99 protein-coding genes (1 of these 99 running past the window's edge) are annotated in these 115343 nt (G+C 42.6%); 67 read left to right on the forward strand and 32 right to left on the reverse strand.

Annotation, left to right across the window (positions count from 1 at the left end; all coding sequences use genetic code 11):
• Positions 1-193 precede the first annotated feature (193 nt).
• The 5 genes from Q3A68_RS11290 to Q3A68_RS11310 all read left to right on the forward strand — a co-directional run bounded on the left by Q3A68_RS11290 (position 194) and on the right by Q3A68_RS11310 (position 4951).
• Positions 194-1207, forward strand: coding sequence for a tectonin domain-containing protein (locus tag Q3A68_RS11290; protein ID WP_302901191.1), 1014 nt, complete (start codon positions 194-196; stop codon positions 1205-1207).
• 80 nt (positions 1208-1287) lie between these two features.
• Positions 1288-2604, forward strand: a complete 1317-nt coding sequence (locus Q3A68_RS11295) for a flippase (protein ID WP_302901192.1) — start codon at positions 1288-1290, stop codon at positions 2602-2604.
• Positions 2601-3248 (forward strand): class I SAM-dependent methyltransferase, encoded by a 648-nt coding sequence (locus tag Q3A68_RS11300; RefSeq protein ID WP_302901193.1) that lies wholly within the window; start codon positions 2601-2603, stop codon positions 3246-3248. Before Q3A68_RS11295 ends, Q3A68_RS11300 begins: the two co-directional genes overlap by 4 nt.
• Positions 3249-3250: 2 nt before the next feature.
• Complete coding sequence (locus Q3A68_RS11305) at positions 3251-4024, forward strand: class I SAM-dependent methyltransferase (protein ID WP_302901194.1); 774 nt, start codon at positions 3251-3253, stop codon at positions 4022-4024.
• 9 nt (positions 4025-4033) lie between these two features.
• Positions 4034-4951: a glycosyltransferase gene (locus tag Q3A68_RS11310; protein WP_302901195.1), complete on the forward strand. Its 918-nt coding sequence runs from the start codon at positions 4034-4036 to the stop codon at positions 4949-4951.
• Here Q3A68_RS11310 and Q3A68_RS11315 read toward each other — a convergent pair whose 3' ends face one another.
• Entirely contained in the window at positions 4952-5698 is a 747-nt protein-coding gene (locus tag Q3A68_RS11315; RefSeq protein ID WP_302901196.1) for a class I SAM-dependent methyltransferase, read from the reverse strand.
• Positions 5699-5777: 79 nt separating this feature from the next.
• On the opposite strand from Q3A68_RS11315, the gene Q3A68_RS11320 reads away from it, so the two are divergent.
• Together Q3A68_RS11320 and Q3A68_RS11325 are read left to right on the forward strand one after the other, a co-directional pair.
• Entirely contained in the window at positions 5778-7049 is a 1272-nt protein-coding gene (locus tag Q3A68_RS11320; RefSeq protein ID WP_302901197.1) for a glycosyltransferase, read from the forward strand.
• A 6-nt stretch (positions 7050-7055) separates the two neighbouring features.
• Positions 7056-7805, forward strand: coding sequence for a glycosyltransferase family 2 protein (locus tag Q3A68_RS11325; protein WP_302901198.1), 750 nt, complete (start codon positions 7056-7058; stop codon positions 7803-7805).
• Between the two features lie 137 nt (positions 7806-7942).
• On the opposite strand, the gene Q3A68_RS11330 is transcribed toward Q3A68_RS11325, so the two are convergent.
• The 4 genes from Q3A68_RS11330 to uvrB all read right to left on the reverse strand — a co-directional run bounded on the left by Q3A68_RS11330 (position 7943) and on the right by uvrB (position 13272).
• Positions 7943-10456: a YfhO family protein gene (locus tag Q3A68_RS11330; RefSeq protein ID WP_302901199.1), complete on the reverse strand. Its 2514-nt coding sequence runs from the start codon at positions 10454-10456 to the stop codon at positions 7943-7945.
• Positions 10457-10548: 92 nt separating this feature from the next.
• Positions 10549-10830, reverse strand: a complete 282-nt coding sequence (locus Q3A68_RS11335; RefSeq protein ID WP_302901200.1) for a hypothetical protein — start codon at positions 10828-10830, stop codon at positions 10549-10551.
• Positions 10827-11078 carry a DUF4834 family protein gene (locus tag Q3A68_RS11340; RefSeq protein ID WP_302901201.1) on the reverse strand — a complete coding sequence of 84 codons (252 nt, stop codon included), beginning with the start codon at positions 11076-11078 and terminating at the stop codon, positions 10827-10829. The genes Q3A68_RS11335 and Q3A68_RS11340 overlap by 4 nt, the downstream gene beginning before the upstream one ends.
• 169 nt (positions 11079-11247) lie before the next feature.
• The gene (uvrB, locus tag Q3A68_RS11345) at positions 11248-13272 is read right to left on the reverse strand and encodes an excinuclease ABC subunit UvrB (RefSeq protein ID WP_302901202.1); all 2025 of its coding nucleotides are present in this window, start codon (positions 13270-13272) and stop codon (positions 11248-11250) included.
• A 326-nt stretch (positions 13273-13598) separates the two neighbouring features.
• Here uvrB and upp point away from each other — a divergent pair, with 326 nt between their 5' ends.
• The 5 genes from upp (at position 13599) to Q3A68_RS11370 (ending at position 17817) form a co-directional block, all read left to right on the forward strand.
• Positions 13599-14243, forward strand: coding sequence for a uracil phosphoribosyltransferase (upp, locus tag Q3A68_RS11350; RefSeq protein ID WP_302901203.1), 645 nt, complete (start codon positions 13599-13601; stop codon positions 14241-14243).
• Positions 14244-14294: 51 nt separating this feature from the next.
• Positions 14295-15026, forward strand: coding sequence for a YjjG family noncanonical pyrimidine nucleotidase (locus Q3A68_RS11355; protein WP_302901204.1), 732 nt, complete (start codon positions 14295-14297; stop codon positions 15024-15026).
• Positions 15027-15034: 8 nt separating this feature from the next.
• A complete protein-coding gene (locus tag Q3A68_RS11360) occupies positions 15035-15562 on the forward strand; it encodes a DinB family protein (protein WP_302901205.1) in 528 nt (175 codons plus the stop codon).
• Between the two features lie 252 nt (positions 15563-15814).
• On the forward strand, positions 15815-16669 hold the full coding sequence (locus Q3A68_RS11365; protein WP_302901206.1) for a UDP-2,3-diacylglucosamine diphosphatase: 855 nt from the start codon (positions 15815-15817) through the stop codon (positions 16667-16669).
• A gap of 158 nt (positions 16670-16827) precedes the next feature.
• Positions 16828-17817, forward strand: coding sequence for a glycosyltransferase family protein (locus tag Q3A68_RS11370; RefSeq protein WP_302901207.1), 990 nt, complete (start codon positions 16828-16830; stop codon positions 17815-17817).
• On the opposite strand, the gene Q3A68_RS11375 is transcribed toward Q3A68_RS11370, so the two are convergent.
• Positions 17818-18735 carry a glycosyltransferase family 2 protein gene (locus Q3A68_RS11375; protein ID WP_302901208.1) on the reverse strand — a complete coding sequence of 306 codons (918 nt, stop codon included), beginning with the start codon at positions 18733-18735 and terminating at the stop codon, positions 17818-17820.
• 249 nt (positions 18736-18984) lie between these two features.
• Here Q3A68_RS11375 and Q3A68_RS11380 point away from each other — a divergent pair, with 249 nt between their 5' ends.
• From Q3A68_RS11380 to Q3A68_RS11420, 9 genes are all read left to right on the forward strand, one after another.
• Positions 18985-19971, forward strand: coding sequence for a DUF6427 family protein (locus Q3A68_RS11380; RefSeq protein WP_302901209.1), 987 nt, complete (start codon positions 18985-18987; stop codon positions 19969-19971).
• Between the two features lie 45 nt (positions 19972-20016).
• A complete protein-coding gene (gene purQ / locus Q3A68_RS11385; protein WP_302901210.1) occupies positions 20017-20709 on the forward strand; it encodes a phosphoribosylformylglycinamidine synthase subunit PurQ in 693 nt (230 codons plus the stop codon).
• Positions 20709-21452 carry a type III pantothenate kinase gene (locus Q3A68_RS11390; RefSeq protein ID WP_302901211.1) on the forward strand — a complete coding sequence of 248 codons (744 nt, stop codon included), beginning with the start codon at positions 20709-20711 and terminating at the stop codon, positions 21450-21452. Before purQ ends, Q3A68_RS11390 begins: the two co-directional genes overlap by 1 nt.
• Positions 21445-22785 carry a BamG family beta-barrel-assembly machinery protein gene (gene bamG, locus Q3A68_RS11395; RefSeq protein ID WP_302901212.1) on the forward strand — a complete coding sequence of 447 codons (1341 nt, stop codon included), beginning with the start codon at positions 21445-21447 and terminating at the stop codon, positions 22783-22785. Before Q3A68_RS11390 ends, bamG begins: the two co-directional genes overlap by 8 nt.
• A gap of 8 nt (positions 22786-22793) precedes the next feature.
• Positions 22794-23372: an LPS export ABC transporter periplasmic protein LptC gene (lptC, locus tag Q3A68_RS11400; protein WP_302901213.1), complete on the forward strand. Its 579-nt coding sequence runs from the start codon at positions 22794-22796 to the stop codon at positions 23370-23372.
• A 186-nt stretch (positions 23373-23558) separates the two neighbouring features.
• Complete coding sequence (locus Q3A68_RS11405) at positions 23559-25658, forward strand: peptidylprolyl isomerase (protein ID WP_302901214.1); 2100 nt, start codon at positions 23559-23561, stop codon at positions 25656-25658.
• 65 nt (positions 25659-25723) lie between these two features.
• Positions 25724-26239, forward strand: coding sequence for a DUF2480 family protein (locus Q3A68_RS11410; protein WP_302901215.1), 516 nt, complete (start codon positions 25724-25726; stop codon positions 26237-26239).
• A gap of 27 nt (positions 26240-26266) precedes the next feature.
• Entirely contained in the window at positions 26267-27055 is a 789-nt protein-coding gene (locus Q3A68_RS11415; protein ID WP_302901216.1) for a DUF3108 domain-containing protein, read from the forward strand.
• Between the two features lie 77 nt (positions 27056-27132).
• Positions 27133-27711 carry a DUF3109 family protein gene (locus Q3A68_RS11420; protein WP_302901217.1) on the forward strand — a complete coding sequence of 193 codons (579 nt, stop codon included), beginning with the start codon at positions 27133-27135 and terminating at the stop codon, positions 27709-27711.
• Here Q3A68_RS11420 and Q3A68_RS11425 read toward each other — a convergent pair.
• Entirely contained in the window at positions 27708-28223 is a 516-nt protein-coding gene (locus Q3A68_RS11425; RefSeq protein ID WP_302901218.1) for a DinB family protein, read from the reverse strand. The genes Q3A68_RS11420 and Q3A68_RS11425 overlap by 4 nt on opposite strands.
• A gap of 110 nt (positions 28224-28333) precedes the next feature.
• On the opposite strand from Q3A68_RS11425, the gene gmd reads away from it, so the two are divergent.
• Genes gmd through Q3A68_RS11440 form a run of 3 tightly spaced genes read left to right on the forward strand, consistent with a single transcriptional unit; the run spans position 28334 to position 32709 of the window.
• Positions 28334-29470 carry a GDP-mannose 4,6-dehydratase gene (gmd, locus tag Q3A68_RS11430; protein WP_302901219.1) on the forward strand — a complete coding sequence of 379 codons (1137 nt, stop codon included), beginning with the start codon at positions 28334-28336 and terminating at the stop codon, positions 29468-29470.
• A 32-nt stretch (positions 29471-29502) separates the two neighbouring features.
• Complete coding sequence (locus Q3A68_RS11435) at positions 29503-31065, forward strand: capsule assembly Wzi family protein (protein WP_302901220.1); 1563 nt, start codon at positions 29503-29505, stop codon at positions 31063-31065.
• 18 nt (positions 31066-31083) lie between these two features.
• The gene (locus Q3A68_RS11440; RefSeq protein ID WP_302901221.1) at positions 31084-32709 is read left to right on the forward strand and encodes a gliding motility protein RemB; all 1626 of its coding nucleotides are present in this window, start codon (positions 31084-31086) and stop codon (positions 32707-32709) included.
• Positions 32710-32787: 78 nt separating this feature from the next.
• On the opposite strand, the gene dxs is transcribed toward Q3A68_RS11440, so the two are convergent.
• A complete protein-coding gene (gene dxs, locus Q3A68_RS11445; RefSeq protein WP_302901407.1) occupies positions 32788-34716 on the reverse strand; it encodes a 1-deoxy-D-xylulose-5-phosphate synthase in 1929 nt (642 codons plus the stop codon).
• A gap of 180 nt (positions 34717-34896) precedes the next feature.
• Between dxs and Q3A68_RS11450 the strand changes: the two genes are divergently transcribed.
• From Q3A68_RS11450 to Q3A68_RS11460, 3 genes are all read left to right on the forward strand, one after another.
• Positions 34897-35634, forward strand: a complete 738-nt coding sequence (locus Q3A68_RS11450; protein ID WP_302901222.1) for a segregation and condensation protein A — start codon at positions 34897-34899, stop codon at positions 35632-35634.
• Between the two features lie 140 nt (positions 35635-35774).
• Positions 35775-37049: a serine hydroxymethyltransferase gene (gene glyA / locus Q3A68_RS11455; RefSeq protein ID WP_302901223.1), complete on the forward strand. Its 1275-nt coding sequence runs from the start codon at positions 35775-35777 to the stop codon at positions 37047-37049.
• 14 nt (positions 37050-37063) lie between these two features.
• Positions 37064-40204 carry a PAS domain S-box protein gene (locus Q3A68_RS11460; protein ID WP_302901224.1) on the forward strand — a complete coding sequence of 1047 codons (3141 nt, stop codon included), beginning with the start codon at positions 37064-37066 and terminating at the stop codon, positions 40202-40204.
• Positions 40205-40288: 84 nt separating this feature from the next.
• Here Q3A68_RS11460 and Q3A68_RS11465 read toward each other — a convergent pair whose 3' ends face one another.
• Genes Q3A68_RS11465 through rlmN form a run of 3 tightly spaced genes read right to left on the reverse strand, consistent with a single transcriptional unit; the run spans position 40289 to position 42076 of the window.
• A complete protein-coding gene (locus Q3A68_RS11465; RefSeq protein ID WP_302901225.1) occupies positions 40289-40576 on the reverse strand; it encodes a ComF family protein in 288 nt (95 codons plus the stop codon).
• 33 nt (positions 40577-40609) lie between these two features.
• Positions 40610-40987: a ComF family protein gene (locus Q3A68_RS11470; RefSeq protein WP_302901226.1), complete on the reverse strand. Its 378-nt coding sequence runs from the start codon at positions 40985-40987 to the stop codon at positions 40610-40612.
• 27 nt (positions 40988-41014) lie between these two features.
• A complete protein-coding gene (gene rlmN / locus Q3A68_RS11475; RefSeq protein WP_302901227.1) occupies positions 41015-42076 on the reverse strand; it encodes a dual-specificity RNA methyltransferase RlmN in 1062 nt (353 codons plus the stop codon).
• A gap of 169 nt (positions 42077-42245) precedes the next feature.
• Here rlmN and Q3A68_RS11480 point away from each other — a divergent pair, with 169 nt between their 5' ends.
• The 14 genes from Q3A68_RS11480 (at position 42246) to sov (ending at position 63178) form a co-directional block, all read left to right on the forward strand.
• Positions 42246-43418, forward strand: coding sequence for an amidohydrolase family protein (locus tag Q3A68_RS11480; RefSeq protein ID WP_302901228.1), 1173 nt, complete (start codon positions 42246-42248; stop codon positions 43416-43418).
• Between the two features lie 99 nt (positions 43419-43517).
• Positions 43518-43799 (forward strand): acylphosphatase, encoded by a 282-nt coding sequence (locus tag Q3A68_RS11485; protein WP_302901229.1) that lies wholly within the window; start codon positions 43518-43520, stop codon positions 43797-43799.
• 19 nt (positions 43800-43818) lie between these two features.
• Positions 43819-45342, forward strand: a complete 1524-nt coding sequence (locus tag Q3A68_RS11490) for an oligosaccharide flippase family protein (RefSeq protein WP_302901230.1) — start codon at positions 43819-43821, stop codon at positions 45340-45342.
• Positions 45339-45773, forward strand: a complete 435-nt coding sequence (gene dut / locus Q3A68_RS11495; RefSeq protein ID WP_302901231.1) for a dUTP diphosphatase — start codon at positions 45339-45341, stop codon at positions 45771-45773. Before Q3A68_RS11490 ends, dut begins: the two co-directional genes overlap by 4 nt.
• A gap of 1 nt (position 45774) precedes the next feature.
• Positions 45775-47520, forward strand: a complete 1746-nt coding sequence (locus tag Q3A68_RS11500) for a tetratricopeptide repeat protein (protein ID WP_302901232.1) — start codon at positions 45775-45777, stop codon at positions 47518-47520.
• The gene (gene lolB1 / locus Q3A68_RS11505) at positions 47498-48286 is read left to right on the forward strand and encodes a lipoprotein insertase outer membrane protein LolB1 (protein ID WP_302901233.1); all 789 of its coding nucleotides are present in this window, start codon (positions 47498-47500) and stop codon (positions 48284-48286) included. The genes Q3A68_RS11500 and lolB1 overlap by 23 nt, the downstream gene beginning before the upstream one ends.
• 19 nt (positions 48287-48305) lie before the next feature.
• Complete coding sequence (locus Q3A68_RS11510) at positions 48306-49598, forward strand: murein hydrolase activator EnvC family protein (protein WP_302901234.1); 1293 nt, start codon at positions 48306-48308, stop codon at positions 49596-49598.
• A gap of 58 nt (positions 49599-49656) precedes the next feature.
• A complete protein-coding gene (locus Q3A68_RS11515) occupies positions 49657-50121 on the forward strand; it encodes a Sec-independent protein translocase subunit TatA/TatB (protein WP_302901235.1) in 465 nt (154 codons plus the stop codon).
• A gap of 28 nt (positions 50122-50149) precedes the next feature.
• Complete coding sequence (gene tatA / locus Q3A68_RS11520; RefSeq protein ID WP_302901236.1) at positions 50150-50332, forward strand: twin-arginine translocase TatA/TatE family subunit; 183 nt, start codon at positions 50150-50152, stop codon at positions 50330-50332.
• Positions 50333-50423: 91 nt separating this feature from the next.
• A complete protein-coding gene (gene gatA, locus Q3A68_RS11525; protein WP_302901237.1) occupies positions 50424-51851 on the forward strand; it encodes an Asp-tRNA(Asn)/Glu-tRNA(Gln) amidotransferase subunit GatA in 1428 nt (475 codons plus the stop codon).
• 65 nt (positions 51852-51916) lie between these two features.
• Positions 51917-53077: a lytic transglycosylase domain-containing protein gene (locus tag Q3A68_RS11530; protein WP_302901238.1), complete on the forward strand. Its 1161-nt coding sequence runs from the start codon at positions 51917-51919 to the stop codon at positions 53075-53077.
• 108 nt (positions 53078-53185) lie between these two features.
• Positions 53186-55501: an NADP-dependent malic enzyme gene (locus Q3A68_RS11535; protein WP_302901239.1), complete on the forward strand. Its 2316-nt coding sequence runs from the start codon at positions 53186-53188 to the stop codon at positions 55499-55501.
• 18 nt (positions 55502-55519) lie between these two features.
• Positions 55520-56104 carry a Holliday junction branch migration protein RuvA gene (ruvA, locus tag Q3A68_RS11540; protein WP_302901240.1) on the forward strand — a complete coding sequence of 195 codons (585 nt, stop codon included), beginning with the start codon at positions 55520-55522 and terminating at the stop codon, positions 56102-56104.
• 24 nt (positions 56105-56128) lie between these two features.
• Positions 56129-63178: a T9SS outer membrane translocon Sov/SprA gene (gene sov, locus Q3A68_RS11545; protein ID WP_302901241.1), complete on the forward strand. Its 7050-nt coding sequence runs from the start codon at positions 56129-56131 to the stop codon at positions 63176-63178.
• A 56-nt stretch (positions 63179-63234) separates the two neighbouring features.
• Here sov and Q3A68_RS11550 read toward each other — a convergent pair whose 3' ends face one another.
• A complete protein-coding gene (locus tag Q3A68_RS11550) occupies positions 63235-63951 on the reverse strand; it encodes a head GIN domain-containing protein (protein WP_302901242.1) in 717 nt (238 codons plus the stop codon).
• Positions 63952-64032: 81 nt separating this feature from the next.
• On the reverse strand, positions 64033-65859 hold the full coding sequence (locus Q3A68_RS11555) for a hypothetical protein (RefSeq protein WP_302901243.1): 1827 nt from the start codon (positions 65857-65859) through the stop codon (positions 64033-64035).
• A 202-nt stretch (positions 65860-66061) separates the two neighbouring features.
• Between Q3A68_RS11555 and miaB the strand changes: the two genes are divergently transcribed.
• From miaB to Q3A68_RS11595, 8 genes are all read left to right on the forward strand, one after another.
• A complete protein-coding gene (gene miaB, locus Q3A68_RS11560) occupies positions 66062-67510 on the forward strand; it encodes a tRNA (N6-isopentenyl adenosine(37)-C2)-methylthiotransferase MiaB (RefSeq protein ID WP_302901244.1) in 1449 nt (482 codons plus the stop codon).
• A gap of 74 nt (positions 67511-67584) precedes the next feature.
• A complete protein-coding gene (locus tag Q3A68_RS11565; RefSeq protein ID WP_302901245.1) occupies positions 67585-68823 on the forward strand; it encodes a sigma-54 interaction domain-containing protein in 1239 nt (412 codons plus the stop codon).
• Between the two features lie 3 nt (positions 68824-68826).
• On the forward strand, positions 68827-69342 hold the full coding sequence (locus Q3A68_RS11570) for an LptE family protein (protein ID WP_302901246.1): 516 nt from the start codon (positions 68827-68829) through the stop codon (positions 69340-69342).
• A gap of 24 nt (positions 69343-69366) precedes the next feature.
• Positions 69367-71064, forward strand: coding sequence for a hypothetical protein (locus tag Q3A68_RS11575; protein ID WP_302901247.1), 1698 nt, complete (start codon positions 69367-69369; stop codon positions 71062-71064).
• 10 nt (positions 71065-71074) lie between these two features.
• The gene (gene secG / locus Q3A68_RS11580) at positions 71075-71437 is read left to right on the forward strand and encodes a preprotein translocase subunit SecG (RefSeq protein WP_302901248.1); all 363 of its coding nucleotides are present in this window, start codon (positions 71075-71077) and stop codon (positions 71435-71437) included.
• A 266-nt stretch (positions 71438-71703) separates the two neighbouring features.
• Positions 71704-71979: a co-chaperone GroES gene (locus Q3A68_RS11585; protein WP_147029659.1), complete on the forward strand. Its 276-nt coding sequence runs from the start codon at positions 71704-71706 to the stop codon at positions 71977-71979.
• Between the two features lie 93 nt (positions 71980-72072).
• Positions 72073-73710 (forward strand): chaperonin GroEL, encoded by a 1638-nt coding sequence (gene groL / locus Q3A68_RS11590; RefSeq protein WP_302901249.1) that lies wholly within the window; start codon positions 72073-72075, stop codon positions 73708-73710.
• A 354-nt stretch (positions 73711-74064) separates the two neighbouring features.
• The gene (locus Q3A68_RS11595) at positions 74065-74868 is read left to right on the forward strand and encodes a mechanosensitive ion channel family protein (protein WP_302901250.1); all 804 of its coding nucleotides are present in this window, start codon (positions 74065-74067) and stop codon (positions 74866-74868) included.
• Position 74869: 1 nt separating this feature from the next.
• On the opposite strand, the gene Q3A68_RS11600 is transcribed toward Q3A68_RS11595, so the two are convergent.
• Genes Q3A68_RS11600 through Q3A68_RS11625 form a run of 6 tightly spaced genes read right to left on the reverse strand, consistent with a single transcriptional unit; the run spans position 74870 to position 80971 of the window.
• The gene (locus tag Q3A68_RS11600; protein WP_302901251.1) at positions 74870-76216 is read right to left on the reverse strand and encodes a DUF58 domain-containing protein; all 1347 of its coding nucleotides are present in this window, start codon (positions 76214-76216) and stop codon (positions 74870-74872) included.
• A gap of 6 nt (positions 76217-76222) precedes the next feature.
• Positions 76223-77200 (reverse strand): AAA family ATPase, encoded by a 978-nt coding sequence (locus Q3A68_RS11605; protein ID WP_302901252.1) that lies wholly within the window; start codon positions 77198-77200, stop codon positions 76223-76225.
• A gap of 2 nt (positions 77201-77202) precedes the next feature.
• Positions 77203-78375 carry a DUF4350 domain-containing protein gene (locus Q3A68_RS11610; RefSeq protein WP_302901253.1) on the reverse strand — a complete coding sequence of 391 codons (1173 nt, stop codon included), beginning with the start codon at positions 78373-78375 and terminating at the stop codon, positions 77203-77205.
• Positions 78372-79133, reverse strand: a complete 762-nt coding sequence (locus Q3A68_RS11615; RefSeq protein ID WP_302901254.1) for a DUF4129 domain-containing protein — start codon at positions 79131-79133, stop codon at positions 78372-78374. The genes Q3A68_RS11610 and Q3A68_RS11615 overlap by 4 nt, the downstream gene beginning before the upstream one ends.
• 1 nt (position 79134) lies before the next feature.
• Positions 79135-80025, reverse strand: coding sequence for a DUF7847 domain-containing protein (locus tag Q3A68_RS11620; RefSeq protein ID WP_302901255.1), 891 nt, complete (start codon positions 80023-80025; stop codon positions 79135-79137).
• A complete protein-coding gene (locus tag Q3A68_RS11625) occupies positions 80009-80971 on the reverse strand; it encodes a stage II sporulation protein M (RefSeq protein ID WP_302901256.1) in 963 nt (320 codons plus the stop codon). The genes Q3A68_RS11620 and Q3A68_RS11625 overlap by 17 nt, the downstream gene beginning before the upstream one ends.
• A 91-nt stretch (positions 80972-81062) precedes the next feature.
• Between Q3A68_RS11625 and Q3A68_RS11630 the strand changes: the two genes are divergently transcribed.
• Positions 81063-81806, forward strand: coding sequence for an RDD family protein (locus tag Q3A68_RS11630; protein ID WP_302901257.1), 744 nt, complete (start codon positions 81063-81065; stop codon positions 81804-81806).
• Here the strand turns inward: Q3A68_RS11630 and Q3A68_RS23165 are convergent.
• Together Q3A68_RS23165 and Q3A68_RS11635 are read right to left on the reverse strand one after the other, a co-directional pair.
• Complete coding sequence (locus Q3A68_RS23165; RefSeq protein WP_368045670.1) at positions 81788-82150, reverse strand: DUF2752 domain-containing protein; 363 nt, start codon at positions 82148-82150, stop codon at positions 81788-81790. The genes Q3A68_RS11630 and Q3A68_RS23165 overlap by 19 nt on opposite strands.
• 3 nt (positions 82151-82153) lie before the next feature.
• Positions 82154-82633 (reverse strand): DUF5684 domain-containing protein, encoded by a 480-nt coding sequence (locus Q3A68_RS11635; protein WP_302901258.1) that lies wholly within the window; start codon positions 82631-82633, stop codon positions 82154-82156.
• 128 nt (positions 82634-82761) lie between these two features.
• Here Q3A68_RS11635 and Q3A68_RS11640 point away from each other — a divergent pair, with 128 nt between their 5' ends.
• The 3 genes from Q3A68_RS11640 to Q3A68_RS11650 all read left to right on the forward strand — a co-directional run bounded on the left by Q3A68_RS11640 (position 82762) and on the right by Q3A68_RS11650 (position 86554).
• A complete protein-coding gene (locus tag Q3A68_RS11640) occupies positions 82762-84189 on the forward strand; it encodes an L-serine ammonia-lyase (protein WP_302901408.1) in 1428 nt (475 codons plus the stop codon).
• Between the two features lie 626 nt (positions 84190-84815).
• Positions 84816-86111: an aminotransferase class V-fold PLP-dependent enzyme gene (locus Q3A68_RS11645; protein WP_302901259.1), complete on the forward strand. Its 1296-nt coding sequence runs from the start codon at positions 84816-84818 to the stop codon at positions 86109-86111.
• 5 nt (positions 86112-86116) lie between these two features.
• Entirely contained in the window at positions 86117-86554 is a 438-nt protein-coding gene (locus Q3A68_RS11650; RefSeq protein WP_302901260.1) for a VOC family protein, read from the forward strand.
• A 168-nt stretch (positions 86555-86722) separates the two neighbouring features.
• Here Q3A68_RS11650 and Q3A68_RS11655 read toward each other — a convergent pair whose 3' ends face one another.
• The 3 genes from Q3A68_RS11655 to Q3A68_RS11665 are packed head-to-tail and all read right to left on the reverse strand — an operon-like array spanning position 86723 to position 88813.
• The gene (locus Q3A68_RS11655) at positions 86723-87445 is read right to left on the reverse strand and encodes an SGNH/GDSL hydrolase family protein (protein WP_302901261.1); all 723 of its coding nucleotides are present in this window, start codon (positions 87443-87445) and stop codon (positions 86723-86725) included.
• Positions 87442-88170 (reverse strand): lipoyl(octanoyl) transferase LipB, encoded by a 729-nt coding sequence (lipB, locus tag Q3A68_RS11660; RefSeq protein ID WP_302901262.1) that lies wholly within the window; start codon positions 88168-88170, stop codon positions 87442-87444. Before lipB ends, Q3A68_RS11655 begins: the two co-directional genes overlap by 4 nt.
• Positions 88171-88174: 4 nt before the next feature.
• Positions 88175-88813 carry a 4'-phosphopantetheinyl transferase family protein gene (locus tag Q3A68_RS11665; protein ID WP_302901263.1) on the reverse strand — a complete coding sequence of 213 codons (639 nt, stop codon included), beginning with the start codon at positions 88811-88813 and terminating at the stop codon, positions 88175-88177.
• Positions 88814-88884: 71 nt separating this feature from the next.
• Here Q3A68_RS11665 and dcd point away from each other — a divergent pair, with 71 nt between their 5' ends.
• Together dcd and Q3A68_RS11675 are read left to right on the forward strand one after the other, a co-directional pair.
• Positions 88885-89421, forward strand: coding sequence for a dCTP deaminase (gene dcd, locus Q3A68_RS11670; protein WP_302901264.1), 537 nt, complete (start codon positions 88885-88887; stop codon positions 89419-89421).
• Positions 89422-89510: 89 nt separating this feature from the next.
• Entirely contained in the window at positions 89511-91964 is a 2454-nt protein-coding gene (locus Q3A68_RS11675; protein WP_302901265.1) for a TonB-dependent receptor plug domain-containing protein, read from the forward strand.
• Positions 91965-92033: 69 nt separating this feature from the next.
• Here the strand turns inward: Q3A68_RS11675 and Q3A68_RS11680 are convergent, their stop codons facing one another.
• Complete coding sequence (locus tag Q3A68_RS11680; protein ID WP_302901266.1) at positions 92034-92891, reverse strand: hypothetical protein; 858 nt, start codon at positions 92889-92891, stop codon at positions 92034-92036.
• Positions 92892-92977: 86 nt separating this feature from the next.
• Here Q3A68_RS11680 and Q3A68_RS11685 point away from each other — a divergent pair, with 86 nt between their 5' ends.
• The 5 genes from Q3A68_RS11685 (at position 92978) to Q3A68_RS11705 (ending at position 100087) form a co-directional block, all read left to right on the forward strand.
• Positions 92978-93259 carry an ATP-dependent Clp protease adaptor ClpS gene (locus Q3A68_RS11685; protein WP_302901267.1) on the forward strand — a complete coding sequence of 94 codons (282 nt, stop codon included), beginning with the start codon at positions 92978-92980 and terminating at the stop codon, positions 93257-93259.
• Positions 93260-93530: 271 nt separating this feature from the next.
• Positions 93531-96368, forward strand: coding sequence for a TonB-dependent receptor (locus Q3A68_RS11690; protein ID WP_302901268.1), 2838 nt, complete (start codon positions 93531-93533; stop codon positions 96366-96368).
• Positions 96369-96410: 42 nt separating this feature from the next.
• On the forward strand, positions 96411-97835 hold the full coding sequence (locus Q3A68_RS11695; RefSeq protein ID WP_302901269.1) for a hypothetical protein: 1425 nt from the start codon (positions 96411-96413) through the stop codon (positions 97833-97835).
• A 33-nt stretch (positions 97836-97868) separates the two neighbouring features.
• Positions 97869-98885 carry a hypothetical protein gene (locus tag Q3A68_RS11700; RefSeq protein WP_302901270.1) on the forward strand — a complete coding sequence of 339 codons (1017 nt, stop codon included), beginning with the start codon at positions 97869-97871 and terminating at the stop codon, positions 98883-98885.
• 218 nt (positions 98886-99103) lie between these two features.
• Positions 99104-100087, forward strand: a complete 984-nt coding sequence (locus Q3A68_RS11705; RefSeq protein WP_302901271.1) for a metallophosphoesterase family protein — start codon at positions 99104-99106, stop codon at positions 100085-100087.
• Between the two features lie 52 nt (positions 100088-100139).
• Here the strand turns inward: Q3A68_RS11705 and Q3A68_RS11710 are convergent, their stop codons facing one another.
• Positions 100140-101207, reverse strand: coding sequence for a branched-chain amino acid aminotransferase (locus Q3A68_RS11710; RefSeq protein ID WP_302901272.1), 1068 nt, complete (start codon positions 101205-101207; stop codon positions 100140-100142).
• A gap of 142 nt (positions 101208-101349) precedes the next feature.
• The gene (locus tag Q3A68_RS11715) at positions 101350-101739 is read right to left on the reverse strand and encodes a hypothetical protein (RefSeq protein ID WP_302901273.1); all 390 of its coding nucleotides are present in this window, start codon (positions 101737-101739) and stop codon (positions 101350-101352) included.
• 204 nt (positions 101740-101943) lie between these two features.
• On the opposite strand from Q3A68_RS11715, the gene Q3A68_RS11720 reads away from it, so the two are divergent.
• Positions 101944-102564: a Pr6Pr family membrane protein gene (locus Q3A68_RS11720; protein ID WP_302901274.1), complete on the forward strand. Its 621-nt coding sequence runs from the start codon at positions 101944-101946 to the stop codon at positions 102562-102564.
• Positions 102565-102602: 38 nt separating this feature from the next.
• On the opposite strand, the gene Q3A68_RS11725 is transcribed toward Q3A68_RS11720, so the two are convergent.
• The gene (locus Q3A68_RS11725) at positions 102603-103553 is read right to left on the reverse strand and encodes a tryptophan 2,3-dioxygenase family protein (protein WP_302901275.1); all 951 of its coding nucleotides are present in this window, start codon (positions 103551-103553) and stop codon (positions 102603-102605) included.
• An 80-nt stretch (positions 103554-103633) separates the two neighbouring features.
• Between Q3A68_RS11725 and Q3A68_RS11730 the strand changes: the two genes are divergently transcribed.
• A complete protein-coding gene (locus Q3A68_RS11730) occupies positions 103634-104113 on the forward strand; it encodes a universal stress protein (protein WP_302901276.1) in 480 nt (159 codons plus the stop codon).
• Between the two features lie 51 nt (positions 104114-104164).
• Here the strand turns inward: Q3A68_RS11730 and Q3A68_RS11735 are convergent, their stop codons facing one another.
• From Q3A68_RS11735 to Q3A68_RS11745, 3 genes are all read right to left on the reverse strand, one after another.
• Positions 104165-105457, reverse strand: coding sequence for an HAD-IB family phosphatase (locus Q3A68_RS11735; protein ID WP_302901277.1), 1293 nt, complete (start codon positions 105455-105457; stop codon positions 104165-104167).
• 128 nt (positions 105458-105585) lie between these two features.
• Positions 105586-106041, reverse strand: a complete 456-nt coding sequence (locus tag Q3A68_RS11740) for a hypothetical protein (protein ID WP_302901278.1) — start codon at positions 106039-106041, stop codon at positions 105586-105588.
• 97 nt (positions 106042-106138) lie between these two features.
• Entirely contained in the window at positions 106139-107110 is a 972-nt protein-coding gene (locus tag Q3A68_RS11745; RefSeq protein ID WP_302901279.1) for an NAD-dependent epimerase/dehydratase family protein, read from the reverse strand.
• Between the two features lie 166 nt (positions 107111-107276).
• Between Q3A68_RS11745 and Q3A68_RS11750 the strand changes: the two genes are divergently transcribed.
• Genes Q3A68_RS11750 through Q3A68_RS11760 form a run of 3 tightly spaced genes read left to right on the forward strand, consistent with a single transcriptional unit; the run spans position 107277 to position 110842 of the window.
• On the forward strand, positions 107277-108458 hold the full coding sequence (locus tag Q3A68_RS11750; protein ID WP_302901280.1) for a formimidoylglutamase: 1182 nt from the start codon (positions 107277-107279) through the stop codon (positions 108456-108458).
• Positions 108459-108513: 55 nt separating this feature from the next.
• Positions 108514-109659, forward strand: coding sequence for a TlpA disulfide reductase family protein (locus tag Q3A68_RS11755; protein WP_302901281.1), 1146 nt, complete (start codon positions 108514-108516; stop codon positions 109657-109659).
• 49 nt (positions 109660-109708) lie between these two features.
• The gene (locus Q3A68_RS11760) at positions 109709-110842 is read left to right on the forward strand and encodes a TlpA disulfide reductase family protein (RefSeq protein ID WP_302901282.1); all 1134 of its coding nucleotides are present in this window, start codon (positions 109709-109711) and stop codon (positions 110840-110842) included.
• 104 nt (positions 110843-110946) lie between these two features.
• Here the strand turns inward: Q3A68_RS11760 and purD are convergent, their stop codons facing one another.
• Positions 110947-112221 carry a phosphoribosylamine--glycine ligase gene (gene purD / locus Q3A68_RS11765; protein ID WP_302901283.1) on the reverse strand — a complete coding sequence of 425 codons (1275 nt, stop codon included), beginning with the start codon at positions 112219-112221 and terminating at the stop codon, positions 110947-110949.
• A gap of 149 nt (positions 112222-112370) precedes the next feature.
• Between purD and Q3A68_RS11770 the strand changes: the two genes are divergently transcribed.
• Entirely contained in the window at positions 112371-112946 is a 576-nt protein-coding gene (locus tag Q3A68_RS11770) for a hypothetical protein (protein WP_302901284.1), read from the forward strand.
• A gap of 117 nt (positions 112947-113063) precedes the next feature.
• Positions 113064-115343 carry the 5' portion of a preprotein translocase subunit SecA gene (gene secA / locus Q3A68_RS11775; RefSeq protein ID WP_302901285.1) on the forward strand. Its footprint extends 1035 nt past the window's final position, so only the first 2280 of its 3315 coding nucleotides appear in the window; it begins with the start codon at positions 113064-113066; its stop codon lies beyond the right edge, outside the window.

Consider the following 115343-nt stretch of genomic DNA (forward strand, 5'->3'; position numbering starts at 1 on the left):
GGCACTCTTTTTTGATTTAATTTTCTCTGTTTCCATTTGTTGACTGAATTTTAGTCAACTTTTCTTAGGACGAGACATAATAAACTTAAAGCCTCAGTGTAAACAACATTGAGGCTTTTTTATGGAATTGCCTTTTTTGGGGCAGGAATTATTATTAACTTACACAACAAAATCTAAATCTTATCATAAGAATATGAAAAAACTATTACTTCTGTCAATGCTTTTTCTAAGCACCGGTGTATTGGTGTCATCATGCGTCAAGGATGTAAAAACTGAACCAGATCATTCGGTGCAGATAACTTTTGACAAGGCAACCATTGCAGCCGGTACAACCAAACAATTGGTTTGCAAAAACTATTCAGGTTCCGATCTTATCTGGACTTATTCCGATTCAACCGTTGCTGCTGTAAATGTTACCGGCATGATAACCGCTTACAAGCCGGGTACCACTACAATTAACGTTAAAAGTAAGGCCTACCCAGTTTCGGCTACCTGTGTTGTTACTATAGTGCAGGCAAATGCAACTGATGTTGGTGTAGGCGCCGACGGTACTGTATATGTTGTTGGTAACGATAGCGTCTCTGCCACAGGCGGTTACGGTATTTATAAATGGATTAATGGTGGCCTTCATAAGCTGCCCGACTGTGCGGCTGTCAGGGTGGCTGTTTCACCACAAGGTGTGCCATGGGTGGTAAACAAATCGAATCTGATATTCCGATATAATGGCACAACATGGGATCAAATGCCGGGTACGGCTACCGATATAGGAATTGGTAAAGATGGGTCGGTATTTATCATAGGAACCCAATTTGCTAGTGTTACAGGCGGAAACATTATTCAGAAATGGAATGGCTCAGGCTGGGATACCATGCCAGATTGTGCAGGTGTTCACATTGCAGTTGACCCAACTGGTACGCCATGGGTAGTTAATAAATCAAATATTGTTTTCCAATATGGTGGTACTTACTTGTGGAACCCAATTTACGGAATTGACGGTAATGACATTGGCATAGGTGCGGATGGGTCTGTGTTTGTAACAGGAAAGGATTCTACTTTGGCTACATATAATCCACCTGTATATAAACTGGAGGGTGGCTCAACATGGACCCCGGTACCAAGCATTTCAGGTATCAGTATATCTGTTGACCCTAACGGCAAACCATGGTATATCGATAAACAGGATGTATTACATTTCCCGGCTAACTAATCGGTAATTGTCGTTTTACACAAAAGCTAAACCCGGAGAATACCGGGTTTAGCTTTTTTTATACCTTTACCATCTAAACTATGCGTATACCAGGTATCCCGGGATTTGATCAGGAAGCACTCGAAAAGTATTTTAAAAATACGGGTGCATTATTTATTGGCCGCGTTGGGAGTCTGGTTATTAAGATGGTCGTCGGCATCAGCGTAGCCAATTACCTGGGCAGGGGTAATAATGGTATCCTTTCCGGCGGTACAGTTTATATCTATTTTTTTTCGGCGATAGCGACCCTTGGTCTTGATCAGTTCATTATTAAAGAGCTGCACGCTTTCCCTGAAAATCGCGATCAGATATTGGGCACATCTTTCTGGATGAAGGTGTTTGCGGGCCTTTGTTGCGTACCTCTAATTTGGCTGGCCTTTCATATCTATCCTGCAAAAGGTACGCCGTACCATTATGTACTGATTTTTTCTCTAATAGGGATAGTACAATCCTTTACTGTCATTGAATCTTATTTCCAGTCGGAGATACAATCTAAATATATTATGCAGGTGCAAATTACCGGTAACCTGGTATCGGCCGCCGTTAAGCTTGGATTGATCTTTTTACAAATGCCACTCATTTGGTTCGTGTATGCCTATACTTTCGATTTCCTATTGATTTCTGCAGGCGATTATTTTACTTATCAGCGTAAGGGTCGAAGCATTTTTAATTGGTCCTATAATTCAACATTAGCAAAAAAACTGCTGGGCTATTCGTGGCCATTGATTATCTCAGGCATAATGGTGGCATTGTATATGAAGATCGACCAGATCATGCTCCAAAACATGGTAGGGGTAAAAGAATCGGGTGCCTATGCTACTGTAGCATCGCTAAGTGAGGCATGGAATTTTGTTCCGTCGGTGATCGTCACTTCGCTATTTCCGGCTATACTAAATGCCCGACGGGATGACTTGGACAGATATAAAAAAAGGATACAACATTTATACGATCTGATGGTTTACCTCAGTGTGCCTGTTGCAATAGTAATTACATTTGCATCGCCGCTGATCTACAAATTATTTAAACCCGAATATGCTTATGCCGCTCCGGTGCTTTCAGTGCATATCTGGTCGGGAGTGTTTGTGTTTTTAGGTGCAGCAAGCGGGCAATATTTGATCGCTGAAAACTTAAACAAGCTGACATTTATACGCACCGGTTTTGGCGCGATAGTGAATATAGGTCTTAACTTGGTATTGATACCAAAAATGGGAATGATGGGTGCAGCAATAGCTACACTAGCTGCATATGCCAGTGCCACATTTTTTATGCTGGCGATACCGAAAGTTACCGGCCAGGGGTTGATGATGTTAAAGTCATTATTTTTAATTTCGTTGTTTCAAAAAATTAGTAAACATTGAGCAAAATTTCATCATTGCTGCAGCTTCTAACTCAGCCTAAACGACTAAAAGCGTTATTGTCATTTAATCATAAAGGATATCTGAAGGATATTGGTTGGTTCAAAGCATTTGATACCAGGTCGCCGGTGGACGAGTTTGGCGATCCTATTCCTTGGGTAACTTATTCCTTTATAGATTTTATAAGAGGAAGACTGAATAAGCAACACGCTATTTTTGAATTCGGTTCGGGCAATTCTACGTTCTTTTACGCGAAATATGCCGGCATTGTCGTTTCTGTAGAACATGATAAAGGGTGGTATGATAAAATAGTAAGCAAAAAGCCTGAAAACTCGGAGATGATCTTTAGCGAGTTAATACGTGGCGGCGACTATTCTAATATGCCGGTTAAACTTGCTGAAAAATTTGACATCATCATAGTGGATGGACGTGACAGAGTGAATTGTGCCACACGCGCGGTTGATGCTTTATCGCCAAATGGGGTTATCGTATTGGATGACTCTGAAAGAGAGAATTATAAACCTGCAATCGACTTTTTAGTGAAAAATGGTTTTAAACATATTCCATTTAGCGGGATATCGCCGGGTTTATTTTATCTTAAATCAACTTCGGTGTTTTATAAGGATGATAATTGTTTGGGGATCTGATTATGGCAGCAGAGATCATAAGCGATAACATTAAAGCAGCATACGACGAGTTCTATCAAAAGCACGATGAAGCCTGGCGCATGCTGGGCGCTAAATATAAGGCGCAGCATATTCTTGATGTTTGTAAAGGACATTCTTTCAAAAATGTATTGGAAGTTGGGGCTGGTGACGGAAGTATATTGAAAATATTAGCCGATCAGAATTTTGCGCCAGAATATCACGCGGTAGAAATATCGGAGAGCGGCGTTGAACACATCAAGATCCGGAATATTGCTAATCTCAAATCAGTACAGGTCTTTGATGGGTATCATTTGCCTTATGCCGACGATAGCTTTGATCTGATTATTTTATCACACGTATTGGAGCATGTAGAACACGAGCGATTATTGTTACGTGAATTAAAACGGGTGGCTAAATATTTTGTTATTGAAGTGCCTCGCGATTATAAAGCAGGTGTAGATAACCGGATAAAACATTTCCTGGCCTATGGGCATATTAATGTATATACCCCTACATCGCTACGTTATTTGCTGAAGACCGAAGGGTTTGAAATAGAAGCCGACCTGGCGTCGATGATTGAGCCTGAGGTGACTAAATTTAATACTTATATTAACCAAAAGAAGCCAAAGAACTTCGTTACCGATTTGAAGATCAATTCGGAATATATAGTAAAGAAGAGATTGGCAAACCTGTTTGGTAAAAAAGCAAGCGAAAAACTCGCAAATGCTTACACTGTGCTTTGCAAAAAAGCAGGTCACCAGGTAGAAATATTCTAATTCGTCACAATGCAGAACCTTGCGCCCATCGCCTTATTTGTTTATAACCGGCCTGAACATACGCGCCGCACCATTAGTTATTTGCAAAAAAATCTGCTGGCGGAAGAGTCGCGTTTATTCATTTTTTCCGATGGACCAGCAACTGATGCCGATAAGGCAAAAGTGGATGAAGTGCGTCAACTTGCTAAAGAGGTAACAGGCTTCAAATCGGTAAAAGTGATCGCCAGAAAAGAAAACCTCGGTTTAGCTAATTCCATTATCAGCGGGGTAACCAAACTGGTAAATGAATACGACAAAGTAATTGTTTTTGAGGATGACCTGCTGTCATCGCCTTATACATTGCAGTATTTTAACGAAGCACTTAAACGGTATGCTGACGAGGATAAGGTGATGCACATCGGCGCATATATGTACGATTTGAAAGAAAAAGATTTGCCTGAAACTTTTTTTTACCGCGCCGCAACCAGTTGGGGATGGGCAACCTGGGCACGCGCCTGGAAGCATTTTGAACCTGATATTGATACGCTGACAGAGCAATTCAGCAAACCCAGCATTCTGCGGTTTTCAATAGAAGGCACCATGAATTTCTGGAAGCAGATGCGCGAATTCAAGGCCGGCAAAAACAACTCATGGGCCATACGCTGGTATGCATCGATTTTTCTCAAGGATGGCTTAACACTAAATCCAACACAGTCGCTTATCAATAATATAGGGCATGACGGCAGTGGTACCCATTCCAATGCGGAAACTACTTATCAGGTTCAGATAGCTCGAACGCCCATCACAAAATTCCCGGAGGTAATAAAAGAGAACCCGGAAGTTTACCAGGTGATCAAACACTTCCTCAAAAATCGTAAAGGAAATTTACTGCAAAGGGGCTTGCGCTTTATTCAGAAATTGCAGAGCCGGTACCCGGTAAAAAAATAATTACCTGGTTCCTTTGACTACAATGTAAGGCGAGAGCGACTTGCTTTCGATCGGAACGATCTTAGTGGCTATTTTCCCGGCAAGCCATAGCACCTTAATAAATAACCTGGTCATTACGCTTTGCTGATCCCGGTTTTCGAGCCAGATGGAGAATTTGCCGTAATATCGGGCCTCTACTTTTTTGAGCCCTAACTTGCCGCAGTATTCAGCCAGCATTTCAGGATTCATACTATTGATGTTGTGCTTTTCGTAATTATCCATATCATACCTACGCTGCACCCAACCGTTGATGCCAGTAAAATTGGGCAGTGTAATGAATAGGGTGCCGCCCGGTTTCAGGAATAATAAATGATGGGCAATGACATCTTTTGTATCATGAAAATGCTCAATCAGACCGCAAGAAAGCACCAGGTCGTACTGTTTTTTTGGCTGATAATTAAACAAATCGCCTTCTATTACGTCAACATCATTTTCTGTAAGATTATTAGCGGTAAGTACTTTTTTTAAGGTTGGTCCATGAACATAAAAGTCAAATAAGGTAGTTTCTAAGCCAAAATATTTTTTCAGAAAAATGGCATAATACCCTGGGAAGCCACCCAACTCAATTGCTGATAAAGGTTTGTTTTCGTCCGCAATTTGTTTTAAAAGTTTGTGGAAGGTATGATTAGAGGGGACTGTAAAAGCCAAATCTTTTTTTGATTCCCAGTAATTGGCCCAAAATGCTTTGTCGGTGAGTTCGTTCTCCATTAGGATTGCAAAAAAAACACTTTTTCCCAAATAACGGTCAAAAGCTTTAACAGGTATTTAAATAATGTATTTTTGAAGCATGCTAAAAGTAGTGCATCTAAACACTTACGATGGTAACGGAGGCGCAGGACGGGCCTGTATGCGACTTAACCGTGCACTATTAAGCCAAAATATTGATTCTAAAATTATTGTACACTACAAATTCGGAAAAAATCCGGAGATAGGTGACTTTAATACGAATTTGATGCAAAAAGCCTGGACAGCGGCTACTATTCTGCTGGAAAGAGTATGGGCGAAGCGCTATCTGAAGGTCATAAAAACACCTTTTTCATTTACCTGGTTCGGGCGCTCAGTGATCCATCACCCGGATGTGAAAAATGCGGATATTATCCACCTGCATTGGGTAAATCATGGATTTTTAAACCCCAGGCACATAGCGGAAATAGCAAAGCTTAACAAACCAGTGGTATGGACCTTCCATGATAGCAATGCTTTTACCGGGGGCTGCCATGTACGTTACACCTGCGATCATTTTGAGCGCAAATGTGGCGATTGCCCTTTATTAAAAAATACCTCACCTGATGATTATTCCAATCGCATCTGGAAACAAAAAAATAGCGCTTATCAAAAGTTGGGTTTTAATATCATCGCCCCAAGCAGCTGGATGCAGGTCTCGGTTGTCCGGAGCAGTTTGCTGAAAGATAGATCGGTCAGCCAGATTCCAAATACACTGGAAACCGACAAATTTAAACCACAGGATAAAACAGCGGCCAAAAGAAAAGCAGGCTTGCCTGAAGATAAATTTATTTTGCTAAGCGGATTTATGCCTTCACGTAAGGATATGCACAAGGGAACAAGCTACCTGCTGGAAAGCCTGGAATTATTAAAGGCAAGATTGGGTGAAAAGGCCGATCAGGCGGAGCTGGTAGTATTTGGAAATAGGGACGATAAAAATTTACCTGATTTTCCGTTCAAAACAACATTTTTGGGTAAGATAAGCAATGATGAACATTTGGCGCTTTGCTACGCGGCAGCAGATGCATTTTTAATGCCATCCCTGGAAGATAATTTACCCTATACTGTAATGGAAAGCCTGTCCTGTGGTACGCCGGTGATCGCCTTCACGACGGGGGGCATTCCTGATATGGTAACACATGAAAAGAACGGTTACCTTGCGACTTACCGCTCGGCCGAAAGATTTGCCGATGGAATGGAATGGATGATCAATCATCCCGACAGGGGACAATTAAATAAAAATGCACGGCAAACAGTGATGGATAAATTTTCTGAGGCGATCATCGCGCAAAAGCATATTGATTTATATAAACAGCTGATAAAAGCATCCAATTAGCAATCTATGTTTCAACCGAAGTTAAGTGTCATCACCGTTGTGTTTAATAATGTCAGGGACATTGAGCGGACGATGCTTTCGGTTTTGAAACAGACATACACTAACATCGAATATATCGTTATTGATGGTCTTTCAAACGATGGTACATTAGATATTATCCGCAAATACCGAGACCGTATTAAGCTGGTCAGCGAAAAGGATAATGGAATTTACGATGCCATGAACAAAGGCCTAAACATGTCTACCGGCGATTATGTCCTGTTCATGAACTCGGGTGATGAAATCTACTCCGACGATACTGTAGAAAAGGTTTTCGCAACCACAGACGATGCTGATATCTACTATGGCGAAACGGAGATGATCGATGATAATGGCAGAAGTCTGGGCCAGCGTCGTCATAAAGTACCTGAGAAATTTACCTGGCGAAGCTTCAAATATGGAATGAGTGTGAGTCACCAGGCTATTTATATCAAACGGTCGCTGACAGAAAGATACAGTATGCGCTATCATCTGAGCGCTGACATCGACTGGATCATCCGCGCAGCAAAAAAAGCGAGAAAGATCGCCAAAGTAGACGGTTATGTGGCTAAATACCTGGTAGGTGGAATGTCTAAAAAGCGGCACCGACAAAGCCTGGTAGAACGTTTTGCCATCATGTCCCATTACTACGGACCGCTTCTAACTATATTCTATCATTTCGTGATTGCTTTTAACCTGGGCAAATATTGGTTAAAACATAAGAGGACAAACGATTAATTGTAGATTATGTCATTTCGAGCGATCGCTTCTCCGCGCCACTATTCCCGCCATATCCGCTTCTCGCAACGACAAAAAGGCTAATAAAAAAAGCGGTGGATTTTACACTCACCGCTTTTTTATGTAATAAACTACTTTTACGCAGCTTTTTTCTCGTCTTCCGACTTTCTCCTGACACCGGTATAAATCGCTCCGCCCAATGCCAGCACTAACAAAATAGAACCTGCCAGTGATATTTTCTCTCCCGTGTAGTATGATGCAGGGTGGAAGATAAATTCGATCTTATGATTCCCAACAGGGATTTGTGCGGCGCGCAATACGTAATCTGCACGGAAATAAGGTGATTCTTTCCCGTCGATATACATTTTCCAGCCTTTATCGTAATATATCTCTGAAAATACAGCAACCGAAGGTGTAGTGCTTCCGCTTTGGTACACCATATCGTCAGGTGAGTATTTAACCAACTTTATAGTCCCACTAGGGTCAAAGCCTATTGCTTTTTCATCAATAACGCTCTTGTAGCGTTGGTCAACAATAGCCTCATCTTTTGGGGCAAAGGCAGTGATGGTCTGCATTTCTTGGTCAGCATCCTTAGCATACTTAATGCTTTTCACAAACCAGGCATGGCCACATGCTGTTTCATTACGTTGCATGCTTAGGTTGTTGGTCTTCGGATCTGAGAATATAATGTATTTGGTATTCAGCATATCCAGCACATTATGGTTGACAGTTTTTGAAAACTGATTATCAATAAGTTCATCAAAACGTTTCATCCTTGCAGCCGAGTAACCCCAAATTGATTTATGGAAGAACGGGGTCATCATGTCCTGCTTCGCCATTTGCAGGCCCTGGGTCAAATCTACAACCCTAAAGTCCGGATCGGTATCGCGCTGAATAAATGTGTCCACCTCCCGAGGCTTAGGCGCTGTGGTCTCTTCCCTTTCTTCAAAGCTTTCATCACGCAAGTAACGTCTGTCTATCTGCCAGAGATCAACCAGGATAACGGCAAAAAAGAGTATCGACAGTACCGTGGTATTGATCTTTTGTTTGATAAACAGCCACAAAATACCGAAAGTGACTATTATAAATATAAGCGAACGGAGGGCATCGGCGCGTTCAAGGCTTTCCCTGTCCTTTGCCAACCCATTCATAATACCTGTAGCAACTGCACTGTTCCCTTTGAACATTTGGGTGAGCTGGTTAGTATAAAGCGATTGATTGCTTGGCTTGAAACTCAAAAGCAACTGCGGGTATATCCATAATAACAAGCATAATCCGCCTGTTATATATAGCGTATATAATAACTTCTTCACCAATAAAGATTTATTAGTGATAGCAGTCGTTTCCTTGATAGCGAGGATAGCCAGCATTGGAACGCAAAGACCCGTTACAGCCAAGATTGATTCGATAGATCTGAATTTGTTGTATAAAGGGAAATAGTTGAAGAAGAAATCGGATACGTACGGAAACGAGCTTCCTATGGACAGGAACATGGTTAATATCACAGAGGCCAGCAACCACCATTTAATGCGACTTCTTACAATAAATAAGCCGAAAATAAACAGGAAACAGACCACCGCACCAAAATAATGCGGTCCGCTGGTCAGGGGCTTATCACCCCAATAAGTATTAAACAATCCTGTGCCAGCAATTTGATTTATCGCATTATCATACTGATCCTGAGGAACGCCGAGAGCACCTAACCCGCTAACTAATTCCTTATAAAAATTTGAATTTGGCACATCCATTGATGAGAGGCCTGTATCGCCCCCGTAGGCATTAGGAACTAAAAAAGTTAAGTTTTCGCCAAAAGTTTGGCTATACTCGTAGGCATATTGTTTGGACAAGCCATTACTTGGCTCACTGGTATGCTGTGTTAGGTTTGATTGCCCGCGGGTACTGTCCTTGCCATATTCGTAGGTACTCCAGAGCAATGAAGCATTGATGGCTAAAGCAAGCAATGTAGCTCCACCGATATAGGCTAACGACTTAATAAAGAGAGCTGTAGTTTTATTTTTGATAGCATGATACAATTCAATACCTACCCATATCAGGATGATCAAAAGCAGGTAGTATGTCATTTGGATGTGGTTAGCCCGTATTTCCATTGCTAAGAAAAGTGTAGTCAATGACGCGCCAAGCCAGTATTTTCCCCTAAAAGCGAGTATCATACCCGCGAGTATCGGTGCAAAGAATGATATAGCGAATGCCTGATTACTATGCCCCGCTGCTAATAATATAATATTATAGGACGAAAAAGTGAACGCCACAGCACCCGCAGCCGCAAGCCATGGATTAAGATTTAGTACGCAAAATAGAAAATAGGTGCCAAATAATAACAAAAATATAGTGTACAATGGGTTAGGGAACGCTTTAACCAGTAGATTAACTACATGGCTAGTGATGTTATCTGGGTATGGAGCCCATATTTGGTAGGCAGGCATACCACCGAATATTTGGTTAGTCCATAAAATAGTGGTATCCCTTGCCCGGTAATCATTTATTTCTTTTTGGGTGGATTGAGCGCCCGTCACGTCCCGTTGGCCCAATGTCTTACCTTGGAACGCTGGTGAAAAATAAAAGAAGCAGATTGCTAAAAAAATCCCAATGACGGCAAAGTGGACGCCATTTTTCTTGAACCAGTTATTCATTTAAGTTTTTTGAATATGATAATACAATCCCCAAAAATAGAAATTTGACTGACAAAAGGAATTATTATTAATTTGGCAGGAAAGGTATGTCCTTAGAACATCAGAAATAATAACGGCAGGCCGGCTGCTCCGATAATATAAGCAGCGAGCGAGACTTTATCGTATTCTTCCCAGTTTTTGTAAAGGCTATAGGCATTGTACACAGCCAGTAAACCGAATATTACCCAAAAGAACCAATGAATATGGTGATTGGACGTACAAATCGCCAAACCAACCGCTACTATTATATAATTGGTTGTGATAATAGTAAATGATGCAGGTGTACCGAAATGCCTGCGTTTAAATACGGTGGGCGGCTGGTTAGGATCCCTCATTTTATTTCTTCAAAATCTACAAAGTCGCCTTCCGAATCAGGGACTTGTTGTTTGTTCTGCGGGATATAATCCACTTTGACTTTTCCTTCAGGCGGATTTTGCGGACGACGATATTGTTGTTGCTGCTGGCCTTGTTGTTGTGCCTTATTTACCAGGCTCTGAAACAGCATGGGCAACAAGATACGAACAAGACTGCGTATGATATATAAAACCAATATGGCTATTAGCAGGAAGCGTATGAAATACATGGAACTAGAATTTTGAAACTACAAATATAAGTTATTAACGAATAAAATGTTTTGGTATAATAAATCATCATACTTATGACATATTACTGATTTATCTGTAAATGTGTTTTTATTTTATGACGTTCCCGGAAAATAATTGTTACATCATCAAAAAGTCATCATATCGGTATCAAAACCGCTCTTCCATCATTTTCTCCAGCGCGAACATCTCATCGCGGAGTTTAGCCGCCAGTAGGAAGTCCATGTCTTTTGCTGCTGCAACCATTTCCTTTTTAGTATTTTCAATTGCTTTTTTCAGATCGGGTTTGGTCATGTATTGAACAATAGGGTCGGCGGCCAATGATACGCTGTCTGCCTCCACATAGGCTTTTTGTACCCCTCCTACAAAATCCATTACCGACGTTTGCTCTAAAATAGACTCCCTGGATTTACCTACTGTTTTAGGGGTAATGCCGTGTTCTGTATTATAGCTGATCTGTTTTTCACGGCGACGGTTGGTCTCATCCATGGTGATCTGCATCGAATCGGTAATCTTATCAGCATACATGATCACCCGCCCGCGGTCATTACGCGCAGCACGACCGATAGTTTGTATCAATGAACGCTCCGAACGCAGGAAGCCTTCTTTATCAGCATCCAGTATAGCTACCAAAGATACTTCCGGCAAGTCTAATCCCTCGCGCAGCAGGTTGATACCAATCAGTACGTCAAACTCTCCCAAACGCAGGCCCCTTAATATTTCTACCCGCTGTAAGGTTTTTACCTCGCTGTGGATATAACGGCATTTGATACCAAGACGGTCCATATATTTAGCTAATTCTTCGGCCATACGTTTGGTAAGGGTAGTTACCAAAACGCGGTCGCCCATTTTTACCGTTTTATCTACCTCTTCCAGCAAGTCGTCTACTTGATTGATTACCGGGCGCACATCGATCACCGGGTCAAGCAAGCCAGTAGGACGAATCACCTGTTCAACTACCACCCCACCTGATTTTTCAAGCTCAAAATCACCCGGAGTAGCACTTACATAAACAGTTTGCGGAGCCAGGCCTTCAAATTCCTGGAAGTTGAGCGGACGGTTATCCAAAGCCGCCGGCAAACGGAAACCATATTCAACCAATGATATTTTGCGGGAGCGGTCGCCGCCATACATGGCCCTGATCTGGGGTACGGTCACGTGGCTTTCGTCAATCACCATTAGATAATCATCCGGGAAATAATCCAGCAAACAGAATGGCCGTGCACCCGGCTTACGTCCATCAAAGAATCGTGAATAATTCTCAATACCTGAGCAATAGCCTAATTCACGAATCATTTCCAGGTCATAATTTACCCTTTCTTCCAGCCGTTTTGCCTCAAGGAAGCGCTTCTCATCAATAAACTGTTGTTTGCGTACTTCCAGCTCCTCCTGTATCGCCCAGATAGATTGGGTAAAACGTTCGCGGGGGGCCACATACAGATTGGCCGGGAAAAGAATCATGTGCGTCATCTTCTCCAGCGTTTTTCCGGTCGATGGATCAAAAGAACTTAGCTCTTCAATATCATCGCCAAAAAAGGATACGCGGTAAGCATAATCCAGATAGGCCGGGTAAATGTCCACCACGTCACCCTTTACTCTAAAAGTGCCGCGCTTAAAATCAGCGGTGGTGCGGGCATATAGTATTTCCACCAGACGGTGTAAAAATGCATTGCGGCTTATGCGGGTGCCTACAGCGAATTTGAAGACCGAATCTTTAAAGTCATCCGGGTTACCCATACCATATATGCAGGAAATAGACGATACTACAATCACGTCTCTGCGGCCCGACATTAAAGACGAAGTCGTGCGCAAACGAAGTTTTTCGATCTCCTCATTTATCTGCAGGTCTTTTTCTATATAGGTATTTGTCGTTGGTATAAATGCTTCCGGCTGATAATAATCGTAGTAAGACACAAAGTAGTTCACCGCATTTTCGGGGAAGAACTGCTTGAACTCGCCATAAAGCTGGGCCGCCAGAGTCTTATTGTGGCTCAGGATGAGGGTGGGCCTTTGTGTTTGTGCAATTACATTCGCAATCGTAAATGTCTTTCCCGATCCGGTGACACCAAGAAGGGTCTGAAAAGGGTCATTATTATTTACACCTTCTACCAATTGCCTGATGGCTTCGGGCTGATCTCCGGTGGGCTGGTATTGAGAGGTTAATTTAAAATCCATAGATGATCACAAAAATACGAATAATAGTGTGTATGGTTTGCGTGTAAAACATCGGCAGCCTCACAGCCAGCAAGTCGTTTAATAATCCCTTAAGCGTTTTCATAGTTTTGAATGTTTACTCAAAACTATCATGCGCGGATGACAGCCTTATGTCAACAGGATTTTGAAAAGATAATTAATTATCAAAACTTAAAATTTAAATGAATTAAAACATGAATTGCATTTATTTATTGTAGTAGTAGAAGTAGATAAAGATTAATAAATTTAAGCAAGCATTTGGCTATAATTGCCAGACCAACTAATCTCTGATCACCAATCTCTAATCTATGCTCTTTGTACTCAACAAAACCAACACGATAGGCAATCAATTTTTAGCCGAAATGCGGGACGCTGTTACCCAGCAGGATCGCCTGCGTTTTCGTAAAAACCAGGAGCGGATGGGCGAGATACTGGCCTATGAGATCAGTAAAAAGCTGAAATATGTTTCTGTTGAGGTGCAAACGCCCTTAGGCATAGCTTCGGTTGAGGTGCCTGAGAGCTACCCTGTGCTTGGTACTATTTTACGGGCAGGTCTGCCTTTTCACCAGGGCTTTATGAACTTTTTTGATAAATCGCCATCAGCATTTATAACAGCTTACAGAAAGGTGAAGAAAACAGGCGCTTTTGTAATCAATATCGATCATATCTCGGCCCCCGATCTGGAGGGCAAAATTGTGATAATCTGCGATACTATGCTCGCAACAGGACAAAGCATGGTGCTGGTATGCAAAGAACTTATTGCTCAATATAATATCAAAGAACTGCACATAGCTTCCGTGATTGCCAGCACCGAAGGGGTAGAGCATGTCCGGGCAAATCTGCCAAAGGCACATTTATGGTTAGGCGCTATTGACGAAGAAATGACTTCAAAAGCTTATATCGTTCCGGGGTTGGGGGATGCAGGAGATTTGTCGTTTGGGGAGAAAACCTGATTTCGAATTTCGGCTTTTAAATTTCGAAATGATGACCGTAGCTTTGTTGCGATGGCTAATAAATCCGAAATCTCAAGTTCGAAATCCGAAATAAAATACAAACATATCTTCTTTGACCTCGATCATACCATCTGGGATTTTGATAAGAATGCCGAAGAAACTCTACATGAGCTATATGGTATTTACGGGTTGAAGGAACTGGGCCTGCATTCCGCCGATCTGTTTATTGAAACTTATACCCGCAATAACCACCTGCTTTGGGCCGAGTATCATACCGGGAAGATCACCAAAGATCAATTACGTGAGGCTCGCTTCAAAAAAACATTTCTGGATTTGGGTATGCATCCTGAAGTGATACCGTTAGGTTTTGAGGATGACTATGTACGCGTATGTCCTACAAAAACCAACCTTTTCCCCGATGCGCATGAAACACTGCAATATCTGCAGTCGAAGTACAAGCTACATCTGATCTCGAATGGGTTTAGTGAGTCGCAGGGAATTAAGATCAGCAACACCAATTTAGGCGGATATTTTCAGCACGTGATCATATCAGAAATTGTAGGGGCAAATAAACCGGACAAGGCGATTTTTGAGCACGCCGTCAAACTTGCACAAACCACCAAAGAAGAAAGTCTGATGATAGGCGATAGTATAGAAGCCGATGTTTATGGTGCGTTGAACTTTGGTATGGATGCTATTTATTTTAATCCTGCTGGGTTGGACAAACCGGCCGATGTGCCTGTTCAGATCAATCATTTAAAAGAACTAACTTTATTGCTGTAAGGTTTAACATGAACATCGGAGAGACCCGTAAAAAAATCGAAGAAGTATTGGATATCTACCGCAGCCGGCTGGACACTATTCGCGATGATCTTTTTACAGAAACGCCTCCTGGTGGCGGCTGGTCTTATGCCGAGGTCTATTCGCACATTTTACAGGCGGATCTGGGAGCAATGATCGCCCTTGAGAAATGCATTAAAAATGGCAGGCCTAGTTCGACCGGAAGAAATATGTTAGGCTTGCTGGTATTCTTGTTTGGCAGCCTGCCGCCATGGAAGACAAAAGTTCCGGAAAAGCTTGAAGCCAGCATACCAGCCAGGAAGATCAGTAAAGAAGAGGCAAGAAATATGCTGATAAAATGCCGGCAGCGTATCAATGAATTAACACCATTTATCCGGGATTCATCTGAATATTGCAGGGTTAAGCATGGCCTTTTGGGGATGCTCAATGCGCGGCAATGGTTTAAATTTGTCCTGATGCACTCCAGGCATCATTTAAAGCAGCTTGAACGTGTTGAAAAAAAGTTGCACGGCCGATGAAACCTTTTTTATTTAACAGAGTCTTAATATTCAGATAATTTGAATTGCTGACATTTGTTAAATAACACCAGTATGAATTTCGAGTATGCATATCTGATTGTTGTAGGGTTGCTTTTATTGGTAGGTATGTTCTATGTAAGCCCCTATGAATTAAGAGTTAATGAAGATGATGACGACGAATAATCGTCATAAAATCCAATCTATCATTCACCGGCGAAAACGACCGGACGGCAAATTATCCCCTCAATTTTAATGGCAAAACGCGAAGTAGATATAGTAGTTATTTCCGATGTGCATTTGGGCACTTATGGCTGCCACGCTAAAGAACTCCTCAGGTATTTAAAGAGCATAAAGCCCAAAATGCTGATTCTGAACGGCGATATCATCGATATCTGGCAGTTTAGCAAATCGTATTGGCCTGAGGCACACATGAAAGTGGTGCGCCGTATTTTAAAATTTGTGACCGACGGGGTGCCGGTATATTATCTTACAGGGAACCACGATGAGATGCTTCGCAAATTTGCCGATTTTAACCTGGGGTCATTGGCGCTAAAAAATAAAGTCGTTTTAACCATCGACGGTAAAAAGGCATGGATTTTTCACGGTGACGTATTCGACGTGACCATGCAACATTCTAAATGGCTGGCCAAACTGGGCGCAGTTGGATACGATTCATTAATCCTGCTTAATAGTTTCACCAACTGGATGCTGACTAAACTTGGCCGCGAGAAAATGAGTTTTTCGCAAAAAATAAAGGCTAAATTCAAGGACGCTGTTAAGTTCATTAATCAATTTGAACAAACTGCTGCTGATCTGGCAGTCGAAAAAGGCTACCAATATGTGATTTGCGGTCATATTCATCATTCCGAGATCCGGGAAATCAAATCTTCGGATAAACCGGGTTCAGTAACTTATCTTAATTCGGGCGATTGGGTGGAGAGTTTAACCGCGCTGGAGTACAATAACCGCGAGTGGACAATATTCAAATATAATCCTGCCGATTTCAAAAGTGACCACGACGATGAGGATAAAATTGACGCAGAAGATCTGGATGCCAAACTGGATGTACGTGTTTTATTGGAACGTTTTAAGCAGGAAGCTTACTGATCTTTGTTGAAATGGTTTTAAAGTTGGAGGGTTGGAATTTGAGTTCAACCTTTTTCTGTTTTAAGACACTCCTTTCTTTGTTAACTTGCTTGCAGTTTTATTGCAAGATTATTGAGCAAAATTGTAACAATAGCCCCTTGCAGGCTTCCAAATGAAAAATGAAAATACTCTACGCCATTCAAGGAACGGGCAACGGGCATATCAGTCGCGCACGTGAAATAGTTCCCTTATTACAGCAATATGGCGAACTTGATTTGCTGGTGAGTGGTACCGAAGCAGAGGTATCTCTGTCACAGCCGTTAAAATATCGTCTGCATGGTTTTAGTTTCGTATTTGGTACAAAAGGCGGAGTTGATAAATGGGCCACTTTTAAACTGATGGACCTGCGGCAATTGTGGCACGACGTACATCATCTTCCGTTAGCGCAATACGATCTCATCATCAATGATTTTGAACCGGTAAGCGCCTGGGCGTGCCGCATACAAAAATTAGAGTCTGTTTCTCTAAGTCATCAATGCTCGTTCGTTTCACCCAATACCCCGCGTCCGGCAAAATGGAATTATGCTGAATGGCTTTTTAAATACTATTCGCCAACAACCCATCACATCGGCTTTCATTTTGAAAGGTATGATGATTTTATCCATACTCCGGTAATAAGAAGTGATATCCGAAAACTGGAACCAACCGATCTGGGGCACTATACGGTTTATTTGCCTGCGTATGACGATAAGATATTGGTAAAATACCTGGGTCAGGTGAAGGATGTGCAATGGGAGATATTTTCCAAGCGCCAGAAAACCCAGTACCGGGAAGGGAACATTCTGATATCGCCGGTAAACAATGAGGCTTTCAATAAGAGCATGGCCAGTTGTGAAGGCTTACTGACAGGCGGTGGGTTTGAAGGACCAGCCGAGGCGATGTTTCTGAAGAAGAAGGTGATGATGATCCCGATGAGCGGGCAATATGAACAGCGATGCAATGCTTTAGCCGCTTCCAAATTAAGCGTTCCGGTTATCCATACAATAGATGATGACTTTGTTCCTCAACTCAATCAATGGATTCAAAATGGTAAAGCTATTGATGTTGATTTTCCCGACGAAACTGCTCAGATCATCGATAATATGATAAAGCAGTATGCGAAAGCTTGATCAGGCATCCATAAAATGCCAGGCTTCTGATTGTTTATTCTGATTCCGTGATTTTAATATTTGACCCGTTTTAGAAAGCAGACTGAAGTAGTGCCGCGTATTCTCTTTTAAAAGATTGAATTTTAATTTGGATAGGTACCCGATCGAAAATTTAAGGTAGAAGTAAGAGACCTTTCCCAGGCAGAATGCCATTGATCGATTGATATTGGTTAACGAAGCCATTTGTGACGCATAAAAAGATTTCAGTTGCTGCATTTCCGGCACCACCCTTTCCTGGCGGTCGTGGTAGCCAACGGAATCCATTACTATGCCAATTTTGAACCCATGGAAACGAACCCTGCTCAAATAGTCACTATCTTCTCCATAATGATAAAAAATGGAATCAAATAGCCCCACTTTTTTTAAGCATGCTGCCGATATCAGCCAAAATGCCCCCATCACAAAGGTCACGTCATAGATGGTTCTGCCCAAATCTTCAAATGAATTAGTAACGCACTGACCCAAAACAATTGTCCTGAATTTCTCATCTAATCCTGAGCCATTTCCGTTCTTTTGTTGCGGACTCAATACTCCGTATTCCGGATGACTCATTTGGAACTCAACCAGTTTTCTTAAGGCATCTTTTTCAAGATAACCATCCTGGTTTAGTAAAAACACGAAGTCAGCATCTTCCCTGAGTGCTTTTTTAATGCAAATGTTATTTGCACCTCCAAATCCCAGGTTTTCGCCTGTTTCTATAATATCAATTTGTGGGTATTTTTTTTTAACAAACGCTGCCGTTCCGTCTGTTGAACAATTATCAATTAGCATGACCTTTACGGGTATGTCTGACAGCAGAACATGATGTAAACATTTATCGATCCATTTCATGCCATTGTATGTAACAATGACCACGTATATATTGAGTGGGCCTGTCATAGGTAGGGGTACTGTTAAACCATCTATGCATTAGTTAAAAGTTAAATGCATAAAATATTGGTTAATTATTGCTTTGTTTTTTGAAATAACACGACAGAGGGAAGAGTGTTTTAATATTCTTTAAATAGGAAGCTTTTAAATATACCTGTCTGTCACATAGGTTAATTTGACTTAAATGACATCTTTTATAGGTCCGATAACAAACCTAAAGAGTTTTTCTGTTATAATTGCCTTGAAATCCCCCTTTGCATGATCAGGCTGTTCAGATCTTTTAGTCCGGTAAATATTGTCTGGCTGGCAGTTTTCCTGTTCATAATGCGTATTGGGTTTGCTTTTCAGCTTCCTGATAAGACGGGATTCCCGTTCAGTGAGCTTTTCTCGCGGTTATTATTACCGGTATCCTATCAAACCACCATACCTCCTGTAGTTAATTTATTTGCTGCCAGCTTAATGGTATTTATCCAGGGCATACTGATCAATCTATTAGCGAACGAACATAACCTGTTAGGGAAATCAACCTTTCTACCCGCATTTATGTATGTCACCTTGTCGAGCTTGCTGGTTCCGTTCCTTATGCTCAGCCCTCCTTTGGTGTGCAATTTCCTGCTGATATGGATGCTATATAAGCTGCTCAATCTTTACAAAGGAGACGAATCCAAATCTATCTGCTACGATCTCGGTATGATTGTAGCGGTAGGCACTATGATCTACCTCCCATTTATTTATACATTTCTGGTCATCTGGATTGGTTTGGCTATTTTCAGGCCATTCGATTGGCGCGAATGGATTGCCGGGATCATTGGCTTTATTACCATTTTCTTTTTTTTGGCAGTATTCTATTACCTGAATGATAAGTTAAGTGACTTTTTCGAGATATGGCGTCCACTTGGCAATAAATTCCAGGTTCATTTCAATATCAACTATTATAATTACCTGGTACTTATACCGGTTATCATTGTGTTGATATTGTCAGCCTTAAGGTTGCAGCAAAACTTTTATAAGAGTTATGTGCATATACGCAAATCTATTCAATTACTGTTCTTTGTGTTCCTGATAACTGCGTTCTCATTCTATATCCGCGCGGATTTTCACGTCGACCACTTCTTAATGTGCGCTGTGCCCGGATGCATATTTGTAGCCTATTATTTTTTGTATGCCAGTACCCGCTGGTTTTACGAAAGCTTGTATATTTTGCTGCTTGCCAGCATTATTTACTTCCAGTTTAACACTTTTTAACTTTTACATTCGTTCAAATTTCGCGGGTTATATTAGTTTTGTAGCATGAAGTTTGGAGTTGTTATATTTCCGGGTTCTAATTGTGATGAAGATATCATCTACGTATTAGAAAAAATTATGGGCCAGCAGGTTGTACGCCTGTGGCATAAAGACCACGATTTGCAGGGCTGCGATTTTATCGTGCTGCCGGGTGGTTTTTCATTTGGCGATTATTTGCGTTCAGGCGCAATAGCACGTTTTTCTCCAATTATGCAGGAAGTGATACAGTTTGCAGCTAAAGGTGGCTATGTGTGGGGTGTTTGCAACGGTTTCCAGATACTGACAGAGGCAGGTATGCTGCCCGGCGCATTGCTGCACAATAACAACAGGAAGTTTAATTGCAGCAATATTTATATGGTTGCGCAAACTAATAACTCGTTGCTCACAGCTAATATAGATCTGCAGCGTGCATTAAAAATACCTATTGCACACGGTGAAGGCAATTATTTTGCAGAGCCTGATGTGTTGAAGGCATTAAATGATAACGACCAGGTACTGTTCAGATACTGTGATGAGGCGGGTAATATTGTTCCGGAAGCTAACCCTAATGGTTCGTTAGAAAATATTGCAGGCGTATGTAATGCCGGCCGAAATGTGTTCGGTATTATGCCGCACCCTGAACGTGCAGCTGACAGCATTTTGGCCAACCAGGATGGACTTGCGATTTTTGAATCGATATTATCTTTGGTTAAAGCCTGATGGCCAACCTGGTTATTGATATTGGTAACACTCTGATAAAAATTGCAGTTTTCACACAGGATGAATTACTGTATACCACAAGTTATTCATCTCTGGATGCAGAAGCCATTTTGAATATAACTGATCGATACCAGGTAAATAAAGCCATCATCTCATCTGTAAGAAAAGAACCTGAAAGCTGGCACACGGCATTAGAAAACAGTGTCAGTGTACAATATTTTACTGTGGGAATGACAGCCGGTATACGTAACCAATACAAAACCCCTCATACACTTGGTCCGGATCGTTTGGCAGCTGTTATCGGTGCAAAAAAATTGTATCCTGGCAAAGGCAGCTTGGTAATCGATGCAGGTACAACTATCACTTACGATTGGGTGGACGCCAAAGGGAATTATTTTGGAGGTAGCATATCGCCGGGCCTGAATATGCGTTATAAAGCATTGAATTATTATACCGGTAAGCTGCCTCTGATTGTAACGGATGCTCAATTTGACAATTACTATGGAGATGATACGGTATCGGCTATAAAATCGGGAGTGCAGAACGGACTTAAATATGAACTATCCGGCTTTATTGAGAGCTACAGAAAAATAGAGCCGGAACTGAACGTGATACTAACCGGAGGCGACGGTTATTTTTTTGATACTCTATTGAAAAATAGCATCTTTGCCCCCTATATTAAAAATGAGCCTTACTTGGTTCTTGAAGGATTAAATGCAGCTATACAAAACAACAATGATTAAATTTACCAGGTTACTTTTTACATTTCTATTTGCTGTTATTGTATTGAATGCAAGTGCGCAATCAACCGCAACCACAAGTTCTCCTTACTCGCGCTATGGATTAGGCGATATAAACAACCAGTTATTGCCACAAAATATAGGCATGGGTGGCATAGCTACTGCCACCAACATTATTGGCGGATATAACAGTATTAACGTGATTAACCCTGCCTCATACGGAAGAATAAATTTAACTACAATTGACATTGGTGCCGCAGCCGATATAACTACCTTTAGTAAGGTTGGCAATGCAGACCAAAGAAATACTAATGCTCGGTTAAGCCATCTCTTGTTTGCAATGCCGGTTACTAAAAGTTCAGCTTTGAGTTTCGGCCTGATGCCTTACAGTCAGCTTGGATATAATTATAAAACTTCTAAAACCAACTTTGGAACTGGAGCATCTGTGGATACAAACGCCGTCAACTACATCTATTCGGGCGAGGGAAGTTTGTCAAAAGCCTATTTTGGATATGGTATTACGTTGTTTAAGCACTTAATGGTGGGTGCTAACTTTTCATACATTTTTGGTAGTTTAAAGCAATATCAATCAACAGAAGTGCCATCACTTTATGGGGTACTTGATTCACGGGCAGAACAAGACAATCATGTTAAGGGAGTAAATTTTGATTATGGCGCGCAATATACTTTTGACTTTTCCGAAACAAAACACCTTACCCTGGGCTATTCAGCCTCAGTGGGTAGCAAGCTTAAGGTAAATAATGCATACATAGTAAGTCAATATACCCGCGATGCCAGTGGAAATGAAAGCAACGCCTTGGATACACTGGTTAATGATCAAAACCCTAGCGGCAAAATACAACTGCCGCGTATCAACCGTTTTGGTATCGTATACCAGTATGAAGGGAAATTCCTGGTAGGAGCTGATTACTCTATGGGAAAATGGTCTGATCTTACTATAGCAGGTACAAGCGCCAATTTGCAGGACAGTAAGATGTTTAATGTAGGTGGTCAATGGACACCTAACGTTAACGCGCTGAACAACTACTTTGCATTGATTGATTATCGTTTGGGTTTCCTTTATGAACAAACTTATTTAGGGCAAGCTGCTTTGAATGTAAGCGGGGCCAACATAAAAAGATACGCTGTAACTTTCGGTTTGGGTATTCCACTGCCGCATGACCGCGCTACGACAGCATTTTATAAGGTAAACTTCTCAGCTGAAATAGGCCAGCGTGGACAATTGACTAATGGCCTGATTAAAGAAAATTATGTCAACCTGCACCTGGGCTTCACACTTAACGATAGATGGTTCCAGCGGTTTAAATTCGAATAAGCCTGGGCATGATGAGGGCAAAACAGATATTCAATTTATTTTTGCCGGTTATAATTGCTGGAGTGGCTCTTTTAACGGGTTGCGAGAACGATCTGAAGGATATTCAAAAAATATCCGCTGCTGAAGTAAATAAACCGATCGAAAAATATACCGATGTGGATGTGATCTATAGCGACTCAGCTAAAGTTAAGGCACATATGACTGCGCCCTTAATGATCAATTACAAAGTGAAGAACCCTTATACCGAAATGCCTAAAGGTGTAAAAGTTATTTTTTATGATAATAATTTGCAGGAATCAAGCACGATAAAGGCTGAGCAGGGCATATACCGGGAAAAGGAAAAGCTGATAGAGTTGCACAAAAATGTCGTTGGCACCAATGCAAAAGGCGACACCTTCAGCTCGGAAGAGCTGATATGGGATCAAACCACCAAACAAATACATTCAAATCAGGCCGTTCATGTAAAACTCGCTGATGGCAGTATAACAGATGGTACAAGCTTTATCAGCGACGAGAACTTTAATCACTGGACGATGGAACAGGGTAAGGGAATTATTCATGTTAATAGTCAGGACATTGGCCAATAAGCCTCACCCTGCCGTCCCCAAAGGAGAGGGATTTTCATACGGCATTGATTGTCAAAATGGAAACAAAAAAGTCTTCCCCGGTGGAGAGGATTAGGAGAGGCTAAAATTTCTGTTTATTTTTTTGCTAAAAGTTGTATCTTGCGCGCTCTTTTGAATAATTAGAAATATTATTATAGATAAGAATATATGGGTATAATGACTTATTTGCGCGAACGCATGGGCAGAATCGTTGCTTTTGGCATCGGCTTTGCACTTTTGGCGTTCGTAGGGGAGGAAGCGATCCGGCAGGGGAATTCTATTTTTGGCAGTGACCGTAACACGCTGGGTGAAGTTGCCGGTGAAAAAATAGCGTACGACGAGTACTCTAAGCGCCTTGAAGCGAGCGAGGCACAATTTAAGCAGCAGTCGGGCCAGGCGAATCTGAATGCTCAATTCACTGCTTACATACAGGAAAATGTATGGAATCAGGAAGTTAGCCAGGCTATTCTTAATAAAGAGATAGAAAAACTTGGCATCGTAGTAAGCAGTGACGAAGGAGCTGCGATGATCAATGGTAACAATCCTGACCCGCAGGTTGTACAGTATTTTGGTGATCCTGCTACCGGTAAAGTAGATCAGGCTAAGCTGAATAACTTTAAAGCGAACTTGAATGCTTCCAAACCAGATGCTGATATCCGTGTACAGTGGAAACAGTTTATTCAACAATTAACTGAGAATAAGCTCGCTCAGAAATATACTACCCTGGTGACTAATGGCCTTTATGTAAATGCCCTGGATGCTAAGGATGATTACGAAGCAAAAAACAAGTTGTCAAACTTTAAATATGCAACACTTGATTATGCTTCTATTCCTGACAATAAGGTAACCCTGACCGATGACGACTATAAGACTTATTACGATGAGCACTTGTCGGAATTTAATAATAAACAGGAGCTGAGGAGTTTTGATTATGTTAGTTTCAACGCTGCTCCTTCTAAAGAGGATTCAACTGCTATAAAAGATCAGGTTGAAAAATTGCTTCCATCATTTAAAAGCAGCACCAATGATTCGCTTTTTGTGCAGGTTAATGCGGAAACCAAAACGCCAATTGCTTACAAACGTAAAGGCCAGTTAGGTGACCCTAAACTGGATACTGTGATGTTTGGCGCGGCAAAAGGATTTGTATATGGACCTTATTTTTCGCAGGGAAGTTACAAACTTGCCAAGCTGGTTGACTCTCGTGTGAGCCCTGATTCAGTTAAAGCACGCCATATCCTGATCGACGCAAGCAGAATAGGCGAGAAGAAAGCGCTTGCACAAGCCGATTCATTAAAGAAATTGATCGAAGGCGGTAAGTCATTTGCTGATCTGGCTAAAATGTACTCCATTGATAAAAGCTCGGGCGAAAAGGGTGGCGATTTAGGTACTTTTGGACGTGGTGCAATGGTACCTGCGTTTGAAGATGCTGTTTTCAATAGCAAAAAAGGCGACCTGAAAATAGTAACCTCTCAATATGGTGTACACCTGGTACAAATCGAAGATCAAAAAGGCTCTTCACCGGTTGTAAAAGTTGCCGTAGTGGATAAACCGATAACAGCGAGCGCTAAAACACAGTCTGTTGCTTATAGCAAAGCACAAGCGTTTTTAGCTGCTCTGACAAAAGATAATTTTGATGCAGAGGCAAAAAAGGCAGGGCTGGTTAAAAAAACAGCCCCTGATGTGAATGCACTGGCATCAACCTTGCCGGGACTTGAAAACACCCGCGAAGTAGTAAGATGGGCATTTAAAGCTAAAACAGGCGATTTTGGAGATCAGGTGTATGTGATAGGCGATCAGTATGTGATTCCAATCCTGACAGCCATAAAACCAAAAGGAACATTGTCACTTGATCTGGTTAAAAAACAAATTGAACCAGCTGTGCGCAACCATGTAAAAGCTAAACAATTAATTGAAAAATTAAGCGGTGGCTCAAGCATAGACCAGGTTGCCCAGAAAGCAGGTACTAAAGTGGTTCCGGTTCAGAACGTAGTGTTCGCTAACCCGGTAATTCCTGGACTGTCATTGGAATATAAAGTAATTGGCACTGTATTTGGTTCGCAGCCAAACAAGTTGTCAAAACCGATCGAAGGTCAGCATGGCGTTTACGTAGTGGTATTGGATAACTTTATCAATCCTGCACCGCTTGCCAACGCGATCAGAGAAAGAGAACAGATAGCTCAATCATTATTACAGCGCTCACAAGGACAGGTATTTGAAGCGCTGAAAGATAAGGCGAATGTAAAAGATTACCGTGCCAAGTTCATGTAAGAGATTTTAAAGTAAATTTGTAACCGGGATGGCTTAGCTGTTCCGGTTTTTTTATTTGTAAGACGATGGACATACAGGAAAACATAGTAAATAAAGTAGCGCAAAGTGGTTTGGTAACCCTTGATCCTGCTTCTTTTTATCCGCAGGGCGACAGGGTGGTGTATGATATTAAGGATAACCTGTATATGGAGTTGATCCTTAAAGAAAAGGATTTCAGAGAGTTTGTGAAAAACCACGATTGGACCCAATATACTGGCAAAAACGTAGCTATTACCTGCACTGCAGATGCTATTGTGCCCGCATGGGCTTATATGCTGATCGCTAACCGTATGGCACCTTATGCCCGCGAGGTGGTGTTTGGCGATGCTGCAGTTTTGGAAACTGTGCTGTTTGAGAAATCCATGGCCGGGTTTGATGTTGAGCAATATCGTGACCAGCGTATCGTTATTAAGGGATGCGGGGATACAGATGTTCCTGTGTCAGCTTACGTTGAATTAACAAAAAAGCTGACTCCGGTTGCAAAAAGCATTATGTTTGGTGAACCGTGTTCAACCGTACCGATCTATAAACGAAAAGACTAAAATGAACTTCTTTTTTAAAAGCAGCGAATGAGGAAATACTTTGTGTTGATTCTGGCATGCTGCAGCCTTCAAAATCTTTTTGCCCAGGACCTAAATAAAACCAGCGAAGTCGCTTTTAAAGCAGGGGAGAAACTAAGCTATAAAATGAAATATGGCTTTTTTACAGCGGCTGAAGCGAATATTCGGGTGGAAGACAGTCCAACTCAGTTCGATAACAAACCTACTTTTCATATTATCGCCGAAGGTAAGACTGCGGGCACTTTTGATATCTTTTATAAGGTGCGCAACCGTTATGAAAGCTATATAGACAAAAGTACCTTATTGCCTTACTTTTATGCAGAGAACAGGCGCGAATCGAGCTATAAGCATACCGACAAGGTAACTTTTGATCAAGAAAGAAAGACTATCACAGCGGCCAAAGGTACTTTTCCATATAAAGGTAACCAGGTGTTTGATTTTGTTTCAGCTTATTACTTTGCACGTTGCCTTGACGTATCCAAGTTACATATAGGACAAAAACTTGACCTGGAATATTTCCTGGAAGATGGCATACATACCATGAATATTACCTATGCGGGCAAAGAAAGGATAAAGTGCTCGATGGGCACCTTTAACTGTTTGAAATTTAACCCGACTATTATTCCCGGACGAATTTTCAGAAAGGACAGCAAACTGTATCTTTGGATAACGGATGACAACAACCGGATACCGGTGAAAGCTCATGTGGAAGTGATCGTAGGCAGCCTGACGATGGAGCTTACTTCTGCCGCAGGGCTGAAGTATCCGCTAAACCCGGTGAGTAAGGAGACGGATTAGTGTTGGTGGTTAGAGACCAGTTAATCAGGGATCAGGTGTTTGGTAAGTCAACATTTAGGTTTTAGAATTTAGAATTTATGATAGAGGTCGGCAATGTTTTGGTGCATGAGGATGTAGTTAAGGAGAATTTTGTCTGCAATCTTAACAAATGCAAGGGCGCTTGTTGTTTGGAAGGAGATTCAGGCGCGCCTTTGAATCATGACGAACTGCATATCCTGGATGAGATCTATCCGAAGGTAAAACCTTTCATGACGGCCAAAGGCATCGCCACCGTTGAAGAGACCGGAACTTATGTAACCGATTTTGAAGGCGATTATACCACCCCATGTGTCGACACCAATAAAGAATGCGCTTATGTGACCTGGGAGAATGGTATTACCAAATGTGCCATAGAGAAGGCTTATGAGTCTGGCGCTATCAGCTGGAAAAAGCCACTTTCCTGTCATTTATACCCCATCCGCATTACCAAATACCCTGAATTTGAAGTACTGAACTACGATCGCTGGAGTATATGCAGTCCGGCATGTTCGTTTGGTAATGAATTAAAAGTCCATGTACATGAATTCCTGAAAGAACCGCTTATCCGCAAATATGGCGAGGAATGGTATAAGGAGCTCGAAGAAGCAGTAGAAGCGTATAATTCCCTTCAACCTTAATTCAAAAGTTTTATCAATTCCGTTATCCTTGCCAAATGATGATCATCATGTTCGGCCACGAATAAAAACAGGTCCATTGTACGCATAGGCGTTTTTAATCTGGGATGTAATGCTGACTTAAATATGGTTTCCTCGTCCAGGTTATCAATAAGGCTAATGGTTTGTTCTCTTATCGCCCTGAAATCACTCAATAATTTCTCAATCGGCCGTGCATTATGATTGGCTTCATCCGTTTTACGGTTTGCAAGGTCAGTCGGCCGCATTTCGATCTCTCCATTTTTTATATCTTCCATCCGCCCCTGCCATAATGGCTCAAGGTCAACTAGATGACCGACATTTTCCTTGATCGACCAGGTGTTGTCAATCTTGGTTCCCAATATTTCAGCAGGGATGGATTTGAATTTTTCTTCCAGCCGTGCTGGTGTTCCTTTAAGGCGTTCAATGATTGACGGGAAGATATTTTGCTCCTTGCTGAAATCGAAACTGCGCTCAAACCATTTTACTTTTTTCATACAGATACCCGTTTAAATAGGACACGCCAAGTTACCCCTTTAAATAATTCAGGATATACACATTTACAATTAAATTGGATAATATTGTAAGATAATCGATACCTGAGCAGATGAAGACAGCATTAATTACCGGCATTACCGGGCAGGACGGGGCTTATTTGGCCGAATTCCTTCTGAAAAAAGGTTATATGGTGCATGGTGTAAAAAGGAGGTCGTCGTTATTCAATACTGATCGCATCGATCACTTATATCACGACCCGCACGAACCCAATGTAAAGTTCAAACTACATTATGGAGACCTGACGGATTCTACCAACCTGATCCGTTTGGTGCAGGAAGTTCAGCCTGATGAGATATACAATCTTGCCGCCCAAAGCCATGTGAAAGTGAGCTTTGATACACCTGAATACACCGCAAATGCTGATGGCGTTGGTACCCTGCGGATACTGGAAGCAGTGCGGTTATTGGGTCTGACTGCAAAAACCCGCATTTACCAGGCATCTACATCCGAGTTATATGGTTTAGTGCAGGCTGTTCCGCAAAGCGAGACTACGCCTTTTTATCCACGTTCTCCTTATGCTGTGGCTAAGCTGTATGGCTATTGGATCATCGTCAACTATCGGGAAGCTTATAATATGTATGCATGCAATGGCATTTTATTTAATCATGAAAGCCCAATCCGCGGCGAAACTTTCGTGACCCGGAAAATTACCCGTGCAGCAGCCAAGATTGTGTTGGGTTTGCAAAATTGTTTATACATGGGTAATCTGTCAGCAAAGCGCGACTGGGGACATGCCAAAGATTATATAGAAGCGATGTGGCTGATGCTTCAACAAGATAAGGCCGAGGATTTTGTGATCGCAACGGGCGTTACCACCACGGTGCGCGACTTTATCCGCATGGCTTTTGCTGAACTCGGTGTCGAGATAGAATTCAGTGGAAAAGATGAACACGAAAAAGGCGTCGTGATAGATATTGATCAAGAGCGAGTGGAAGAGCTGGGCTTAAATCCAGATGCTTTAAAGTTCGGCCAAACGGTGGTGAAAATCGATCCAAAATATTTCAGACCGACGGAGGTTGATCTGTTGATAGGCGATGCTACCAAAGCAAAAGAAAAGCTGGGCTGGATACCTAGATACGATCTGAAAGCGTTGGTGGAAGATATGGTGCAATCAGACTTGCACCTGGTTAAGAAAGACGACTACCTGAAAAAGGGAGGCTTTAAAACCCTGAACTATTTTGAATAAACATGGTTATGCTTAAATAGCTATACACCCCTATGAAGAAACTTTGTACCTGTATCGTGCTGTTGTTATTTGTCTGCGCAGCTAAAGCGCAACTGATGTACCAGCCTTACTCTTATCAATTTTATCAAAAACTGAATAATTCGGTTTATTCACCAGCCAATAACCTGCATACTTCGCTTAAGCCTTATTTAATTGGTGACTCAAGTGCCATGAGGTCATTATACGATTCCTTGTTAATGCTCAAAGCAGATAATTCAGGTAAAAGCTGGTTGTATCGCAAACTGTTCCGTCAGCATTTAATAGAAGTTAACGACACGGAATATACTTTTTTTCTCGACTACCTGCCCGATCTGCAAATAGGACGTGAATTTAATGAGCCTAAAACGGTGTGGATGAATACCCGTGGATATCAATTAGGCGGTACTATTGGCTCGAAGTTCTTCTTTTACACAAGCGGTTATGAAAATCAGGGGAAGTTTGCCAATTACGAAACAGATTACATTAATTCTGTTGGGGTGATTCCCGGTCAGGCGTTCGACAAAAGCTATGGAAAGAACACTAAAGACTGGTCGCAGGTAACAGCATTAATAGGCTATGCGCCGACCAGGTCCATATCGATTGAACTGGGCGAGGACAAAACATTTATCGGTGATGGCTACCGCTCAGTTTTATTGTCTGATTATGCAGCTGCATACCCGCTACTTCGCTTCAAGGCCGACTTGGGTAAGCATGTGCAATACATGGCAATGTGGGCCTACATGCAAGATCAATATGCCACACAGTTTAACTCTTTCTCGAATAACCGCCGCAAATGGGGCGCATTCCATTATATCGACTGGAACATCACTAACCGGGCATCGATTGGTTTTTTTAATGCATTGATTGCCGAAGAGGCTAATGATGCAGGTCAGTACCATGGTTTTGACGCCAACTATATTAACCCGGCGTTTTTTGTGTCATCGCTTGGTTCTTCAAAACCAGCGCCCGACCACACGCTATTCGGTTTCAACGGTAAATATAAAGTGTTGAATAAAACGACCATTTACGGTCAGTTTTTGTACGACCAGGATTCGTCCGTGGGAGGTAACAGTAAATATGCCTGGCAGGTAGGCTTCCGAGGATCTGACCTGCTTAAGGTTAGCAAACTGAACTACCTGTTTGAATATAATTCTTCAAAACCGGGCACTTATGCAAGTCAATATCCTATCGTGAATTATACTCAGTTTAGCGAGTCTTTAGCAGACCCACTGGGCTCAGACTTTAAGGAAGCAGTTGGCATTATTAATTATTCCATAGGAAAATTTGATTTGCAGGGGCAGCTTAACTATGCTAAATATGCAGCCAGTACTGTGCAATTAACAGGTGGTACCGGCATAAATTCATCTCCGTATATTAACTCAACCGGGCAGACCATCACAAACACTCTCAAATACGCCGAAGGGACTGTGGCGTATGTTTTGAATCCGAAATATAATCTGCGACTGGAAATAGGTGGCTTGGTAAGGCAATCAACCAGCAGCGTGTCGGACTCCAAAACGGCGATGTTTATTTTCGGACTACGAAGCACTTTCAGAGACTTATATCATGATTTTTAATTTATTAACCCCGGCATCATGAAACCTATTTACCATATATATAAAATTGTCTTTGTTGCAGTGCTGAGCATGTTTGTTGTTGATTCGGCACTCGCTCAATCTCAATACCAGCCTTATTCATACGACTTTTATCAAAAGTTGAACTCAGACTTGTATTCAACAAAAAGCCGTGAACATACTTCTATCAAACCGCTGATTATTGATTCTGCATTGAGATCGCATTATGATTCCTTAATGACTTATGGCCTTGACGGTAAGCAACACGCCTGGCTATACAAGAAAATTTTCAACGAGCACCTGATCGATTACAAGAGTTCTAACTCAACATTTTACGGTGATCTGTTACCTGATGTAGGCGTGGGTAGGGATTTGTCGGGTAAGCTGAATACTTATACCCGTGCAGTAGGGTTGCAGTTGGGAGGAACTATCAGCGATAATTTCCAATATTATGTAGCTGGTTACCTGAATAATGCCATTGTACCTGATTATTTGTCAACTTATATTCGACAAGTAGGTATCGTTCCCGGACAGGCTTATGCAAAAACTTACAGCGATAATGGTTATTCCTGGTCGTATATCACAGCAGTAGTTTCCTATACACCCATAAAATACCTGAATATATCGGCAGGCAGGGATAAGACATTTATTGGCGATGGCTATAGGTCGATGCTTTTATCTGATTATGCTTCGCCCTATCCGTTTCTGAAGCTGACGGGCACCTTAGGCAATGTGCGTTATATGGTAATGTGGGCGGATATGAACGATCCGGCATTTACCTCGGCATATGGCGCAGACAGACATAAATTCGGGGTATTCCATTACCTGGACTGGAATGTGAATAACAGGCTTTCGGTTGGTTTATTCGAGAATGTGATGGGCTTTTTTACAGATGATAACGGCGCAAAACGGCCTTTTGATTTCAACTACATCAACCCGATCATCTTCCTGAAACCGGTCAATAATGCAAGTGATGATCCGGATAAATCCTTATTGGGATTGACAGCAAAATACAAACTAACAGATGGCATTACCGCATATGGTCAGTTTGCTTTAAATGAGTTTGTATCGAAAGACTTTTTCTCGAGCGATGGTGCTTCAGTCAATAAATACGGTTGGCAACTAGGCATAAGGGGCGCGAATCTGTTTGGCGTTAAGAACCTGAACTACCTGCTCGAAAGCAATAACGCCAAGCCTTATACTTATTCGGCCAGATCATCCATTGAAAACTATTCTGAAAACAGTGAGCCACTGGCGCATCTCTGGGGTGCAAATTTTAGAGAAATTGTCGGCTTACTGAACTATTCGTACAAACGTTTTGATTTCTCAGCCGAGTTTGATTATGGACATTATGGATTGGATACCGTCGGGATGAATTTTGGTAAAGATATCTTCCAGGTATATACATCACCCGCCAAATTTTTTGGGAATTACACAGGCCAGGGGTTAACCACCAATATGTATTATCTGCAAGGCAAAGTGACTTATTTACTAAATCCGAAATATAATCTGAGAATTGAGTTAGGCGGAATATTCAGGCAGGAACAAAATACTCAATTTAAGGATAGAGCAACTATGCTTACGATCGGTTTAAGAAGCTCGTTCAGGCAGATTTATAACGACCTGGCAAGCTACAGGACGCATTGATTAGATGTGCAAATGGGTGAATATGCAAATTAAGTAATCAAAATCATCTGCACATTTCTGCACCTGTACATTTTCACATCAGGAAGCTATCGTATGCTGGTTCCTTTTGATCCCCATTTTCTTCACCTGTTCCATGATGGCATTTGCATCATAGCCGCATTCAGCCCAAAGCTCAGGTTGTTCCCCGTGTTCTATGAATTCGTCAGGGATACCTAAGCGAACTATTTCAGCCGAATAGTTATTATCGGCCATGAACTCCAGTATGGCGCTTCCCATACCGCCTTCAATACAACCATCCTCAACTGTAATCACCTTGCTGAATTTTTGGAACACTTCGTGCAGCAAATTTTCGTCCAGCGGTTTTACAAAGCGGATATCATAATGTGCCGGATAAAATCCTTCACTATTTAATTCGGCAGAAGCTCTTATCACTTCATTACCTATAGCCCCAATTGACAAAATGGCTACATCTTCGCCATCTGTTACCTTGCGGCCCTTGCCTACCGGAATAGCTTTTAGAGGTCGTTGCCAATCGGGCATAACACCAGTACCGCGAGGGTAACGAATAACGAAAGGTCCCATATCATCCTGTTGTGCGGTATACATCAGGTTTCGCAGCTCCTCCTCATTCATCGGTGCTGAAACGATCATGTTCGGTATGCACCGCATATAAGCCAAATCGTAAGCGCCGTGATGAGTCGGCCCGTCTGCGCCAGCAATACCGGCCCGATCGAGGCAAAATACGACATTCAATTTTTGGATAGCTACATCATGTATCACCTGGTCATATGCCCTTTGCATAAAACTGGAGTAAATATTGCAGAAAGGAATCAATCCCTGAGTAGCTAAACCAGCTGAGAAAGTAACCGCATGCTGCTCGGCGATACCGACGTCAAATGCACGGTCGGGCATGGCCTTCATCATCAGGTTTAATGAGCAACCTGATGGCATAGCGGGAGTGATCCCCATTATCTTGGGGTTCTGCTCTGCAAGCTCGATGATCGTATGACCGAATACGTCCTGGTATTTTGGCGGTTGTGGCTTGTCAGACTTCGATTTCTTAATCTCCCCGGTTATTTTATCGAATAAGCCAGGGGCGTGCCATTTGGTCTGGTCTTTTTCGGCCAAAGCATAGCCTTTGCCTTTTACCGTAACGCAATGCAGCAATTTGGGTCCTGGTATATCGCGCAGATCGCGAAGCACTTTTGCCAGGTGTTTAACATCATGCCCATCAATCGGTCCAAAATAGCGAAACTGCAATGCCTCAAAAAAGTTGCTTTTCTTCAATAGTGTCCCCTTAATGCTCTTTTCGATCTTTTTGGCGAACTTAAAAGCATCCGGTCCCATGGACGATATTTTCGTCAGAACAGTTGCTATATCGTCCCTGAAACGGTTATAGGGTTTCGATGTAGTAATGTCGGTCAGGTATTGTTTCAGCGCACCCACATTCGGGTCTATCGACATGTTGTTATCGTTCAGGATCACCAGGATATTCGAGTTCTCGATACCCGCGTGGTTCAATGCTTCAAATGCCATGCCGGCAGTCATCGCACCATCGCCAATCACCGCGACATGCTGGCGGTCGGTTTCACCTTTATATCTTGACGCAACCGCCATACCCAATGCTGCCGAAACGGAAGTAGAGGAGTGGCCCACGCCAAAAGTATCATATTCGCTTTCTGAACGTTTCGGGAAACCGCTGATGCCTTTATAAACACGGTTGGTATGAAAATTATCCCGTCGACCGGTTAGTATTTTGTGCCCGTAAGCCTGATGGCCCACATCCCATACCAATTGATCGTATGGGGTATTTAAAATGTAATGCAAAGCGACGGTCAGCTCCACCACACCCAAGCTTGCTCCAAAATGACCACCATTTACAGATACCACATCAATGATATACTGACGTAGTTCCTGGCAAACCTGTTCAAGTTGATCTTCAGTAAGTTGTTTTAAATCAGATGGATAGTTGATTTTTTGTAGTAAATCACCGGGCGTAACCTGCATTGACATCCTTATAGAAAATTAAACTTACAAAGTAAGGCATTTAATTTTAAAATTCATGAAAACATACTAATTCGACCCCTAAAATGTTAGCAAAGTAGAATAAGTTGATAATTATTGGACAATTACGTCTGTAACTTTTAACACCTTTGCAGCATAGATAGTTTACGCCAGGGCCTTTTTATGACTGATAACAGTTTCGAAATAAAGTTAGCGCAATTTGAAGGTCCGTTTGACCTGCTCCTCTTTTTCATTGAAAGAGATGAGCTGGATATTCATGATATTCCGATTGCGAAGATTACTGATGATTTCCTGAACTATATCCACCAGATGAACAGTCTGAACATGGAACTGGCCAGCGAATTTATTTATGTCGCTGCTACTCTGATGCGCATCAAGGCAAAAATGCTGCTTCCGCGTTACGCTGCTGAAGAAGATGGCGAACTCGACCCGAAAGCAGAGTTGGTGCGCAAGCTGATCGAATACAAAAGATTCAAGCTGATCTGTGAAGAGCTGCGCCCAATGGAGGAAGAACGCCTGAAACAGGAAAAACGCGGCAATATCACCTTCGACTTACAGCAGGTTGAGAAAACCGCTGTACCCGGAGAAGAATTATCAGAATTGACTTTATATAAATTGATGACGGTATACGACAGAGTGACAAAACGCTTTGCTAGCCGTACAGAAGAGGTAAAACATACCGTAGTTCAGTACCCATATACCATCGAGAAGCAGAAAAAAGCCATAAATGAGCTGTTAATGATCAACAGTAAGATGGACTTTAAAGCCCTTGCCGGCCACTCAGAAAATAAGGTGCACTTCGTATATAATTTCCTTGCAGTGCTGGAAATGCTGCAGCAGGAACTGATCAACATCCAGATCGGTTTAGGATACAATAATTTTTGGATATCTGTTAGGTAGATATGAGATTTGAGACGTGAGACAAAACACGCCAAATATACCCCACAAATCTCGTATAAAAGCTATGGCAAAATCTCCTATCTCAAATCTCGCCTCTCAAATCTAAATTTTACTAACTTAGCGCCGTTTTTAAGCAGAACATGAAAAGAGACAAATTGATATTTAAGCTGTTGGATGAAGAACAGCAACGCCAGGAAGAGGGAATAGAACTTATCGCATCAGAAAACTTTGTAAGCCGCCAGGTAATGGAAGCCGCAGGTTCTGTAGCTACTAACAAATATGCCGAAGGCTTACCCGGCAAACGCTATTACGGCGGTTGCCAGGTAGTTGATGAGATAGAAACCATCGCTATCGAAAGAGCTAAAAAGCTGTTCAATGCGGAATGGGCGAATGTTCAGCCACATTCAGGTGCACAGGCTAATGCTGCTGTTTTGCTGGCTTGCCTGCAGCCCGGCGATAAAATATTAGGTTTTGATCTTTCTCATGGAGGGCACTTAACACACGGTTCACCGGTAAACTTTTCAGGTAAATTATATCAGCCTCATTTTTATGGAGTGAAAAAGGAAACCGGTCGTATCGACTATGATCAACTTAAAAAAGTAGCGCTTGCAGAGAAACCAAAATTGATCATTTGCGGCGCATCTGCTTATTCACGCGATTGGGATTATGAGTTTATCCGCAAGGTGGCTGACGAAGTTGGCGCCTTAGTACTTGCTGATATTGCGCACCCTGCCGGCCTGATTGCAAGAGGTTTATTGACCGATCCGCTTCCGCATTGCCACATCGTGAGCACTACAACGCATAAAACCCTGCGGGGCCCGCGTGGTGGTATGATCATGATGGGTAAGGATTTCCCGAACCCTTGGGGCTTAAAAACACCAAAAGGCGAAATCAAAATGATGTCGGCTATATTGGATATGGCTGTGTTCCCAGGCACACAGGGTGGCCCGCTGGAGCATATCATCGCTGCCAAAGCTGTGGCTTTTGAAGAAGCGTTGAGCGAAGAGTACATGAAGTATGTTGTACAGGTAAAAAAGAATGCCGGCGCCATGGCCCGTGCATTAGTTTCTAAGGGTTACGAGATCATCTCCGGCGGCACTGACAACCACCTGATCCTGATCGACCTGCGAAATAAAAATATCACCGGTAAAGCGGCAGAAAATGCCCTTGTAGCTGCTGATATTACCGTAAATAAAAATATGGTTCCGTTCGATGATAAGTCGCCATTTGTTACCTCTGGCATCCGTGTAGGCACTGCTGCCATCACCACACGAGGCCTCAAAGAGAAGCAGATGGAACACATAGTTGAGCTTATCGACGCCGTAATTATTGACCCGGATAATGAACCTTCTTTGAAAAAAATACGTAAAAAGGTCCATCGGCTAATGGAAGATTTTCCATTATACCGTGATTAGGGATCTGATTACGAATGGCATTACAAGAAAAATTTATTTCTGATACTGAATATCAGCGGTTAAACGCACTTGAGTCTTACAACATTCTGGACACGTTGCCAGAGAAGGAGTATGATGCCATTACACGCCTTGCGTCCTATATCTGCAAGGTTCCTATATCCCTGATTACCTTTATCGATCTGGACAGACAATGGTTCAAATCTAAGGTCGGAATAGACGATGAAGAAACACTACGCTCGGATGCGTTTTGCAATCACACTATCCTGAGTAATGATATCCTTGAAATAAAGGATACCCTGAAGTCAGATGTTTTCAGGGACAACGCTTATGTAAAAAACGAACCGCATATCCGTTTCTATGCAGGAGCGCCATTGATTGATCCTAATGGTTACCGGCTCGGCTCGCTTTGTGTTGTCGATCAGGTCCCACGTGAGTTAACTGATGATCAGCGGGATGCTTTGCGCATACTGGCCTCGGAAGTGATGTCACAATTGATTTTGCGGAGGGAAAAACACCTGGCCGAAGAAAGCCTGATTAAACACGGGGAATTCTACAATCTATTCAATAACTCCGGTGAGGTACATTGTATCACTGATCGAGACTTCAATATCCAGTTAATTAACAATGCTGCTTATAAGACTCTGGGCTATCAACCAGAAGAACTGGTAGGAAAGCCTATATGGAATTTCTTTTTACAGGAAAGCAAGAGTGCTTCGCTCGAAGTATTGCGCAAAGGTATTAAGAGCCAAAAGCGGTTTTTTGAAATAGAAACTCTTGTTGTTACGAAGAACGGAAAGATCAGGTGCATGAGCTGGTCTGTATCCTACAGTCATGATAAATGGTATACCAGCGGCCGCGATATTACCGAACAAAAAGAGATTGCTTCACAACTGGAGCAGCTATCGCTGGTGGCAAGCAAGGTGGATAACGGGGTAGTGATCAGCAATGCCAAAGATGAGGTGGTTTGGATAAATGAGGGGTTTGAAAACCTGACTGGCTATTCGCTGGAAGATGTTGAATCGAAATTTTTAGGTGAAGTATTAAAAGGTAAGCCGAGCAAGAAGGTAACAAATGAACAGATGGATCTCCTGTTACTTCAAAGTCAGCCTTACGAAGTCGATTTTGCAATAAAGCATAAAAATGGCCGCCCGATGTGGATATCTGTCATGAAATCGGTATTGAAGGATGAGCAGGGCGGGGTTGTCAAACAGATCAGAATTATATCAGACATTACAGCAAAGAAGAAAGCTGAGCAGGATTTGGAACTGCTCTCATTTGCTGCGTCAAAATCGTCGACGGGTATGCTGATACGCGATGCAGAGGGTAATGTGATTTGGATGAACGAAGCGCTGGAAATTATTTTCGGTTACTCGCTGGAAGAAATGAAAGGCCGGAAGTTCGGAGACATCCTGGTTGGTCCGGAGACCGACCTCGAGATGTTTGAAAAAGCATCAAAATCCCTTAAGCAAAATAAGCCCTATACTGTCGAAATGAAGGTCTATCGAAAAGGCGGTATACCGACATGGGTATATATCAATAATAGCCCTTTCTTTAATGAAACGGGACAGATTGATCACCATGTAGGCGTGGTGGTTGATATAACCGAGCGTAAACTGGCCGAAGAACGCCTTACCATGTTATCATTGGTGGCAAGCAGCACTACCAGCGGGGTGGTCATCAACAACAAAAATGGTATGGTTGAGTGGGTGAGCAGCGCTTTTGAAAATATAACCGGATATGGATTAGAGGACGTGCAGAATAAACACCTGGGCGATGTATTGAAGGGTGAGCTGACAGATGTAGCGGTAATTGAACAGGCGCGTGAGCTTTCAAAGCTGAAGCAATCATTTGAGGTCGATCTGCAGGTTTATCGTAAGGATGGTAAACCGTTGTGGATATCGGTGATCAACTCTGTTATATTGAATGATAAGAATGAGGTCGAAAAATACATCGAGGTTATTATCGATATAACAGACAAAAAACAAGCCGAGTTTCAGTTGGTAGATGCGAAGGAAGAGGCACAGCAACTAAGCAAGGCAAAAGATATGTTTATATCGGTGCTGAGCCATGAGATACGCACACCACTGAATGCCGTAATTGGTATGTCACGCTTATTGCATGAGGAAAATCACCTGGAGGCCCAGGAAGAAAACCTGAGCATTTTGAAATTCTCAGCAGAGAACCTGATGAACCTGATCAACGATGTGCTTGACTTTACCAAGATCGAAACTGGCAATATTGAACTTGAGTCGGCGGAGGTTAACCTGCGTGAACTGATAGAGGGCATCACCAAATCAATGCAGTTTAGGACAAACGACAAAAATATTTATCTGAAAGGTAATGTGGATGAAGCCGTGCCCCCTACGGTAATAGGCGACAGGACAAGAATATGTCAGATACTATTGAATCTTGCAGGGAATTCTGTTAAATTTACCGAAGAAGGTGGCATCACCATCGACCTTAAGGTAATTGAACAGACCCAGAACAATGTAACAATAAGGTTTGCCGTTAATGATACCGGAATAGGTATCGCAGCCGACAAAATTGATACTATTTTCGAATCGTTTAAGCAAGCCGAAGCAGATACAACACGTAAATATGGCGGAACCGGTTTAGGTTTGGCAATTACCAAGAAGCTGGTTGAGCTACACGGAGCAAGAATCAATGTGGATAGTACGCCGGGCAAAGGGTCAAGCTTTTGGTTTACGGCAAAATTTAGTAAAGGACAAGTACAAGGTAGTGCATACATTAATAATAGTATAGTGGAAACAGAATTACAATTAAACGTTCTGGTTGTTGACGACAACCAGATCAACAGGTTACTCATCAACAAAGTGATCACTAAATGGGGCGCGACGGTTGATTTTGCAGAGAATGGCCTGGAAGCGGTTGCTAAAATTGAAGGCAAGGCTGACTATGACGTGGTGCTGATGGATATTCATATGCCTGTAATGGGTGGTTTGGAAGCTACGGAGATCATCAGATCGAAGAGCGAGGCCTACTTTCAGCAATTGCCGATCATAGCGCTTACCGCCTCTATGCTGACCAGCGAAGTGAATGAGATCACCCGCGCAGGGATGAATGATTACATCCTGAAACCATTTGATCCTAAAGGTTTATACGATAAACTGGCAAGGTATCAGAACGTTAGTTGATCAGAGATTAGTTAATCAGTTAACCGATGATTAGTTGGTTGCAGGACAATCAACGTAATGTTCTAATCACAAAAATCAATGGCACTACTCGGCACAAGCTATCGTAGCAGTACTCAGCTTGGTGCCTTCTGCTTTCAATAATGCGGTGCCGCAGGCCTCCAGTGTAGAGCCTGTGGTCACTACGTCGTCTACCAGTAAAATATGCTTATTGCTTAAAGCCTCAGGATTGGCGAGAGTGAATACCGCCTGCATAATTTCAAACCTTGAAAAGCGCGACTTATGTGTTTGCGTTTCCGTTGCTCTGAGTCGTATCAAATTGTGGTCGTCGACAGGAATTTCCATTTTTTCGGCCAATCCCTCCGCAAAGCACATGCTTTGATTATAACCTCTCTTGCTAAGCCTGTTTTAATGCAACGGGACAGGTATGATCACATCTACAGTTTTAAAAACCAAACTTTTTAATAATTGCTCTGCTGCAATATTACCCAGCGGGTTACCAATCTTTCGTATGCCTTTATATTTAAAATGATGCATCAGGTGCTGAATTCTGCCACCCTTGGCAAAGTAGCATATGGCGTAGGCGTCCTCCAGGTTGACCTTTCCCCAAAATTGCTGTGCCACCATGTTATCCGGCTTTAAGTGAAAATCGGTAAACGGCAGATTGTAGCGGCAATCAAGGCATAACAACTCTTCGCCGGCAACAAGGCTTTCGCCGCAGGCCTGGCAAAGTTCAGGGAATAATAGGGAAACAAAATCGGCCCAATAGCCGGTCTGCAATTTCATGCCATCAATTTAGCAGAAATCTGGCGATCAGGAAACTTTTGCTTTTTCTTTTATAGCCAGCTGTCCGCAGGCTGCGTCAATATCCTTACCGCGGCTACGGCGGACATTGGTTATTATACCCTGTCCACGCAGATAAGCGGCGAACGCTTCGATCTTATCTTCTCCTGCATTAAGATAGTCGGCAAATGCGATGGGGTTATATTCAATAATATTTACCTTACATGGTACATGCTTACAGAATTTAGCTAATTCAGCAGCGTCTTGTAATTCATCATTAAAATTGTTAAATACAATATATTCGTAGGTAACGGGGTTTTTTGTCTTGGCGAAATAATATTTCAATGCGTCTGCCAAGGCCTTTAGCGAGTTTTGCTCATTTATCGGCATGATGGTGTTGCGCTTTTCATCATTGGCAGCATGTAATGATAATGCCAGGTTAAACTTCACTTGGTCATCACCTAGCTTTTTGATCATTTTTGCAATGCCCGCCGTAGATACTGTAATCCGTTTGGGCGACATATGCAGCCCATCTTCAGCAGTAATGCGCTCAACAGATTTCATTACATTGGCATAATTGAGCAGAGGCTCGCCCATACCCATGTATACGATATTGGTTAGCGGAAGACCATAATTTTCTTTAGCTTGCTTATCAATCAATACAACCTGATCATATATTTCGTCTGGGTTAAGATTTCGTTTCCGCTCCATATACCCTGTTGCGCAAAATTTACAGGTTAAACTACAGCCTACTTGTGATGATACACAGGCAGTCATTCGTTCCGGTGCAGGAATAAGTACTCCTTCAATTAAATGATTATCATATAAAATAAAAGAATTTTTTATAGTTTTATCCGCGCTAAACTGTGAGTTGTTAATTTTTACTTTATTGATTATAAAATTTTCATCCAGTTTTTGCCTTAGTTCTTTTGAAATATTGCTCATTTCGTCAAACGAAATGCATGATTTTTTCCACAACCACTCATAAACTTGCTTTGCCCTGAAACTTTTTTCGCCCATTTGAGTAAAATGTTCGTATAAAGCCTCGAGGCTCAGGTTGCGGATATCAATTTTATTCCCACTACTTTTCACAGTGCAAAGGTACGGAAATAAAAAAAGTCTGCCTTTTGTATAAACATTCTTTTGTAATCTTTTAATCAGAACAGCAAGTAGTTAACTATTGTATCTGATAAGAGCAGAGAAGCGGGGCACGAATGTTTAGACGGAAAGCGTTTTGAGCAATAGGTTAATTTAATTTTTAATGAAAAGTTTTAGAGCCGATTACGTTTTCCCAGTTCATGCCGATCCGATTAAAAATGGAGTTGTCACTTTAGATGACCACGGCCGGATCATTTCAGTATCCGACATACCCCCGCCAAATCTAAAACTCAGCGAGATTGAGCATCTGAAAGGGGTTCTGTGTCCGGGTTTCATCAACACGCACTGTCACCTCGAGCTATCTCATCTTAAGGACAAATTATCGCCAGGCAAAGGGCTCATTAATTTCATTAAAGAAATACAATCTGTACGGCAAGCAGACACCGCTACTGTATTAAAAGCTGCTGAAAAGGCAGATAAGGAAATGTATGAAAACGGGATTGTGGCCGTGGGTGATATTTCAAACAGTAATATCAGCGTTGCAATAAAGGCAAAGAGTGACATATACTACCATACTTTTGTTGAGGCTTTTAGTTTTATGCCTGATAAAGCCCAGGAAACCTTTGATAAGGCTATTTCTCTTTTGGGGGAATTCAAAAATCAGTCATGCTCTATTACCCCGCATGCACCTTATTCGGTGTCAAAAGAATTATTCAGGCTGATAAAAAAATACAGTGATACCCATACGAATCTGATCAGCGTACATAACCAGGAAACAGAGGAAGAAAATAAATTTTACCGCTATCGTTTAGGCGGCTTTCTGGATTTGTATGATTACTTCGGTATGGATATCAGCTATTTTAAGTCGCAGGCACGTAACTCACTGCAGTCGATCCTGCCGCTGCTGACTAACAAACAGGATATTTTATTTGTGCATAATACCTACACGAACTTAAAAGACATTTACTTCATAAAACGTTTCGACCGCAAAGTGCATTTCTGTTTTTGTCCGGGTGCCAACCTGTATATCGAAAGCAGATTGCCAAAAATCGACCTTTTTGTCGATCAGGGATTCAACCTCACTTTAGGTACCGATAGCCTGGCCTCAAACAATAAACTTTGTATCCTGAACGAAATGCGCCTGATTCAGGAAAAATTTCCGGCTATAAATTTAGCAAAGCTCATTCAATGGGGTACTTTAAACGGAGCCCGTTATTTAGGTATTGAGGATGACAAAGGTACACTGGAAATAGGTAAGACCCCTGGTTTAAACCTCATCACAGGCTTGGATGGGCTTAAAATCACTGCCGAAAGTAAAGTGCAGAGATTGGTTTAATGGTTGATTTAGTTGAATGGTTAATTAGGTTAAATTGTTTATATTTTTGCAGCATAACTTAATTAACTCAGTTGAACTTAATCTAACTCAATCAACTCAATGATCCATTTCGATATAATAGTAAAGGGCAAAGTGCAGGGTGTATTCTACAGGGCATCCACAAAGGCGGTGGCCGACCAGCTGGGTATAAAAGGGTATATAAAAAATGAGGAGAATGGGGATGTTGCAATAGCTGCCGAAGGGGATAAAATGAGCATGGATATGTTTTTGGATTGGTGCAAGGAGGGCCCGGAAGATGCGATAGTAACTTCGGTGGAGAGCCATGAAGGGGAATTGAAAAACTATCGTAATTTTGAAGTTGTAAAAAAGAAGCTACTTTAAGCCTTGTAAAAAATTATCATTGTCAACAGCTAAAAAGTTTGCCGGGCAAACTGCTATATATGGTCTGAGTACCATTATTTCCCGGATGATATATTTTATTCTTACGCCAATTTATACACGAACGCTTCCCGTTGGCGGCAATGGTATATTCACGACTATGTACGGTAATGCTTCTATTGTAAATGCGATACTTGCATTTGGCATGGAGACTACCTATTTCAGATATCTGCAAAAGCGTGAGGAAAACAAGCAGCAGGTTTACAACAATGCGTTTGCTGCAGTAGTGGCAGTCTCTGTAGTGTTCCTCGTATTCTGTTTGCTTTTTTTAAATCAGATTATTAATTACATGCAGGCAGGTGTGGCAAGAGATCATGCTGACTATGCGTTTTATGTAAAAAGTTTTCTAGTCATTCTGGTAGTTGATGCTTTTTGCGTAATACCCTTTGCCAAGATACGCGCTGATGGTCGTCCAGTCAGGTATGCAGTAATAAAATGCACTAATATATTCTTTGTAATGGCATTTAACTTGTTTTTCCTCTTCGGCGTTCCTTATATGATTAAACATCATTTAATGGGGGCAGAATGGATGCTTAGTTGGTATCGACCACATTGGGTAGGGTACGTGTTTCTAGCTAACGCCACGGCCAGTATATTAACGGTCGTTTTATTATTGCCTGAAATATTAAAGCTGAAACTAAAATTTGATGGCTCTATGTTCAGGGAAATGTTTGCATATAGTTGGCCTGTACTTATCGCAAATATCTCATTCATTATTAATGAGTCATTAGATAAGGTGATGCTAAAACATATGCTGCCACAAACAATCAGTGATCAGCAGGTAGGCATTTATGGCACCTGTGCTAAAATAGCCATTTTTTTGAGCGTTTTTGTACAAGCTTTCCGTCTCGGAGCTGAGCCTTTCTTTTTTAGCCATGCGAAAAATAAAAATTCAGGAGATACCTATGCCCGTATTATGAATTATTTTGTGATCACGGTTGCGATAATATGTGTTGCCGTGATAGCTAATGTAAATATTGTGGCATTAATCATAGTGGGAAAACAAAGTTATAATGTCCATGGTCACATGGTTGATAATGTATATTGGTCTGGCCTGAGTGTAGTCCCTCCGTTATTATTTGGCTATTTAAGCTTGGGTATTTATATGAATCTTTCTGTTTGGTACAAACTCTCAGATCAAACTAAATATGGACTATATATTTCTGGAATTGGCGCTGTTTTGACAATAATTTTAAACTGGGTCTTCATTCCCAAATTCAGTTATATGGCATCAGCATGGATATCATTAATTGCCTACGCCACCATGATGATATTATCCTATATATGGGGGCAAAAAAATTATAATATCCCATATAATTTGAAAAAGAATCTGGCTTATATAATTATTTCGGTAATACTCGTTTATTTATCATTCCATGTATTTAAACGTAATATATTTGCAGGTAACGCACTACTTATTTTATTCGTTACAGGCACATACTTTGTGGAAAGGAAGGAACTAAAAGCCATATTTACCAAGCAATGAACATCAGGATAATCAACAGGTCGAAAAATACTTTACCTGCTTATGAAACTATACACTCAGCAGGCATGGACCTGCGTGCCGATCTTGAAAGCCCGGTATTGCTTAATCCAATGGAGCGCAAACTGATCCCAACGGGGCTATATATTGAATTGCCTGAAGGGTACGAGGCACAGATAAGGCCCCGAAGCGGTTTGGCTTATAAACATGGCATCAGTATTGTTAATTCTCCGGGAACCATTGATGCTGATTATCGTGGTGAAATAAAGGTATTGCTGATCAATCTGTCAAACGAACCCTTTGAAATAAATTCGAGCGACCGGATAGCGCAAATGATTGTATCAAAGCACGAAAAAGTTGAATGGCAGCAAGTAGAAATATTAAATGAAACAACACGCGGTGCCGGCGGTTACGGACATACGGGAGTAGGATAAGATGAGATACGGGCTGGGCATAGTTTTAGGTTTGATGGTGTTGCCGGGATTGGTCTTTGCACAAAAGAACAAACCGGCTAATGGGAATCGTGTGGTAATGGTTGTGGGCAGACCGATGACAGCCGATGACAGCCTGATGGTGCGCCAACTTTTCTTTTCAGCGCTGCGCGAAAAAACAGTTGAGAATTTTACACTTGCGACCGAAGAGTTTAACCAGATACTCTCGATGGATCCACAGAATGATGCTACTTTGTTTGAGTTGGCTAATCTGGCTAAATTAAAAAATAACTATTCCGACGCCCGCGATTTTCTGGAAAAGGCAGTAACTGTAAAACCCGATAACCAATGGTATTGGGTTGCGCTGGCTGATTGCTACGAAAAAAACAACGAGATAGATAAGCTGGAAAATGTTTTCAATGAACTGATCAGGATCGATCCAGATAAAGTAGATTATTACTATGACAAGGCCAACGTTTACTTTTTGCAAAAAAGATATGATGATGCCCTGGGAGTATATAAGCAGATCGAAGAAATATCCGGAATCACAGATGACCTTGTTGCTAAGCGTCAGGCTATTTATCTGAAACAAGGAAGGGTAGATCAGGCCGCTGCCGATATGGAAGCTATGATTGCTGCTAATCCTACCCAGGTAAGATACTATCTGTTTCTCGCTGAAGTTTACAATTCAAACGGTTTACAGGATAAAGCGCTAGCAACATTACAGTCGGCTGAAAAGATCGACCCCAATAATGGGCAGGTGCATCTGGCTCTCGCAGATATTTATCGCGATAAAAAAGATAATGAACATAGCTATAACGAACTTACTGCAGCTTTTACTGTTTCTGACCTGGATATCGATCAGAAATTGAAGATCGTATTAAACTATGTTCCGAAATTCCCAGATGCGAACGCTAAAGCCAGTGCGTTGGAGCTAAGCCGGTTGCTGACCGTCGCCCATCCGGATGATTCGAGGGCCTTTGCTTTGTACGCCGATATGCTTTTGCAAAACGGTAAGTATAAGGAAGCAAAAGAGAATTATAAAAAGTCGGTTCAGATGAATGGACAGGTATACGAGGTGCGCGAACAATTGATCAGACTGGAATTAGGCGATAATGATATCGATGGCGCCTTAAAAGATGGCCAGGATGCCCTATCGCTTTTCCCCAACCAGGCGTGGCTTAATTACTTAGTGGGAGTAGCCTATCAGCAGAAAAAAGATTTTAAAAAGGCTGTTGAATATGTGAAAAACGCGTCCGAACTGGAGACCCAGGATAAAGAGCTTTTATCGCAGGCATATTCGTCCCTCGGGGATTGCTACCATTCATTAAATGATCTTACTAAATCAGATCAGTCTTATGAGAAGGCATTAACCTATAATCCGGATAATTCCTACACCCTAAATAATTATGCGTATTACTTATCGATACGTGGTATTCAGCTAGATAAGGCGGCCGAAATGTCAAAGCATTCAAATGAGCTTCAGCCCGGTACCGCATCTTTTGAAGATACCTATGCCTGGATATTATTTAAGCAGAAAAAATACGCCGAAGCAAAAACCTGGATGGAAAAGGCCTTGGTACATAATAATAAAGATAACAGCCCGGTACAATATGAGCACTATGGCGATATCATGTTTCAATTAGGTGATATAAATACAGCCCTGCAAAACTGGAAAAAAGCAAAAGATAACGGCGGCGGTTCCCCCATTTTAGAGAGAAAAATAAATGAGAAGAAATACGTTGAATAAGCTGCTTATTGTTTGTATGTGTAGTTTGCTTGCAGTGTTTGGCTGCAAGCCGAAAAAACAAACAATAGCGGCCCCTAAACCTGTAGCAACTGTACCTGATAAGTCGCTGAGCAAACTGGACGCTATCCGGGCAAGTCAGTTGAGTTATAATACGTTCTCGGGTAAGGCAAAAACCAGGCTCGATATTAATGGCAGCAGTAATGATGTGACGCTGAACATCCGTATACAAAAAGGCAAAAAAATATGGGTTTCGGTTACCGCTATAGCAGGCATTGAAGTTGCCAGGGCATTGATTACCCCCGATAGCTTATGGGTGATTAATAAATTACAGGGCCTGTATCTGCAAAGGCCTTTCGCATACATCTATTCCTATACAAGTCGCCAGATAAATTTTGATTCTTTAGAGGCGCTTTTGGTTGGTAATGCCATTCCACAATTAATAAATGAGGACGCTAAACTGCAGGCAGATAGTGGTCGTACCGTAATGTTGGGTAATCTGCAGGAGTTAACCTACAAGCTGGTTTTGGGTATTGATCTGAAGTCTAATCATACTGAACTCATCGACCAGGATGCAGGTCAGTCGTTAACAATAGATAACAGTGCGTTTATAGCGGCGACGAATAGGGTGCTGCCTTCCCAGATCGATATGTCATCGGTGATGCCCAAGAAGAAGGTTAAAATGAATTTGCATTACATCAAAGCTGATTTTGATCAGCCGCTCGAATATCCTTTTAGTATTCCGTCGGGGTATTCTCCGGCTAAGTAAATTTTATATTTTTGAGTTAATGAAATTTTTAAAAATAGTACTCTTTCTGATCGGTGTATTTATTGCAGTTGGCGTGCATGCCCAAAGCAGTGATGAATTAAAAAGACGCCGTGATAAATATAACGAGGAGCTGGAAAAGCTTAACCACGAATATGAACAGACGGTGAACGATAAGCGGAGCACTTTAAAGCAGCTCAGCTTGTTAAAGGCGCAGATCAATCTTCGCGAGCAAAAGATCAGCAATATCAACTCGCAGGTAAGATTGCTGGATAATCAGATATCTGAGAGTACAAATACAGTGCATAGTTTGCAAAGTCAATTGGACCAGTTGCGGAAACAATATGCAGCGATGATCCTGTTTGCTTACCGGAATAAGAGTTCGTACAATAAGCTGATGTTTATTTTTGCATCTAAAGATTTCAATCAGTCCTATAAACGTCTAAAATACTTGCAGCAATTTGCATCGTATCGTGAGCGGCAAGCGAATTATATTATGGGGACGGAAAAAGACCTCCATATAAAAATAAACGAACTGGATAATACCAAAAAAGAAAAGAATACGCTGCTAAACGACCAGGTTAAAGAAAAGGAAACACTGGGCAAACAACGCAAAGACCAGACGCAGGTAGTGGTTGAACTTTCGCGCCAGCAGGGGCAGCTAAAGGATCAGCAGAGAGATCTGCAGCGTAAGATCGCGAAGACCAACCAGGAAATCAATGCAGCCATCAGACGAGAGATTGAGGAGCAACGCAGAAAAGCTGAAGCTGCTGCAAAAGCTGCCGCCGCTGCCGCTGCTGCTGCAGGGGTAAGTCCTACTAACAAAAATGTTACAAATGCGCCAAAAACGATTACATCAAAGTCGACCACCAGTGAGGTATTGAATGCTACGCCAGAAGCAGCCCGTTTATCAAATGACTTTTTGGGTAACAGAGGTAGCCTTCCATGGCCAGTAACCAATGGCGTTGTTGTGCAGGGATTCGGTAAATATATGAGCGAGGGCATTACCAGCGAAAGCAATGGAGTCGACATAAAAACCAACGCGGATGCTTCTGTAAGGGCTGTTTTTCAGGGAGATGTAAGAGCGGTACACAATACCATGGGTACCTATTTCGTTGTTATACAACACGGGGAATACTTTACCGCTTATTCAAATATGAAAACGGTGAGTGTATCTGTGGGCCAAAAAGTAAGTACTAAACAAAATATCGGGACAGTAGCACTTGAAAGTGTTACGGGTATTCCTAAGCTGAGTTTCCAGGTATGGAAGGGTGCAACACCGGTTAACCCGTCAGCCTGGTTAACGCCTCAATAATAATTGTTTAAAATTTGTCCCATATTATTCTCTATATTTGTAAATTAATTTTTGATGTATGTCTAGTTGTGTTTTATTGTTCTTGAATATTGGCGGTCCTGAAATGATTCTGATCATTTTTGTGGCGTTGTTGCTTTTTGGGGGCGAAAAGCTACCTCAAATTGCACGTGGTTTGGGAAAGGGGATAAGGGATTTCAAGGACGCTTCGGAAGGAGTAAAGCGTGAAATAACTAACCAGATCAATAATTACGAAGAGAAAAAACCAGAGCCGCCGGTTGAAGAACCTATGGCAGAATTGCCTGCAGCGACAACTGAAGAACACCTTGCTGTGACCGAAGCAGAGACTACCAATCACGAAAACGCGACCATCAACCCTACGCCAGAACCGCAGGGTGTACCTAATACCATACCATACAATGAGAATTATGGGAAAGTTTCAGAAAATCACGTAACTGAAGTGCATCACACGGAAACGGCGAGTACTGAAACCCATACCGAACCAATTAAAACAACACACGAATAAATAAAACAATAACATAAAAATTAAAAACATGGGCTCATTAGGCGCACCAGAAATCATTCTGATCATCATTGCAATATTGATACTGTTTGGAGGTAAAAAAATTCCTGAACTAATGAAAGGTTTAGGAAAGGGTATGAAGGAATTCAAAGACGCTCAGAACGGCGAAAGCAGCAACCCAACTAATACCACAACAGAAGAAAAAAAGAGCTAATCTTTCGGGGTTAATTCTATATAATAATTGCTGATACAAACTTATCTGCTGAAATTTCCATTTCAACGGATAAGTTTTTTATTTTAGGCCCATGACTAAGTTTTATTCCTCTTTGGATGAGATAAAGAGGGAAATTCAGACTGGCGGGATCACTGTAGAAGGATTAGTGAAAAACTATCTCGCCCAAATAAAATCAAATGCACATCTGAATGCATTTAATGAAGTTTTTGAATCAGAGGCGCTTGCCAATGCAAAAACTGTTGATGCACGTATTAAAGCAGGTACTGGCGGTCGTCTTGCCGGTATGGTGATCGGCATTAAGGATAATATTTGCTACAAAGGGCATAAAGTATCCGCCTCATCCAAAATATTAGACGGATTTACTTCAGTTTACTCATCTACCATAGTTGAGCGTCTATTAGCAGAAGATGCTGTGATCATCGGTCGCTGTAATTGCGATGAGTTTGCGATGGGCGCCTCAAATGAGAATTCTTACTATGGTCCGGTAAAGAACTATGCCAATAACAAAAGGGTTGCCGGTGGCTCATCAGGTGGTTCAGCTGTTGCTGTTCAGGCCAATATGTGCCATGCTGCAATCGGTACTGACACAGGGGGTTCGGTAAGGCAACCTGCTTCATTTTGTGGTCTGGTTGGATTGAAGCCAACTTACGGCAGTATTTCAAGACATGGTATTATTGCCTACGCATCATCATTTGATCAGGTTGGTCCTATCACGCGCTCTGTTGAAGACGCCGCGCTTTTACTGGAAATTATGGCCGGTGCTGATGAATACGACAGCACACTTTCACAATCACCGGTTCCAAAATATACCGGTGCATTGTCATCTGATAAATCGAAAAAGAAAATCGCTTATATACAAGAGGCTTTATCAAGCCCGGGAGTGGATTCAGAAGTGAAAAGTGCATTGGTTCAGTATATCGATAAGCTTCGTGCTGATGGCCATACCGTCAAACCAATCGCCTTTGAATATCTGGACTATATCGTACCGACTTATTATATACTGGCAATGGCCGAGGCATCATCCAACCTGTCCAGGTATGATGGTGTTCATTATGGTTATCGCAGCCCGCGGGCAACAGATTTGCAATCAACCTACAAACGTTCACGATCTGAAGGTTTTGGTAAAGAGGTAAAACGCCGTATTATGCTGGGTACTTTTGTGTTGAGTGCCGGTTATTATGATGCCTATTATGCTAAAGCACAGAAAGTTCGCAGGCTGATAAAGGAAAAAACAGATAGTTTGTTAGAAGAATTCGACTTCATATTAACCCCCACGGCGCCCGAGCCGGCTTTCCTGATTGGAAAAAAAGAAAAAGATCCCGTTGTAACGTATCTTTATGATATTTTTACCGTACAAGCATCATTAGCCGGTGTACCAGCAATTTCTTTGCCTGCCGGAACGAATAATGAGGGCTTGCCTTTAGGGTTACAACTTCTCACTAAGCGTTTTGCAGAGCAGGAACTACTAAATTTTTCCAAATATTTCTTAGGACTATAAGAAATTTAATATATTAGGAAAGATTTTCGTTGGGGCAACGGCATAAAATCAAACCTGGTTAAGAAATGAAGAGATTTTTTGTGAGCGTTTTCTTACTGTGTTCGTTGAATGCTGTGAACGCTGCCCCCAAACTTTTCCGTGATTCATCCCGTACACTTGTTCAGTCCAGAGATGGTGTTTTGGATACCATTATGGTGCCTGTTTTGAATGCTGCTCCCATTAGTGCGTATCAGGGTAGCATTTACAAACGCCGTTTGGATTCTATTCAAAAAGAAGTGCCGCTGGATTACAATGCCTATGTACAAAGCTACATCGATACTTATACTACAGGCAATCAGCGCGAGAGCCTCGGCCGTATTATCGGCTTGACCAAATATTACTTCCCGATCTACGAAAAGATCTTCCATGATGCAGGCATACCTGAAGAGATCAAATACCTTTCGATAGTTGAATCACAGTTGAATCCATATGCTGTGTCAAGGGTAGGCGCTACCGGTCCGTGGCAGTTTATGGGCACAACCGCAAGGATTTACGGTCTCAACATGGACACTTATGTAGATGAGCGCCGTGATCCGATACAATCAAGCTATGCGGCAGCTGCTTACCTAAAAGACGCCTATCAGCAATTTGGCGACTGGCTGACTGCCATCGCATCCTACAACTGTGGGAAAAGCAATGTACTGAGGGCGATAGAACAGGCAAATGGCGCCACCGATTTTTGGTCTATCCGCCAGTATTTACCCGTTGAAACAAGAGGCTACGTACCTGCTTATATCGCGGTTACTTATGTAATGAACTATTATAAAAAATACAATATAGTGCCACAGAGTTGTAATCTGACGATGATGAAAACCGATACTGTTTTGGTGAATAAATTTATCTCATTGAACAGTGTTGCCAGGGTATTAAACATTAGTCTTGCACAATTGACCCAACTGAATCCGTCATATAAGGTGATGATCATTAATGGCAGCCCTTCAGCGCCAAAAACGCTGGTGATTCCGCAGTCGGCTAAAGAAAAATATAGCACCTTATATAACTCAATCAATGCTGACCTTGGGTACATTCAATTAGATAAGGGCATACTGCAATATTCTGTTGATAAAGCAGCCGAAACGGAGTTGAACAGTTATTACAGATCGAAGAAACGTTCACGCAGAAACCCGAACAGGCAATATTTTTCATATAGCGTGAATCATAATACACAGCAGATCAGTAAAAGTTGATCGGCTATAAGAATATTTGAAAGCCCGGTTCTTCGTATAATTAGGACCGGGCTTTTATTTTATATCAGGTCAAAAAGAATTGTAATTTTGGGTCTTGAACTTATAACCATGGATAAACCTAACGTACGAAGACAGGATGCTCTCGACTATCATTCAAACGGGCGCCCTGGAAAGATACAGGTTGTACCGACTAAACCGACCAACTCTCAACGGGATCTGACATTAGCCTATTCTCCGGGTGTTGCCGATCCGTGTTTGCAGATAGCCGATAACATAGATGATGTATATAAATATACTGCTAAGGGTAACCTGGTGGGAGTGATTACGAATGGAACGGCCGTTTTAGGTTTGGGTAACATCGGCCCGGAGGCCAGCAAGCCGGTAATGGAAGGGAAAGGCCTGCTATTCAAGATATATGCCGATATCGACGTGTTCGATCTGGAAGTAAATGCCAAAACGGTTGATGAGTTTGTAGCCATTGTAAAGGCCCTCGAGCCAACATTTGGCGGGATCAATCTGGAAGATATATCAGCGCCAACCTGTTTTGAAATAGAACGTCGACTGAAAGCTGAAATGAAAATTCCGGTGATGCACGACGACCAGCATGGCACCGCGATTATATCCGGTGCAGCGTTGATCAATGCCTGCGAAATACAGGGTAAAAAGCTGGATAAGATAAAAATGGTAGTGAACGGTGCAGGGGCAGCCGCTGTTTCCTGTTCAAAAATATACCTTTCGCTAGGGGTAAAGAAAGAGAACCTCGTGATGTTCGACATTAATGGTTTGATCACTCCACAACGCACTGATCTGGACGAAATGCGCCTGCAGTTTGCCACCGACCGTAAGGACATTACTACATTGAAAGATGCCATGAAAAATGCGGATGTGTTTATCGGTCTTTCGGCAGGTAATGTGGTAACTGCCGATATGCTAAAGGGGATGGCAAAAAACCCGATCGTATTTGCGATGGCCAATCCGGTTCCTGAAATAGATTATGATACCGCTGTTCAGGCACGCAAGGATATCCTGATGGCTACCGGTCGTGTTGATTATCCAAATCAGGTGAATAATGTATTGGGGTTCCCCTACATATTCAGGGGCGCACTGGATGTTCGGGCCACTGCTATTAATGAAGAAATGAAACTGGCAGCGGTGAGGGCCATTGCAGATCTGGCTAAAAAACCTGTGCCGGAAGCGATCAACCTGGCCTATAATACCAATAGCCTCAAATTTGGGAAAGATTATATCATTCCAAAACCGATGGATCAGCGTTTGATCACTGTGGTTTCATCTGCGGTAGCCAAAGCGGCAATAGAATCAGGCGTAGCCCGCCTACCCATTACCGACTGGGATGCGTATCGTGAGCAGTTGCGATTGCGAATAGGCGCAGATGACCGTTTGCTTCGTAACATTGCCAATAAGGCTAAACAGAATCCAAAACGAGTAGTATTTGCGGAAGCGGATAATTACAAGATACTGAGGGCCGCCGAGATAGTTAAAGAGGAAAAAATTGCCACCCCAATATTGTTAGGTAATGCAGGACGAATAAGGAAGATCATCAAAGAAAATGCGCTTGAACTGGATGGTGTAGAGATTATCGATCCGCGTGAGGATTGCGCCAATTTTGAGGAATACGCCGAATATCTGTACCAGAAACGCCAACGGAGAGGTATTACATTGCATGAAGCCAGGAAAATGACCCACCAGCGTAACTATTATGGGGCCTGTATGGTTCAGTTTGGCCGGGCTGATGCATTGATATCCGGTTTGACCAAAGATTATGTATCAACCATTAAGCCTGCCTTGCAGATCATCGGTATTGAAGAAGGTGTGAATCGTGTAGCAGGAATGTACCTGATGATGACCAGCAAAGGCCCGGTATTTATAGGTGACCCAACTGTTAATGTCGACCCTACCGTGGAAGAGCTCATTGATATTACCGTGCTGATCGATCATTCGGTAAGGCAATTCAATATCAAACCACGTATTGCTGTGCTATCCTACTCGAACTTCGGTTCAAACGAAGGTCCAATACCGTTTAAGACCCGCGAGACCGTGCGCATACTGCATGAACGGTATCCGGATATGATCGTTGACGGCGACATGCAGGCCAACTTCGCTCTGAATTCAAGTCTGCTCGCAGATAATTTCCCATTCTCCGTGCTCAATGGCGCTCCGGCGAACACCCTGATTTTTCCTAACCTTGAATCAGGCAACATTGCCTACAAGCTATTACAGGAAGTAGGAGGAGCTGAGGCCGTAGGCCCGATTTTGCTCGGACTCAAAAAATCGGTGCACGTACTTCAGCTTGGTAGTTCCGTAAGGGAAATTGTGAACATGGTGACTATCGCCGTAGTAGATGCACAGGGAAAGGCAGAAAATGCCGCAAACGTAACTAATAACGCTAATTCACGTACACGTTAATAATCGCTCAGAAATAGAATGTACGCATATATTGATGGAAAATTGGCTTATAAAAGCCCTTCATATGTGGTAATTGAGGCGGGTGGTGTAGGCTACCATATCAACATATCATTAAGTACTTATTCAAAGCTGGGCGACAGCGAAAAATGTAAGCTGTTTACATGGTTGCATGTGAAGGAAGACGGGCATACGCTCTACGGTTTTGCTGATGAGGGCGAGCGTAGACTGTTCCTTCATTTGATATCTGTTTCAGGGATCGGCCCTAATACCGGGCGGATGATGTTATCATCCATTACTCCTGAAGAGATACAAACAGCCATTGTAAAAGGCGATGTCCCTTTGATACAGCGGATTAAGGGCATTGGCCCCAAATCGGCGCAGAGGCTTGTATTGGAATTGCAAGATAAACTACGCAAAGAAGGACCTGATACATTGATCGCGGTGCCATCGAACAAAACAGTAAAAGACGAAGCATTGTCGGCGCTGATTATGCTGGGATTTGCAAAAAATGCTGTTGAGAAGGTATTAGAGCAGGAATTGAATAAAAATAGCCACGATTTAACAGTGGAGCAATTAATTAAATCTGCGCTAAAAAGCTTATAATTACGAATATTTTTACCATTCCGATTGGGTCCGAAATTTACTCTTAAAGCTGTCACAATAGCCTTACTTATCACTGCGATTTGCGGTATCAGAAGCGCTTTTGCCCAACAGCAGCCAGTAAAGAAAAAGGACTCTTTACTCATTACAAGCCCTTTTACTGGTACAGAATCGAGAAATAATCAATTGCGTCAGGGCTTATTGGAAGTCGATCCACCAAATCTGGTGCGTACTTTTGAGTATAACCCGGCAACGAATCAATACATCCTGTATGAAAGAGTGGGTAATTATCTGTATCGCCCACCACGTTATCTTACCGTTGAGCAATACCTGCAACTGAGACAAAGAGAAGAAGAACGGAATTATTTTAAACAACTGTCAGATAATTACGCTTATCAATCGCAACAGCCTGGTTTTATTCCCAGTGTGAGTGTGCGCAGCCGCACTTTTGCGCAGATATTCGGCAGCGATGTAATTTCTATACGGCCGCAGGGTTCGGCAGAAATGATCATGGCCGGGCAGATCAACAGTAACCAGAACCCACTGTTCAGCACCCGTCAGCGTAATCAGTTCAATTTCAATTTTGATCAGCGCATCCAGATGAATGTGACCGGTTCGATCGGTGATAAACTGAAAATCACGACCAACTACAATACCGAAGCACAGTTTCAATTCGAAAACCAGATAAAACTGGATTATACCGGCACACCTGACGAGATCATACAAAAAGTGGAAGTTGGTACCGTTAGTTTCCCACTGCCTACCACACTCATAACAGGTACACAAGCCCTGTTCGGTATTAAAACCAAACTGAAATTTGGCAGGCTGAACGTAACCAGCATCTTCTCGCAACAGCGTTCACAATCAAAATCGCTGACCATTACCAACGGGGCACAGCAGGGCACTTTTTCACTTACACCTGCTGATTACGAAGCCAACAAGCACTACTTCCTATCGCAATATTTCAGGGATAATTATAACAAGGCACTAGCCAATATCCCGATCATTAGCTCGAATATCAATATTACGCGTATCGAGGTTTGGGTGACTAACCGCACCAACAGCACCACTGGTTCGCGTGATGTAGTCGGTTTTATGGACCTTGGCGAAAACAAGCCGTACAACACCGCGCTGGTACAGGGCGGGGCTGGGTACAGTGCGCTACCTGCGGGTTTTTCGGGCCCTGGATTTGCACAACAGTCCAACTCTCTGCTTAAGGGGCTGCCTGCAGCGGCAAGGTTATCTAGCTCGAATGCTATCGTAAGCTATTTCCAGGGTTCTGGTGGTACGAACAACTATGCAAAGCTGACTTATGCACGTAAGCTGACCGAAAAGGAATATACGCTGAGCCCACAGTTAGGTTATATCTCATTAAACAATGCCCTGAACAATGATGAAGTATTGGCTGTAGCCTATCAGTATACTGTAAATGGTGTTCAATACCAGGTGGGTGAGTTCTCGACAGATATCCCGGTTAACCCCAATACGCCACAGGTATTGTACGTAAAGTTGTTGAAGAACTCTTTGCTGAAAACCAACCTCCCTACCTGGAAGCTGATGATGAAAAACATCTATTCGTTAGGTGCATTTCAGATCAGTCCGAATAATTTCAGGTTGAATATTTCAAGGCTTGATGAAAAATCGGGCATCGCCAAACCAATAATGGATGAGGGGATCCATACCAAAAGTAAGCTCTGGATACAATTGCTGGGCTTAGATAACCTTGATCCGCAGAATGATAAAAAGCCGGATGGGGTGTTTGACTTTTTGCCCGGAGTCACCATCGACCCGACGAACGGACGACTGGTATTCCCTGTCCTGGAACCCTTCGGTTCCGATCTGGCAAAACAGTTTGACCCGGGCGAGCAGGATTTAATCAAACGTTATGTTTACCAACCGATATATGATTCGACCAAGACTATAGCCCAACAATTCTTTCCGCAGTTGAACCGGTATATCATGAAAGGTACCTATTCTTCGCAGGGCGGATCAGAGTATCAGTTGAATGCAACGAATATTCCACAGGGAGCAGTTGTGGTAAACGCTGGTACAATTAAACTGGTTGAAGGAACAGACTATACTGTTGATTATACCGCCGGAAGGTTAAGGATATTGAACCAGGCATTGCTCGCCTCAGGGCAGCCGATCACAGTGAATATCGAGAACAACGAATTATTCGGCGTTCAGCAGAAATCATTATTCGGTTCAAGGTTTGACTATAAGGTAAATGATAACCTGGCTTTAGGTGCTACGGTGATGCATCTGACCGAGCAACCGATCACCCAAAATGAAGTTATCGGCCAGGAATCGATTTCGAATACCATGTATGGGTTCGACGTTAATTATAATTCTAACTCCCGTTTCCTTACCCGTTTGGTTGATAAAATACCGCTCATTACTACCAAAGTACCTTCATCAGTAACTTTTAATGGCGAGTTTGCCCAGTTGCTGCCGGGCAACCCGTCGGCGTTGAATTTTGCCGGTTCAAAAAATGGCACTTCTTACCTGGATGACTTTGAAGCCAGTCAGTCAATTATTGATTTGAAGAGTGCTTCAACCTGGCAAATTTCGGGTACGCCGCAAATGTTTGCCGAATCAAGGAATTTTAATAATCTGAGTTATGGCTATAACCGTGCACGCTTAGCTTTTTATAATATAGACCCGATTTTTTATGCAGGTGGCACCATCCCGGTATCACGTACAGAATTATCAAAACCATATGTGAGACAAGTGCTGGAGACAGAGGTGTTCCCATTCAGGCAATCGGTTACCGGCGAGCCGCTGACTCTGCCAACTTTAGACCTGGCGTTTTATCCAACCGTGCGTGGTCCTTATAACTATGCTACCACAGGTATTAATAACGACGGAACGCTGGCAAACCCGAAAAGCCGTTGGGGCGGTATGTTCAGAGGAATATCCACGACAGACTTTGAATCGCTAAATGTGCAATACATCGAGTTTTGGGTGATGGATCCGTTTATCGGAAAACCTAACTCACAGGGCGGCGATTTGTATTTCAATCTCGGTAATATATCAGAAGATATATTGCTCGACGGTCGTAAAGGTTTGGAAAACGGGATTCCGGTAAATGGAGATCAGAGTCAGGTAGATAGCACAGCTTGGGGTAAAGTGGCAAAACTGCAGCCTGTTGTAAATGCTTTCGACAATAACCCGAACAATCGTGCTATACAGGACGTAGGCTTGGATGGTTTAACTGATGCCGAAGAAAGATCAAAGTTCGGAAATGTCGTTCAGCAGGTTCGTGCAGAGGTGAACCAACAAGCGGCCAGTAACTTCGCAGCCGACCCGTCATCAGATGACTATCAATACTACCAGGGCCCTCAACTCGATCAGGCTCAGGCAGGTATTCTTGATCGCTACAGCAAATACAACGGTACCGAAAGTAACTCAAAAACGGCACAGCAGTCACAGGCGCTGTTAGGTTTATCCACTTCGGCATCAACGTCATTGCCGGATGCAGAAGATGTAGACAGGGACAATAACATGAACCAGGATGATGAATATTTCCAGTACCATGTGTCTATTCGTCCGCAGGATATGGTTGTTGGACAGAATTTCATTAACGATAAGGTAACCTCGCAGGTTTTGCTGCCCAATGGCGAAAAGCAATCCGTAACCTGGTATCAGATACGTATTCCGATCTCTGCCTACCAAACAGCGGTTAACAATATCCAGGATTTCAAATCGATCCGCTTCATGCGTATGTTCATGACCAATTTTGCCGATACCGCTATTTTGCGTATGGCAACATTGCAGTTGGTAAGAGGTGAATGGAGGGCATTTAATACAGAAAATAACCCACAGAATGTGATTGCTGATCCGGCTATTGTCAATCCTGCTTTGGATAATTCCACGCTGGACGTAGAAACAGTAAGTATTGAGCAGAACGGTAACCGTACGCCGATTCCATATGTAGTTCCGCCAGGTATTCAACGTCAACGTAACTATAATAACCTGCAAACTAACACCAGGCTTAATGAACAATCACTTTCACTGAACTTCGCTAACGTGCGCGATGGTTATTCAAGAGCGGCGTTTAAACCTTTCAATAATGACCTTCGTAAGTACAAACGCCTGCAGATGTTCATTCATGCTGAAGGTTCACAGTTGAAGAATAATGATGCAAGTGCATTTATTCGTTTGGGTATCGATTATATTGATAACTACTACGAATACGAAATACCACTTTCAGTTACGCCTTCAGGCACTTCGGATCCCGGCGCAATATGGCCGGCCGAAAACGAGCTCGACTTGCAGCTTTCATTATTGACAAATGCCAAAGTTGCCCGTAATAATGCAAAACTGAACGGGCAGCCATGGCCTTTAAATGTGCCGTTTACATTATCGGACGGTCGCAATAAGATAACAATCAAAGGTCAGCCTGATTTGAGTCGCCTTGCAGCGGTCATGGTCGGTGTGAGGAACCCTTTGCGAACCAGTTCGACTTCAGCCACGGATGATGGGCTCTCTAAAACAGGTATTTTGTGGTTTGACGAATTGCGTTTAACAGATTTTGATAATAAAGGTGGTTGGGCAGCGACGGGTAGGTTAGATGCGAAGCTGGCTGATTTTGCTACGGTGACAGTATCCGGCAGTAAAACTACGGTGGGCTTTGGTGCGTTGGATTCGCGCCTGGCAGACCGGAGCATGAATGACACCCGTGTTTATGATGTATCCGGTAATATCGAATTAGGTAAATTCTTCCCGGATAAGAGCGGAGTGCATATTCCACTATATGTAGATGTTTCAAAGCAGGTAAGTATGCCGCAATACGATCCCGCGTCACCAGACGTCACCCTGAAACAGACACTGTCGAATGCAACCAGTAGTAAACAACGCGACTCGATACAGAATGCGGCTGAAGACTATACCATGCGCAAGAGTTTTAACCTGACCAATGTGCACAAGGCTAAAACCAGCACTACGGCGAAAAGTCATTTTTATGATATAGAGAATTTTAATGCGACCTATTCCTATACGGAATTGGATCATCATGATTTTACTACCGAGAGTGATTTTGAAAAAAACTATCATGCCTCTGTGTCCTATAACTTTAGTACAACGCCATCCTATATCAGTCCGCTTCAAAAGATCATTAAGAATAATACGCTGGCCCTGATAAGGGATATCAATTTCAACTTGATCCCGACCAGGGTAAATTATAGCATCAATTTTGACCGTTTTTACTCGGAAAATACCTTGCGGAACAACGACCCGTCTAATCTTATACCGATCCCAACAACCTATAATAAAACATTCAATATTACCACCATGTATGGCCTTGGCTGGAACCTGACCAAGTCGTTAACGCTGGATATTGATGCGATCAACCTGGCAACAGTTGACGAACCATCCGGCAGACTGAATGGTTTAAAAAGGGATACATTATGGGATAATATTTTGAGATTGGGCCGTACTACCAACTATAACCATACGCTGACATTCAACTACAATGTACCGATCAATAAAGTGCCGTTTATGGATTGGACGAGCGTGATAGCCCGTTATAGCACACACTTCACCTGGCAGGCGCAGCCGCTCTTTGCGATTAATGACCCTGCATTTAATGTAGGTAACAGCATACAGAACAAGCGCGAGATACAGATTAACCCCACTTTCAACTTTAACACACTTTACAACAAGATACGATACCTGAGAAATACAGCTAATCCGGGGAAAGATGATCAGCCGAGTGGTCTAAGAAAAGTTTTGGTTGGCTTGCTGACCAGCTTTAAGGATGCCAGCGTCGCCTATACCCGTGGTGACGGAACCTTCCTGCCGGGCTATTTGCCAGGTAGCGGTGTGGGCGGTGAGGATTTCAATTATAATGCACCCGGCATCGGCTTCCTGTTGGGCAGCCAGGCTGATATCAGGCAAAAGGCAGTAACCAAAGGTTGGATAACAACGGATACATTACAGAATCAGCTGTATGTAAGAAGCGTAAATGAAGATATTCACCTTAAAGCAAGCCTTGAGCCGTTTAAGTATTTAAAGATCGACCTGATCGCATTTAAAACGCAAGATCACAGCTATCAGACTAATTTTAAATATTTACCAACGACTGGAGCATTTCAGAACCTTTCACCTGTAACCACCGGTGATTATACTATTTCGTTTATGTCTATCGGAACAGCATTCTCGAAAATAAAGGGGGCTGATAACAACTCATCGGTTTATAATAAGTTTTTAAGCGATAGAGCGATCATTTCGCAACGCCTAGGCAGAAGCAATCCGAATTCGCTATCGCAGGTAGGCAATTACGCTGATGGTTACGGGCCTAATTCACAAAATGTGATCGTGCCGGCATTTCTTGCAGCTTACACCGGAAAGAGCCCGAACGGTATAGGTCTCAATGGTTTTCCAAATATCCCGATACCGAACTGGGATATCAGGTATAGCGGATTATCTCATATGCAGTTTTTCTCGGAGCTTTTCGAATCCGTCGATATAAAAGACGGCTACCGTTCAACTTATACTGTCGGCAACTATAGTACCCTGCTGCAATATGCAGAAACGGATGGCCATGTAAATTCACGCGATTTGAATAACGACTTCCTGCCTTTTTACCAGTTTAACTCGGTGACGATATTCGAGCAGTTTGTGCCATTATTTGGTATCGATGCCAGGTTTAAAAATAATCTGACCGCCAACCTGGAATACCGCAAGAGCCGTGCTCTGAGTATGAGTTTGACTAACAGCCAACTCTCACAGCAGAATGAAAATGACATTGTTTTCGGCTTTGGTTACAAGACCAAGAATTTCAGGTTCCCATTTGGCCTGTTTAGTAATACAAAACTAAATAACGACCTGACCTTTAAGGTTGACTTCTCGTTAAGGGACAATAAGACTTTAATATACCAGGCTGATGTTCCCGGAGCACAGGTATCGGCCGGTGCACAGAATATTACCTATCGCCCGGAAATTGACTATGTGATCAATCAAAGGTTCAATCTGAGCTTGTTCTACGATTCAAACCTGACAAGGCCGTACACCTCGCAAACCTTCAATACCGCATTTACCAACTTTGGTATCAACCTGAAATTATTACTGCAATAAAAAAACCGCCTTTTCTGGCGGTCTCGTGATTTAAAATATATGTTGATTTGAGAATGTTAGTCAGCTCTTGAAACTCTTCCTGAGCCAACAGTATGCGTATCGGTTATCGTCGCGTTGCCGGAATAAACAACATTCCCAGAACCTGTGATATGAGCAGAAACGGTTTTTTCAGCAGTTATGTATACATCTCCGGAACCGGTGATACCGGCACTCACAGCCTGTGCTTTCAATTCGCGGGCTTCGATTTGACCCGAGCCACTGATGCCAAGATCGGCATCGCCGCAGCTGCCTTTTAATTTGATGGAACCTGAACCGCTGATCTTGGCCCGCAAACCGTCAGATTTGATGGTTGCACTGATATTGCCTGAACCGCTCAAGACAGTTTTAAATTCATTTGAAGTGGAAATCGTACCTTCCACTTCCATACGACCTGAGCCACTATTGGTAAGAGCGTTTAATGATTTGGCAGAAACATAGATTTCAGCCTTGTGGATATTATTGTATCGGTTGCTCCACCTGTGATCTTTAAATTGAATTTTAAGGGTGTTGCCTTCCACAACGGTTTCAATTTCATCAATAAATTTGGTATCGGCTTCCACTTTTACGCTTTCTGAGCCAGCCATCTTGATATGAACATTAAATGGGCCACCCGAAGAAATGGCCGAAAAACCAGAAACTGAACGGTTTTGGGTAGACACATCCTGTGCCGAAGCTTTTATGGTTGCTGCAGCAATCAGAGCTGCTGATAATAGAGTGTATGCTAATTTTTTCATAACAGGTTACTTTTCTCAATAGACGCGGTATGACGGAGATACGTTGCATCGAAATAGAAAAGTAATCTAATGGAGTAAATCCTAATGCTGCTGAGCCTCTTCTTTTTGCTGCTTTTTTAGCTCTCGTCTTAATTTGCGTTCGGCCCGGCGTTGTTTTCTTTGTTCTTTCTTAACCAGGCGTTCCTGTTTTTTTATAGCCATGTCGGCTATCTTATTTTTAACGTCCTGCTGCATTTTTTCATCCAGACCGACACAAGGTTTAATGCCGGTGAGCAGTGTATGCCAGATATTTTTAAAGAAAGGATAATCCCGGGGGCGTTCATAATTCACATTAAAGGAACGGGGTGCCTCGCCCGGAGTATCAGGGTTATCATGTTTCAAAACCATCACATTGGCAAACAGGGAAGCAATGGTCATATGCTTCAGTTTATCATTTATCGTGTCAGCCTTCAGAACGGTTACTTTCAGATCATTATATAATAAAGCTACCCGGCCTTTTGATACACTATTATCCGCCTTTATGTCAAACTCAAAACTGGTTAGTCTTCCATTATTTACCTTAATTAACCCCAAAGGCATAATAGCCGGATTGAGCACCGTCAGATCCATTGGGCCGATGCTGCCTTTGTAGGTAAAGGGTAGATTTTCATCAGTAAGATTAAAGGTAAACTGCGCATCCAGCTTCCCACGATTCATGAAGTAGCTTGTCAGGTTTACTGAACAGATATTATTTCTGACAAGGGCCTGTTTATTGGTGGTTACATTTAAAATGCGGCCTGAGGAATTATTGAACGCAATCGTGCCCGTCTGATCGGACTTATGATTGTATTCCGTATAGGAGACATTGATGCGCTTTACATCTATAGTGTCGATATTCAGATCTGCCCTTATTTCCTTTAGCCCGAAGTTTGGATACGTTCGCTCCCTGTCAGTGATTTTAAGGATAAACTTGGGATTGCTGAACAAATTTAATGATCCGCTATTCAAAGTCATATGCGATGCGTTGATGACCCTGTATTTATGGTAGCCGAGGTAATCAAAATGATCTATCCTTAAGGTATCAAGATGTACATCGAATCGGTCTTTTTCGCTGTTTTTAAAAAACACATCGGGTTTTACCGGCTTCAGGTCAAGCCCCTGTATATCGAGCCGTGATGTTTTAGTAGAAAGGCGTAATGATTTGATCTTATACTGGTATAACCCATTTTTAGATCGACCTGAGTAGTTGTTCAGTTCGGCAACGATATCCCGGCAATATAATAATCTCGATTTGTCTGTTTGTGAAGCGGAATCTATAAGCATATCCGTTGCACTTAAATTCATTTCCTTTAGCTCGGAAATAGCAAGCTGATTTCCCGAATAGTCTTGATATTTCAACTGTACGTCACCTAAGATAATATCGCCGATATGGATGGATTTAAGTGAGCCGGATATCTTCTGATATAAAGTGCGGCGATCCTTTACCACTGTGTCTTTTAAATGATTTTGCTGGTAACTGACGTTCAATTCAGGTTGACTTAATACTATACGCCCTATTTCCAGTTTATGCTGAAAATAGAGCATGAACGGGTGCATATGAGAAATGATCAATCGCTTCACATGCAGCTCAACTAGGTTATTGGGTGCAAGATGGGCTTTAAGCCTTTGATTATATACTGCTGTGTCAGGTTTCAGAGTGATGTTATAAATGTCCAGCTCGCCTCTTAAAATATGGAATTTGGCATCTGAGAAATCAATAGTATAAAGACCCTCGCTACTGGTAGAGACTACACTCTTTACCCTTTTGGCCAAAATCGGCGACCAGTACTGATTCACAATAAAGGCCAGGATAAGAATAATCCCAACGAGTACCAGGAGAACGGTTAGTCCTATTTTATGCTTTTTGTGTTTAAGAAGGGTTATTGCCATCCTATTGCTCCTGGTTAGGTTGATGTTTATACGATGCTCCGCTTTGCCAAGTTAGCCAACTTCGGCCACTTCAACTGTATGCCTGGTTCTATTTTTTACAATATCACTACATAACAATTAGCTATTTGGTTTTGTTAAACGTGACAAACTGTCATTAAATTCTAAATTTTGTGTAATTTTGCGGTTCAATTTTATAGTATAGATGATGGATTTGATAATTCCCGATAAAATACACGACGAGAGCAGGCAGGGCGAGGCTTTGATACTGGAGCCGAAGGGAAAGAATAATGGGCGCAAGCTTTATATTGAAAGCTATGGCTGTGCTATGAATTTTTCGGATAGCGAGATCGTCGCTTCAATTTTGTCGGATCAGGGATTTGAAACCACCGGCGATTATAACAATGCTGACGTGATCTTCATTAATACCTGTTCTATCCGCGAGAATGCTGAGCAGCGCGTGCGTAACCGTCTGAAAGAATTTACAGTAGCCAAAGTGAAAAACCCGGGTCTGGTAGTTGGTGTTCTGGGCTGTATGGCGGAAAGATTGAAATCAAAGTTTCTGGAAGAAGAAAAATTGGTGGATGTTGTGGTTGGCCCCGATGCATACCGCGACCTTCCTGGATTGATAGATAAAGTAGATGATGGGCAAAAAGCGGTAAACGTATTACTATCCCGTGAGGAAACTTATGCGGACATTAACCCGGTACGTTTGAACAGTAATGGTATCAACGCCTTTGTGTCGATCATGCGTGGCTGCGATAATATGTGTTCGTTCTGCGTGGTGCCGTTTACCCGGGGTCGTGAGCGTAGTCGTGAACCACAGTCGATAGTAAAGGAATGTACTGATCTGTTTAACCAGGGATATCGCGAGGTTACCTTGCTGGGACAGAATGTAGATTCATATAAATGGAGCTCGGAGGTCGGAAGTCAGGAGTCAGAAGTCCGAAATCAGAAGTCAGAAGTTGTCAATTTTGCGAACTTACTTGAGATGGTTGCTTTGATTCATCCGGATCTACGGGTACGTTTCTCCACCTCTCATCCGAAAGATATTACCGATGAGGTACTTTATACTATTGCTAAATACGAGAATATTTGTAACTATATCCATCTTCCGGTACAATCGGGCAACAGTCGTATACTGGAACTGATGAACCGCACCTATGACCGCGAGTGGTATATAAACCGTGTGGATGCCATCCGCCGGATCATTCCTGGATGTGCTATCTCAACCGATGTTATCACTGGCTTCTGTACCGAGACGGATGAAGAACACCAGGATACTTTGAGCATGATGGATTATGTGCAATATGATTTTGCTTATATGTTCATGTATTCGGAGAGGCCGGGCACTTTGGCGGCAAAGCGTTATGCGGATGATATCCCGGGGGCTGTAAAAAGCAGCCGCCTGAAAGAGGTGGTGGCTAAACAGCAGCAATACTCTTATCAGCGTTTGCAGCAACAGCTGGGTAAAGTACAGAAAGTTTTGATCGAAGGTTTCTCAAAAAAATCAGATAAGGATTATTGCGGCCGGAGCGATCAGAATGCCATGGTCGTATTCCCCGTAGGCGAAAATTATAAACCAGGCCAATATGTGAATGTATTGGTTGAAAGAACAACTACGGCGACTCTTATTGGAAGAGTTATTAGCTAATTTGATGATCTGAAGATTTGAAAATGGCTCATCATCTTCAAATTTTCAAATTGCCAAATATTCAAATCGAATAAATGGAAGTACAAGAAATAAAACAGCGGTTTGGGATCATTGGTAGTTCGCCTCTGTTGAACAGGGCCATTACCATTGCCAACCAGGTTGCGCCAACAGATATATCAGTGCTGATTACCGGCGAAAGCGGAAGCGGTAAGGAGGTGTTTTCGCATATCATCCACCAGATGAGTCCGCGTAAGCATGGGCCTTTTATTGCCGTTAACTGCGGCGCTATTCCGGAAGGCACTATTGATTCAGAATTGTTCGGTCACGAAAAAGGTGCTTATACAGGTGCCGTTGGCGAACGAAAAGGATATTTTGAAACCGTAAACGGTGGTACCATCTTTTTGGACGAGATCGCCGAAATGCCATTAGGTACGCAGGCGCGTTTGCTCAGGGTATTGGAATCAGGCCAGTACATAAAAGTAGGTTCATCCAAAGTGGAGAAAACCAATGTGCGCGTGATTGCAGCTACAAATGTTGATGTATATGAGGCAGTTAAGAACGGCAAATTTCGCGAAGACTTGTATTATCGCCTAAATACGGTTCCTTTGCGCATACCTGCATTACGTGACAGAAAAGAAGATATTTACCTGCTCTTCAGAAAGTTCACAGCTGATTTTACCGACAAATACCGTACGCCGCCTATCCAACTGGATGATGAAGCGCAGCAATTGCTGATTAACTATTCATGGCCGGGTAACGTGCGTCAGTTGAAGAATATGGCTGAGCAACTGGCTGTATTGGAACGCGACAGATTGATCACAGCTCCAATTATTTTGAATTATATCCCTGCTGAATCAACCACCCGCAACTTACCAATGCGCCTAGAAAATCAGCCTAAAGAAGATTTTTCTGAACGCGACATATTATACAAAGTGCTGTTTGATATGAAGCGCGATATGAACGAGCTGAAAAAGCTGGTCGCAGATATTATTCAGCATGGTGGCGTAAGCCCGGATTATGCCGGCAAGCAGCAGAATTTGAGCCATCTTTACAGGGATATTGAATTGCCGGGAAGCACGCCTGAGACACAATTTACCATACAGCATCCCGTTATAAATACCGGTAACAATGGCGAATTTAATATTACTCATGAAGCTGAAGAGGTAGAGGAATCCTTATCGCTAATCGAAAAAGAATCGGACCTGATACGTAAAGCGCTAAAAAAACACAAAGGGAAACGTAAACTTGCCGCCAATGAACTGGGCATTTCTGAGCGGACCTTGTACCGTAAGATAAAAGAGTTAGATCTATAATTGATGATAAAAAGAATATTATTTATCCTGGTTGCTGTAAGTTCCTTGGTTTTATTTGCCCAATCGTGTACAATAAAACTAACTGGTGCCTCAACACAGGGATTAAAAACCATCAATGTGGGCTATTTTGAAAATAATGCCCAGCTAGTTGTTGGCAACCTTAGTCAAAACTTTACTGAAGCGCTGAAGAGCCGTATACGTACTACTACCAGCTTGTCAATTGTGCAGGGCGAAGCGGATGCCTCTATGACCGGAAATATTACAGGGTATACAATAGAACCCGTTTCTGTTCAGGCTACTAATAATAACGTAGCGCCTATAGCAGGTGCCAACAGATTGACGATTACCGTAAGTGTTACTTATACCAATAAGGCCGATAAAAAAAATAATTTTACACAATCCTTCCCCGCATTTGCTGATTTTACTGGTGATATTGCCGGAAAGGAGCAAGGTTTGATTGCGACAATCACCAAACAGCTGACGGAAGATATTTTTAACAGAGCCTTTGCTAATTGGTAAAGCAATTTGTAGTTTCAACCTCTCGTGGACCAATATTTAAATAACAGGCAAAATGAAGTTTTATGGAACTTGCTGGCAGACCCTGCCAACAATGGCCATGCCTATGTGGCAAACTTGCAAAGCCTGATAGCAGAGTTTCCGCAAAGTGGCCTGCTGCATGCTCTCCTTGCTCATGCAGAGGGTGGGCAAAACACCGGTAATGCTGCTGCATACGTAAACCCGATGGTCTTGTATAAACTGATCCGTTCTCCGGAAAGCTTGGCGGGGGTGACTCAAGATCAGATAGCTCAGCAAACCAACGAAACTGAATATACTAACCCGGTTGTTGAAACTGATCCGCCAGTATCAGAAGAAACTGCAGGCATTGCCAATGTTGAAGCAGAAGTAGAGTACGCTGAAATTAACGGATTTGAGACGGTGCAGGAAGCGTTTGATTTGTCTTCTACTGAAGAGACGCATCAGGAAAGTGAAGTTGTTGAAGTTCCTATTGAGGCCGTTGCTGAACTTGAACCTCTGATTGAAGAACCCGCCGACTTTACACATTACCATGATGCAGAAGCATCAGAAGAAATGGAGCACATGGTCGAAGCTCCTGTTATTGATCAGCACCGGCAAGAAGCCGAGTTAACTGAGCCACTTCACAAACCGGTTTACGAAGAAGAAACCTCCACAGAGGAAGAAATTGTTGAATATGGCCCACTGGCGGACGAGGTAGCTCAACCGTTAGAAGAAAAACATGCTGACGCCGGGATTGGTGAGCACGAACAATTAACGGAGTCTCCTGTTTTTGCTTTGGCGGAACTTCCGCATAATATCGAAGACGATGTATTCGACGAAATTGTCGGTATAGAGAATATTACATTTGCGCATATTCCCAGGCCGGTCGAAACTGTTATCCCGGATGCAGAACTGCCCATCATTGATGAAGAGCAAGTGCCATCAACTTTTGAAGAACATATAAAAGAACCCATAGTGGAGGAGGAATTAGCACAGTCAGATTTAGAAGAGCCTTTTAAAGAACCACTCGCGGCGAAAGAACGTGCTTTGAATATGGACGATGAGGCCGAAAAGCTGATCGTCGGCAACATAGCAGCCACTGATTATTTTGTTTTCGACAGGGCATTTAATGAGCGTAAGCCTGTTGAGCCAGTTGAAGCAACTCCTTCAACTCCGGTTGAAAATACAACAGTGGAGATGGCCACAACCGAAACGCATGATGTATCCAGATACGACGATGATTCGCTGCCGTACACTTTTTTATGGTGGCTGAATAAGACACGTAAGGAACATGCAGGCGTTTATCAGCCGTTTAAACTGGATACTACCCAGGCTATACAAAGGCATGCCGCGGATGAACTGCAGCAGCAGTACTACGAAAATATTTTCCACCTGACATCAGTTGAAGAATTGGACAGGAGTACGGCTGAACCCGCGCTGGAATTTGACCCGAAAAGGAAGGAAGACCGGATCATTAAAAGGTTTATTACAGAAGAACCCCATATTACTACCCCAAGTGTCGACAAGCTCGACAACGAGAATAAGGCGAAGAAAAGTTCCGAAGATCAGGATGAATTTGTAAGCGAAACACTGGCAAAAATATACATCGATCAGATGCTTTATCACAAAGCCATAAACACTTACAAAAAATTGATGTTGAAATTCCCGGAAAAAAGCCGTTACTTTGCCGACCAGATTGAACTGTTAGAAAGAAAAACCAACTAATAATAAAGAAATGTATTTGATTTTAGTGATCCTTGCCGTTGTGGTGTGTGTGCTTTTAGGCGCTATCGTATTGATCCAAAACCCTAAAGGTGGGGGTTTAACATCCAATTTCTCAAGCTCGTCTCAATTGATGGGCGTACAAAAAACAGGCGACTTTTTAGAAAAAGGTACCTGGATTCTGGCGATATCTTTAATGGTATTGTCGCTGGCGATCAATATTTCTGTTAAGGGAGGTAGCGCTGCCAAGATTGATAACAGTAATGTAGATCAAATTGAACAGAAAGCCTCTAAGCCAACTGTGCCAACCAGTACACAACCAGCACCTTTGAACATACCTGCAACAGGTTCTACAGGTTCAACCGGAAAGAAATAGTAATATTTAACGATATAGGAAATGGGCTTGGGCATAAACCAAAGCCCATTTTTGTTTGAAGCGGCACTGACATGATGACACCGTTACGTTAAGTAATTATTAAGATGCGACAGGCTGCTTGACCTAAATATGACATTTGAACAGTTAGGCTGTCAATTTGGACTTTAACCTCTGCTTGGCATAATTGATGTGCATTGCAATCTGCCTTAGCTATGGCTTGGGCATCACACATTTTAAACTTTTTATAAAATTAAATTAGGATAACTATGGCATTAAACATTAAACCTATCGGAGACAGGGTGGTAGTGGAAGCTGCTCCCGCCGAAGAGAAGACTGCATCCGGTATCATTATTCCGGACACTGCTAAAGAAAAACCTCAACGCGGAACAATCGTTGCTGTTGGTGACGGTAAAAAAGATGAACCCCTAACTGTTAAGGCTGGTGACCAGGTTTTATATGGCAAATATGCTGGTACTGAAATTACCTACGAAGGTAAAGAGTACTTAATTATGCGTGAATCAGACATATACGCGGTGCTTTAATTCGTGAATGAGAGAGTTATTGAATTAGTGATTTGCACTCTTCAGTACTCGTTCAGCACAATCAATTATTCAAAAAAAATCAATTAAAAAGACATGGCAAAACAAGTTAGATATAATGTAGAAGCACGCGACGCTTTGAAACGTGGTGTGGATATTTTAGCCAATGCGGTTAAAGTAACTTTAGGACCAAAAGGTCGTAATGTGATCATCGACAAAAAATTCGGTTCACCTTCAATCACTAAAGACGGTGTAACTGTAGCTAAAGAGATCGAATTAAAAGATGCTTTAGAAAATATGGGTGCTCAGATGGTAAAAGAAGTAGCTTCAAAAACTGCTGATATTGCTGGTGATGGTACTACCACTGCTACCGTTTTAGCTCAGGCTATTGTAACTGCAGGTATTAAAAACGTAGCTGCAGGCGCAAACCCAATGGACCTGAAACGTGGTATCGACAAAGCGGTAGCAGCAGTTGTAAAAGATCTGCAAAGCCAGTCGCAAACTGTAGGTGAAGACACCAACAAGATCAAACAAGTTGCTTCTATATCAGCTAACAACGATGAAGTTATCGGCTCATTGATCGCTGAAGCAATGGATAAAGTTGGTAAAGACGGTGTGATCACTGTTGAAGAAGCAAAAGGTACTGAAACTGAAGTTAAAACTGTAGAAGGTATGCAGTTTGACCGTGGTTACCTTTCTCCATACTTCGTAACCAATGCTGATAAAATGGAAGTGGAACTGGATAATCCTTACATCCTGATCTACGACAAGAAAATATCTTCAATGAAGGAATTACTTCCTATCCTTGAAAAACAAGTACAAACTGGCAAACCGTTACTGATCATTGCTGAAGACCTTGACGGTGAAGCTTTAGCTACTTTGGTAGTTAACAAGATACGCGGTTCACTGAAAGTGGCTGCTGTTAAAGCTCCAGGCTTCGGTGACCGTCGTAAAGCTATGCTGGAAGATATCGCTATCTTAACTGGTGGTACTTTGATCTCTGAAGAAAGAGGTTTCAAACTGGAAAACGCTGACCTTTCCTATTTGGGCACTGCTGAAAAAGTAATTGTTGATAAAGACAATACTACTGTTATCAATGGTGCTGGTTCCACTGAAGAGATCAAAGCTCGTGTTGGCCAGATCAAATCTCAGATCGAATCAACAACTTCTGACTATGACCGTGAAAAACTGCAGGAACGTCTTGCTAAATTATCAGGTGGTGTTGCTGTATTATATGTTGGTGCAGCTACTGAAGTTGAAATGAAAGAAAAGAAAGACCGCGTTGATGACGCTTTACACGCAACCCGCGCTGCCGTTGAAGAAGGTATCGTTGCTGGTGGTGGTGTAGCTTTCATCCGTGCTGTTGAAGCTTTAGCTAACCTGAAAGGTGCTAATGAGGATGAAAACACTGGTATCCAAATCATCCGTCGTGCTATTGAAGAGCCTCTTCGCCAGATCTGCGAAAATGCAGGTATCGAAGGTTCTATCGTAGTACAAAAAGTAAAAGAAGGTAAAGGTGACTTTGGTTACAACGCACGTACTGACAAATATGAAAACCTGATTGGTGCGGGTGTTATCGACCCAACTAAAGTGGGCCGTGTAGCTTTGGAAAATGCAGCTTCAATTGCAGCTATGTTGCTGACAACTGAGTGTATCCTTGCTGACGAACCAGAAGATGAAAAAGGTGGCGGTATGCCTCCGATGGGTGGTGGCGGTATGGGCGGCATGATGTAATATCTGTTAGCTCAAGTCTTAAGCCTTGACTATAAAAAGCCTGTCTGTTTTTACAGACAGGCTTTCTTATTTTCTGAACCAGCTGTAAGTCACTGTAATGTAAAGGCAGCGTCATCGGTTAATCAAATGATTAATTTTTGTAACAATACTCATGAAATTGGATGTAGTTTTGTTAAAGATTGTTAAGCAGTCAGTTTCAGGCACAACAATTGAATAACTCAGGTAATGAAAGCAATAAACGAGAAAGCAAGACTTATAAAATCTCATTTACTGGAATGGGTGCTCATAAAGGGGCCTGAATTGTTTGTAACCATCTACGGTAAATAATTTATTTCTTACCTTTGGCTTCTTTCTATGAAGCTCGAAGAATTTTATACTGAATTTCATCATTGGCTGATTACCCGCGGGCCAAATTACATTGCCGGAATTTTAATATTTTTAATAGGGCTCTGGTTTATCAGGTTCTTTAAAGCACGTATGCGCTACCGGATGAGTAAACGTGAAGTGCACTCTACGTTACAGCCTTTCTTTCTGAGCCTTACTATTACCACCCTTTATGTGCTTTTAACTTTATCGGTATTTAATATCGTCGGCTGGGAGCTAAGCTTTCTGAGTGTCATTATTGGTTCATTTGGTGTGGCAGCTGGTTTAGCATTGTCGGGCACATTTCAAAACTTTGCAGGTGGTGTGCTTATCCTTTTGCTGAAGCCATTTGATCTGAAGGATAATATCATTGCCCAGGGACAAGATGGCATCGTAACTTCGATACAGCTTTTCTATACCGTTTTGCTAACAGGTGATAACCGCACAATAATCATCCCCAACGGAAAGCTATTTAATGAGGTGATCGTAAACGTAACCCGTGAAGGTAAACGCCGCCTGGAGTTTGAATTAAAGCTAGGTTATATTGTTGATGTGGAACAGGTGAAAGGCATTATTGACAATGCTATAAAAGGAACGAAAGGCATCATACGTAAGCCGGCACCAATTATTGGGGTTTATGCTTTAGAGATAGACGGCATACGCTTTACCGTTCGTGTTTGGGTTGACCCAGCCGATTATTTTGATATTAAACTGTACCTCCAGGAGAGGATCGTAAAAGATTTGCGCGAGGCTGACGTAAAACTGCCTACACATCATTTACTGCCGGGCACTTGATTTAAATCCTTTGCTTGGCCTTCAGCTCCAAATACCTGTTAATAGTATTAATTGTCAGCTCCTGAGGCTTGCTCAGGATAGATTGGATGCCATGCTTAGTTAGCTCTTTTACGATCAGCTTTTTGTCGTAGGCAAACTTTTCGGCGATGGTTTTAATGTAGATTTCTTCGACATTATAAGCTTCATCTTCACTGAGTTTCTCCAGTTCTGTATTTTCAAAGAAGACCACCAGAAGCAAATGGAATTTATTGATACGTTTCAGGAAAGGAAGCTGCCGCTCCATCGAGGACATACTTTCGAAATTGGTAAAGAAAACCACCAGGCTGCGTTGTTTCAGTACATTACGGATAGTGCTATACAGCACTTCCATATTAGTTTCCAGGTAGCGGGTCTTTTCTTTGTATAATACCTCTAATATCCGGTTGATCTGAACAGCTTTCCGGTCGGCAGGCACCACAGAACCTAATTTCTCAGCAATGGTGATCAGTCCGGCTTTGTCTTCTTTTAACAGGGCAACATTTGATAATACCAGGCTGGCATTGATGGCGTAGTCCAGTAGACTTAAACCTTCAAAAGGCATTTTCATCGCCCTTGATTTATCGATCACACAATATACATGCTGCGATTTTTCGTCGGTGTAAATATTGGTCATCAGGTCGCCGCGGCGGGCCGTTGCTTTCCAGTTAATGGTTCGGTAGTCATCACCGGCTACATAATTTTTCACCTGCTCAAATTCCAGACTGTGGCCCAATCTCCTGATCTTCTTGACACCAATCTCGCTTAAACGATTCGATATAGCCATCAGCTCATATTTGCGCATTTGTAAAAATGACGGGTAAACCGGTAAGTTTTCTGCCTGAGTTATTGTATATCTTCTCCTTACAATTCCCAAAGGCGAGCTCACATAAACCCGTATATCACCAAATTCATATTCACCACGTTTGGTCGGTCGTAAAAGATAATTGATCAGTTTATTCTGATTTGGTTTCAGGCTGGTCTTAAACCACAGATCTCTTTTCTGAAACTGGAAAGGTATTTCATCAATTATACCTACAAAAACATTAAAAGGATAAGCATTTTCAATATAGATGCCCAATTCATTCTCATCACCGTTGCTCAGTCGTTCAGGGGCATGTCGTCTGGCAAATACACCTTTTGATGTCCGGTATAGCATCAGCACATCAGCTAAAAAGAGCAGTATCAATACCCAAAATGCCAATTCAGGAATGCCACCAAACCAGGGGAAAAAGAACGACAGTAAAAACAATACCACGCAAATCCCAAGTCCGGTGAAAAACCGGTTGGTTAAGAAAAGGTCTTTATAAAATAGTCCGAAAAACTTTTTCACCCTTTATTAGCGTGGAACTTCAATTTTTTGAATAATCTGTTTGATGATATCATCCGGACTAACGCCTTCCATTTCCTTGTCAGGTGTCAGCATAATACGGTGCCTTAACACGGCAGGAGCTATCCAAACGACATCGTCGGGCGTTACAAAATCACGGCCTTTGAGGGCTGCCAATGCTTTTGCTGCATTTACCACAGCTAATGAAGCACGCGGCGAACCGCCAAGATAAAGCGACTTATTATTGCGCGTCTCGTGGATCACTTTGGCTACAAACTCCAATATCTTAGGCTCTACATGGAAGCTTCTTACCTGGTTGCGAAGTGAAATAATATCTTCTTTTGATAAGATCGGTTTAACCTCAGCCAGCTGATCAGCGGTTTTATGCTGGTGCTGCTGGGTGACGATCCTGATCTCTTCTTCGAGCGAAGGGTATTTGATCTCGATTTTGAACAGGAAACGGTCGAGTTGGGCTTCGGGTAGGCGATAAGTGCCTTCCTGTTCAACAGGGTTCTGTGTAGCCAGGACAATGAAAGGCTCCTCCATTTTATAGTTCTGCCCGTCAATAGTTACCTGACGTTCTTCCATTACCTCGAACAACGCCGATTGTGTTTTTGCCGGCGCACGGTTGATCTCATCTATCAGGATAATATTGCCGAATATCGGACCATGTTTAAATTCAAAATCGATTGTCTTGGGATTAAACACAGATGTGCCCAGCACATCCGACGGCATCAGGTCGGGCGTAAATTGAATACGCGAATACTGTGCATCGATAGCCTTTGCGATCAGTTTTGCGGTTAGTGTTTTTGCCACACCCGGAACGCCTTCTATCAAAACATGGCCGTCAGCCAGTATGCCCGCAATCAGCAGGTCAATGCTATCCTGCTGACCAACAATGATGGTGCCAAGCACAGCCTTTATCTGGTTCACCGCGGCGTTCAGTTTGCTAAGGTCGGTTCGCTGTTCAAATATTCCTTCTTCCATGTCTACCTGGTTTTTTTATAAAATTGTTCGATCAATTGGTTTAGTCTGATTAATTCGTGATCACTCACCTGATGCTGCACCAGCACATATTTAATATGGCCGATCAGCTCCTGTGCAAATGAAAACTCGATGCCTGTTTTTTGCGACAGCCGCTCGACAAATTCTGCGTCAAGAGGGTTAGTTTTTAAATAATATTTTGTTCGCAGATGCTCGTAAAAGAAAACGATCATCTTTTGAGCAATATTCATATTGTTGCGCTGCTCATAATACACCTGTCCCACCACATTGGCAAACTCAACTGTTGAATTCTTAAGCGGCTCGATGATCGGAATAATACGCTGGCGTCGTTTCATTTCATAAAGAACGAATATTACTATTCCGAAAAGACTCAGGTAATAAGCCCAACTCAAAGCAGGGTTGTTGAAGAAAACCCTCATCGGCGAAGTGTCTTCAGGTATATCGCCATTTTGATACTCGTCCCAATAAATAGCTTTGCTTTTAGGGAGGTAGGACAATACTTTTGTCGCATAATCATCGCCGCGGTTACTCAATAAAGCATAGTTGCTAAATATTAAAGGGTTAGCACATAGGTACAAAGTGCCGCTACCATGTTTGAATCTTAACAGAGTAGCATGGCCGTTTTCGTTTTTACCGAGCACTACCGCATGCGCCGTATCAAAACTGACAAAATATTCGCTGGTAATATCTTTGTCGTATTGATAGCTTTTCTGCTCTTTTAGTTTCTCATTGGTAAAATTGAGCCCTTCTTGTTTCTTTTTAAGTTCAACGCCGGTCGAGATATCCAGCGTATCGGCAAATTTCCCTCCCCAGCCTAAGGCCGATATCAGTACCGAGTTTCCTTTTTCAATAAAAGCGACCAGTTCTTTATAATCATATTTGCTGATGTTAACTGATTTGGATACGATCAGGTAATTGCCGTTGGTGTCATTTGAATTATGGAAAAGATCGTACAGGTTCTGGTTGGTATTTGTCACCGTTGCGCCGGGGAAAAAATGCTGCAGCTCATTGTGCAGAATATAGGTGCCGTAAGGGATTTTATCCTGGTAATACAATGTCGGCTGCCAGTTAATAGGCGACGGCTTATTGTATTGTGCCACCAGGTAGATCACCAGCAGGATAGAGGCTATCGATATGTATATCTTAAAATCTCTCATGCTACCTGCTTATTAAAATCCCTGAAAGACGAATCAATCGTTTTAAATGCCTGCTGATCGATCAGAAATTCGCCATACCATACATATTCAAACTGCAGCGTCAGCATCCTGAATGCATCTTGCTGTTGCTGATTTTTGAGCTCGCCGATATAAGCGCTATTGGTTTTATCTATTTGCCAGTCGATGAGCCCGGCATTGCTTAAATGTTTCAAACATTTAAGATAAAGTAACCGCACAGCAAAACGATAGTTGCCTTTGCCAATGGCCCCTTCTATCTCTTCATCAAAATTTATGGCATTGATGTCTTCAAAGAACTCCGAATAAGGTATCGCAGCACTTGTAGCCTTCTTCCTGAAGATGCCCAATATATTAATGCCCTGTGCCTTGAATATGAAGAATACCAACGCAACAACGCCAAGTGCAAGCAGGCATATCTTCACAATACGCCAGAAAATATCCCAAAAGGTAGGTAGCCCTTTTGCAGGCTTCAATCTGAACAGGCTGTCCAGCCAGTTCCAGAACCAGCGCCAGAAGCGTGTCCACCACGAAATATCTGTGGTGGTTTCCTTATATTGAAATTCAGGTTTTTTGCGATAGGTATTTAACGAAGTCTGGTCAAAATGGCGTATATCTACAGCAGAAGCACTATCAATCTTTAATACGGCTTTTTCGTGCTTAGCCTGCGGCGCTTTTTTCTCAGCGCTATAGCCCGCATTTATGCCCAGGATAAATAATATCAGGTATAGATAAAACCGCATTTTAATACTCTTCCTGAGTTGTATCTGTTTGGCTTTCACCTGTGCCGAATTGATTGATGCGTTCCAATAGGCCTGTGCCTTCTTTGCTCTCAGTCAGGTTAAAATAGCATAACCCTACAGCAACAACTATAAGGATATGAAATACATATTGTACAGCCTGTAGTACAGAAGTGACAATAGCCACCGGCAATGTTATTGCATTACCATCTCTGAGGTGGAGAAAGACATTGCCAGCTCCGAGGATCATGGATGGTATTGAAACTGCCAGGTTGAGTACATAGAGTATAATATAAACAACCACTATAACTCCGAACGTTGTCCACCAATTATCCTTTATTAGCCTGAAGCTCTGATTGAATGCGTACCCGAAGCTTGCATTCTCCATAATCATTATTGGAGGCACCAGTGCAAATATTATCGCTAGGTAAATACCTGGTAAAAGGCAGAATACCATACCGATACATATAAGAATATACAATAAGATACTACTGCCCAATACTCTCAGATAGTAATACTTAAAATAGCCCCATACTTCTTCTGTAGTGGGAATGGTATTTTGCTTTTGCTTATAAAGCGTCATAAAGCAAAGAACAGTTACATTGATAGCAACATATTCCAGTGCGATAAAAAGAAACAAAAGGAAATAGACTCCCAATAAGGAAAATACTCTGGAAAGAGAATTGGAATCATTAAAAGAATCCACATTGTTGGCAAAGGTGACGGCTTTCACCTCAATTAATACTGTTAGCGCGCAGGTGGCAGCGACAAAGAATCCGCAAAAAATAAAAAAGTATTTAAGCAGCGGCTTAAAATTCTGTTTGATGAAAGCAAATGTGTCGTTGATGGTTTCCCCGAAATCGCGGGGCTTTGCCAATTCAATGTTCGAATCCATGTAAGGTCAGGTTTTTATAAAGTTTGTTTGGGTAAATAATCACATACCATATCATAAAGCATAGTGACGACGCTAATATAGTAATACTTAACCATACCGGCATTTCGGTATGACGTGTCACGAAGCTTTCAAAAAAAGCAGCAATAATAAATAAAGGCACTAGTCCAAGTGCTATTTTAATACCGTCTTTAGCTCCTTTCTTCAGGGATGCCAGCCGAGTGTAGGTTTTCGGGAACAGGAAGCTGTTGCCCAAAACTAACCCGGCGGTGCCCGCAATAATCAGCGAAGATATTTCGATGGTGCCGTGTATCCATATAACCAGGATAGACTGCACGCCCAATCCTTTACTAAAAAAATAGTACTCAAAGGAACCAAGCATCAAGCCATTCTGAAGCATGTAAAATATCGAGCCTACTGAGAATATAATGCCGCTTGCAAACATTACAAAAGACACAAATATGTTGTTTGCCGCAATACCAAAGAACATAACAAACTCATTCTGCTGTTTGTAAACTCCAAATGGGTCGCCCTTGGCAATATTGTCGTTGGTCATTTCCACGTACTCCGGTCCTAAAATGAGCCTTAGGAAATTTGGGTCGTATTTGGCAGATAGAACCCCCATCAGGCAAAAGATCACGAAAAAAATAAAGGAATAAAGCAATTGCCTTTGGTAAGTTTTGAACAATAAAGGCAGCTCGTACTTCCAGTAGGTGATAAATCGGTTGCTTTTTTCGGACTTGTTTTTGTAGATGGATTGGTGTAATTGTGAGGCTAATCCATTCAGGTAAGCCGTGGTTTTTGATTTAGGATAAAACGTTTTGGCATAGGCCAGATCGTCAGTTATCTTAATAAAACGTTCAGCAATTTCATCAGGGTCGGTAGTGGCCGATTGCTCAAACTGGCTCCACTTCTCGGCATTCTGTTTTACGAATAAAGGCTCACGCATTAATTGCTTCCGGTCTAATATCGGCTTAAATTACTGACAATAATTTTATCTTTCAACTAAAAAAGTATATTAGTAACAGAATATTTTTTGCATGCAGACAATAAAGATAACCACCTCGCAGAATATAGATATTGATTACGAGGTTGCAGGATTAGGTGAGCGCATATTGGCAAGACTGATAGATCTGGCCATTTTTTTCCTGATATATATACTTGGACTATTTATAGGCAGCCTGGCCAATTGGTTTGTAGGGGAGAGCGTAGGTATTATCATCGCTATCATTGTTTATGCTGTACTTTTTGTTTTTTACGACCTGATCTTCGAGATTTTTATGAATGGGCAAAGCATAGGCAAACGCATTATGAAGATCAAAGTGATCAGTCTGGATGGCGGGCAGCCAAGGGTGGGGCAATACTTTATGAGGTGGTTGTTCAGGATAGTTGATTTTTTGATCACTTTTCCGGGACTGGTGGCATTAATAACGGCGGCTGTAAGTGACAAAACCCAACGCGTAGGAGATATTGTTGCCGGGACGATACTGATACGCACCACACCGCGCACCCAAATTAACAACATCGTTTTTATGCCGACTTATGATGGTTATCAGCCCGTGTTTAAAGAAGCCGGGCAATTAAGTGACAAGGACGTCGAGCTGATCCACGAGATCATCAATGCATATATGAAAACCGGTAATAATGTGGTGGTTTATAATATGGCTTTACGCGTGAAGGAACACCTGAACGTAACTCCGCCAAACGGGATGAATGATATGCTGTTTCTACAGACCATCATTAAGGATTACAACCACATCAGCGCTCATATGGACACGTTGTGACTTTTGTAAATAGCGTACATTTTAATGCAATAACTTACCATAATGATAGTACCTACTATCATATAACCTGTTTTTTTGATAACCTCGTTTTTGGTGTCGAGGCTAAAACGCCGGTCCATAATGCCATAGGCAAAAAACAATAACAATGGTATTGCGGGGGGATATATCTGGAAGCTTTTGTGGAGATCGCCCTGAATTAAGGCGATAACCGATCGCTGAAACCCACAGCCAGGACAATCAATACCGGTAAAATATTTAAAAGGGCAGGGAAGTAAATGCTCCTGCAGCCAATGTATAAATAACAAATGACCACAGGAGCATTGTATACTGAACAGATTAAACACGGTTTAAACTTCTGAAGGAGGCGGTGGTGGAGTCGGATTGAATGGATCTTTATAACCTACCGACGGATCGAGAGGCCTTAACCCGCCAGCTTCTTTAGCCGAAGGGCCTATATATTGATAATTCCCAAATCCAAGTATCGGGTAAAATACCACACCAAGTAGCAGCAAGCCAACGGTGAAGCCTTCACTCTGCCCGAAGCTTTTGCTGAGCAGGTTGGTTACCCAAACAACGAAAATAATATTAACGCAAGGGATAAGGAACAGGATTATCCACCAAAGCGGTTTACCAACAATTTCTAATAGAACGATGATGTTGTAAATTGGGATGATCGCTGCCCATCCGGGTTTGCCGGCTTTTTCATAAATCTTCCAATGTGCGATAATCATGATTACTGAAACGATGATTATCGGAATAAGCAAAGCGCTGATGATTGCAATAATTCCTGCAGCTGCGCCAGCCGAGTTTGCATCATAATTTTCCATGTGTTCGAGGTTTTAAGTGTTTAAGAGCGATTTAGTTATTTGCAAATTATGAAAAAAAATTATTCTGTCAAGCGCCGCCATATTTTTATTACAAAAATGAATAGCGCCATAATCGTAAGTTTGCAATGATGAAACGCGAACAGATATCCGTATTTGATATTTTTAAGATTGGTATAGGCCCATCCAGCTCACATACGCTTGGACCGTGGCGGGCAGCCCAGCAGTTTGTAGAAACACTTTCGGCCGAAGGCGCTTTGCCGATTGTGACAGGCATAAAAATTCTGCTATACGGATCGCTTGCGAAGACGGGTAAAGGTCACGGAACGGATATTGCGATATTGCTTGGACTTAGTGGCGACGACCCTGTTACCTTTGATGTTGGTGCGATTGGCGGGAAGATTACGGATATTGAAACAAGCAACTGTCTTTCATTGGGGGGTATACAGGATATAGATTTCTCGATAACCGGCGACCTGATCTTTTTATTTAGCGAGAGTCTGCCTTTTCACCCTAATGCGGTTACTTTTCAGGCCTTCTTGGAAAATGGAAAAGCTATTTCGGAAACTTACTATTCCATAGGCGGCGGATTTGTGGTGAAGGAAGGTGATCAAAGTCAGGGTAAAGCTGAGGTTGATCTGCCATTCCCTATTGATACTGCCGGCGATCTGCTGCACTGGTGTATTAAAACTGGCTTGAAAATATCGGAAGTGGTGCTGGAAAATGAACTGGCCTGGCGCAGCGAGGTCGAAACCCGTACAGGTATATTGAACACTTTCCGGGTGATGAAGGAGTGTATCTATAGAGGCTGCCACACTACAGGTTATTTGCCGGGCGGATTGAACGTTGCCCGCCGTGCAGCTTCATTAAACAAACGGCTATTGGGCGACCGCGAATATCGGAATTATGATGAATGGGTGCTGGCCATCCGTAATACCGGCAATAGTTTCCAGAAAACATTGGATTGGGTAAGCTGCTTTGCGCTAGCGGTGAATGAGGAGAATGCCTCCTTCGGTCGCGTGGTGACGGCGCCGACCAACGGTGCCGCGGGGGTAGTGCCTGCGGTGCTGCAATATATGATTGTTTTCTGCGATAGCTTTAACGACGAGAAGATCATGCAGTTTATCATGACGGCTTCTGAAGTAGGCAGTATATTTAAAAAAGGCGCTACACTCTCCGCTGCGATGGGTGGCTGTCAGGCCGAAATCGGCGTATCCTCAGCAATGGCTGCTGCCGCGCTTACGGAATGTTTAGGCGGATCGCAGCGCCAGGTATTAATGGCTGCCGAAATTGCCATGGAGCACCACCTGGGCCTCACCTGTGACCCGATTGCCGGGCTGGTACAGGTGCCCTGCATCGAGCGCAATACCATGGGCGCCATAAAGGCCATCACCGCCTCTCAGCTTGCTCTGCAAACTAACCCCGACAAAGCCAAAGTAAGCCTCGACGCCGTAGTAAAAACCATGTGGCAGACGGCACTCGACATGAACTCCAAATACAAGGAAACGTCGGATGGCGGATTGGCTATTAATATTCCGATCAGCTTACCGGAGTGTTGATATGGGAAGCTTAAAGCTGGATATGCGCACAGTAGAGCGATTGAGCGTTAGTATAAATAATTTATTTCGTGGTAACTAAGATATCACACCGCTCAATTGCCGCCGGGCTATTTTACTTTTTTCTTGATAAAAAAGTAACAAAAAATCAAGTCATCAGACGCCTGCTTCTTTGCACACGGGCTTTTGCCCTGCAATCAGACAAAACCACGGCTGCAATACTTTGCCCCACTATCGTTCGCTGGTTCCCACTTCTTCAGCAAAGTTTGCTAATGCCTTTCCGCCACACAGACCACCATTGTTTTGTCTGATTTCGCCCGAAGCCGGTCTGTTGACGGGGTTCATTTAGTACTATGAGTTTATTAAGTGAATCCAAAATAAAAGAGAGTTGGGCTGACAGAAAAGCGGGCCGGGCGTATGGCGTGAATGACGGTTTAGCTTTCACAATGTGCGCAGCACGGAGAAAGCGTTAAGAAACGGCAGAGCGGTCTGATGCTTTTTTCTGTCTTGATCTTTTGGTTACTTTTCTATCAAGAGAAAAGTGACTAGGCCCCGGCGGCCATGAGCTGAACGGCTTATTAATTGAACCCTAACTTTTCTTAGGAATTTATAATTCACTAACTTAGTGTATGACCAACCGCAGGAAGTTTATCACACAGGCCGCCGCGCTTGCCGGGGCCTTTTCAGCATCGAGTTTGTTTAACCAGCTGCATGCCGAAGAATGGAAGCACGCATCTAAAAAGATCGATCATCTTTCGCCGCAGCAGGTTGCTACGGATGAAGACTACTGGAGCACGATCCAGAATGCGTTTAGCGTTAGTCCCAATATCATCAACCTGAATAATGGCGGGGTGTCGCCCTCGCCGCTGGTGGTGCAACAGGCGGTGGCAAGGTTTAATGATCTGAGTAACGAGGGTCCTTCATACTTTATGTGGCGGATACTGGACCAGGGCCGCGAACCTTTGCGCGAGAAACTAGCGCAGTTGGCAGGCGTTGATCCGGAAGAAATCGCCATTAACCGTAACGCTACTGAATCATTAAATACGGTCATTTTTGGCCTCACCTTTGAGAAAGGCGACGAAGTGATAGGCACTAAACAGGATTATCCCAATATGATACAAGCTTATAAAACACGGGCTTTGCGTGATGGTATAGTTTATAAGCAGATCAGTTTTGATTTCCCGATAGAGAATGACGAGCAAATTGTGAAAGCGTATGCGGACGCCATAACGCCACGAACCAAGGTCATCCACGTTACCCACATGATCAATTGGGTGGGGCAAACGATGCCGGTGCGCAAGATATGTGATATGGCCCATGCCAAAGGGATAGAGGTGGTTTGTGATGGCGCGCATTCCTTCGGATTGATGGATTTTAAAATACCCGATTTGGGCTGCGATTATTTTGGTACGAGTTTGCATAAGTTCCTGTCGGCGCCGATCGGCAGCGGGATGATGTGGATTAAGAAAGAGCATATAGCCAAAATATGGCCATTGGTTTGCGGTGATCCGCACAGCGCCGACATCCGGAAGTTTGAAACATTGGGCACACGCAGTTTCCCGATAGAGCAGGGCATAGGCGAGGCTATTAATTTCCACGAAGGTATTGGCAGCAAACGCAAGGAAGAGCGCATCCGTTACCTGAAAAATTATTGGGCAACCAAAGTGAAAGATATTCCGCGGGTGAAGTTGCATACCTCGATGAAACCGCAATTCTCTTGTGCGATCTGCGGCGTAAGTATCGATGGGATGACACCCAGCGAACTGGACACGGCATTATTTAACCAGTATAAAATACATACGGTTGGCATTGTTTGGGAAAACGTAAGCTGCGTGCGCGTAACCCCTCACGTATATACTCGTTTGGCCGATTTGGATAAGTTGGTGCATGCTATAGAAAAGATCGCTTCGTCGAAGAAAACCTGATCACGATGGGAAACGATCAGCCTAACATACAATATTCAACGCCGCTTTTTATGGTATCGGATATAGAGGCGTCACTAAACTTTTATGTCGATGGGTTGGGTTTTGAAATACGCAACACCTGGACGCCAAGAGGCAAAATTGAATGGTGCTGGCTACAGCGCGAAGGTGGATCAATCATGTTACAGGAAGCAAGGGTAACAGCCGAAAACCCTTACCTGTCGGGTAATGAGCCCGGCGCAGGTGTGTCCATCTGGTTTCAATGCCGGGACTCACTTGTGCTTTATCATGAGTTTTTAGATAAAGGAATAAAAGCTGACGAACCCTTTGTTGGTAATGGCTTATGGGATTTAAGTGTAACCGACCCTGATGGTTACCGTATCCATTTTGAAAGCCAAACGGATGTTCCTGAGGCGACAATGTATTCGGATTGGGTGAAGGGATAGTAAGGCAGTTGGCAGTTTTAAGTTGGCAGTTCGCTGTAAATTAATATGTCATTGCGATGAACGGCCTGTGTGAAGAAGCAATCGCGAAACCTACTACAGGCGGAAATGCATTGCGGCTCTGTAGAGTTCGCGGTTGCCACACTGCGTTCGCAATAACATGGTGGTGATTTATTCCTTCTTCAATTGAGTTTCAATCGCATTAGCTACCAGCTTTGCCCACTTCTCATACATTTTTCCAGACGGGTGTAATTTGTCGCCGACAAGATAGGCAGGGTCATCGCCGATATCACGATAGAGTGATGTGATGTTAATGTAATTAACACCTGCTTTTTTACTTTCCTCTTTGTTTATACGATTGTAATCATCAATCTGAGAAGCTATCTTTTCCAGGTTACGCCCATTGGCGAAAGGCGTTACGCCCCAATCCGGAATAGATAATATAAATACATGATGCTTATTCCCGTTAGCGAAGGCAATGGCAGTTTTTAACAGCTGTACAAACTCTGTATGGTAAATAGCGGTGTCGATATTTTGATATTGATTATTGACTCCGATGAGCAAGGTTACGATATCAAACTTTTGGGTAAGGTTGGCATTGGCAATTCCCTGGATCAGTTCATCTGTCCTCCAGCCGGTTTTTGCGATGATTGTTGGAGGATTAATGTGCCGCCCTTTTTTATTTAATAAAGCAGTCGCCTGATTTGGATAAGACCGATCTGCCGGGACCATTTCGCCAATGGTATATGAATCGCCAAGAGCAAGATAAGTCAATGTATGTTGGGAGCTATCCTTAGAATTCATATTCCAATTATAAGTTGATGCGATGGCTGGCTGTTGGAAAGAACTGCATAAGGCTACAATGGCAATTAAGATCGAATACCGTGTTTTCATACTATCTCCATATCAAACAATACGGAAATATGATGTTTTAAGTTTTTCTTGATGTCTTCTATGTCAGCCTCTTTACCTAGTTCTTTTTGCATAGAGGTTACCGCCTTATCATCGATACCACATGGTACGATATTGTTAAAATAATCGAGGTCGGTGTTAATATTGAAAGCAAAGCCGTGCATGGTCACCCAGCGACTGCAACGAACTCCCATTGCGCATATCTTACGGGCATTTTCATTATCCGGGTCGAGCCATACGCCGGTGTAGCCGGGGTAACGTTCTCCCTTTAAGCCATATTGCGCCATAGTGAGTATTACTGCTTCCTCCAGTGTGCGCAGGTACAAATGAATATCGGTAAAGAAATTATCGAGATCGAGAATAGGATAGCCTACAATCTGCCCGGGGCCGTGATAGGTGATGTCACCACCACGGTTAATAGGATAAAAAACGGCATTCTTTTCTTTCAGACCCCTCTCATCCAAAAGCAGATGTTCGGGTTTGCCACTTTTGCCCAAGGTGTATACATGCGGGTGCTCGCAAAAGATGAGATAGTTTGGGGTTAACTCGTCTTCTTCACTGTATTCATTACCTTCGCTGGTGATCTTTCGGTTACGGATTTTGGTCTTCAGGTCAACAGTTTGGCCAAATAATGCCTCCTGCCGGTCCCAGGCCTCCTTATAATCGATTAAGCCCCAATCCTGAAAAAATACTTGTTTGTTCTTCATAACCCTATCCCTTTACATAACCAATCATATAGTCTTCATATTGCAGATAGTTTACCAGGTAATCTTTCGCGACTGCCGATTTATTAAGATGGGCGTTAACTTGCCCCTCTTTTGCAAAGTTAAAGGGCTCAAGCGAAATATTATCCGCAAATGAGACTTCTTTTTGTCCGTAGCACTTATAAACTGCCTCTTTGGCGCACCAGCAAACATATAATTGTTGTACTCTGTCCTGGTGATTGATAAAGCTCATCTCTGCCGGTCGCATAAACTTATGGGCAATGCGTTCTACTTTTTCTTTTATCTGCTCGATATCGATACCTACCGGATGAGTTCTGCTCATCATAACCGCGGCGTAATCAAAAGAGTGGCTAAGTGAAATATGATAGGGCAAATGTACCAAATAAGGTTTGCCATGCTCATCCACCTGGCAATCGATGTACTCCTCGGTATTCAGCATTTTGCGCAGAAGTACACGTGTTCCCAGCCAGTGGAGGTGCCGTTTGCCATGGCTCAATTTCTCTACATAAGCCTTTTCGTGGTCGTTTAACTGCAGCTGATTGTATAAATCCTCCGCTTTCTCTTCTATTTTCCAAAGAGCAAATTCGGTGTCGGCATCAATTTGCTTTTTGTATGCTATGGCCATAAAGTAAAATTGCAAAAAGGATGGCAAACTTAAATCAAATAATTATAATTTAGGCCAAATATCACAGTACAATGATTTTATCGGACAAACGCATTCTGGAAGAAATTGACAAGGGCCATATTATTATCGAACCGTTTAAACGCGAGTGTTTAGGCACCAATTCATACGATGTTCACCTGGGCAAACACCTGGCTACCTATAAAAGTCGAGTGCTGGATGCCAAACAGCATAACGAAATCGATGGCTTTGAAATCCCGAAAGAAGGCTTTGTACTACAGCCCAATACGCTTTATCTCGGCGTTACGATGGAGTATACCGAAACGCATCGCCATGTACCGTTCCTCGAAGGAAAATCGAGCACCGGCCGTTTGGGTATAGATATTCATGCCACTGCGGGTAAAGGGGACGTTGGCTTTTGCAATACCTGGACATTGGAGATATCTGTTGCACAGCCCGTGCGCGTGTATGCCGGTATGCCTATCGGTCAGCTGATCTACTTTGTTGTTGAAGGCGATATCGAAATTATGTATAACACCAAATCGAACGCTAAATACAATAACCCAACTACCCGCCCGGTAGAAAGTATGATGTGGAAGAACAAGTTTTAACTCTCCATATAAAACAGACTAATACGTAAGCACTTAAGTTGGAATTAAGATAAAAGATTTGGTAAATTGCTTATGCCAAATCTTTTGCCATGAAACCTAAGAGTCTTATTGCTGCTTTATGGTTCGTATTCACTGCGGCTATTACTGCTTTTGCCCAAAACGGCAATTCATTTATAACCAGGGCCATTAACGGATTGTCTCGGCAGCCTGTAATTGAAAAAGCATACCTGCATCTGGATAAGCCTTATTATGCAGCGGGCGATGATATATGGTTTAAGGCCTACGTTACGGCTGGTGGCAAGCATACACTCTCCACCATAAGCGGTGTGTTGAATGTAGAGCTTATCAATACTGCAAACCGGATTGAACATTCGGTTAAACTACCCCTGGTAAGTGGGTTGAGCTGGGGAGATTTCAAGCTGCCGGATACCATTAAATCCGGTTATTACCGCATCAGGGCTTATACTCAATGGATGAGGAATGCGGGCACTGAATATTTTTTCAATAAAACAGTATACATAGGGAATACGATTGCTGCAGCCGTGACAAATGTGGCTGGCCATAAAAAAACTGACTTGAAAAAGGCAGATCAGGAAAAAACGGGGGTGATAACAACCAGGCAACAATCCGCTATTACCGATGTTCAGTTCTTCCCCGAGAGTGGTAATCTATTATATGGCGTCAGTTCAAATATTGCCTTTAAGGCAGTTGGCAAGGATGGCTTGGGAAAAGATATCAAAGGTGTTGTTACTGATCAAAATAATAATGAAATCGTCAGGTTCAGCAGCCGTCACATAGGAATGGGAGGGTTTAACTTATTACCTTCTGAAGGGAAAATCTACAAAGCGCTTATCACATTTGCAGACGGTTCCGAAAAAGGTATCAACTTACCAACCCCGCAAAACAAAGGATATGTGATGCATATTGACAATAGCGATCCTTTATTCATCGAACTAAAAATAGCTAGAGGAAAGAATGACGATACTGGCGGAGTAAACCTGTTAGTGCAATCCGGTGGTGAAGTATACTATGCCGCACAAAGCAGATCCCAGCAGTCCACCATTACCACGATGATTCCGAAAAGTAAATTTCCATCCGGGATAGCGCAGTTTACATTGTTTTCGGATAAGGGAGAACCATTGAACGAACGCCTGGTGTTTATTCAAAACAACACACCACTCAACCTGTCGGTTGATCCTGAAGGGACGAATTTTACAAGTCGGGGTAAAAGGAAAATAAGCGTAACGGCTAAGAACGGAACAGGCAAAAGTGTTTTTGGAAACTTCTCAGTAGCGGTGACCGATGAAACGAAAGTGCCTGTGAACGAATCAGCCGAGAGTACCATTTTTTCCAATTTATTATTAACGTCCGATCTTAAAGGTTATGTAGAAGACCCGGGCTATTATTTTATACCGCAAAATGATGACGCCGTACAGGACCTTGATGTGCTGATGCTCACCCAGGGCTACCGACGGTTTGACTGGAAACAAGTACTGACGGGCCCCAACACACCAAAATATCAACCTGAAACCTCACTGGCCATATCAGGAAAACTTAGATCATTGGGCGGCGGGAAAGCTGTTCCTTTTGGTAAAGTAACGCTATTGAGCTCGTCGGGAGGATTTGCAATGCTGGATACAGTTGCAGATGACCAGGGGCATTTTGTTTTTAAGAACCTGCAATTTAAAGACAGCCTGAAGTTTGTTATTCAGTCGAAGAAAAATAAAGGCAGTAAGAACCTGCGGATAGAAATGGATAGTATAACCCCGCCCCCTGTTGCCTGGGCAATGCTGCCAGCATCTTCTGACACAGGTTTTTCCGTTTATATGAATAACAGCAAACAGATTTATGATAAAGAGATCAGTTATGGCATTAAAACAAGGGTGACCGCGCTTAAAGAAGTAGAGATCAGGGACAAGATGATAAAAATAAATTCCTCAAACTTAAATGGACCCGGACAGGCTGATCAGGTTGTTTTTATGAGGGATTTGCCGCCTGGTGCAGGCACAATTGCGAGTTTCCTGCAAGGCAGGTTGCATTTTGTGACAGTCACTATGGATATGTATGGTGTCGGACATTATTACTCTAGACTTGGCACAATGAAACTTTTTGTGGACGGGGCTCCGTCTACTCCGGAATTAGTAGATGCGATTCCTCCTGAAATAGTTGAGAGTGTAGAAGTTTTAAACAGTCCCACCTCAGTGGCTGTATATGGATCGGAAGGTTATGGTGGTGTGCTTTTAATCAATACAAAGAAAGGCGCTGATCGCCCATCTCCCGCTAATGTGAATATTTACATGCCCCAGGGCTATTACAAAGCCCGAGAGTTTTATTCACCTCAGTACGACGGGCCAGCAAACCAACCTAAAGTAGATTTACGTACAACCATTTACTGGAGCCCCAACGTTGCTACTGATAAAGACGGGCATGCTTCTGTAGAATACTTTAATGCTGATGCCAAAGGCAATTACCGGGTTGTGATAGAAGGTATCGACGCAAACGGCAGCCTGGGACGGCAGGTTTACCGTTATAAGGTGGAATAGTACATAGAGAATGGTCAATTGCGACTTGAGATAAATTATTCACTGCTCACTATTCACCACTCACAGCTGTTACTTAGCAAGGTAGTATTTCTCCCAAAAATCGACGGATTTAGATAGTTCGCTACGGTCGACTGGTGTGTTGTTGCCGCCACCTCCCATGCGACCGCCCCGGCCACCGCCCATTCTTCCTCCGCGACCACCACCTCCAAATCCCCCTCCGCCACCGCGGGTCATACCGTCATGATCACCGGTGTCCTTGTTTTGTCCAGGCCTGGTGATGCCATTTATCTTAAAATTGAAGGCCCATTCATTTTTTGATAAGTCATCCGCACGGAAAAATTTAAGGGGAATGGCGGCTTCATATATCAGATTACCATCTTTATCATAATCTATTGCTACTTTAAAACCATAGGTGTTTGAGGTGGTCATGGTTTCACTTTCAATATCTTTAAAGCCGGTTACTTTTATCTCTCTTAATTTGGTCAGCCTGGCCTTCATCAGTTCTTCGTTGTCTTCCTGTTTTATATCATTGTTGCCGTTTTGCAGATCCTGGGCCGTTTCCATCATCCCTTCGGGGCTTTGGTCACCAACAGGGAAGGTCATTGTAAAGCTCTCTTTTTTCTTGCCGCGGGTATCGATGCTTATTGTTAGCCCCGCCCGTAATACTCTTATTTGTTCGCTGCGATCGTTAATGCGGATAGCCATATACAAGTCATCCTGGTCATTTGCAAGCGCATAATTAAGCTGTTTATCCTGGTTGTAATAACGCAAACTGTCGCCCCAGTCTTTCAGATCGCCGTCAATAACGAGATTAGATGGCGGTGGTTGTAATTTATTTGCAACAGCCTTATTCTGCGCAAAAGTGATGTTTAGGAAAAAGAGTTGTAGGGCGCTTATACACAGCAGGGGTATAAATAATGTCTTCATGTAATTGTGAGGAAAGTGTTACTTTTTCACAAGCAAACATCATTTTGCCTTTTTTATTGCCGATTTTAGGTAAATTTGTCATTACAATGCCGACAGAAACCAAGGAAGAGACCCTTACGCTCGAGGAAATATTAGCCGGGCTAAAAGAAATGCATCAACTGATATTGTGGAATGATGATGTAAATACCTTCGATCATGTGATCTTCTGCATGATGAAATACCTGGATTATTCGGAGTCTCAAGCCGAAAAGATAGCCTGGAAAGTACACAACGAAGGTAAGTGTGCTGTATTGGAAGGTTCATTCACCGAAATGGAGATCTACCGTAAAATATTGCAGCAGGAAGGGCTGACGGTTACCGTCGAATAAAAAGCTCCTCTTTTTCTAATTACTAATAAGGCATCCATTTTCCCCGCCAAAATTTCCGTGCGCTTTAATTTATTGACGATAATTCGTATTGTCAAGATTAACTTTTTATTCATTTATGTTAAATGTGTGTTTTGGAAATCTGAATTTTCTCTGTTGAAACCCACTAAATGTTAACTCATTGAAATCATTTGATTAAGAAATTCTCCTAAGTCCAAAATTCAGTTTTTATACAAAATTGAAGGGGTTTCTTTGCGCAAAAATTGGTGTTTTAATGAAGCATTCCTTTACAATTCTGTTTTTTCTCCTCCTGGCCACTTCCTCTTTCGCATCAACAATTTCTGGGTACATCCTTGATAAAGATTCAAAGGAGCAGCTTGTCGGGGCCTCAATAATATTAGAGCCGGGTCCTGCCAAAACAGCATCCATGCTTAATGGGAAATATGTAGTAAATGATATTAAATCAGGCGCTTATAGAGTCAGAATCTCCTATGTGGGTTATCACCCGATTGATACTACAGTAAATATAAATGCTGATGAAAATGTTAAGCTTAACTTTTACATGGTATCAAATTACGCTACCCTGAATACGGTAACCATTACGGCTACTGGTAACAAGGAGTCGGATGCGTTTGCAAAACGCTCAGAGCAAAGGGCCAACAACCTGGTTAATATTGTCTCGGCCAATTCTATCGCTATTTCACCAGATATAACTGTCGCAAATGTAATGGCGCGTGTTTCGGGCGTATCTATTGAGAGAGGCAATACCGGCGATGGACAATACGCGATCATCAGGGGAATGGATCCTCGTTACAATACCACTTTAATCAACGGAATTAAGATACCCAGCCCTGATAACAGGGAACGGTATGTGCCGCTGGATATATTCCCGGCAGACTTGGTTGAGCGCATAGAAGTGTCCAAATCCTTAACGCCGGATATGGAAGGTGATGCCTCTGGCGGCGTTATCAATATGATCATGAAAACAGCACCTGACCAGTTGCGGGTTGAAGGAAATTTAGGTATTGGCTATAGCCAGCTTTTTTCTACAAGAAATTTTAAGAGCTTTAATACATCTACTATTAATCCAAAATCTCCCGCTGAAATTTTGGGTATCGGAACAGCAGCTTCGGTATCCGATTTTCCTTATCAAAACCTGATCACTTCTTCAAAGAAAACGCCCATTAACAGTAATTTCAGTTTAACCCTGGGGGACCGGTTTTTGAATAAAAAACTGGGCGTTATCTTTTCAGGAACATACCAAAATACCTATGCCGGTAATAATACATTCCGGCTGGTTGAGAATGCGACTCTGGGGCCTGCACCAGGCCCTAACGCCAAAATGACACAGGTTTTTCCTGATTATTTAAACAGGCAATACTCCTCATTAACAAATCGCCTGGGCCTTATTTCTACAGTAGATTATCAATTCAATAAAGATAATTCCATAAGCCTATTTGGTACTTACCTGCAACTAAATGAGAACAGGGTGCGCTTAACCAATGACCTGCTTTTGGGTGATTATTCTTACCAGGGGTATACTGGTGGATACCAGCAAAGCTATGAAACGCAGACAAGGAAAGATCTGCAAAGTATCTACAGCGCCATATTGCATGGAAATGATAAATTGACGGGCACGTTGACCACCGACTGGTCAATAGCTTATTCTGAAGCCAAACAGGAAACACCCGACATGGCCGCGTTTAATTCTACGCAAAAGATCAACCCCAATAGTACGGGTGTTGCTACTTCAATATCTTATGGACCTATACAGGTAAGGCCTGAGACCAGGGAATGGTCTCACAATACTGATAAGGATATATCAGGATATCTTAATTTTCATTATAACATAAATATAAATGACCGTAAGCTTTTGATAGGTTTTGGTGGTATGGCCAGGCACAAAAGCAGGGACAATTTTGATAATCGCTACACCCTGAATGCTACACCTGACCCAGATTCGACTTATCAAAAATATATATCGATACCGGCTTCAAAGTTTTTCTTTGGCGGGGGTAACGGGTCAGATCCATTAGGCAACGCGGCAAGCAACGCGGGCGTTTACACCTTTACAGAAAATGTGCAGGCAGCATATGCACAGGTAAAATATTATGTAAGTGACCGTTTCGATGTGTTGTTTGGGTTGAGGATCGAGAACACCAGCCAGTCTTATGATTCGTCATTGCCAGTCACTATCGCCGGTAAATCAGCAGATATCACTTATACCGATTATTTGCCAAGTATAAATGCAAAATACTCGCTCAGCAAAACACAGGCGTTGCGCCTTTCTTATTTCAGATCTATATTACGCCCGGCCTACTCGGATTTGGTGCCATATCCGGACAATACGGGCTTTGCTCAGGACAATTTCCCAACAATGGGAAATCCAAACCTGCAGCATTCGGTAATCGATAATTATGATTTCCGTTACGAAGTGTTTCCAAACGGGTTGGATCAGTTTATGATTGGGGCATTTTATAAAAATATCAATAACCCTATTGAGTATGCTTTGGTCCAAACAGATTATTCGGCAGGATTAACGCTCAGCCCGGACAACTTCGGTACGGCACATAACTACGGTCTGGAGGCTGTGTTCAGGAAATTTTTTGGGAACATAGGCATTTCAGGGAATTATACTTATACACATTCAGTCATTAATTCAACCAAGAAGTTTGAATACACCGATCCTGCTGACAACACCTTCCACAATATAGAGGTTAACCAGTCAAGACCATTACAGGGACAGGCTGCCCATGTCGGTAACGTTTCGCTGCTCTACAAGAATACCAAAAACAAGATAGACGCTCAGCTCGCCCTGGTATATACCGGTGAAAGGATAAATACACTGTCGCTTTATAAGGACCTGGACAATTGGGAAAGACCGACTGTTAATCTTGATTTTTCAGCACAGAAAGAATTCAATCAACATTACATCATTTATATCAAAGTCAACAATTTATTAAATACCCCTTATGAATTATTTGTAAAACAAACCAACAAGGCATATAGCGGCAACACTAAACTTCCGCTTCAGGAAAGCCCAAACTACGCTACCATCGAAAACGATAAATATTATGCCCGTTTTCTTCTGGGCTTCAGATTCAGATTCTAAAACAGTAAACATTCATTAACTAATAGCAAACATTAATTAACCATGAAAAATTTAAGAAAAGCTTTGTATCTGCTTTCGCTAGTTGCGCTGGCATCATGCAGCAAGAAGGATAAAGCTGTTATTTCTGTGCCATTATTCCAGGTAGGTAAGCCGGTAAGTAATACGGCGCCATTATCGGGCTCAATAAAAGGAACAATGCTCGCTAACCAAACATATACTGTTTCTGGCGATGTGACTGTTAATGCAGGCGACACCCTTCTGATTCAAAAAGGTGTTAAAGTAAATGTTACTAATGGTTCCAATTTTATTGTAAAAGGTATCCTGGTTAGCTCCGGTACCAAAGATGCCCCAATTACGATCACTGATCCAAGGAGATCAAAAACTACAGGCAATTCAAGCGCAGCAACAGACTCAGCTTATGCTGGCGGTTGGGGCGGTATCTATTGCGACAAAACATGCCCGCTATTAGTGATTAAATATACGCACCTGGACTTTGCCGGTGCAGCGCTTAAAGCACCACCGTTTAATGGCCCGTCAACTGGCGATCAGTATGCCATTTACTGGCAAAATCCTAATGGAGCTATTATTCTTGAAGACTCATGGATATATGGTACGCCGGATGATGCCATCCGCTTTTATGGCGGGCACTTAAATATTATGCGCAATACATTGGAAAAATGCGGAGGTACAGGCGGTGACGGTTTCAACGCGAAAGGCGGTGCGCAAGGCAATATGGCTTATAACCTTATTATAGGCGGTGCCACCAACGGTACCAAATCAGCCAATGATGGCGCAACCGGTTCAACGCAAACACAAATTGCTATGTATAATAATACATACGTCAATGGCGGTTTCAGAAACACTGGCGTTTATGGTGCGCGAAGCGGGTCTATAGAGGTTGAAAACAACTCAAGGGCATTAGCCTACAATAACCTGATCGTTGATTGTAACTTCGGTGTGCGTATTGCGGGTGGTAACAATGTAACCGCAAAAGTTTACCTGGCTGATACACTAAGCCATACCGACGGGCCGATCAACAAGACTGCTTATGGTCATAACTTTTACTATGTTGATAATGTTGCGCAGGCTAACCAGATCATCCCTACAAATATTGCCCAGGCAGTTGTTACTCATCCACAGTCTACCGATATCCCAAATATGGCTTCGTTCCTTGGTGCCAGCTATACTTTTGGAATGGCTTATGATGGCACATCATTAGTTGGTAAAAACAACCCTATGTTTGTGAACTACCCGCTTCCAAACATGAATTTTGCTAACCAGGCTTCAGTTGATGCATTTAATTTCCATCTTCAATCCGGGTCTCCTGCTGTAGGTAAAGGTTCTACAGATTTTTCACCAATCACAACTGGTATCCCTGTTGATGCTAATTTCGGTTCAAGCGGTATCACTCCTCCGGGGAAAGATATTGGTTGCTATCAGCAAGATGGTTCAGGTAACCAACACTAATATCTGGTTATTTTGAAAAGTATAATATTTAGCATGACAACCCTTTTTAGTAAGAGCAGTAATTGCTTCGTTATTAAAAATGGGTTGTTGTGCTTTTTCCTTCTAACTGTTTTTTCCTGCAATAACTCGGGGGATACAGTCAGCCCCAAAAAAGACACAATAGCAAATAAGCCGCCGGGCCAGGTAAATTTCCCCAAGCCAACTTATAGCCCAGTCGGCCTTGATACCACAAAGTTGTTTGATGTTATACCTATGGTACATGATCTGGCAAGAACAGATCTTGTTGAAATATCCGGCGTAGCTGCAAGCCGGATCAACCCCGGGATATTATATATTCATAACGATAGCGGAAACCCAAACCAGGTTTACCTGACGAATGGAAACGGCGATGATAAGGGAACACTCACCTTAACGCCCGTTGGCAACCGTGATTGGGAAGATATTGCCGTCGGCCCCGGCCCGGTACCCGGCAAAAATTATGTATATGTAGGGGACATTGGCGATAACGATTCGAAGTACCCTTCAATACTTATCTATAGGTTTGCTGAGCCTGACCTCACTGGTAAAACTTTGCCTGTGCGAATGAATATCGATTCATTGGATATTATCGAGCTAAAATATCCGGATGGTCCGCGGAATGCAGAATCGCTGATGGTAGACCCTTTAACAAAGGATATTTATATTGCCAGTAAAGAGAGTAACAATTCAAAAGTCTATGTGGCCCGGTACCCCCAAACTACTAAATCGGCTACAGTGATGTCATCTGTTGTGCAGCTTTTCATGAATAAGGCTACAGCCGGTGATATTTCTCCGGATGGTTCCGAAATACTATTGAGAAGTAAAGAGTTGATATGGTACTGGAGGCTTCCGGCCGGGACTTCAATCTCGGCAGGATTATTAACTGCTCCGCAGATCGCACCCTATGCCAAAAACGAGCCACAGGGCAAGGGAATCTGTTTTGCTGCGGACGGCTCAGGGTATTATACCGACACCGAGATTAGGGATTATCCCGGGCGTTTAGCGCCTATTTCGTTTTATAAGAGAAAATAATGAACGTGTACTTTTTAAGAAGGTATAAAGTCTTGACTGTTGCATTTAATCTGTTTTTGATAAGTGCATTTATAGTGATTGATTCAGGGAGATGCTATGGGCAATCTCAGCCCTCTCCGGTAATTAATATGATCTTTAGCTCGGATGCTCATTATGGAATCAATCGTATTAGATTCAGAGGTGATTCAAATGTCAGTAGTCATAAAGTAAATAGTGCCATGATACAGCAGATGAATAGCATGCCATATCTTACTTTACCGACAGACAAAGGAATAAAATCAGGCCGGAAAGTTGGGTATATAGATTTTGTGGTACAAACCGGTGATATTGCCAACAGGATGGAGGCACCGGTCCAAAGTGCAGCATCCTCATGGGCCCAGTTTGAGATGGATTATCTGCAATCTATTAAGCTAAAAGGACACAATGGTAAGCCGGCCAAACTGCTATTGGCACCCGGTAATCATGATATATCAAATGCCATTGGATTTCCCAAACCATTAAAGCCTTTAACCGATCCGACTGCAATGGTGAAAATATATAATCTGATGCAGAAGCCTGGAAAGTCTTTAACCAATGCCAATTACGATTTTCATACCGAAAAGGTGAACTATTCACTTAACATTAGCGGTATCCATATGATGTTTATCACCCTTTGGCCGGACTCCGCCGAACGTATTTGGATGGAAAAAGATCTGGAAACAGTGACGAAGGCGACACCTGTAATCATTTTTACGCATGATCAGCCAGAGTGTGAGTCAAAACATTTTACTAATCCGCTGCCTCCTTATAACATGACTGAAGAAAATAAATTTCAAAATCTGACAGAGGAACATTATAAGGAAGGCTATGTCGCTGCAGCTGATGACGGCGCAACTCAGATAGAACAACGCGGTTTTGTGGAATTCCTAAAGCAGCACCCCAATATCAAGGCTTATTTTCATGGTAACAGCAATTGGAACGAGTTTTATACTTATCATGGTCCGGGTAATGATATAAGCCTGCCCGTGTTTAGGGTCGACTCGCCAATTAAGGGTAAGGTCTCTGCGAAAGATGAGACTTTACTGTCTTTCCAATTTATTTCTATTGATCCAATATCACAGAATTTAACTGTGCGCGAATGCCTTTGGAACACCCAGCCTTTGCAAAAAGATCAGAAGGTAATATTTGGGAAAAGTGCGACGGTTTCTCTAAAAGTGAACTAATGACTAAAAAGGCCTCGAATAGGGGCCTTTTTATGTATCTTCAGTTAAAACATTATATCATATAATTCCATCCGTGCGGATCGGGCGCATTACCATAGCGGATACCATCTAAAGTTTTTAATACTTTTTGCGAAAACTCGCGTGTTTTTGGATCGCTTAAAAAGTATTCTTCACCATCATGGCCAATGGAACCAACCGGTGCGATAGTAGCAGCAGTACCTGCGCCAAATGCATCTGTTAATTTGCCATTTTTAGCGCCCTCAATAATTTCGGCTACCGATATGCGGCGTTGTTCAACAGGGAAGCCCCAGTCGCGTGCAAGGGTCATTACTGTATTGCAGGTAACGCCTTTCAGAATGGTGTTCTCGTCTGTTGATGGGGTGATCAGTTTGCCATCTAATACGAACATGGCATTGGCGGCGCCCATTTCCTCAATGTATTTGTGTTCTTTGGCGTCAGTCCAGATGATCTGGTCAAAGCCTTCTTCAACAGCCTTACGGGATGGTAACATAGCGCCTCCGTAGTTCCCGGCTGATTTTGCATAACCCATCCCGCCTTCGGCAGCACGTGTATAGTAGGTTTCGATCTTTACTCTCAGTGTTTTAGAGAAGTACGGACCTACAGGGCAAGTCAACACAATAAACTTATAGGTCAATGATGGTGCTACGCCCAAAAACGGATCGGTAGCGAACATAAACGGCCTTATGTATAAAGAGTGGTTTGCCTGAGCCGGGATCCAGTTGCGGTCAAGGTCAACCAATGCAGCTATACTTTGAATAAAAATTTCTTCAGGTAGTTCCGGCATGCACAAACGTTCAGCCGATTTGTTAAAACGTTCCGCGTTTTTATCCGGACGGAAGACGGAGACCTTACCATCAGCATGTTTGTAAGCTTTCAGTCCTTCGAAAAAGGCTTGTCCGTAATGCAAAGCAGAAATAGCGGGGGTCAGCCCGATCTCAGCATAAGGGACTATCTGAAAGTTCTTCCATTCGCCATCAGCATAATCAGCTACAAACATGTGGTCCGAGAAAATTTTGCCAAATGGCAGGTTGCTAAAATCCGTTTGCGACAAACGGGAATTGGTAGTTTTTGTGATCTTAATGTCCAGCGTCTCAGTCATATCCTTAGGTATTAAATTTGGAAAATGGCAAGATAGCTATTTTCTGTGACAGTTTATAAATGACAACCCGCGACCAATTTAAAATAGGTGATAATGACTTGTTTTTGACGCAATTTTCTGAGCCGCAGACACGTTGGTGCACTTAGTAAGTAAGATCGAACTTTCCTGCAGCATTTTTGGCTTTGAATGTGAATTGAACAGGTTCATTTCCGGGATTGTCAAAATGAATGGAATCGCGTACGTTGCCGGAGACGTCACGATTTAAAACAATCTTTGAGTTGCACTTTATTTCCAGGTGCATTTCTCCTGTTGGCACATCTGTTGAATATTTTACGTTCATGCGTCCATTGGAATACTTTTGGGCACTAAAATCCTGCTTGCCGTTGAATCCGTCAAACGTGGCGTAAATGTGCCCGGGCAAATCGCTACCCTGCCAGTTTTTTGTATAATTATTATTTAATACTGAACAGGAAACAGTGATCAAAATTGCCACAAATGCGGTGATATTTGCGGTAAATTTAAGTTTGCTCATAAGTGTGTTTTATCTATTGAATATAAAAATGATCAATTGATCAGTAGACGATTGAAATGACCCATTGGTGTCATAAAATCTAAGAAAGATTATTATTTAATAATACACTTTAGTTTTCTCCGCAGCCGTTTCGCCGCTGTGACCATGAGTGCTGCTATTTTGTAAACGATAAGTATAAAAAGTAACTTCGTTAAAAGTCGTACTATGAAAACTTACCTCGCCCTTATAGCAATATTAAGCTGGTTTGCCTTAACCGTACAGCTTTATCTTAACCTTACGAGTGGGGTAGCACCGGTATTGGAAATAATTATCAGGTATTTTAGTTTTTTCACGCTGATCTCTAACCTGCTGGTTGCAGTTTGGTCTACCGTATTAATTTTCCTGCCTGCCGGATCAAAACATTTTTTTTCACGTCCCCAAACTCAAACTGCTATCACGCTTTATATTCTGATTGTGGGCATTATTTATAATATCGTTCTCCGTTCCTTATGGCAGCCAAAAGGTATGCAACTGGTGGTGGATGAATTATTGCATTCGGTAATTCCTATATTATTTTTTATTTACTGGTTCTTGCTTGTTCCCAAACAACAGCTACAATGGAGCAGTTTTTGGTCCTGGTTGATATTTCCGTTGGTTTACCTGGCATTTATCCTGGCGCGGGGCTCCTTTTCCGGTTTTTATCCTTACCCTTTTATTCAGGTCAACAAACTGGGCTTTAGCCGGGTGCTGTTTAATGCAGCGGGGATCACTGTAATCTTCCTGGTGATATCCTTAATTCTGATCGGTATAGCAAAATGGCTGATAAAAAGCAAAACAGCAAGATGAATTAGAAATATTGCCACTGCAAACTGATAACTGCAAACTCAAAGTCCCAGCACATCCTCCACCCACGCCTTGCCCCAATTATCCTCCTGCTCTTTAGTCCATAGCGATGGATAAAAAATGCGTTTTTGAAAACGTGGAGGCAGATATTTTTGCCAGTTAGTTCCACCGGTGGCTTTGATTTCATCCGGTTCGCGATTAAGGTAACGCACGGCTGATTTATAATGGGATAACGGCCAGTTCACATTTACATTCACATCCAGTTGCCTCAATTCATTTTCGAGCTGAGTAGTCGATTGCTGCTCATATTGCAACTGCTGCGATAGGGCGTTAAAGTTTTTGCCAGTATTCGCTTTTCCAAGTTCGATGAATTGTTTGGAATATTTCTTCTCAAATTGTTTTAGTGTAAGTGTTTTCTTACCGGTGGATAGCTCTGTGGCGCCAAACTTCCAGTATAGGAATTCAAACTGATCTTCAATGGGCGCACTGCGCAGTTCCACGCGTTTATCCCTGGCTACCAGGTTAATAAAGTCCGTTGAATAGATTTCAATCATTCTATACTGCCCGCTCTGAAATCCACTGGCTGGTAGCAGCGACATCCTGAATTGCAGAAACTGCTCTTTCTCCATCCCGTCAACCATGATTTCGAATGACTCTATAAGGGCGTCGAAATAACGATTAATGCGTCTTATCCTCGTTGTAAAGAAATCTGCCGTCAATATTTCTCTTTCAGTGATCTGTTTACACTCATGCAGCACCAGCTTAAAATAAAGCTCCGTGATCTGGTGATACATGATGAATATTTCCTCGTCAGGAAACGGCGTTTTAGGATTTTGAAGGCTCAGCAGTGTATCCAGGTGGATATAATCCCAATAGGTAAGAAAGTCGGCGTGCAGCAGTCCATCAAGATAGGAGATCATATCCTGACCCATAGCTTCATACTTTTCCTGCAACAAGGCCAGGCGCGATTCAATTTCAGGGCTAATACTCATTGGATTGGTTTATTTGTCAAAGGTAATAAAGCTGATAAATACAGAAACAAAACCACTATATTTATAGTTAGGTACTTATCATGGCAATACAGAAGATTTTAATTGCAGTCGATGATAGTCGTTATGCTGACCATGCCGCAGAAGTCGGGTTTGAAATGGCCCGTTTTTGCAATGCTGAGGTTGGCCTAGTGAATATTATCGAGCCCCTCATTTTACCATCTTCCGGCAGCGACTCTATTACCGGAATCACAACAGATGTCTCTATGGTGAATGAGTCGGAGATGGTGCGCATTCAAAAGGAAGCGGCAGAAAATACAGTAAGGCGCATACAGGAAAAATATGCCGAACGGTTGAAAATAACCAACTTTACGGAGTATGGCCTCACCGCAGACGGCATATTAAAATGTGGCGCTGAGTTTGGCGCCGATCTGATAGTGGTAGGAACGCATAGCCGCACAGGCATTGATCGCTTGTTTATGGGCAGTATTGCTGAGCATGTGGTGCGGCATTCTAAAGTGCCGGTGCTGGTGGTGCCGCTACGCGAGTCCGAAAGTCAGTAAAGTCGGTGTAAGTCGGAAAGTAATCATCTTACGGACTTCCGGTCTTATTGACTAATACAACAATCTAAACTTTATCGTATGATCGATCGCCTTCAGCTCATTCAGAACCTGTTTGCCATAGCCGGCTGTAATGTCAGTGATTACATAACCTATTTGCGCGTTGGTCACCAGGAATTCACCGACAATATTGATGTTATGTCTTGCTAAAACGCCGTTTATCTGGGCAAGGATACCTGGCACGTTGGTGTGTATGTGTATCAGGCGGTGAGCATTATCATTACGTGGCGGTTGCAGATCGGGGAAGTTGCAGCTCATATGCGTTTTCCCTTCGTTCATAAAGGCAATTACTCTTCTAGGGATAAAGTCAACATTCCTGGGATTGTATTTGGGATCATCAAAGATAATGATGCCATTTTCGCAGGCAACTTCAGCTATTTTTTTGCTGGCAACTTTACCCAAACATCCGATTACTTTTAACCTTTCAGCATTTTGCAATTGCTCGGCCGTAGGCTGATGTTCTTCGTCACAAAGCAATACGCCCGCCTCTTCCAGGTATTTGTCTTCTATGGTATCCTTCTGGCGAATATCATAACCTTCTTTACGCATTTGTTCTAATGCTTCTTCACCAACATTGCCTACCACAAGGCATTTAATACGGTTTTTAGGGTATGAAATTGCGCGCGGTAGTTTATTGATGAAAAGGAATTCATCAAGGCTAGGTGTAATATGGTCGGCTTTTTCGGCCACTGACTTACGCTCGATATTCTCGGTATAAGCAAAGAATTTTTTGATCAGGCCCGATTCTTTCAACTGGAAATCAGAGTAGCCGTCACCAATTCCGAATATCTCGCCCTGCAGGTTCATCTGCCGCAGCAGTTTTACCTTGCCACCTTCCTGCGAAAGTGGGTTTTCACGATCGTAACCTATGATATTGTCATTCTCATCAAACACAAAGGTGTTTGCATAGATATTTTCCCGTTTAATAAAATACTCGGTCACAACAGGTGTAATAAACTCCTTGAAGCCGCCTGAAACGATCAATACGTTCTCCTGGTGTTGCTTAAAAAAAGCACTATTGCGTGAGAATGAAGTAGAAACTTTCTTTTTTAAATGGGTTACCAGTTGCTTCAAATGCTCGCGGTTAGCCTGTAGTAATTTTACCCGGCCCTCAAGGCTCTCGCTGAAAGGAATCTTACCTTCCATAGCCGCATTGGTAAAATCTTCTATCTGCTGGTAAATTTTTTCTCTGTCGGGGTGCTTTCTCAGGGAAATGCGGGCAAGCTCGTCTAATGCTTCAACCTGTGTAAATGTGCTATCGAAATCGATAATAAAGTACTGGTCCATTTGTGTGCAAATGTGCAATTTTTGTATGATGCATCATAGTAAAATGTTGAGTTTGTTGATAGAGTTTGCGGATGTTGATAACTGTTTTATTAGCATCCTAACAATCTAATTCAGGATGCAGATATCAATTACTCCTTTATTTTGACGTTGGTAACGTCGGTGGCGTTGATGACATTGCAGGCTGTATCCAATTCAAGCCGGTATTTCATTAACTTTTTTACCCCCGCCGAATCAGTTCTGAAGGAATAAATAAGCAGATAATAAGTCAATTTATCATGCTCGATACTGTAAACATCCTTTTCATTTTTTACTGCAAGGTCCGGGCGCTGACCGTTTTCGCTATCTACATATGTTTTCATTCTTTGACGATCAGCAGCGGATATTCCGGCTGCATTTAATGATGTATCCAGCGAAGTAGTATACCGTCTTTTTTGTATTGCAGAAAACGATACCGATTTAAAATATGCAGGGTTACCGAGCCTGTTCCTGACATAATGCTCAGCTGTTTGCTCTGCTCTGGATTGCAATTCCGAATTCATACAGCTAAAGCAAAATAATACCAGTACAAAAAAATACTTATTCATAAAGTCAATTAGGGTGTAGGAATAAAACGAATTTAACAATTATCCGGATTCCTGTCAGGCTTTATCAATAATTTGTAAATCTACTTCCGGGCAATGGTTAGATTGTTTTTAAAGCTTCACACACCTCTGTTATAGAGGTTTTTAATGGCTTAAACTCGATGCCAGTTGCTTTTTTGATCTTGGTATTGTCGAATTTTTTGGTAAGTGATGCTGCCTGCGCCGATACTTTGTCGATTGAAGGTACGCTACGTGTTATCGCTCCGGCAAAAGCGGCAAACCGCCATGCCAGCTCCATTATCCATGGTTTGGCTAAAGCAGATGGTGCTTTAATGCCGAATGTGTTTGCTATTTCTGCTGTTAGGCTTTTATAATCCTGGTTTTCGGCACTGATGATAAAACGTTCGCCGCTAATGTTACTGTTCATAAGTGCAATCATGCATTTAGCCACATCTTCTACGTCAACAAAACCCCCGCTACCCCTGGTATAAAATTTTAAGCCATTGCGAACAGTTTTAAACAAGGCGCCGCTGCCTTCCGTTCCTGCATTGGGGCCAATAATAATAGAAGGGTTGACGATTACCGCTTCTAAACCTTCGGCAATACCGCGCCAAACTTCCATCTCGCTTTCCAGTTTAGAAATGGCATACCCATCCGTTTCAGTAGATTGATCGAGATGATGGTTTTCTGTGATTAGTTCGCCCGGTTTGGCATCGCCTATTGCGGCTACTGAACTTACATGAACCAATCGTATTCCGTTTTGCCGGCACAGGTCGACAAGGTTTGCCGTCCCAGTCACATTGGTATAAATCATCGGTTCCTTATCCGCTTGCCGCAAGGATACCCACGCGGCGCAATTATACACCTGAGTGATGCCTTCGAGTGCATTCTCCAGGGCGAAAATGTCCAGCAGATCAGCTTCGACCCATTCTATGTTTTTTTGATAGGGCAATAGAAAAGATGGTATTGTTGATGAGGCCCGTCTGGTGCAACGGATGAGATGGGCCTGTTGCGTCAATTGTTTAGCCACTTCAGAACCCAGAAAACCTGTTGCACCCGTAACCAGTATCATGTTGCGAATGTGCAAATAGATGTGCAGATGTGCAAATGTGCGGATAAATTGAATTTAAAATCAAAAACATCTAATTGGATAAAAATCTGCACATTTACATGCCAGCATATTTGCATATTAAAAAAATCTGCACATTTGCACATCATCAAATTTGCACATCTGAGAAATGTCTTTATCTGATTTTTTTGCGCCGGTTGACCTGAAAAAGATATCACCTAAGAATGGCTATTACTCGAGCCACCTGGGGGATAAGATTACGCATTTTTCGGTTGATTTTCCTGACCTTGAACAAAAAACAGATATCGCGGTCATTGGTGTACAGGATGACCGTAATGCCATAAATAATTCAGGCTGCGCTTTAGGGCCCGATTATGTGCGGGAGAAGCTATACATGCTTTTTGAGGGTTCTTACAAGACTAAAATTGCCGATCTTGGTAATATCCGCCAGGGAGCAAGCATAACTGATACTTACTTCGCAGTAAAAACGGTGGTCAGCGAATTGATAAAAAAAGGCATCCTGCCGGTTATAATTGGAGGCGGACAGGATATTACCTATGCCCAGTATATGGCTTATGAGGAACTGGAGCAAAAGGTTGACCTGGTAGTTATCGATCCTCGTTTTGATTTGGATGATGATGGTGAAGGCGATAGCCTGGAAACCACATCCACCTCGTACCTGAATAAAATATTTTTGCATGAGCCCAATTATCTGTTCAATTACAGCAACCTGGGCTATCAAACCTACTTTTCGAGCCAGGAAAGCTTGAGGGTGATGGATAAATTATATTTTGATGTACATCGGCTGGGGGAGCTCAGCGGACAAGTGGCAGTAACCGAGCCAATCATTCGCAATGCCAGTATGATCAGTTTTGATATGGGGGCCATTCGCTCATCAGATGCTGCCGGCAATGCCAATGCCACACCAAACGGTTTTTATGGTGAGGAGGCCTGCCAGATAGCCCGGTATGCCGGCTTTAATGACAAATTGAACTCGATAGGCTTTTATGAATTTAACCCGGCTTACGACAACAACGGCCAGACAGCAATGCTGCTGGCCCAGATGATATGGTATTTTATTGATGGATTTTATAACCGAAAGAAAGATTTTCCGTTAAACCCTAAATCGCAATACCTGATCTATAAAACCAGTCTAAAGCATGACGATCACGAGTTGGTGTTTGTAAAGAGCAAAAAATCAGACCGTTGGTGGATGCAGGTTCCTTATCCTACCGGGGGATCGATGAACGAACGCTTTCACCTGGTGCCATGCCGGTATGACGATTACAAAACAGCTGTTGCCGGCGAAATGCCCGACCTTTGGTGGCGCACTTATCAAAAACTAAATTGAAATACAATTCATTGACCGATTGAACGTTAACAACATCATTATCTGATAATAATAAATGAGAAAATTGTTTTTTTGCCTTTTGCTGTCATTGCCAATGCTGGCATTTGCACAGGTTCCGCAGCCCTTTAATGTAGTGGGAAAGTTTGGTAACATTAACGCCAAAATTTATTTAGGTTACCAATTGGGTTCGAATAGGGTACTTGATTCCGCTCAGGCAGTAAATGGTAGTTTTGAATTTAAAGGAACCCTGATATACCCCTCTCTGGCCGTTTTAGTGATCGATTTCAAAGGAGTTGGCGCAGATAAAATGGACGTAGGTCCGAATTCAGATAAGCTTGCATTTTACCTCGACAAGGGTACAATTAATATGCAAAGCCCCGATTCAGCTTACAAGGCTAAGATTATTGGTTCGCCAATAAATGACCAGTATTTAAAGCTTTTGGCTATTAATGGTGAAGCCGGTGCAAAGACCAATGCGCTGATGACTGAACAGGTAAGGTTGGCGAACGATCCGGCAAATGCTAATAAGCCCGTTGATCAGAATGCATTGCAGGCAAAACTTAAAGTAATACAGGCGGATTATCACGCAAAGTTGAAAGCATTTATATCGGCTAATCCTGATAGCTACTTGAGTTTGTTATCAATAGGTACTTTGGGTGGGCCGTCACCCGATCCTAATGAATTGTTGCCTGTTTTAGATGGACTTTCAAAAGAATTGCAACAAACAGAAACAGCCCGTTCGATACGCAACTCGCTCGAAAGTCTGAAGGCAACTGCTAATGGCGCAATGGCTCCTGATTTTGAACAGGCTGATACTTTAGGCCACCCGGTAAGGCTTTCATCTTTCAGGGGTAAATATGTTTTGCTTGATTTCTGGGCATCCTGGTGCGGGCCCTGCCGTCAGGAAAATCCGAATGTGGTGAGAGTATTCAACAAGTATAAAGATAAGAACTTTACGATTGTAAGCGTGTCGCTGGACAGGCCGGGAGCAGTGTTTTCCTGGCTGGAAGCGATTAAGCGCGACCATTTAGGCGGGTGGACACAACTATCGGACCTTAAATTCTGGAATAATGCAGTTGCAAGACTATATTTTGTGCAAAGCATTCCCAAAAATTTCCTTATAGACCCTGCCGGGAAAATTATTGCACAAGATCTCCGCGGCGATGACCTTGAAAGCGAATTACAAAAAGTGCTGAGATAACAATTGGTTTAGAATTTATTAGTAATATTGGGTTATCAATAAAATCTGCATGAAAAAACTGATCGCAGCAGCTATTGCCTTACTACCTGCAATAGCTTTTGCCCAGGATGGCAAATATGTACTACAGGGTAAGGTGGGCAATCTAAGTGCGCCTGCTAAAATATACCTTCAATATTCAGTAAAGGATAAAGTAATTACCGATTCGGTAAACTTAAAAAACGGCGAATTCCAATTCTCGGGTAATGTAGGCACGGTTCCTGTAAACGCTTACCTGGTATTGAATGAGATGGGCACAGGAGGTGTGGTTTATAAAGATTATAAGTCCATATATCTGGAAAAAGGCACGATCAATGTAAATAGCGGCAGCAAGCTTAATGAAGCAAAAGTTGATGGCCCTAAAACCAACCGGGAAAATGCAGAATACGATGCATTAAATAAACCCATCAACGATGCGCAGGAGGCATTAGATGCTAAAGTAAAAGCTGCAACCCCTGAGCAGAAAAATTCCGAGGAATTCGAGAGAGCAACCACTAAAGAGCAAAAAGCCCTTGACGCTAAATCTAACGAAGTTAATGCAAACTTCATCAAATCGCATCCGGGGTCTTATATCAGCCTTATGGCATTGGAGATGTATGCTGCCTATGGCACGGATTATGCAGATATAGCCCCGTTATATGAAAGTCTTTCATCTGAAGTAAAACAATCTGATGGAGGTAAAGAATTCGGCGAAAGGTTGCCAAAACTGAAAGCTGTAGCTTTAGGTGAGATGGCGCCTGTTTTTGCAGAAGCTGATACTGCGGGCAAGACAGTTAGTCTTGAATCATTCAGAGGCAAATACGTTTTGGTTGATTTCTGGGCGTCATGGTGTGGCCCATGTCGTAGGGAAAACCCAAATGTGGTAAAAGCTTATAATATGTATAAGACCAAGAACTTTACCATTCTTGGTGTTTCATTAGATCGTCCAAACGGTAAGCAAAAATGGCTGGATGCTATCCATAAAGATCACCTGACCTGGACGCAGGTATCTGATCTGCAATTCTGGAAAAGCAAACCTGCTGCATTGTATGTGGTACGTGGTATCCCTGCAAACTTCCTGATCGACCCAAGCGGGAAGATCATCGCTAAAAACCTGCATGGCTTTGACCTGGAAGATAAGCTGGAGGAGTTGTTTGGAAAGATATAATTTAAGACGGAAAGTCCCTAAGACAGAAAAGTCCGAAAGTAAAGTTAATACTTCCGGACTTTTTTTATTTCTTTCCGACTTTCGGGCTTATGCGGACTTCCCGACTATAAAAGGTCAAATCCAATATCCTTCCTGAAATATATGCCGTCCCAATAAATACGGCTGGCATCGGCAGTAGCTTGCTGGAGTGCATTAAACATATTATCCTGCAAGGTTGAGATAGCTAATACGCGGCCCCCGGTAGTGATCACATTTTCTCCGTTCATCGATGTACCCGCATGAAATACTTTCGATTCGTGGACATTCTCCATTCCGGTAATCACCTTATTCCTTAAATATTCACCAGGGTAACCGCCTGCTACGCAAACTACAGTAGCAGCCGTTTTATTGGAAATAACCAATTCTTTTTCGTTCAGGTTACCTTTAGCTACACCCTGCAGCAGGTCTACAAAATCAGATTCTATTCGCAACATCACGCTTTCCGTCTCCGGATCACCCATGCGGCAGTTATATTCGATCACATAAGGTTCGCCATTGCAATTCATCAGCCCGATGAAGATGAACCCTTTATATGGTATTTTTTCTTTTTTTAGCCCATTAACAGTAGGCACAATCACTTTATCGTGCACCTTTTTCATAAAGGCAGCATCTGCAAAAGGAACGGGGGATACGGAACCCATGCCTCCGGTATTGAGGCCGCTATCGCCTTCGCCAATGCGTTTATAATCTTTGGCTTCGGGTAATACTTTATAATGCTGGCCGTCGGTCATTACAAAAACTGACAGTTCAATACCTGTCAGGAATTGTTCTACTACAACTTTCGAGCTGGCATCGCCAAATTTGGCTTCTGTCAGCATACTGATCAGTTCGCGCTCCGCTTCTTTTAGTGTTTCGCAGATCAACACGCCCTTGCCTGCAGCTAAGCCGTCCGCTTTTAAAACAATCGGCAGGCTTTGGGTCGACAGGTATTCAAAACCTTCATGCAAAGTTTCGCGGGTGAAAGTTTTTGATGCGGCAGTCGGAATATTATTCCTGAACATAAAATCTTTGGAGAAATCCTTGCTTCCCTCTAACTGTGCGCCCTCTTGTTGCGGGCCGATTACGGGAATATGTTTCAATTTCTCATCGGCCAGGAAAAAATCATGAATCCCTTTTACCAATGGCTCCTCAGGGCCCACCAGTATCAAATCAACTTTATTTTCCGTAGCAAAACGGCCTATACTATCAAAATCTGTTGCTTTGATGTTTACGTTCTTGCCATATTGCGATGTTCCCGCGTTGCCAGGGGCAATAAAAAGCTGTCTGCATTTGGGGCTTTGTGAAATTTTCCAGGCGAAGGCACTTTCCCTTCCGCCCGAACCGAGGAGCAGGATATTCATGGGGCAAATATAAGTTAAATGTGCAGATGTGAGTATGCGTGATTGTGTAAATGTGCCGATGCGGAGATGTGCAAATGTTAGACGAGTGGGTTGCAATAACAGTGGTCATAGTTGTCTTAAAGGCACTATGATCATAGTTCAGATAAATAATGCAAACAATTTCGGCTGCTAAAGATTATTTTTACGATATGTCAAGACGATTGGATAAATACCGCAAACTGCCCATCTTCCAGAAGTCGGAAGAAATACTGGAATTGGCTGAAGTGATAGCTGAAACGCTGAAAGAAGATAGCAAAAAAGAGCATCTTGCCAGCGAGATATTAGGCAATGCCATGATCATGCAGGTAAAAATCGCTGGGGCAGAAGGCGGAGGCCTGTATTCATTAAAAATGCAGAGCGCAGTGGTGATTAAGATAGCTGCGCAGGATATGCTGAATGCAGTTATATTTTCAGCTATGGTCAACATCAATGAAGAAGACTATGTACAGCTGATGCGCGAAAAGGTAGAAGAATTCAGAATGGAGTTTTTAAACTGGATACGTGGTTTTGATAAAAGCTATGATATACCAGATAACTGGGGAATCCGTTATGACTCAAGTACGCCCGAGCAGGAGAAGCTGGAAGAGCTAATGTTTGACGAAGACAAATTCTGGGACGACTTTGATGAAAACAATCTTGATGACGATGAGGATTGGAGCGATGAAGACGAAGAAAAGGATGAATAAAGCTTTCAGCTTTAACCTTTCGGCTTTCACCTCAAAAACGTACCTTTGCCTGCCATTATGACTACATAAATTGCTATGGCGCAATTGTTGAAGCCGTAGCATAATATCGAAATACGTATGTTAAATTTTATAAGCAAGCTTTTTGGAAACAAATCGGAACGAGATGTAAAAGCGATACAACCAATAGTAGAGAAGATCAAAGAAGAATTCTCGAAACTGGATAATATCAGCCATGATGATCTCCGCGCTAAAACCATAGCTTTTAAAGAGACAATAAAACAGGGCCTTGCCGAAATTGATGCTGAATTGCAGGAGCTTAAAGACAGGATTGAAAATAATCCTGACCTGGACGTAAGCGAGAAGGTTCAGCTTTATACCCAGGTGGATAAGCTTGAGAAAGACCGCAACAAGGAACTGGAAGTAATACTGATGGATATCCTGCCGGAGGCTTTCGCCGTTGTGAAAGAAACTGCCCGCAGGCTCAAAGAAAATAAAACCCTCGAAGTTACTGCTACTCAATTCGACCGTGATCTGGCGGCGCGTAAGAGCAACGTGGTAATAAAAGGTGACAAAGCGATACACCATAATACCTGGATTGCAGCCGGTAACGAAGTAACCTGGGATATGGTACATTATGATGTACAGCTGATAGGCGGTACAGTATTGCACCAAGGGAAAATCTCTGAAATGGCGACGGGTGAAGGTAAAACGCTGGTAGCGACCTTGCCTGCTTATTTGAATGCATTGGCCGGACAAGGTGTTCACATTGTGACTGTTAACGATTACCTGGCACGTCGTGACTCGGAATGGATGGGCCCACTATATGAGTTCCACGGATTGTCTGTTGATTGTATCGACAAACATGAGCCAAACTCAGAAGCGCGCCGTGCAGCTTATATGGCCGATATTACTTTCGGTACCAACAATGAATTCGGCTTTGATTACCTGCGTGACAATATGACACGTTCGCCTGAAGAATTGGTGCAACGCAAATTACATTACGCAATGGTGGATGAGGTTGACTCGGTATTGATCGACGATGCCCGTACACCTTTGATCATTTCAGGGCCAATTCCGCGCGGCGATGAGCACGAGTTTTATGAGTTGAAACCACGCATTGAACGTTTGGTAAATACCCAAAAAGCTTATATAAATACTGTATTAAACGAAGCAAAAAAAGCCATTGCGGATGGGAAGACCGGAACTGATGATGGCGGTTTGGCTTTATTGCGCGCACACCGTGGCTTACCAAAAAATAAAGCGCTGATCAAGTTCCTGAGCGAAGGCGCTAACAAACAGGTTTTATTAAAAACCGAAAACTATTACATGCAGGACCAGAGCAAGGAAATGCCGAAGGTTGATGCTGAACTGTATTTTGTAATAGACGAAAAAAATAACCAGGTGGAGTTGACTGAAAAAGGTATCGAATTGATTACTGCATCAGGCGAGGACCCACATTTCTTTGTGATGCCTGATGTAGGCTCTGAAATTGCCGAGATTGAAAAGTCTCACGCAAGTAATGAAGAGAAAGTTGCTCAAAAAGATACCCTGATGCGTGATTTTTCTGTGAAATCAGAACGTATCCACTCGGTAAACCAATTGCTGAAAGCATATACCTTATTTGAAAAAGATACAGAATACATCATCGACGAGGGTAAGGTAAAGATAGTTGATGAGCAGACTGGCCGTATTTTGGATGGCCGCCGTTACTCTGACGGTTTACACCAGGCTATTGAAGCAAAAGAAAATGTGAAGGTAGAAGATGCTACCCAAACTTTTGCAACCATCACCCTGCAAAACTACTTCAGAATGTACCATAAACTTTGCGGCATGACCGGTACAGCCGTTACCGAAGCAGGTGAGTTCTGGGAGATATACAAACTGGATGTGGTGGAGATACCAACCAATACTTCCATTATCCGCGATGACCGCCAGGACCTGGTATACCGCACCATACGCGAAAAATATAATGCCGTAGCCGACGAAATCGTTAACCTGACGCAGGCAGGCAGGCCAGTTCTGGTAGGCACCACATCCGTTGATATATCTGAATTATTGAGCCGTATGCTGAAACTGCGCGGCATCAAACATAACGTACTGAACGCTAAACTGCACCAGAAAGAAGCGGACATCGTGGCCGAGGCCGGTAAGGCAGGTACTGTAACCATCGCCACCAACATGGCTGGTCGTGGTACGGATATTAAGCTTGGTCCGGGTGTAAAAGATGCAGGTGGTTTGGCCATCGTAGGTACCGAACGCCATGAGTCACGCCGTGTGGACAGGCAGTTACGCGGTCGTTCAGGACGCCAGGGTGACCCGGGTTCTACCCAGTTCTTCGTATCGCTGGAAGATAACCTGATGCGTTTATTTGGTTCGGAGCGTATCTCGAACCTGATG

This window comes from Mucilaginibacter tolerans (assembly GCF_030519375.1).
Taxonomy (GTDB): Bacteria; Bacteroidota; Bacteroidia; order Sphingobacteriales; family Sphingobacteriaceae; genus Mucilaginibacter.

Bases quoted from the DNA above. Each gene is read 5' to 3' on its own strand.
- Q3A68_RS11745 (WP_302901279.1), bottom strand. From the start codon at position 107,110: ATGATACTGGTTACGGGTGCAACAGGTTTTCTGGGTTCTGAAGTGGCT.
- Q3A68_RS11750 (WP_302901280.1), top strand. From the start codon at position 107,277: ATGTCTTTATCTGATTTTTTTGCGCCGGTTGACCTGAAAAAGATATCA.
- Q3A68_RS11420 (WP_302901217.1), top strand. From the start codon at position 27,133: ATGATAGAGGTCGGCAATGTTTTGGTGCATGAGGATGTAGTTAAGGAG.
- Q3A68_RS11705 (WP_302901271.1), top strand. From the start codon at position 99,104: ATGATACAGCAGATGAATAGCATGCCATATCTTACTTTACCGACAGAC.
- uvrB (WP_302901202.1), bottom strand. From the start codon at position 13,272: ATGGATTTTAAATTAACCTCTCAATACCAGCCCACCGGAGATCAGCCC.
- Q3A68_RS11450 (WP_302901222.1), top strand. From the start codon at position 34,897: ATGACTGATAACAGTTTCGAAATAAAGTTAGCGCAATTTGAAGGTCCG.
- dut (WP_302901231.1), top strand. From the start codon at position 45,339: ATGAACATCAGGATAATCAACAGGTCGAAAAATACTTTACCTGCTTAT.
- Q3A68_RS11315 (WP_302901196.1), bottom strand. From the start codon at position 5,698: ATGGAGAACGAACTCACCGACAAAGCATTTTGGGCCAATTACTGGGAA.
- Q3A68_RS11530 (WP_302901238.1), top strand. From the start codon at position 51,917: ATGAAGAGATTTTTTGTGAGCGTTTTCTTACTGTGTTCGTTGAATGCT.
- Q3A68_RS11690 (WP_302901268.1), top strand. From the start codon at position 93,531: ATGAAGCATTCCTTTACAATTCTGTTTTTTCTCCTCCTGGCCACTTCC.
- Q3A68_RS11710 (WP_302901272.1), bottom strand. From the start codon at position 101,207: ATGACTGAGACGCTGGACATTAAGATCACAAAAACTACCAATTCCCGT.
- lptC (WP_302901213.1), top strand. From the start codon at position 22,794: ATGATGAGGGCAAAACAGATATTCAATTTATTTTTGCCGGTTATAATT.
- Q3A68_RS11470 (WP_302901226.1), bottom strand. From the start codon at position 40,987: ATGAAATTGCAGACCGGCTATTGGGCCGATTTTGTTTCCCTATTATTC.
- Q3A68_RS11595 (WP_302901250.1), top strand. From the start codon at position 74,065: ATGAAGCTCGAAGAATTTTATACTGAATTTCATCATTGGCTGATTACC.
- Q3A68_RS11695 (WP_302901269.1), top strand. From the start codon at position 96,411: ATGAAAAATTTAAGAAAAGCTTTGTATCTGCTTTCGCTAGTTGCGCTG.
- Q3A68_RS11715 (WP_302901273.1), bottom strand. From the start codon at position 101,739: ATGAGCAAACTTAAATTTACCGCAAATATCACCGCATTTGTGGCAATT.
- Q3A68_RS11605 (WP_302901252.1), bottom strand. From the start codon at position 77,200: ATGGAAGAAGGAATATTTGAACAGCGAACCGACCTTAGCAAACTGAAC.
- Q3A68_RS11550 (WP_302901242.1), bottom strand. From the start codon at position 63,951: ATGAAAAAATTAGCATACACTCTATTATCAGCAGCTCTGATTGCTGCA.
- Q3A68_RS11610 (WP_302901253.1), bottom strand. From the start codon at position 78,375: ATGAGAGATTTTAAGATATACATATCGATAGCCTCTATCCTGCTGGTG.
- Q3A68_RS11415 (WP_302901216.1), top strand. From the start codon at position 26,267: ATGAGGAAATACTTTGTGTTGATTCTGGCATGCTGCAGCCTTCAAAAT.
- bamG (WP_302901212.1), top strand. From the start codon at position 21,445: ATGATTAAATTTACCAGGTTACTTTTTACATTTCTATTTGCTGTTATT.
- secG (WP_302901248.1), top strand. From the start codon at position 71,075: ATGTATTTGATTTTAGTGATCCTTGCCGTTGTGGTGTGTGTGCTTTTA.
- Q3A68_RS11380 (WP_302901209.1), top strand. From the start codon at position 18,985: ATGATCAGGCTGTTCAGATCTTTTAGTCCGGTAAATATTGTCTGGCTG.
- Q3A68_RS11640 (WP_302901408.1), top strand. From the start codon at position 82,762: ATGAAACGCGAACAGATATCCGTATTTGATATTTTTAAGATTGGTATA.
- Q3A68_RS11510 (WP_302901234.1), top strand. From the start codon at position 48,306: ATGAAATTTTTAAAAATAGTACTCTTTCTGATCGGTGTATTTATTGCA.
- Q3A68_RS11410 (WP_302901215.1), top strand. From the start codon at position 25,724: ATGGACATACAGGAAAACATAGTAAATAAAGTAGCGCAAAGTGGTTTG.
- Q3A68_RS11465 (WP_302901225.1), bottom strand. From the start codon at position 40,576: ATGTGCTTTGCGGAGGGATTGGCCGAAAAAATGGAAATTCCTGTCGAC.
- Q3A68_RS11675 (WP_302901265.1), top strand. From the start codon at position 89,511: ATGAAACCTAAGAGTCTTATTGCTGCTTTATGGTTCGTATTCACTGCG.
- Q3A68_RS11355 (WP_302901204.1), top strand. From the start codon at position 14,295: ATGGCTAATAAATCCGAAATCTCAAGTTCGAAATCCGAAATAAAATAC.
- Q3A68_RS11330 (WP_302901199.1), bottom strand. From the start codon at position 10,456: ATGAATAACTGGTTCAAGAAAAATGGCGTCCACTTTGCCGTCATTGGG.
- Q3A68_RS11740 (WP_302901278.1), bottom strand. From the start codon at position 106,041: ATGAATAAGTATTTTTTTGTACTGGTATTATTTTGCTTTAGCTGTATG.
- Q3A68_RS11435 (WP_302901220.1), top strand. From the start codon at position 29,503: ATGAAGAAACTTTGTACCTGTATCGTGCTGTTGTTATTTGTCTGCGCA.
- Q3A68_RS11365 (WP_302901206.1), top strand. From the start codon at position 15,815: ATGGCAAAACGCGAAGTAGATATAGTAGTTATTTCCGATGTGCATTTG.
- Q3A68_RS11515 (WP_302901235.1), top strand. From the start codon at position 49,657: ATGTCTAGTTGTGTTTTATTGTTCTTGAATATTGGCGGTCCTGAAATG.
- Q3A68_RS11570 (WP_302901246.1), top strand. From the start codon at position 68,827: ATGATAAAAAGAATATTATTTATCCTGGTTGCTGTAAGTTCCTTGGTT.
- groL (WP_302901249.1), top strand. From the start codon at position 72,073: ATGGCAAAACAAGTTAGATATAATGTAGAAGCACGCGACGCTTTGAAA.
- Q3A68_RS11305 (WP_302901194.1), top strand. From the start codon at position 3,251: ATGGCAGCAGAGATCATAAGCGATAACATTAAAGCAGCATACGACGAG.
- Q3A68_RS11770 (WP_302901284.1), top strand. From the start codon at position 112,371: ATGCAAACAATTTCGGCTGCTAAAGATTATTTTTACGATATGTCAAGA.
- Q3A68_RS11440 (WP_302901221.1), top strand. From the start codon at position 31,084: ATGAAACCTATTTACCATATATATAAAATTGTCTTTGTTGCAGTGCTG.
- Q3A68_RS11700 (WP_302901270.1), top strand. From the start codon at position 97,869: ATGACAACCCTTTTTAGTAAGAGCAGTAATTGCTTCGTTATTAAAAAT.
- Q3A68_RS11645 (WP_302901259.1), top strand. From the start codon at position 84,816: ATGACCAACCGCAGGAAGTTTATCACACAGGCCGCCGCGCTTGCCGGG.
- Q3A68_RS11555 (WP_302901243.1), bottom strand. From the start codon at position 65,859: ATGGCAATAACCCTTCTTAAACACAAAAAGCATAAAATAGGACTAACC.
- Q3A68_RS11535 (WP_302901239.1), top strand. From the start codon at position 53,186: ATGGATAAACCTAACGTACGAAGACAGGATGCTCTCGACTATCATTCA.
- Q3A68_RS11460 (WP_302901224.1), top strand. From the start codon at position 37,064: ATGGCATTACAAGAAAAATTTATTTCTGATACTGAATATCAGCGGTTA.
- dxs (WP_302901407.1), bottom strand. From the start codon at position 34,716: ATGCAGGTTACGCCCGGTGATTTACTACAAAAAATCAACTATCCATCT.
- Q3A68_RS11335 (WP_302901200.1), bottom strand. From the start codon at position 10,830: ATGAGGGATCCTAACCAGCCGCCCACCGTATTTAAACGCAGGCATTTC.
- Q3A68_RS11760 (WP_302901282.1), top strand. From the start codon at position 109,709: ATGAAAAAACTGATCGCAGCAGCTATTGCCTTACTACCTGCAATAGCT.
- Q3A68_RS11585 (WP_147029659.1), top strand. From the start codon at position 71,704: ATGGCATTAAACATTAAACCTATCGGAGACAGGGTGGTAGTGGAAGCT.
- miaB (WP_302901244.1), top strand. From the start codon at position 66,062: ATGATGGATTTGATAATTCCCGATAAAATACACGACGAGAGCAGGCAG.
- Q3A68_RS11360 (WP_302901205.1), top strand. From the start codon at position 15,035: ATGAACATCGGAGAGACCCGTAAAAAAATCGAAGAAGTATTGGATATC.
- tatA (WP_302901236.1), top strand. From the start codon at position 50,150: ATGGGCTCATTAGGCGCACCAGAAATCATTCTGATCATCATTGCAATA.
- Q3A68_RS11325 (WP_302901198.1), top strand. From the start codon at position 7,056: ATGTTTCAACCGAAGTTAAGTGTCATCACCGTTGTGTTTAATAATGTC.
- Q3A68_RS11375 (WP_302901208.1), bottom strand. From the start codon at position 18,735: ATGACAGGCCCACTCAATATATACGTGGTCATTGTTACATACAATGGC.
- glyA (WP_302901223.1), top strand. From the start codon at position 35,775: ATGAAAAGAGACAAATTGATATTTAAGCTGTTGGATGAAGAACAGCAA.
- purQ (WP_302901210.1), top strand. From the start codon at position 20,017: ATGAAGTTTGGAGTTGTTATATTTCCGGGTTCTAATTGTGATGAAGAT.
- Q3A68_RS11310 (WP_302901195.1), top strand. From the start codon at position 4,034: ATGCAGAACCTTGCGCCCATCGCCTTATTTGTTTATAACCGGCCTGAA.
- Q3A68_RS11685 (WP_302901267.1), top strand. From the start codon at position 92,978: ATGCCGACAGAAACCAAGGAAGAGACCCTTACGCTCGAGGAAATATTA.
- Q3A68_RS11625 (WP_302901256.1), bottom strand. From the start codon at position 80,971: ATGCGTGAGCCTTTATTCGTAAAACAGAATGCCGAGAAGTGGAGCCAG.
- ruvA (WP_302901240.1), top strand. From the start codon at position 55,520: ATGTACGCATATATTGATGGAAAATTGGCTTATAAAAGCCCTTCATAT.
- Q3A68_RS11425 (WP_302901218.1), bottom strand. From the start codon at position 28,223: ATGAAAAAAGTAAAATGGTTTGAGCGCAGTTTCGATTTCAGCAAGGAG.
- Q3A68_RS11480 (WP_302901228.1), top strand. From the start codon at position 42,246: ATGAAAAGTTTTAGAGCCGATTACGTTTTCCCAGTTCATGCCGATCCG.
- Q3A68_RS11635 (WP_302901258.1), bottom strand. From the start codon at position 82,633: ATGGAAAATTATGATGCAAACTCGGCTGGCGCAGCTGCAGGAATTATT.
- Q3A68_RS11620 (WP_302901255.1), bottom strand. From the start codon at position 80,025: ATGGATTCGAACATTGAATTGGCAAAGCCCCGCGATTTCGGGGAAACC.
- Q3A68_RS11755 (WP_302901281.1), top strand. From the start codon at position 108,514: ATGAGAAAATTGTTTTTTTGCCTTTTGCTGTCATTGCCAATGCTGGCA.
- Q3A68_RS11725 (WP_302901275.1), bottom strand. From the start codon at position 103,553: ATGAGTATTAGCCCTGAAATTGAATCGCGCCTGGCCTTGTTGCAGGAA.
- Q3A68_RS11680 (WP_302901266.1), bottom strand. From the start codon at position 92,891: ATGAAGACATTATTTATACCCCTGCTGTGTATAAGCGCCCTACAACTC.
- purD (WP_302901283.1), bottom strand. From the start codon at position 112,221: ATGAATATCCTGCTCCTCGGTTCGGGCGGAAGGGAAAGTGCCTTCGCC.
- Q3A68_RS11370 (WP_302901207.1), top strand. From the start codon at position 16,828: ATGAAAATACTCTACGCCATTCAAGGAACGGGCAACGGGCATATCAGT.
- Q3A68_RS11500 (WP_302901232.1), top strand. From the start codon at position 45,775: ATGAGATACGGGCTGGGCATAGTTTTAGGTTTGATGGTGTTGCCGGGA.
- Q3A68_RS11405 (WP_302901214.1), top strand. From the start codon at position 23,559: ATGGGTATAATGACTTATTTGCGCGAACGCATGGGCAGAATCGTTGCT.
- Q3A68_RS11630 (WP_302901257.1), top strand. From the start codon at position 81,063: ATGCAGACAATAAAGATAACCACCTCGCAGAATATAGATATTGATTAC.
- Q3A68_RS11390 (WP_302901211.1), top strand. From the start codon at position 20,709: ATGGCCAACCTGGTTATTGATATTGGTAACACTCTGATAAAAATTGCA.
- Q3A68_RS11735 (WP_302901277.1), bottom strand. From the start codon at position 105,457: ATGGACCAGTACTTTATTATCGATTTCGATAGCACATTTACACAGGTT.
- Q3A68_RS11565 (WP_302901245.1), top strand. From the start codon at position 67,585: ATGGAAGTACAAGAAATAAAACAGCGGTTTGGGATCATTGGTAGTTCG.
- upp (WP_302901203.1), top strand. From the start codon at position 13,599: ATGCTCTTTGTACTCAACAAAACCAACACGATAGGCAATCAATTTTTA.
- Q3A68_RS11650 (WP_302901260.1), top strand. From the start codon at position 86,117: ATGGGAAACGATCAGCCTAACATACAATATTCAACGCCGCTTTTTATG.
- Q3A68_RS11320 (WP_302901197.1), top strand. From the start codon at position 5,778: ATGCTAAAAGTAGTGCATCTAAACACTTACGATGGTAACGGAGGCGCA.
- Q3A68_RS11615 (WP_302901254.1), bottom strand. From the start codon at position 79,133: ATGCGGTTTTATCTATACCTGATATTATTTATCCTGGGCATAAATGCG.
- Q3A68_RS11290 (WP_302901191.1), top strand. From the start codon at position 194: ATGAAAAAACTATTACTTCTGTCAATGCTTTTTCTAAGCACCGGTGTA.
- Q3A68_RS11655 (WP_302901261.1), bottom strand. From the start codon at position 87,445: ATGAAAACACGGTATTCGATCTTAATTGCCATTGTAGCCTTATGCAGT.
- lolB1 (WP_302901233.1), top strand. From the start codon at position 47,498: ATGAGAAGAAATACGTTGAATAAGCTGCTTATTGTTTGTATGTGTAGT.
- Q3A68_RS11340 (WP_302901201.1), bottom strand. From the start codon at position 11,078: ATGTATTTCATACGCTTCCTGCTAATAGCCATATTGGTTTTATATATC.
- Q3A68_RS11295 (WP_302901192.1), top strand. From the start codon at position 1,288: ATGCGTATACCAGGTATCCCGGGATTTGATCAGGAAGCACTCGAAAAG.
- Q3A68_RS11720 (WP_302901274.1), top strand. From the start codon at position 101,944: ATGAAAACTTACCTCGCCCTTATAGCAATATTAAGCTGGTTTGCCTTA.
- Q3A68_RS11730 (WP_302901276.1), top strand. From the start codon at position 103,634: ATGGCAATACAGAAGATTTTAATTGCAGTCGATGATAGTCGTTATGCT.
- lipB (WP_302901262.1), bottom strand. From the start codon at position 88,170: ATGAAGAACAAACAAGTATTTTTTCAGGATTGGGGCTTAATCGATTAT.
- gmd (WP_302901219.1), top strand. From the start codon at position 28,334: ATGAAGACAGCATTAATTACCGGCATTACCGGGCAGGACGGGGCTTAT.
- Q3A68_RS11665 (WP_302901263.1), bottom strand. From the start codon at position 88,813: ATGGCCATAGCATACAAAAAGCAAATTGATGCCGACACCGAATTTGCT.
- Q3A68_RS11485 (WP_302901229.1), top strand. From the start codon at position 43,518: ATGATCCATTTCGATATAATAGTAAAGGGCAAAGTGCAGGGTGTATTC.
- dcd (WP_302901264.1), top strand. From the start codon at position 88,885: ATGATTTTATCGGACAAACGCATTCTGGAAGAAATTGACAAGGGCCAT.
- gatA (WP_302901237.1), top strand. From the start codon at position 50,424: ATGACTAAGTTTTATTCCTCTTTGGATGAGATAAAGAGGGAAATTCAG.